Source organism: Hydrogenophaga taeniospiralis (assembly GCF_020510445.1).
In the GTDB taxonomy this organism is placed as follows: Bacteria; Pseudomonadota; Gammaproteobacteria; order Burkholderiales; family Burkholderiaceae_C; genus Hydrogenophaga.
Map to the genome: position 1 here is coordinate 3,573,955 of NZ_JAHBAG010000001.1, position 113,230 is coordinate 3,687,184.

107 protein-coding genes and 7 pseudogenes are annotated in these 113,230 nt (G+C 63.6%); 31 read left to right on the top strand and 83 right to left on the bottom strand.

All coding sequences use genetic code 11. From position 1 onward, the window contains the following. Positions 1–558 precede the first annotated feature (558 nt). Genes KIH07_RS17150 through KIH07_RS17225 form a run of 16 tightly spaced genes read left to right on the top strand, consistent with a single transcriptional unit; the run spans position 559 to position 15,800 of the window. Positions 559–717, top strand: coding sequence for a hypothetical protein (locus KIH07_RS17150; protein ID WP_226493126.1), 159 nt, complete (start codon positions 559–561; stop codon positions 715–717). Positions 718–727: 10 nt separating this feature from the next. Next, positions 728–1,204: a lytic transglycosylase domain-containing protein gene (locus KIH07_RS17155; RefSeq protein ID WP_226493127.1), complete on the top strand. Its 477-nt coding sequence runs from the start codon at positions 728–730 to the stop codon at positions 1,202–1,204. 26 nt (positions 1,205–1,230) lie between these two features. Then, a complete protein-coding gene (locus KIH07_RS17160) occupies positions 1,231–1,512 on the top strand; it encodes a TrbC/VirB2 family protein (RefSeq protein WP_226493128.1) in 282 nt (93 codons plus the stop codon). A gap of 19 nt (positions 1,513–1,531) precedes the next feature. Beyond that, positions 1,532–1,864, top strand: coding sequence for a type IV secretion system protein VirB3 (locus KIH07_RS17165; protein ID WP_226493129.1), 333 nt, complete (start codon positions 1,532–1,534; stop codon positions 1,862–1,864). Then, complete coding sequence (locus KIH07_RS17170; protein ID WP_226493130.1) at positions 1,848–4,358, top strand: VirB4 family type IV secretion/conjugal transfer ATPase; 2,511 nt, start codon at positions 1,848–1,850, stop codon at positions 4,356–4,358. The genes KIH07_RS17165 and KIH07_RS17170 overlap by 17 nt, the downstream gene beginning before the upstream one ends. After that, entirely contained in the window at positions 4,355–4,783 is a 429-nt protein-coding gene (locus tag KIH07_RS17175; RefSeq protein WP_226493131.1) for a hypothetical protein, read from the top strand. Before KIH07_RS17170 ends, KIH07_RS17175 begins: the two co-directional genes overlap by 4 nt. Before the next feature lie 11 nt (positions 4,784–4,794). After that, positions 4,795–5,850: a type IV secretion system protein gene (locus tag KIH07_RS17180; protein ID WP_226493132.1), complete on the top strand. Its 1,056-nt coding sequence runs from the start codon at positions 4,795–4,797 to the stop codon at positions 5,848–5,850. A gap of 25 nt (positions 5,851–5,875) precedes the next feature. After that, the gene (locus KIH07_RS17185) at positions 5,876–6,574 is read left to right on the top strand and encodes a type IV secretion system protein (protein WP_226493133.1); all 699 of its coding nucleotides are present in this window, start codon (positions 5,876–5,878) and stop codon (positions 6,572–6,574) included. 23 nt (positions 6,575–6,597) lie between these two features. Further along, the gene (locus KIH07_RS17190) at positions 6,598–7,368 is read left to right on the top strand and encodes a virB8 family protein (protein WP_226493134.1); all 771 of its coding nucleotides are present in this window, start codon (positions 6,598–6,600) and stop codon (positions 7,366–7,368) included. Further along, a complete protein-coding gene (locus tag KIH07_RS17195) occupies positions 7,365–8,297 on the top strand; it encodes a TrbG/VirB9 family P-type conjugative transfer protein (RefSeq protein WP_226493135.1) in 933 nt (310 codons plus the stop codon). The genes KIH07_RS17190 and KIH07_RS17195 overlap by 4 nt, the downstream gene beginning before the upstream one ends. Next, a complete protein-coding gene (gene virB10 / locus KIH07_RS17200) occupies positions 8,294–9,607 on the top strand; it encodes a type IV secretion system protein VirB10 (RefSeq protein ID WP_226493136.1) in 1,314 nt (437 codons plus the stop codon). The genes KIH07_RS17195 and virB10 overlap by 4 nt, the downstream gene beginning before the upstream one ends. Further along, positions 9,604–10,722, top strand: a complete 1,119-nt coding sequence (gene virB11 / locus KIH07_RS17205) for a P-type DNA transfer ATPase VirB11 (protein WP_226493137.1) — start codon at positions 9,604–9,606, stop codon at positions 10,720–10,722. The genes virB10 and virB11 overlap by 4 nt, the downstream gene beginning before the upstream one ends. After that, on the top strand, positions 10,719–12,758 hold the full coding sequence (locus KIH07_RS17210; RefSeq protein WP_226493138.1) for a type IV secretory system conjugative DNA transfer family protein: 2,040 nt from the start codon (positions 10,719–10,721) through the stop codon (positions 12,756–12,758). Before virB11 ends, KIH07_RS17210 begins: the two co-directional genes overlap by 4 nt. Next, positions 12,755–13,399: an OmpA family protein gene (locus KIH07_RS17215; protein ID WP_226493139.1), complete on the top strand. Its 645-nt coding sequence runs from the start codon at positions 12,755–12,757 to the stop codon at positions 13,397–13,399. The genes KIH07_RS17210 and KIH07_RS17215 overlap by 4 nt, the downstream gene beginning before the upstream one ends. A 38-nt stretch (positions 13,400–13,437) precedes the next feature. Beyond that, complete coding sequence (locus KIH07_RS17220; RefSeq protein ID WP_226493140.1) at positions 13,438–14,535, top strand: LPD7 domain-containing protein; 1,098 nt, start codon at positions 13,438–13,440, stop codon at positions 14,533–14,535. Between the two features lie 8 nt (positions 14,536–14,543). After that, positions 14,544–15,800, top strand: a complete 1,257-nt coding sequence (locus KIH07_RS17225; RefSeq protein ID WP_226493141.1) for a DUF1173 domain-containing protein — start codon at positions 14,544–14,546, stop codon at positions 15,798–15,800. Between the two features lie 87 nt (positions 15,801–15,887). On the opposite strand, the pseudogene KIH07_RS17230 reads toward KIH07_RS17225, so the two are convergent. Continuing rightward, positions 15,888–16,193: pseudogene (locus KIH07_RS17230) on the bottom strand (integrase core domain-containing protein); the annotation flags it as partial. Positions 16,194–16,273: 80 nt separating this feature from the next. Here KIH07_RS17230 and KIH07_RS17235 point away from each other — a divergent pair. Next, positions 16,274–17,554, top strand: a pseudogene (locus tag KIH07_RS17235) (IS110 family transposase). 108 nt (positions 17,555–17,662) lie between these two features. Here the strand turns inward: KIH07_RS17235 and KIH07_RS17240 are convergent. The 6 genes and pseudogenes from KIH07_RS17240 to KIH07_RS17265 all read right to left on the bottom strand — a co-directional run bounded on the left by KIH07_RS17240 (position 17,663) and on the right by KIH07_RS17265 (position 21,353). After that, positions 17,663–18,346, bottom strand: a complete 684-nt coding sequence (locus KIH07_RS17240) for a DDE-type integrase/transposase/recombinase (protein ID WP_226493142.1) — start codon at positions 18,344–18,346, stop codon at positions 17,663–17,665. After that, complete coding sequence (locus KIH07_RS17245) at positions 18,343–18,609, bottom strand: transposase (RefSeq protein ID WP_226493143.1); 267 nt, start codon at positions 18,607–18,609, stop codon at positions 18,343–18,345. Before KIH07_RS17245 ends, KIH07_RS17240 begins: the two co-directional genes overlap by 4 nt. Positions 18,610–18,752: 143 nt before the next feature. Next, positions 18,753–19,173: pseudogene (locus tag KIH07_RS17250) on the bottom strand (IS110 family transposase); the annotation flags it as partial. Positions 19,174–19,274: 101 nt separating this feature from the next. Further along, positions 19,275–19,856: pseudogene (gene istA, locus KIH07_RS17255) on the bottom strand (IS21 family transposase); the annotation flags it as partial. Between the two features lie 411 nt (positions 19,857–20,267). Then, positions 20,268–20,444 (bottom strand): hypothetical protein, encoded by a 177-nt coding sequence (locus KIH07_RS25500; RefSeq protein WP_226493144.1) that lies wholly within the window; start codon positions 20,442–20,444, stop codon positions 20,268–20,270. A gap of 48 nt (positions 20,445–20,492) precedes the next feature. After that, a complete protein-coding gene (locus KIH07_RS17265) occupies positions 20,493–21,353 on the bottom strand; it encodes a cupin domain-containing protein (RefSeq protein WP_226493145.1) in 861 nt (286 codons plus the stop codon). A gap of 101 nt (positions 21,354–21,454) precedes the next feature. On the opposite strand from KIH07_RS17265, the gene KIH07_RS17270 reads away from it, so the two are divergent. Both KIH07_RS17270 and KIH07_RS17275 read left to right on the top strand, forming a co-directional pair. Continuing rightward, positions 21,455–21,880, top strand: coding sequence for an organic hydroperoxide resistance protein (locus tag KIH07_RS17270; protein ID WP_226493146.1), 426 nt, complete (start codon positions 21,455–21,457; stop codon positions 21,878–21,880). 42 nt (positions 21,881–21,922) lie between these two features. Next, the gene (locus KIH07_RS17275; protein WP_226493147.1) at positions 21,923–22,936 is read left to right on the top strand and encodes an alpha/beta hydrolase; all 1,014 of its coding nucleotides are present in this window, start codon (positions 21,923–21,925) and stop codon (positions 22,934–22,936) included. A 357-nt stretch (positions 22,937–23,293) separates the two neighbouring features. Here the strand turns inward: KIH07_RS17275 and gspG are convergent, their stop codons facing one another. The 15 genes from gspG to KIH07_RS17350 all read right to left on the bottom strand — a co-directional run bounded on the left by gspG (position 23,294) and on the right by KIH07_RS17350 (position 36,288). Beyond that, positions 23,294–23,719, bottom strand: a complete 426-nt coding sequence (gspG, locus tag KIH07_RS17280) for a type II secretion system major pseudopilin GspG (protein WP_226493148.1) — start codon at positions 23,717–23,719, stop codon at positions 23,294–23,296. Positions 23,720–23,735: 16 nt separating this feature from the next. After that, entirely contained in the window at positions 23,736–24,497 is a 762-nt protein-coding gene (gspN, locus tag KIH07_RS17285; protein ID WP_226493149.1) for a type II secretion system protein N, read from the bottom strand. Continuing rightward, on the bottom strand, positions 24,494–24,985 hold the full coding sequence (gene gspM, locus KIH07_RS17290) for a type II secretion system protein GspM (protein ID WP_226493150.1): 492 nt from the start codon (positions 24,983–24,985) through the stop codon (positions 24,494–24,496). The genes gspN and gspM overlap by 4 nt, the downstream gene beginning before the upstream one ends. Then, the gene (locus KIH07_RS17295) at positions 24,982–26,181 is read right to left on the bottom strand and encodes a type II secretion system protein GspL (protein ID WP_226493151.1); all 1,200 of its coding nucleotides are present in this window, start codon (positions 26,179–26,181) and stop codon (positions 24,982–24,984) included. The genes gspM and KIH07_RS17295 overlap by 4 nt, the downstream gene beginning before the upstream one ends. Beyond that, positions 26,178–27,053, bottom strand: coding sequence for a type II secretion system minor pseudopilin GspK (gene gspK / locus KIH07_RS17300; RefSeq protein ID WP_226493152.1), 876 nt, complete (start codon positions 27,051–27,053; stop codon positions 26,178–26,180). Before gspK ends, KIH07_RS17295 begins: the two co-directional genes overlap by 4 nt. Next, on the bottom strand, positions 27,050–27,646 hold the full coding sequence (locus KIH07_RS17305) for a type II secretion system protein GspJ (protein ID WP_413465761.1): 597 nt from the start codon (positions 27,644–27,646) through the stop codon (positions 27,050–27,052). Before KIH07_RS17305 ends, gspK begins: the two co-directional genes overlap by 4 nt. Further along, the gene (locus KIH07_RS17310) at positions 27,643–28,077 is read right to left on the bottom strand and encodes a type II secretion system protein GspI (protein WP_226493154.1); all 435 of its coding nucleotides are present in this window, start codon (positions 28,075–28,077) and stop codon (positions 27,643–27,645) included. Before KIH07_RS17310 ends, KIH07_RS17305 begins: the two co-directional genes overlap by 4 nt. Then, positions 28,078–28,551 (bottom strand): prepilin-type N-terminal cleavage/methylation domain-containing protein, encoded by a 474-nt coding sequence (locus tag KIH07_RS17315; RefSeq protein ID WP_226493155.1) that lies wholly within the window; start codon positions 28,549–28,551, stop codon positions 28,078–28,080. A 110-nt stretch (positions 28,552–28,661) separates the two neighbouring features. Then, entirely contained in the window at positions 28,662–29,867 is a 1,206-nt protein-coding gene (gene gspF / locus KIH07_RS17320; protein WP_226493156.1) for a type II secretion system inner membrane protein GspF, read from the bottom strand. Next, positions 29,864–31,342, bottom strand: a complete 1,479-nt coding sequence (gene gspE / locus KIH07_RS17325) for a type II secretion system ATPase GspE (RefSeq protein ID WP_226493157.1) — start codon at positions 31,340–31,342, stop codon at positions 29,864–29,866. The genes gspF and gspE overlap by 4 nt, the downstream gene beginning before the upstream one ends. 3 nt (positions 31,343–31,345) lie before the next feature. Next, positions 31,346–33,532, bottom strand: coding sequence for a type II secretion system secretin GspD (gspD, locus tag KIH07_RS17330; RefSeq protein ID WP_226493158.1), 2,187 nt, complete (start codon positions 33,530–33,532; stop codon positions 31,346–31,348). After that, on the bottom strand, positions 33,529–34,119 hold the full coding sequence (locus KIH07_RS17335) for a type II secretion system protein N (protein WP_226493159.1): 591 nt from the start codon (positions 34,117–34,119) through the stop codon (positions 33,529–33,531). The genes gspD and KIH07_RS17335 overlap by 4 nt, the downstream gene beginning before the upstream one ends. Before the next feature lie 67 nt (positions 34,120–34,186). After that, a complete protein-coding gene (locus KIH07_RS17340) occupies positions 34,187–34,864 on the bottom strand; it encodes a hypothetical protein (RefSeq protein ID WP_226493160.1) in 678 nt (225 codons plus the stop codon). Between the two features lie 96 nt (positions 34,865–34,960). After that, the gene (locus KIH07_RS17345; protein ID WP_226493161.1) at positions 34,961–35,629 is read right to left on the bottom strand and encodes a hypothetical protein; all 669 of its coding nucleotides are present in this window, start codon (positions 35,627–35,629) and stop codon (positions 34,961–34,963) included. 47 nt (positions 35,630–35,676) lie between these two features. Further along, positions 35,677–36,288, bottom strand: a complete 612-nt coding sequence (locus tag KIH07_RS17350) for a hypothetical protein (RefSeq protein WP_226493162.1) — start codon at positions 36,286–36,288, stop codon at positions 35,677–35,679. A gap of 1,000 nt (positions 36,289–37,288) precedes the next feature. On the opposite strand from KIH07_RS17350, the pseudogene KIH07_RS17355 reads away from it, so the two are divergent. Continuing rightward, positions 37,289–37,858 (top strand): annotated as a pseudogene (locus KIH07_RS17355) (radical SAM protein); the annotation flags it as partial. Here the strand turns inward: KIH07_RS17355 and KIH07_RS25505 are convergent. Further along, positions 37,813–38,361: an alpha/beta hydrolase gene (locus KIH07_RS25505; RefSeq protein WP_319004852.1), complete on the bottom strand. Its 549-nt coding sequence runs from the start codon at positions 38,359–38,361 to the stop codon at positions 37,813–37,815. The pseudogene KIH07_RS17355 and the gene KIH07_RS25505 overlap by 46 nt on opposite strands. Here KIH07_RS25505 and KIH07_RS17365 point away from each other — a divergent pair. Together KIH07_RS17365 and KIH07_RS17370 are read left to right on the top strand one after the other, a co-directional pair. Beyond that, entirely contained in the window at positions 38,360–39,343 is a 984-nt protein-coding gene (locus tag KIH07_RS17365; protein ID WP_226493163.1) for an IS5 family transposase, read from the top strand. The genes KIH07_RS25505 and KIH07_RS17365 overlap by 2 nt on opposite strands. A gap of 488 nt (positions 39,344–39,831) precedes the next feature. Beyond that, entirely contained in the window at positions 39,832–40,239 is a 408-nt protein-coding gene (locus KIH07_RS17370) for a TipAS antibiotic-recognition domain-containing protein (RefSeq protein WP_226493164.1), read from the top strand. A 23-nt stretch (positions 40,240–40,262) separates the two neighbouring features. Here KIH07_RS17370 and KIH07_RS17375 read toward each other — a convergent pair whose 3' ends face one another. The 3 genes from KIH07_RS17375 to KIH07_RS17385 all read right to left on the bottom strand — a co-directional run bounded on the left by KIH07_RS17375 (position 40,263) and on the right by KIH07_RS17385 (position 42,185). Continuing rightward, positions 40,263–40,463, bottom strand: coding sequence for a hypothetical protein (locus KIH07_RS17375; RefSeq protein ID WP_226493165.1), 201 nt, complete (start codon positions 40,461–40,463; stop codon positions 40,263–40,265). A 158-nt stretch (positions 40,464–40,621) separates the two neighbouring features. After that, positions 40,622–41,593, bottom strand: a complete 972-nt coding sequence (locus KIH07_RS17380) for a relaxase/mobilization nuclease domain-containing protein (protein WP_226493166.1) — start codon at positions 41,591–41,593, stop codon at positions 40,622–40,624. Positions 41,594–41,609: 16 nt separating this feature from the next. After that, the gene (locus KIH07_RS17385) at positions 41,610–42,185 is read right to left on the bottom strand and encodes a hypothetical protein (RefSeq protein WP_226493167.1); all 576 of its coding nucleotides are present in this window, start codon (positions 42,183–42,185) and stop codon (positions 41,610–41,612) included. A 328-nt stretch (positions 42,186–42,513) separates the two neighbouring features. On the opposite strand from KIH07_RS17385, the gene KIH07_RS17390 reads away from it, so the two are divergent. Continuing rightward, on the top strand, positions 42,514–43,380 hold the full coding sequence (locus KIH07_RS17390) for a hypothetical protein (protein ID WP_226493168.1): 867 nt from the start codon (positions 42,514–42,516) through the stop codon (positions 43,378–43,380). Here the strand turns inward: KIH07_RS17390 and KIH07_RS17395 are convergent. The 5 genes and pseudogenes from KIH07_RS17395 to KIH07_RS17415 all read right to left on the bottom strand — a co-directional run bounded on the left by KIH07_RS17395 (position 43,340) and on the right by KIH07_RS17415 (position 47,929). Beyond that, positions 43,340–44,314: a ParB/RepB/Spo0J family partition protein gene (locus KIH07_RS17395; RefSeq protein ID WP_226493169.1), complete on the bottom strand. Its 975-nt coding sequence runs from the start codon at positions 44,312–44,314 to the stop codon at positions 43,340–43,342. The genes KIH07_RS17390 and KIH07_RS17395 overlap by 41 nt on opposite strands. Beyond that, on the bottom strand, positions 44,295–45,281 hold the full coding sequence (locus KIH07_RS17400; protein WP_226493170.1) for a ParA family protein: 987 nt from the start codon (positions 45,279–45,281) through the stop codon (positions 44,295–44,297). The genes KIH07_RS17395 and KIH07_RS17400 overlap by 20 nt, the downstream gene beginning before the upstream one ends. Before the next feature lie 81 nt (positions 45,282–45,362). Then, positions 45,363–46,223: a DUF932 domain-containing protein gene (locus tag KIH07_RS17405; RefSeq protein WP_226493171.1), complete on the bottom strand. Its 861-nt coding sequence runs from the start codon at positions 46,221–46,223 to the stop codon at positions 45,363–45,365. 82 nt (positions 46,224–46,305) lie between these two features. After that, positions 46,306–46,695, bottom strand: coding sequence for a single-stranded DNA-binding protein (locus KIH07_RS17410; protein WP_226493172.1), 390 nt, complete (start codon positions 46,693–46,695; stop codon positions 46,306–46,308). Between the two features lie 699 nt (positions 46,696–47,394). Then, a pseudogene (locus KIH07_RS17415) lies at positions 47,395–47,929 on the bottom strand (JAB domain-containing protein). A gap of 683 nt (positions 47,930–48,612) precedes the next feature. Between KIH07_RS17415 and KIH07_RS17420 the strand changes: the two are divergent. Then, positions 48,613–49,299 carry a Crp/Fnr family transcriptional regulator gene (locus KIH07_RS17420; protein ID WP_226493173.1) on the top strand — a complete coding sequence of 229 codons (687 nt, stop codon included), beginning with the start codon at positions 48,613–48,615 and terminating at the stop codon, positions 49,297–49,299. Positions 49,300–49,311: 12 nt separating this feature from the next. On the opposite strand, the gene KIH07_RS17425 is transcribed toward KIH07_RS17420, so the two are convergent. From KIH07_RS17425 to ilvB, 4 genes are all read right to left on the bottom strand, one after another. Continuing rightward, on the bottom strand, positions 49,312–50,979 hold the full coding sequence (locus KIH07_RS17425) for an acyl-CoA synthetase (RefSeq protein ID WP_226493174.1): 1,668 nt from the start codon (positions 50,977–50,979) through the stop codon (positions 49,312–49,314). A gap of 21 nt (positions 50,980–51,000) precedes the next feature. Next, the gene (locus tag KIH07_RS17430) at positions 51,001–51,723 is read right to left on the bottom strand and encodes a nitroreductase (protein WP_226493175.1); all 723 of its coding nucleotides are present in this window, start codon (positions 51,721–51,723) and stop codon (positions 51,001–51,003) included. 95 nt (positions 51,724–51,818) lie between these two features. Then, a complete protein-coding gene (locus KIH07_RS17435) occupies positions 51,819–55,310 on the bottom strand; it encodes an indolepyruvate ferredoxin oxidoreductase family protein (RefSeq protein ID WP_226493176.1) in 3,492 nt (1,163 codons plus the stop codon). Positions 55,311–55,436: 126 nt separating this feature from the next. Further along, positions 55,437–57,221 (bottom strand): biosynthetic-type acetolactate synthase large subunit, encoded by a 1,785-nt coding sequence (gene ilvB, locus KIH07_RS17440; protein ID WP_226493177.1) that lies wholly within the window; start codon positions 57,219–57,221, stop codon positions 55,437–55,439. 131 nt (positions 57,222–57,352) lie between these two features. Between ilvB and KIH07_RS17445 the strand changes: the two genes are divergently transcribed. After that, the gene (locus KIH07_RS17445) at positions 57,353–57,787 is read left to right on the top strand and encodes an Lrp/AsnC family transcriptional regulator (RefSeq protein WP_226493178.1); all 435 of its coding nucleotides are present in this window, start codon (positions 57,353–57,355) and stop codon (positions 57,785–57,787) included. Here the strand turns inward: KIH07_RS17445 and KIH07_RS17450 are convergent. From KIH07_RS17450 to dctP, 9 genes are all read right to left on the bottom strand, one after another. After that, on the bottom strand, positions 57,762–58,781 hold the full coding sequence (locus KIH07_RS17450; protein ID WP_226493179.1) for a ketopantoate reductase family protein: 1,020 nt from the start codon (positions 58,779–58,781) through the stop codon (positions 57,762–57,764). The genes KIH07_RS17445 and KIH07_RS17450 overlap by 26 nt on opposite strands. Before the next feature lie 4 nt (positions 58,782–58,785). Continuing rightward, positions 58,786–59,424 (bottom strand): RraA family protein, encoded by a 639-nt coding sequence (locus KIH07_RS17455; RefSeq protein ID WP_226493180.1) that lies wholly within the window; start codon positions 59,422–59,424, stop codon positions 58,786–58,788. Positions 59,425–59,510: 86 nt separating this feature from the next. Beyond that, entirely contained in the window at positions 59,511–60,389 is an 879-nt protein-coding gene (locus tag KIH07_RS17460; protein ID WP_226493181.1) for a TauD/TfdA dioxygenase family protein, read from the bottom strand. Between the two features lie 74 nt (positions 60,390–60,463). After that, positions 60,464–61,708, bottom strand: coding sequence for an alpha-hydroxy acid oxidase (locus KIH07_RS17465; protein ID WP_226493182.1), 1,245 nt, complete (start codon positions 61,706–61,708; stop codon positions 60,464–60,466). A gap of 149 nt (positions 61,709–61,857) precedes the next feature. Further along, positions 61,858–62,670 (bottom strand): IclR family transcriptional regulator, encoded by an 813-nt coding sequence (locus KIH07_RS17470; protein ID WP_226493183.1) that lies wholly within the window; start codon positions 62,668–62,670, stop codon positions 61,858–61,860. Between the two features lie 75 nt (positions 62,671–62,745). Then, a complete protein-coding gene (locus KIH07_RS17475) occupies positions 62,746–63,666 on the bottom strand; it encodes an SMP-30/gluconolactonase/LRE family protein (protein WP_226493184.1) in 921 nt (306 codons plus the stop codon). A gap of 22 nt (positions 63,667–63,688) precedes the next feature. Next, the gene (locus KIH07_RS17480; RefSeq protein ID WP_226493185.1) at positions 63,689–64,993 is read right to left on the bottom strand and encodes a TRAP transporter large permease; all 1,305 of its coding nucleotides are present in this window, start codon (positions 64,991–64,993) and stop codon (positions 63,689–63,691) included. After that, positions 64,993–65,559: a TRAP transporter small permease subunit gene (locus KIH07_RS17485; RefSeq protein ID WP_226493186.1), complete on the bottom strand. Its 567-nt coding sequence runs from the start codon at positions 65,557–65,559 to the stop codon at positions 64,993–64,995. Before KIH07_RS17485 ends, KIH07_RS17480 begins: the two co-directional genes overlap by 1 nt. Position 65,560: 1 nt before the next feature. Further along, positions 65,561–66,559, bottom strand: a complete 999-nt coding sequence (dctP, locus tag KIH07_RS17490) for a TRAP transporter substrate-binding protein DctP (protein WP_226493187.1) — start codon at positions 66,557–66,559, stop codon at positions 65,561–65,563. Positions 66,560–66,792: 233 nt separating this feature from the next. Between dctP and KIH07_RS17495 the strand changes: the two genes are divergently transcribed. Beyond that, the gene (locus tag KIH07_RS17495; protein WP_226493188.1) at positions 66,793–67,104 is read left to right on the top strand and encodes a hypothetical protein; all 312 of its coding nucleotides are present in this window, start codon (positions 66,793–66,795) and stop codon (positions 67,102–67,104) included. A gap of 42 nt (positions 67,105–67,146) precedes the next feature. On the opposite strand, the gene KIH07_RS17500 is transcribed toward KIH07_RS17495, so the two are convergent. The 13 genes from KIH07_RS17500 to KIH07_RS17560 are packed head-to-tail and all read right to left on the bottom strand — an operon-like array spanning position 67,147 to position 80,175. After that, positions 67,147–68,562 (bottom strand): FAD-binding oxidoreductase, encoded by a 1,416-nt coding sequence (locus tag KIH07_RS17500; protein WP_226493189.1) that lies wholly within the window; start codon positions 68,560–68,562, stop codon positions 67,147–67,149. A gap of 25 nt (positions 68,563–68,587) precedes the next feature. Next, entirely contained in the window at positions 68,588–69,859 is a 1,272-nt protein-coding gene (locus KIH07_RS17505; RefSeq protein ID WP_226493190.1) for a TRAP transporter large permease, read from the bottom strand. Positions 69,860–69,862: 3 nt separating this feature from the next. Then, positions 69,863–70,396 carry a TRAP transporter small permease gene (locus KIH07_RS17510; RefSeq protein ID WP_226493191.1) on the bottom strand — a complete coding sequence of 178 codons (534 nt, stop codon included), beginning with the start codon at positions 70,394–70,396 and terminating at the stop codon, positions 69,863–69,865. Further along, positions 70,397–71,377, bottom strand: a complete 981-nt coding sequence (locus KIH07_RS17515) for a TRAP transporter substrate-binding protein (protein ID WP_226493192.1) — start codon at positions 71,375–71,377, stop codon at positions 70,397–70,399. It abuts the gene before it with no gap. Positions 71,378–71,431: 54 nt separating this feature from the next. Next, positions 71,432–72,304 carry an amidohydrolase family protein gene (locus KIH07_RS17520; RefSeq protein WP_226493193.1) on the bottom strand — a complete coding sequence of 291 codons (873 nt, stop codon included), beginning with the start codon at positions 72,302–72,304 and terminating at the stop codon, positions 71,432–71,434. After that, entirely contained in the window at positions 72,301–73,353 is a 1,053-nt protein-coding gene (locus tag KIH07_RS17525) for a ketopantoate reductase family protein (RefSeq protein WP_226493194.1), read from the bottom strand. The genes KIH07_RS17520 and KIH07_RS17525 overlap by 4 nt, the downstream gene beginning before the upstream one ends. Before the next feature lie 31 nt (positions 73,354–73,384). Beyond that, positions 73,385–74,263 (bottom strand): TauD/TfdA dioxygenase family protein, encoded by an 879-nt coding sequence (locus KIH07_RS17530; protein ID WP_226493195.1) that lies wholly within the window; start codon positions 74,261–74,263, stop codon positions 73,385–73,387. Positions 74,264–74,308: 45 nt separating this feature from the next. Further along, positions 74,309–75,286 (bottom strand): Bug family tripartite tricarboxylate transporter substrate binding protein, encoded by a 978-nt coding sequence (locus KIH07_RS17535; protein WP_226493196.1) that lies wholly within the window; start codon positions 75,284–75,286, stop codon positions 74,309–74,311. A gap of 21 nt (positions 75,287–75,307) precedes the next feature. Beyond that, positions 75,308–76,222: an ArgK/MeaB family GTPase gene (locus tag KIH07_RS17540; protein ID WP_226493197.1), complete on the bottom strand. Its 915-nt coding sequence runs from the start codon at positions 76,220–76,222 to the stop codon at positions 75,308–75,310. Further along, positions 76,219–77,346 carry a CaiB/BaiF CoA transferase family protein gene (locus KIH07_RS17545; RefSeq protein WP_226493198.1) on the bottom strand — a complete coding sequence of 376 codons (1,128 nt, stop codon included), beginning with the start codon at positions 77,344–77,346 and terminating at the stop codon, positions 76,219–76,221. Before KIH07_RS17545 ends, KIH07_RS17540 begins: the two co-directional genes overlap by 4 nt. Continuing rightward, positions 77,343–77,759, bottom strand: a complete 417-nt coding sequence (locus KIH07_RS17550; protein WP_226493199.1) for a cobalamin B12-binding domain-containing protein — start codon at positions 77,757–77,759, stop codon at positions 77,343–77,345. Before KIH07_RS17550 ends, KIH07_RS17545 begins: the two co-directional genes overlap by 4 nt. Further along, a complete protein-coding gene (locus tag KIH07_RS17555) occupies positions 77,756–79,381 on the bottom strand; it encodes a methylmalonyl-CoA mutase (RefSeq protein ID WP_226493200.1) in 1,626 nt (541 codons plus the stop codon). The genes KIH07_RS17550 and KIH07_RS17555 overlap by 4 nt, the downstream gene beginning before the upstream one ends. Beyond that, positions 79,381–80,175, bottom strand: a complete 795-nt coding sequence (locus tag KIH07_RS17560) for an enoyl-CoA hydratase/isomerase family protein (RefSeq protein ID WP_226493201.1) — start codon at positions 80,173–80,175, stop codon at positions 79,381–79,383. The genes KIH07_RS17555 and KIH07_RS17560 overlap by 1 nt, the downstream gene beginning before the upstream one ends. A gap of 188 nt (positions 80,176–80,363) precedes the next feature. Here KIH07_RS17560 and KIH07_RS17565 point away from each other — a divergent pair, with 188 nt between their 5' ends. After that, positions 80,364–81,083 carry an IclR family transcriptional regulator gene (locus KIH07_RS17565; RefSeq protein ID WP_226493202.1) on the top strand — a complete coding sequence of 240 codons (720 nt, stop codon included), beginning with the start codon at positions 80,364–80,366 and terminating at the stop codon, positions 81,081–81,083. Further along, complete coding sequence (locus KIH07_RS17570) at positions 81,080–81,940, top strand: alpha/beta fold hydrolase (protein ID WP_226493203.1); 861 nt, start codon at positions 81,080–81,082, stop codon at positions 81,938–81,940. Before KIH07_RS17565 ends, KIH07_RS17570 begins: the two co-directional genes overlap by 4 nt. 409 nt (positions 81,941–82,349) lie before the next feature. Here KIH07_RS17570 and KIH07_RS17575 read toward each other — a convergent pair whose 3' ends face one another. From KIH07_RS17575 to KIH07_RS17595, 5 genes are all read right to left on the bottom strand, one after another. Next, positions 82,350–82,838 (bottom strand): YbaK/EbsC family protein, encoded by a 489-nt coding sequence (locus KIH07_RS17575; RefSeq protein WP_226493204.1) that lies wholly within the window; start codon positions 82,836–82,838, stop codon positions 82,350–82,352. Positions 82,839–83,258: 420 nt separating this feature from the next. Beyond that, positions 83,259–83,966 (bottom strand): RraA family protein, encoded by a 708-nt coding sequence (locus KIH07_RS17580; RefSeq protein WP_226493205.1) that lies wholly within the window; start codon positions 83,964–83,966, stop codon positions 83,259–83,261. Position 83,967: 1 nt separating this feature from the next. Beyond that, positions 83,968–84,819 carry an acetoacetate decarboxylase family protein gene (locus tag KIH07_RS17585; protein ID WP_226493206.1) on the bottom strand — a complete coding sequence of 284 codons (852 nt, stop codon included), beginning with the start codon at positions 84,817–84,819 and terminating at the stop codon, positions 83,968–83,970. 93 nt (positions 84,820–84,912) lie between these two features. Beyond that, complete coding sequence (locus KIH07_RS17590; protein WP_226493207.1) at positions 84,913–86,709, bottom strand: gamma-glutamyltransferase family protein; 1,797 nt, start codon at positions 86,707–86,709, stop codon at positions 84,913–84,915. A 16-nt stretch (positions 86,710–86,725) separates the two neighbouring features. Next, complete coding sequence (locus KIH07_RS17595) at positions 86,726–87,805, bottom strand: branched-chain amino acid aminotransferase (RefSeq protein WP_226494741.1); 1,080 nt, start codon at positions 87,803–87,805, stop codon at positions 86,726–86,728. A gap of 155 nt (positions 87,806–87,960) precedes the next feature. Between KIH07_RS17595 and KIH07_RS17600 the strand changes: the two genes are divergently transcribed. Both KIH07_RS17600 and KIH07_RS17605 read left to right on the top strand, forming a co-directional pair. Next, positions 87,961–88,452, top strand: coding sequence for an Lrp/AsnC family transcriptional regulator (locus tag KIH07_RS17600; protein ID WP_226493208.1), 492 nt, complete (start codon positions 87,961–87,963; stop codon positions 88,450–88,452). Positions 88,453–88,468: 16 nt separating this feature from the next. Next, on the top strand, positions 88,469–88,660 hold the full coding sequence (locus KIH07_RS17605) for a hypothetical protein (protein WP_226493209.1): 192 nt from the start codon (positions 88,469–88,471) through the stop codon (positions 88,658–88,660). A gap of 121 nt (positions 88,661–88,781) precedes the next feature. Here the strand turns inward: KIH07_RS17605 and KIH07_RS17610 are convergent, their stop codons facing one another. From KIH07_RS17610 to KIH07_RS17685, 17 genes are all read right to left on the bottom strand, one after another. After that, positions 88,782–89,966: a pyridoxal phosphate-dependent aminotransferase gene (locus tag KIH07_RS17610; RefSeq protein WP_226493210.1), complete on the bottom strand. Its 1,185-nt coding sequence runs from the start codon at positions 89,964–89,966 to the stop codon at positions 88,782–88,784. Between the two features lie 71 nt (positions 89,967–90,037). Continuing rightward, a complete protein-coding gene (locus KIH07_RS17615; protein ID WP_226493211.1) occupies positions 90,038–90,895 on the bottom strand; it encodes a 3-hydroxybutyryl-CoA dehydrogenase in 858 nt (285 codons plus the stop codon). Between the two features lie 240 nt (positions 90,896–91,135). Then, positions 91,136–91,258 (bottom strand): hypothetical protein, encoded by a 123-nt coding sequence (locus KIH07_RS25410; protein WP_264181856.1) that lies wholly within the window; start codon positions 91,256–91,258, stop codon positions 91,136–91,138. Between the two features lie 27 nt (positions 91,259–91,285). Continuing rightward, positions 91,286–92,386, bottom strand: coding sequence for an enoyl-CoA hydratase/isomerase family protein (locus tag KIH07_RS17620; protein ID WP_226493212.1), 1,101 nt, complete (start codon positions 92,384–92,386; stop codon positions 91,286–91,288). Beyond that, on the bottom strand, positions 92,383–93,165 hold the full coding sequence (locus tag KIH07_RS17625; protein WP_226494742.1) for an enoyl-CoA hydratase: 783 nt from the start codon (positions 93,163–93,165) through the stop codon (positions 92,383–92,385). The genes KIH07_RS17620 and KIH07_RS17625 overlap by 4 nt, the downstream gene beginning before the upstream one ends. Positions 93,166–93,207: 42 nt before the next feature. Next, positions 93,208–94,104: a 3-hydroxyisobutyrate dehydrogenase gene (gene mmsB, locus KIH07_RS17630; RefSeq protein ID WP_226493213.1), complete on the bottom strand. Its 897-nt coding sequence runs from the start codon at positions 94,102–94,104 to the stop codon at positions 93,208–93,210. Positions 94,105–94,154: 50 nt separating this feature from the next. After that, the gene (locus KIH07_RS17635) at positions 94,155–95,321 is read right to left on the bottom strand and encodes an acyl-CoA dehydrogenase family protein (RefSeq protein ID WP_226493214.1); all 1,167 of its coding nucleotides are present in this window, start codon (positions 95,319–95,321) and stop codon (positions 94,155–94,157) included. 76 nt (positions 95,322–95,397) lie between these two features. Beyond that, positions 95,398–96,903 (bottom strand): CoA-acylating methylmalonate-semialdehyde dehydrogenase, encoded by a 1,506-nt coding sequence (locus KIH07_RS17640; RefSeq protein WP_226493215.1) that lies wholly within the window; start codon positions 96,901–96,903, stop codon positions 95,398–95,400. A gap of 96 nt (positions 96,904–96,999) precedes the next feature. Next, positions 97,000–98,184 (bottom strand): acetyl-CoA C-acyltransferase family protein, encoded by a 1,185-nt coding sequence (locus KIH07_RS17645; RefSeq protein ID WP_226493216.1) that lies wholly within the window; start codon positions 98,182–98,184, stop codon positions 97,000–97,002. 251 nt (positions 98,185–98,435) lie between these two features. Beyond that, entirely contained in the window at positions 98,436–100,130 is a 1,695-nt protein-coding gene (locus tag KIH07_RS17650) for an AMP-binding protein (protein WP_226493217.1), read from the bottom strand. Between the two features lie 176 nt (positions 100,131–100,306). After that, positions 100,307–101,662 (bottom strand): MFS transporter, encoded by a 1,356-nt coding sequence (locus KIH07_RS17655; protein ID WP_226493218.1) that lies wholly within the window; start codon positions 101,660–101,662, stop codon positions 100,307–100,309. 164 nt (positions 101,663–101,826) lie between these two features. Continuing rightward, a complete protein-coding gene (locus tag KIH07_RS17660; RefSeq protein WP_226493219.1) occupies positions 101,827–102,603 on the bottom strand; it encodes an enoyl-CoA hydratase/isomerase family protein in 777 nt (258 codons plus the stop codon). Between the two features lie 45 nt (positions 102,604–102,648). Beyond that, positions 102,649–103,482, bottom strand: a complete 834-nt coding sequence (locus KIH07_RS17665) for an amidohydrolase family protein (protein WP_226493220.1) — start codon at positions 103,480–103,482, stop codon at positions 102,649–102,651. Positions 103,483–103,497: 15 nt separating this feature from the next. Further along, the gene (locus tag KIH07_RS17670; RefSeq protein WP_226493221.1) at positions 103,498–104,220 is read right to left on the bottom strand and encodes an NAD(P)H-dependent oxidoreductase; all 723 of its coding nucleotides are present in this window, start codon (positions 104,218–104,220) and stop codon (positions 103,498–103,500) included. Beyond that, complete coding sequence (locus KIH07_RS17675; RefSeq protein WP_226493222.1) at positions 104,217–104,945, bottom strand: enoyl-CoA hydratase-related protein; 729 nt, start codon at positions 104,943–104,945, stop codon at positions 104,217–104,219. Before KIH07_RS17675 ends, KIH07_RS17670 begins: the two co-directional genes overlap by 4 nt. Positions 104,946–104,947: 2 nt before the next feature. After that, the gene (locus KIH07_RS17680; RefSeq protein ID WP_226493223.1) at positions 104,948–108,490 is read right to left on the bottom strand and encodes an indolepyruvate ferredoxin oxidoreductase family protein; all 3,543 of its coding nucleotides are present in this window, start codon (positions 108,488–108,490) and stop codon (positions 104,948–104,950) included. Positions 108,491–108,719: 229 nt separating this feature from the next. Then, entirely contained in the window at positions 108,720–109,007 is a 288-nt protein-coding gene (locus KIH07_RS17685) for a hypothetical protein (protein WP_226493224.1), read from the bottom strand. Between the two features lie 114 nt (positions 109,008–109,121). Between KIH07_RS17685 and KIH07_RS17690 the strand changes: the two genes are divergently transcribed. Then, positions 109,122–110,114: a GlxA family transcriptional regulator gene (locus KIH07_RS17690; protein WP_226493225.1), complete on the top strand. Its 993-nt coding sequence runs from the start codon at positions 109,122–109,124 to the stop codon at positions 110,112–110,114. A 92-nt stretch (positions 110,115–110,206) separates the two neighbouring features. Here the strand turns inward: KIH07_RS17690 and KIH07_RS17695 are convergent. From KIH07_RS17695 to KIH07_RS17710, 4 genes and pseudogenes are all read right to left on the bottom strand, one after another. After that, positions 110,207–110,416: pseudogene (locus KIH07_RS17695) on the bottom strand (IS5/IS1182 family transposase); the annotation flags it as partial. 51 nt (positions 110,417–110,467) lie between these two features. After that, complete coding sequence (locus KIH07_RS17700) at positions 110,468–111,169, bottom strand: GntR family transcriptional regulator (protein WP_226493226.1); 702 nt, start codon at positions 111,167–111,169, stop codon at positions 110,468–110,470. Between the two features lie 203 nt (positions 111,170–111,372). Beyond that, positions 111,373–111,867 carry a transporter substrate-binding domain-containing protein gene (locus KIH07_RS17705; RefSeq protein WP_226493227.1) on the bottom strand — a complete coding sequence of 165 codons (495 nt, stop codon included), beginning with the start codon at positions 111,865–111,867 and terminating at the stop codon, positions 111,373–111,375. Between the two features lie 23 nt (positions 111,868–111,890). Then, positions 111,891–113,210: a C4-dicarboxylate transporter DctA gene (locus tag KIH07_RS17710; RefSeq protein WP_226493228.1), complete on the bottom strand. Its 1,320-nt coding sequence runs from the start codon at positions 113,208–113,210 to the stop codon at positions 111,891–111,893. Between the last annotated feature and the right edge of the window lie 20 nt (positions 113,211–113,230).

The following is a 113,230-nucleotide window of genomic DNA, read 5'->3' on the forward strand; positions in this document are numbered from 1 at the left end:
CAACCTCAGTTCAGTAGTAGTCCCTACATGCTGGAAAACAGCCTAAATCCAGCATCACACATACCCCATCCAAAACCTACATTGACCCCACAGCACCCGGTGTGTTGGTAGCGACAACCAACACCAAGTGGTGCCAGATAAGTGAGGTTCGTCATGGGCATTCTTTCGTCAAGGACCAGTCCGGCGCACGGAGCCACTGAGTCCAAGCAATCGCGGCACCAAATGGGGCACCTGCTCTCATACGGGTCCGCCACGGCGATCGCTCTGCTCACGACTGCACTGCAGGCGCCAGCCCCCCCAAACGCAGCGGACGGCTGTCTGGCCCTGCTTTGTTTCGCCGCTCCGAGCGGGAGGTCCACTCCGCAGTGCGTGCCGCCGATTCGGGAGGTGTTGCACGATCTGGCTCGGGGCAAGGCCTTCCCAAGCTGCGGAATTTCCGGGGCAGGCAGTTCAGTCACCCACAAATGGGCACGGGCACTGGGCAACTGCCCACCCCAATACACGCGAGTTCATGAGACAGAGAGAGGCAAGCTCTACAGGTGTGACTACAACGGCGTTGTGACGGTCACCATCGACGGCAAGCAGTTCACACGCTCCCGGTGGGACATGGGCGGCGACACAGTGACGGATTTCAGTCCGGCGGTCAAGTCCCAGCTCGGCACCTGGGATACGCGGTACGACGATGAACAGGAGGAATGGCTGCGTTCGCGCCCATGAGGTCAGCACCATGGACGCCTCAACCTTCCTTGCGCTTGTCATGGCTTGCGCGCCCCAGGTCCATCCGACCACAGCCCATGCGCTGATCTCGGTGGAAAGCGCCTTCAATCCTTGGGCCATCGGCGTCGTCGGTGGCGCTCTGCATCGGCAACCCAATAGCCGGGCAGAAGCGCTGGCAACCGCACAGCATCTGATCGCCAAGGGACGCAATTTCAGCGTCGGTCTGGGCCAGATCAACGTGGGCAACTTTGAGCGGCTGGGCCTCACCACTCAAAGCGCATTCGATCCCTGCCGGAACCTGTCGGCCATGCAGTCTGTACTGGCGGAGTGCTTCGACCGGGCTGTGTCGCCGCAAGCCAAGGCCACCCGCCAGGACGCCCTGCGCCACGCCCTGTCTTGCTACTACAGCGGCAACTTCTCCACCGGCTTTCGGCACGGCTATGTGCAAAAGGTCGTCTACGCAGCAAACGCCGTTCCCTTCCCCTGATTCACCCCGTCGTCCAAGGAGCCATCATGAACTGCCTTCATCGCCTGTCTCGCCCGTCTCGCGCCCTGTGGCTGTTGCTGCTCTCGCCCCAGTTGTGGGCGCAGGGTTTCGACAAGGTCAACACCACGGTCACCAACGTGCAGGCCATCCTGGTCACGATTTCCGTGGCGGTGGTGACCATCGCGATCATCTGGGCCGGCTTCAAGATGATCTTCCAGGGCGCGCGCCTGGCCGACGTGGCCAATGTGCTCATCGGCGGCACGCTGGTGGGCGGCGCGGCGGCCTTCGCCAGCTACATCGTCAGCTGAAGCCCACGAGAACGCAGCCATGCAAGCCGAAGCGATCTACAAGGGCGCGACGCGCCCGGCCATGAAGCTGGGCATCCCACTGGTGCCGCTGGTTGTGGTGTTCGGAAGCGGGATGCTGCTGATCATGTGGGGCGGCATCCTTGTGAGTGGCTGGATTGCGCTCGGCGTGCTGGTGTCCTTCGTGCCCGTGCTGTTCTGGATGCGCTGGGTGACCTCTCGCGACGATCAGCGCTTCCGGCAGATTTTCATTGCGGCAAAGCTGCGTTGGAATGACCGCAACCGGCGGTTCTGGCTCGCGCGCAGCTATTCACCCACCCTATACCGGGGAGCGTCCGATGTCTGGCATCTTTGATCGCCTCGGCAAGGCTTCGGGCCGCAAGCGCCACCGGCCTGCACCGGGGCAGCCTCAGCCTCGGCACTGGTCGCAAGCCCTGGTCGAGAACCCGCTCTCGCGCTTCGTGCCCTTGTCATCGCTATTGAGCGACCACGACGTGATCACACGCGGCGGTGACTTCCTGCGGGTGTGGCGGCTCGACGGCGTGGCCTTTGAGTGCGCCGACGATCACCTGATCAACGAACGGCACGAAGCCCTGTGCAGCCTGCTGCGCAACCTGTCGGGTGGCCAGTGGGCGATCTGGACCCATCGCCTGCACCGCAAGATTCAGGATGCTTTGAGCGACCCGGTTGGAGAAGGCTTTGCCAAAGACCTCTCGCAGGCCTATCAGGCGCACCTGAACCAGCGGGCCATGATGAGCAACGAGCTCTACCTGACGCTGGTCTACCGGCCCAACATCTCCCGGGTCAGCCGGGCGTTGCAGTCGCCTCATCGCTCCAAGGCAGCCATTGCGGAAAGCCACGCGGATGCCCTGCGCGTGATGGAGGAGCGGACCGCGTTCGTGCACCGTGTGCTGCGCGGCTTCGGCCCCCAACTGCTGGGCGTTCGGGAACAGCGTGGGCGCCGGTATTCGGAAGTGGCCGAGTTTCTGGGCTACCTGGTCAACGGCTACTGGAAGCAGGTACCTCAGGCCGCTGGGCCGCTGTATCGCACCCTGCCCTCAACCCGCCTGTCCTTTGGTGGCGACAAGCTGGAACTTCGCTATGGGGACCAGCGCCGCTGCGCCGCACTTGTGGACATTAAGGAATACGCCGACGCCGTCGAGCCCGGCATCCTGAACGCCTTGCTGTACGAACACAGCGAGTTCATCGAAACCCAGAGCTTCTCCATACTGCCGCGCCGGGAGGCCACCCGGGCGCTGGAGCTGCAGCGTGACCAGCTGATCGCCAGCGACGACGTGGTGGCCAGCCAGATCGCCAACATGGACGAGGCTTTGAACGAGCTGGGCGACGGCCAGTTCTGCATGGGCGAGTACCACTACAGCCTGGTCGTGTTCGGCAACCCGGGTGAGGACAGTCTGGCCGATGCCGGCCGGCGCGCGGCGCAGGCCATTGGCGCCGTGGGCGAATCGTCCAGCCTGCAGATGTCGCCGGTGGACCTGGTGGCCGATGCCGCCTGGTTCGCCCAGATGCCGGGCAACTGGCAATGGCGGCCGCGCGACGCCAAGCTGTCCTCTCGCGCCTTCGCGGCCCTGGCCAGCGGGCACAACTTCGCCAGAGGCAAACGCGACGGAAATCCTTGGGGCGAAGCGCTGGCCTTGCTGAGAACACCCTCCGGCCAGCCGTTCTACCTGAACTTCCACAGCAGCCCCGACGGTGAAGACTCTGCGGACAAGAAGCTGCCCGGCAACACGATCATCATTGGATCCACCGGGGTAGGCAAGACGACGCTGGAAATGTTCCTGCTGACGCTGACCCGCAAGTGGAGCCCGGCGCCCCGCCTGGTGCTGTTCGATCTGGACCGGGGTTGCGAGATTGCCATCCGGGCCATGAACGGCCGCTACTTCACGCTCGAAGCGGGCAAGCCCACACACCTGAACCCGCTGCAGCGCGACCCGACTCCGGCCCGCATCCAGTTCTGGGAACAGCTGGTGCGCACCTGCATCGCCACCCCTGCCCTGCCCTTGCTGCCGTCGGACGAGCGGGCCATTGCCAACGCGGTCAACACAGTGGCGATGATGCCCACCGCCCTGCGCCGCTTCTCCACCATCCGCCAGAACCTGCCGAAGTCCGGTGACAACAGCCTGTACGAACGACTGGGCCGCTGGTGCGAGGGCGGCGCGCTGGGCTGGGTGTTCGATCAGGCCAATGACCAGCTGTTGAACCTGGACAGCGCGTCGGTCATTGCCTTCGACACCACCGAGTTTCTGGATCTGCCCGAAGTCCGCACGCCGGTCATGCTGTACCTGCTGCAGGTGATGGAAGAGCTGGTCAACGGCGAGCGGCTGATTTACGTGATATCCGAGTTCTGGAAGGCACTGGACCACGAGATCTTCAGCGACTTTGCCAAACAGAAGCAAAAGACCATCCGCAAGCAGAACGGACTGGGCATCTTCGACACCCAGAGCCCATCGGACGTGCTGCGCCACCCCATCGGCCGCACGATGGTGGAACAGAGCGTCACCAAGATCTTCCTGGCCAACCCGGAAGCCGTGCGTGAGGAGTACGTGGAGGGCTTTGGGCTCAGCGAAGCGGAATTCGGCATCGTGCGCAGCCTGGGCGCACAGGGCGGCCGTCGCTTCCTGGTCAAGCAGGGACACAGCAGTGCCATCTGCGAGCTGGACCTGAGCGGTTTGCAGGACTACGTGACGGTGCTCTCGGCCACCACCGACAACGTGGTCCTGCTGGACACCGTTCGCGAACAACACGGTAACGATCCGTTGCTGTGGCTTCCAGTGCTGTTGCGTGAGGTTCAGGATCGCAAATCCCGCAATTCCAGGAGAGCGACATGAACCGGTTTCAACCCCTGCACATCCTGCTGGCCCTCGCCTTGGCCAGCGGCGGTGCCCATGCCCAGTTCGTCAAAGGCAATGAAGCGGTCAAGACCACGCCCAGTGGTGAACGACAGGTCGAAACCGCGCCACTTCCCAGCGCTGGCCCCATTCGCAAGACCAAGCCCTGCATGGCTGCATCCGGCTGCCACGCTGGCCCCTGGCACATGGTCGAGACCCGCGCCGGCCTGATGGAGTGCACCGAGGTCTATGCACGTGAAGGCACCTGCCGAGCCTCCAGTTACGGCAGCACCAAGCTCTCGCGCCTGTGGGTGGTGAAGGCCGGTAGCCAGTGGCTGCAATGCCAGCTGCCCGATCTGGGCAGCAAGTGCGTCAAGGTCTTTGCGCCGCCTCCGGCCAACCTCCCTTTCCCCGCCGTGCAGTAGGAGGCACCGCCATGTTCAACTGGGTCGGTTCGCAGTTCGATGCCATCCTGAGCACCTACGTGCTGGGCGTGGTGTCGTCACTGATGTCAGCCATCACGCCGATTGCCCTGACGGCGATGACGGTGTGGGTCGCCCTCTACGGCTGGGCCGTGCTGCGCAACGAGGTGCAGGAGACCGTGCCCACCTTCGTCTGGAAGGTGTTCAAGATCGGGCTCGTGCTGGCCTTCGCGCTGCAGTCCGGCTTTTACATCAGCAACGTGGCCGACACCGCCAACGCACTGGCCATGGGCGTGGCCAGCACCTTTCTGCCTTCTGGCGTGGACCCCAGCACCATCAGCTCACCCTACGCCCTGCTGGACAAGTTCAACGACGACGCCAGCGCCCAGGTGGCCGACATCATGAAAGAAGCCAGCGTGCTGCGGCTGGACCTGCTGCTGGCCGGCGGGATCTTCTCGATCGGAACCGTCTTCTTTCTCTGCATCGCCCTCTTCGTGGTCACGCTGGCCAAGCTGTTCCTGACCTTCGTGATCGCCATCGGCCCGCTGTTCATCCTGTGCCTGGCCTGGCGTCCGACCGCCCGCTTCTTCGACAGCTGGCTGTCCATGGTGCTCAATGCCGTGGTGCTCACCTGGTTTGCGTTCTTCGCACTAGGCCTAAGCGCCTACATGGGAGCGGCCATGTTCAAGGCCATCAACGACGGTGGTGGGTTCCTGGGCAGCACCTTCAATGTGCTGGGCGAGGCCACCCGCTACTGCGTGCTCATGATCCTCATGGCCATCCTCTGCTTCCAGGCGCCCAGTCTGGCCTCGGCCCTGACCGGAGGCGCCGCCATCCAGCAAGGCGTGCAGATGATCCAGAACGCCATGATGGTTTCGGGTCTGCGCTCGGCATCGTCCGCCCGCTCGGCAGCCGCAGGCACAGGAGCCGGTGGCGTCATTCGTTCAGGCGCGGGTGTGGCGGGTGCCGCCGCCGCGACCGGCCGCTACGCAGGAAACATGGCCCGCAGGGGCTACGGAGCCGCAAGGTCTGCGGCATACCGACTGGCCGCCTTGCGTGGCCGGTCTTGATCGCCTACCCACCCAGGAGCACACCATGAAGCAACTTCGTCTCAAGGTCGCCGCCGCCGTGTTGATCTCGCTCGGCGCCACCCACGCCCGCGCAACCGGCATTCCCGTGATCGACGTGGCCAACCTGTTCCAGGCGGTCCAGCAGGTGATCAACGACCTCACCCAGATCAACAACCAGATCCAGCAGATCCGACAGCTGCAGACCCAGATTGAGAGCATCAACGGCATCCGCAACTTGGGCGACATCTTCAACAACCCGCTGCTCAAGAACTACGTCCCTACTGAGGCCTACACCCTGCTCAACGCGGTCAACACCTCGGGCTACGACGGGCTCAACGCCACCGCCAAGGTGCTGCGGGACGTGGGCATGCTCTACAACTGTTTGGACCGCAGCGGCGACGCTCGCACCGATTGCCAGGCCACGCTGGCCCAGCCGTACCAGCAAAAGGGACTGCTGCAGGACGCGATGAAATCCGCCGCTCTACGGCTGGAACAGATTCAGTCGCTGATGACCCAGATCAACGCCACGCCGGACCAGAAGTCGGTGCTGGAGTTGCAGGCCCGCATCGGCGCGGAGAACGCCCTGCTGGCGCACGAAACTTCCCAGATCCAGATGCTGCAGGGCATGGCGGACAGCGAAGAACGTATCGCCCGCTCGCGCGAGCGTGAACGTCAGTACCAGATGCTCGGTCGCACCGGCAAGGTCTCGGACTACCTGCCCTAACTTCACCTCCACCGGAGTCCCCCATGAGTGCCATCCTGATGTCGGGTGAGGCCGCCGCATGGCCCAAACAGCCCAAGGAGCCGCGTGCGGTGCCGGAATCTCCGTCGCTGCTGGCCAACCGCGTCTGGGAAATCGACCGCGCCCTGATGCTGGAACGCTCGGAACGCCGCGCCTGGGCAGCCGCTGCGGCCGGCCTCGCCATCGGGCTGATTGGCATCGCCGCGGTGTTCGTGCAGGGGCCTCTGCGCCGTGTGGTCGAGATCCCCATCGTGGTGGACCGGGTGACGGGCGAAACCACCATCCAGCAGCGCCTGAGCGAAGAAACCATCCCCGCCATGGAAGCGCTTGACAAGCACAACCTGGCCATGTTCGTGCGTGCCCGCGAGAGCTACAGCTGGATGTTCCTGCAGCGGGACTTTGACCAGGTGGCGCGCATGGCGGTGCCTGCAGTTTTCGCTGAATACAACCGCCAGTACGAGGGCGACAACGCGCTGCAGAAGAAGGTGGGCGCCACCGAGGAATGGCGCATCAACGTCGTGGGCGTGCGCCTTCGCGCTTCGGGGCGCAGTGGCAACCAGAGCGATGCCACCGTTACCTACGACAAGGTGGTTCGCCTGACCGACCGCAACCTGCCCGAGGTCACCACCCGGCACGTGGCCAGCGTCGTCTACCAGTACCAGCCCAAGGTCTTGTCCAAGGAAGCCGACCGGCTGGAGAACCCGTTCGGGTTCGTGGTCACGGCCTACCGGTCAGACCCCGAGATCAACACCACGACCACAGGAGTGAAGCCATGACGCCGCTGATGACGCCCCTGCTTCAGACCCTTCCCCCGTTGGTGCTGGTGGTGGCCCAGTTGCACGCTCTGGCGGCACCGCCCAGCGACAAGGCCGACCCACGTTTGCGCGAAGTGGTCTACGACCCGGCTGCGGTGATCACCGTCCCCGTCAAGCGAGGCATGGTCACCCTGGTGGAGTTCGACAAGGACGAGGTCATCACCGAAGTGGCCGTGGGCCAGGGTGGCGACTGCAGCAAACCGGACACCGCCTGGTGCGTGACCGCACAACCCGGTGGCCGGAACCTGTATGTCAAAGCCAAGAGCGCCGCCGATGCACCCAACAACCTGGCCGTGGTCACCGACCGGCGCTCGCATACCCTGCGTTTCGTGATCCTGCCGGATGCGGATCGCCAGCCACCGGTCTACCGACTGAGCATCCGGTCCCCCAAGGCGCCCGCACCGGCGACCAGTCCGGCGCAGAAAGAACTGGAAGCACTGGCTGCCCTGCCTCCCATCCCACGGGGGCCAAGTGCCCAACAGATCGTGGCCGAGAGGCTGCAGGCCAAGCCCACGGTGCTCAACACCCAGTACGCGCTGGCCGAAGGTGCGGCGTCGGCCGACATCGTGCCCACCCTGGTCTATGACGACGGGCGCTTCACCTACCTGCGGTTTCCGGGCAACCGGGAAGTGCCGGCCGTGTTCCAAGTGCTCGGCGACGGCAGCGAAACCCTGGTCAACACCCGCATGGAAGACGACACCCTGGTGGTGGACCGCGTCAGCCGGCGCCTGATGTTGCGAGCGGGGTCGTCCGTGGTGCGCATCTGGAACGAGGCGTTTGACCTCGAAGGCGCGCCCGCTCAAGGCGCTACCACGGTCCCGGGCGTGCAACGGGTTCTGAAAGAAGGGGCGACCGCCCCCTCGTCACTGAAGTCAGGAGTGAAGCCATGACCGAGAAGAACGCCAACGCCGGGCCGCCGGAAGAAGCCTCGGACGGTCCGGAGAAGACTGACGGCAACACCATCAGCCCGCTGCCGGGTGAAGCCGGCATTCCCAACGTGGGCCGCGAACAGCCGATCACCGTGTCGAGGAAAAACGTGGTGGTGATCGGCGTCGTGTTCCTGGCGATTGCGGGCGCCGCAGGGGCTGTCATGAACCGGTATTTCGGCGGTTCGGGCGATGCCGACAAAGACAGCTCGCTCATGCGGGACCGGCCTTCTGCCGCTGGCGCGGGAACCAGGCCGCTGGACATGACCCGGCCTGCGACACCCCATGTACCGGCCATCGTCCCGGGGCCCAACGAAACGGTGGCACCCATCGGTCTTCGGCAGCCAACGCCCACCAACGGACCCAAGACACCATCCCCCGACGATGCACCGGTGCTGGTGGTTTCCTCCCGCGCGGGCAGTCTTCAGGGCGCATCTCCGGGCGGAAGCCAGCCACCGAACGATCCTGCCTCGGCAACGTCCAAACAGCTGCAGGACTACCAGCGACGTTTGCAGGGGATGCTGGATAACCTGACGCAGGGCAATGGGTTGGCCAATGGATCGAACCCTTCGGCGCCCGACAACGCACCGGACTTCCGGCAGAACCTGCAGGACGCAGCGGCGGGACTGTTCGGCGGACAGTTGCAGGGCTCGGATACGCCCAAGGTGAAAGCCTCCACGCTGGGCGACCGCAGCCTGACCCTGCCCAAAGGGACGGCCTTTACCTGCGCGCTCAAGACGCGGGTGATCAGCGCCACCTCGGGCCTGGTCGGCTGCCAGGTGCAGCGAGACGTCTACAGCGACAACGGCCGCGTTCTGCTGATCGAGCGCGGGTCGCACCTGGACGGTGAATACCGCATCGCGTCGGTCCGGCCCGGCACCGTCCGCATTCCGGTGCTGTGGACACGCATCCGCACACCCCACGGGGTCAAGGTCGATATCGAGTCTCCCGGCACAGGGCAACTGGGTGAATCGGGCATCGACGGTCACGTGGACAACCGCTGGGGCGACCGCATCGGTGCGGCCATGCTGCTCTCGCTGATCGACGACTCGGTCAAGCTGGTGATCCAGAACCAGATGCAGGACCGGGACGCCGACACCATCGTGCTGCCCTCCACCACCGAAAACACCAGCAAGCTGGCCGAAAAGGTGCTGGACAGCACCATCAACATTCCGCCGCTGATCTACCAGAACCAGGGCGGCATCGTCGGCATCTACGTGGCCCGCGACGTGGACTTCTCGTCGGTCTACGCCCTGCAGCCGGTGCAGCGATGAACAACCTGCCCTGCCCCGATGAGGCCACGCCGGACGGCTGGTGCGGCGACGCCACCTCGGTGGTCGAGTTCCTGCGCCCGCTGCGCGAACAGCTCGATGCGCCAGGCGTGCTGGAGGTGTGCGTGAACCGGCCCGGCGAACTGCAGGTGGAAACCGTGCAGGGTTGGCGGCAGGTGGAAGCTCCCAAACTGTCACAAGAGCGCTGCCTGTCGCTGGCCACCGCCGTGGCCACCTACTGCGATCAGCAGATCAACCAGGAACGGCCGCTGCTCTCAGCCACTTTGCCCAGCGGGGAACGCATCCAGTTCGTGATTCCGCCAGCCGTCACTCGCGGCACGGTGTCGATCACGGTGCGCAAACCCTCGGAAGTCATCAAGCGCCTGGACGACTTTGAACGCGACGGCCTGTTCCAGCGCATCGGCGAAAAAGCAGCCATGAGCTACGCGGACGATGGGCTTCTGCCTTTCCAGAGGGAGTTGCTCGCCCTCAAGGCTGCAGGCCGGTATGCCGAGTTTCTGCGGCTGGCAGTGCACAAGCACCAGACCATCGTGGTGAGCGGCAAGACCGGCTCCGGCAAGACCACCTTCATGAAGGGTCTGGTGGAAGAGGTGCCGCGCCACGAGCGCCTGATCACCATCCAGGACACGGCCGAACTCAACCTGCCCAACCACCCGAATGTGGTGCACCTGTACTACAGCAAGGACGCCCAGGGCACGGCGCGTGTCACGGCCAAGTCGCTGCTGGAAGCCTGCCTGCGCATGAAGCCGGACCGCATCTTCCTGGCCGAGCTGCGCGGAGAAGAGTGTTTCTCCTTCATCCGCCTGGCCGCTTCGGGCCACCCCGGCAGCATCACCAGCGTGCACGCGGGCAGTTGCGCCCTCGCGCTGGAACAGATGTCGCTGATGATCCGCGAGAGCGGTGCAGGTGGTGGCCTGCGCATGGACGAGATCAAGGGTCTGCTGGGTATCGTGGTCGATGTTTTCGTGCAATTCGACCGGGACGAACGGGGCCGCTTTATCTCCGAGATCGCCTATGAGCCGCGCCGGCTCCAACCGGGCGCCAGCGCTTGCGCCCAGAACCTGCAGCCAGGCCTGTTCGAGGGTGCGCCGTCATGACGCCGTCGCTGACCCTGCCCATGGCGTCCTGGTCCACCCCGCGCAAGGTCGCGGCCTACGTGTTCACGGCCGTGTTGCTGGCGCTGCTGATCCTGGTCACCCTTTACCTGTCGGGCGCGCTGTTCCTGCTGCTCATCAAGGCCGACCTGCGGATGGCCCGCTGGAACAGCTTCACCGACTACTGGCAGCTCTACGGCGACGACCCCATGCTGCGGCAGCGGCTGTTGCTCGCCCTCGGCATGGCCAGCTTCGGCACGCTGGTGGTCCTGCCGGGCATGCTGTGGGCAGCCAGCCGGCCCCGTCGTGCCTTGCATGGCAGCGCCCGGTTTGCCTCGCTCTCCGAAGTGAAGTCCGCCGGGCTGCTGCTCAACGAGGAAGGTATCAACCCACCCAGCATCCTGATCGGCCGATTCCGGGGCCACTTCCTGGCCTTGCCCGGGCAACTTTCGGTGATGCTGTCGGCCCCCACGCGCAGTGGCAAGGGCGTTGGGGTGGTGGTGCCCAACCTGCTGAACTGGCCTGACTCCGTGGTGGTGCTGGACATCAAGGGCGAGAACTTCGCGATCACCGCGGGCTACCGGGCAAAACACCAACAGGCCGTCTACGCCTTCTCTCCCTTTGACGAAGAAGCCCGCAGCCATCGCTGGAACCCGCTGACCGCTGTCCGCAACAGCCCCTTGCACCGGGTTGGCGACCTGCTGGGCATCGGGCAGGTGTTCTTCCCCAACGACGGCAGCGGCACCTCGTCAGAGGCCTTCTTCAACGACCAGGCCCGCAACCTGTTTCTGGGTCTGGGATTGCTGCTGCTGGAAACGCCCGGCCTGCCGCGCACCATCGGGGAAATGCTGCGCCAGTCCTCGGGACAGGGGCAGCCGCTGAAAACCCACCTCAGCAGGTTGATCCAGCAACGGCAAGACGCCAACGATCCGTTCTCGGACGAATGCGTGGATGCCTTGCAGCGCCTGCTGTGCAACTCCGAGAACACGCTGGCCAGCGTGGTCGCCACGTTCCACGCTCCGCTGATCATCTTTGCGGATGCGGTGGTCGATGCGGCCACCAGCGCCGACGACTTCGACCTGAGCCATTTGCGCCGGCAGCGCATGTCGATCTATGTGCGCATCCCGCCGCACCGCCTGGCCAACGCACGGCCACTGCTGAACCTGTTCTTCTCGCAACTGGTCAGCCTCAACACCCAACACCTGCCCGCGCAGAACAAGTCCCTCAAATACCAGTGCCTGCTGGTCAACGACGAGTTCACCGCCATGGGGCGCGTGGGCATCATCACCCACTCCGCCGCGTTCCTGGCCGGCTACAACCTGCGCCTGCTCACCGTGGTCCAGGCCATGTCACAGCTGGACGCCACCTACGGCGAAAAAGAGGCCCGCACCTTCGCCACCAACCACGGCCTGCAGATCCTCTTTGCGCCCCGTGAGCAGCGCGACGCGGACGAATACAGCGCCATGCTGGGGCACTTCACCGAACGGGTCACGACCCGCGGGATCAGCCGCTCCTTCAGCGGCCACGGCCACCGCACCGTCAGCCGCAACGAAAGCGAACAGCGCCGGGCGCTGCTGCTGCCGCAGGAGTTCAAGGAGCTCGGCCGCGACCGGCTGGTGGTCATCTGCGAGAACTGCAAGCCGATCTTGGGCGAAAAGATCCGCTACTTCCAGGACAAGGCCTTCAAGGCACGCCTGTTGCCCGCGCCAAAAGTAGAGCCGATGCGGATGGAGCTGCACCAAGCCAAAACCCAACAACGCTGGCGTATTGCCGAGGACGAACTCCCGCCAGACAAGAAGACCTTGCGCATCGAAGACATGGCCCACGACATCGAAATCCTCAAAGACAAGCTGGAAGGTTCAGCCGAAGAAGCGGCTCAAACCTGCATCGACTTCTTCTGTCAGTTCGATGGGCCAGAAGCAGATGGCGGAACCATCGAACCCGCCGACGAAGCTGACAGTGCCCCCGATCCCGCCACGCCAACCGTCGCCCCGGTGAAGGAACCCCTGCGTCTTGAAACCTTGGGAGAAAACCCATGAACACACCTCAGTTTCGCGTAGCCTTCGCGGCCTCCCTGATCGCTCTGTTGAGCGCCTGCAGTTCGCCACCCAAGCCGCCGACCGTGGACGAATCCCAGAAGCGGCCCGCCAACGCCCAACTGGCCGTGGAGCTTCAGGTCTGCAAGATCGATCTGCAAAACACACGCATCCAGGCCGTCGAGTCCGACCGCCTGGCCGAAACCACGGCCGCAACGCTGACCCACATGGCGGCGCGGCAACAGCTGCTGGCGACGATTCAAGAGAAGGTCATGGCCAACCGTGTGCACACGGTGCACTTCGCCTTCAACAGCACCCGCGTGTCGATTCCAAGCACCGAGGCCGCTGCCCTGGTAAACGAATCCAAGGCCGCACCGCTGGTGGTGTTGCGGGGCCGTACCGACGGCCTCAGCGACTCATCCGTTGAGAGCCGCATTGCCCAGGCCAGGGCCAACGCGGTGCGCGACTACCTGATCGCAGCCGGGGTGGACCCCACGCGCATCCGCGCCACCCACCAACCCAGCGGTGACTACGTGGCCGACAACCGCAACCCACAGGGTCGCCAGCTCAACCGCCGGGTCGAGATCGAGGTGTACCGCACCCTCCCCTTGTCCACACAGGCTTTGGCAACGCCTCAGCCCTAAACCGTAGCCATCTGAACCCACCACCGAAGGAGAACCCCATGGACGAGAAAGCCGCACCCTCCCGCCGCGCGGATCAGTCTGTATCGGATGCACCCACATCTGCGGGTGGCACGGTGGAACCCGCCGACCGTGCCCAGGTCGCCATCCGGACCTTCCAGACGCCCGAGCCAGAACCGGGCGAACGGTACGAACTGCGCGACCCGTTTACCGACCTCACCTACCGCAGCGAGCGCTACCAGGACATGACGGCCAAAGCCGATCAGCTCGGCGCCAACCGTTTCGTGGTGCTGGACGCAAGGGACCAGAAGTCGTTCGTTCACAAGGTGGAGGGGCAATGGCAGCGAGAAGAACCGCTCGAGCCCCAACGCCCGTCCCCCACCAATCCCCCAGAGAAAGCCGCACCTGAAGCTGCACCCTTTGAGGCATCTGCGCGGCTCGACATCCAGGCCGAACGCGAAGCGCTGGTGGCCCGACTACAGGCAGCACTGACCGACCGCTACATCATCAAACGCGCCCCGGTCACTATGGGCGACCTGAGCATCGGCCTGACCGAATACCGTTTCAAGGGAGACACCTCGCGCGTCGCCTTTACCGAATCCACCTTCCGCCTGGCCACCGACACCAACAGCCCATCGGTCGCGCGCTCCATGGTCGATGTGGCCGAAGCCCGCAACTGGCAGTCCCTGCGGGTGACCGGCAGTCAGGACTTCCGGCGCATGGTCTGGCTCGAAGCGGCCGCACGTGGTGTGAAAGCTCATGGCTACGAGCCCAATCTGGAAGACCAGGAACGCCTCAAGGTGGAGCGTGAATTGCGGCTGACCAACCGCATCGAACCAGCGCGTGAAGCCGGTGCAGCTCAAGGCAACAGCGCCGCCAACAAACCCACGGGCCGGGGCAGCGGCGGGCGCAAGACCGTGCTGGCCGCCATCGAGGCCATCCTCGTGGCCAACCGCGTCCCTGAGAAACGGCGCGAAGCCATCATGGTGGCAGCGGCAGAGAAGCTCTCCCAGCGCATCCGCGAAGGCCTGGTGCCCAAGGTCAGGCTCTACGACAAGAACGCGCCGTCACAGCGGCCTGTCGTCGCGCCACAGCCTGAACAGCAACGCGCCCGCGAACGGGCCGCACCTGCACGCTGAACAACGCCGTGGAAACCATCGTTGAATCCGTACCCGCCTACGAGATCGGCGGGCAACGCTGGGACCGGACGATGCCCGACTTCAATGAGGCCATCGCCAAAGCCCACGCCCACCACCTGCGCCCACGCTGCCTGTGCTGGACCGAAACGCCTGGCGTCGAGATGTATGTGGCGCGGCTGAGCGATGGCTATCTCATCAAGCGCATGCCCAACACCGGCTGCCTGCACGCCACCGACTGTTCTTCCTACGAGCCACCGGCCGACTTCTCAGGCCTCGGCCCACTGGTGGGTTCCGCCATCGTTGAAAACCCGGTCACTGGCGTCACGGCCCTCAAACTGGACTTCCCCATGACCAAGCTGCCCGGCCGCCACGTGCCACCGGCGGCGAGCGGTGCCAGCAGCAGCGTGGCCTCGCAGGGCCAGAAACTCGGATTGCGCGCCCTGCTCCACTACCTGTGGGACCAGGCCGAACTGACCCACTGGAAGTCGGGGTTCGATGGCCGGCGCCACTGGGCCACCGTGCGGCGACACCTGCTGCAGGCCGCAGAAAACAAAACCACCCACGGGCAGTCGCTGCTGGCAAGCCTCTACATCCCGGAAGTATTTGCGGTGGAACAGCGCGACGCCATCCAAGCCCGCCGACAACGGTTGTGGGCCCGCGCCGTTCCCAGACAGGGCGAGCCCCAGCACCTGCTGCTCATGGTGGCCGAGGTCAAGGAGATTGCCACCGCCCGCTACGGATGCAAAGCCATCATCAAACACCTTCCAGACCAGGCGTTCGCACTGGACGATGTGCTCTACCGGCGCTTGAGCAGAAGTTTTGAACGCGAACTCACCCTCTGGGGCATGGAGTCCGAACTGCACCTACTGATGGTCGCCACCATTCGGCTGGACCAAGCCGGCACACCATGCATCGTGGAAATGTCCCCCATGCTCACCACCGGCCAGTGGCTGCCCGTGGACGACGGCTGGGACCGGCAACTGGTCGGGGCGCTGGTTCGGCAGGGGCGCAGCTTCGTCAAGAGCCTGCGATACAACTCGCAGGGCGATCAGGCAGAAATCTGCGCCAGCTTGCTGGACTGCGGCACGCTGCCCTGCCCCTTGATCATCGACAGGAAACACAGCGTGGAAGTGGCAAAGGTGATCAACTTTTTCGGGCCGGCGCGAGACTGCGGTGCACCTGTCTGGCGATGGAATCCAACCCTCGGCGACATGCCAGCCCTTCCGCTTCCGTATCCGGCTGGTTCCACATCCGGTACCGGATAAATTCCAGATTGGAGTTGACCCGATTCCGTGGACACATCATTCTTTGTGTTCAAGGAGTCGTGACGTCTCCCCCATATCCGGTCATTTCTAAACTGGAGTCGGGCGGCTTTCCAGCTGTTGTGCTGACCTCTTTTTGACGAACTCGCTCGGGGTCAGGTGGCCGAGTGAGCCATGCGGGCGGTGATGGTTGTAGTCATGCTGCCATGCCTTCAATTTCTCCCGCGCATCCTGCATCGTAATGAACTCGTTGACGTTCAGGAACTCATCACGCAACCGACCGTTGAACGACTCGATCAACCCGTTGTCCGTGGGCTTCCCGGGTCGGGTGTAGTCGAGCTTCACACCGCGGCGCCAAGCCCATTCGTCGAGCGCCTTGGACGTGAATTCCGTGCCGTAGTAAATGCATAGTGGTTGTCAGCCACTGTCGGCAGCAAGCATCCTTGGGATCGCTGACTTCCGAAGGAGACCACCCAATGGCTGACACGAACCCTCCTATCGCCGCACTGCACTGGGTTGCAATAGACGTAGCCCGGTATTGGAACGCAGTCCTTGTTGAGACCGCGTCTGGTCAGCGACATCGCTTTCGCATGACCAACAGCGCTGCAGACATGCAGCGCCTGACGGACTTCTTGGTTGGCCTTGGCGGTCGCTGTCGGGTGGCGCTGGAGCCCACCGGTGATTACCACCGCCCGATTGCTCACCGATTGCTTCGCGCTGGCTTCGAGGTCGTCTCGATCTCATCGGTAGCCCAGTCCCGGTTCCGCGAAGCCATGTTCAACTCATGGGACAAGAACGACCCCAAAGATGCTGCAGTCATCCTGGAGATGCTCAAGCAGGGGCGCACACAGCGCTATGTCGACCCCATGCTGGCCGGACACCACGACATCTAGGAGCTATCCAAGACCTACTATCAGATCAGCCGCGCCAGAACCAAGGTCCAGCACGCCATCATCAACCACCACGTGCCGCTGTACTTCCCCGAGATGCACAAGTACTGGACCAGCACGCGCAACGAGTGGTGGGTGAAGTTCATGATTGAGTTCCCCACCCCGGCCCATGTGCGACAGCACAGCTGCCAAGAGTTCATCGAACTGGCCTCACCAGTGGTCGGTCGCCGTGTGCATCGCGTGGCCAAGCTCACCGAGATCTGGGAGTGCTGCGCAGACTCCGGAGCGCTGCCACACGATCCACAAAGCGTCGCCGTGCAGACCTTTCTGTTCACGCTGCGTCACTATCAGCACCTCAATGACATGCGCCGCCAACTCGAAGAACAGGCGCAAGACCTGCTGGCCAGCGATTCGGACTACATCAACCTGATGTCTCTGCCGGGTGTGGGGCCCATCAACGCCCTGACGATCCTTGCCGAGGCCGGCAACCTGCGCCGGTTTGGTCATCACCGGCAGTTTCTGAAGTACTGCGGTTTTGACCTGGCCAAGAGCCAGTCGGGTGTTCAGCGCGGCCGAGAACAGCTGTCCAAACGAGGCAACGCCCGTTTGCGTCTGGCGTTCTGGCTGGCCGCCGTCGTTGCGATTCGGGCTCGCGAGAACTCGTTTCGGGAGAAGTACGACCGATACGTCAGCAGCAACCCCAAGGACCCCGACCTCAAGCGCAAGGCGCTCACGGCCGTGGCAGCCAAGATGGCGCGCGTGGCGTACGGAATCATCAAGAAGAACCAGCCCTACCGGCGGTTCTTCGAGCAGAGTTTGCCCAGCGGATCGATCCCTCTCAACAGGGCCGTCGGGGCGCCGACGTAGGTCGGGGACCCCCTAGATAATGCTCGGACCTTCCGCTGGGCTGCCTACGCTGTTTTAGGTACGGTGAAGATCACGACGAAGGCGTCGTGAATCTTGTTTCCACTATGGTTAACCGAGGCGTCCCTGTGCGGCGGAACCGCGTCGCCGATTCTGCTCATCGCTCTTTGTCATCTGCCGATCTGCGAAGCAAGACCGGCGAGCGATGCTGTTGCCGCTTGTCGGGACACCTCTTGCATTTAGTACGTTGTCCACCGTGATTGCCTTGGGCCATCCTCGCTCCAGCGCTGCCTCGTCCAGGGCCTTCCCAACGCACCGCCCCGTGAGCCGGAAGTTGGCCTCTAGAGACACACTCTCACGACTCCACTGATCGATCACCGTGAGCACGCGGAATGACCGTCCATCAAGCATCTGATCGTGCACGAAGTCCATGCTCCAGTGCTGATTCGGCCCTGTGGCAGGCGTTGGCCGACCACGCTGCAGGCTGATGCGCTTGCGGCGTTTGACCTTCATGCGCAACTGCAATCCTTCCAGCTGGTACAGGCGATAGACGCGCTTCTTGCCAACGGACCAACCCTCCCGCTTGAGAATGACCAGCACGCGCAGGTAACCGAATCGTGGACGGTCCATCGCGATCTCACGGATGCGCAGGCGCAGCGCACTCTGATCGCGTGCCTCGCTCTTTGCATACCAGACCGATGGTCGCAGCAGCGCCAGCCGGCACGACCTGCGCACATTCACCTTGTAGCGCTCCTGCATCCAGGCCGCCAGCTCACGCCGCTTGACAGCCTTCAAAGCTTTTTTCGGACGACCTCCTGCAGGATCTGTTTGTCCAGCGTCAGGTCGGCCACGATGCGTTTCAGCCGAGCGTTCTCGTCTTCGAGCATCTTCAAGCGCTTGAGCTCGGTCACACCCAGGTCACCAAACTTCTTCTTCCACGTGTAGTACGTCGCTTCGGACACGCCGATCTGGCGGCACACATCGACCACCGGTGTGCCTGACTCAGCCAACCGCAGCGCGAAAGCGATCTGTTCCTCTGAAAATCTCGACCTCTTCATTGCTTCTCCTTGCGCCCCTTCGGGCTTGCCGGAAAGCAACCGTACCTCTAGTTTTGAAAAGTCCGGAATTTGGGGGAGACGTCACGGTTTGAGAATCAAACCAATACCTGTCCACGGACTCGGGTCAACTCCAACTCCACCGCAATGCGCTCGTCAAGCCTCGACAGGTGGCTGAGCAGATCGCCGATAACGGTATTGCACCAACCCGGCAACTCTTCGAGTACCGCGTGCGCGCCATGGCGCATGACTGCCGCCTTCTGTGGCAATACGATGCCCAACTCGCTGAGAAGGCCTCGGATCCGGTTGATCAGTGCCGTCCGCTCTTCGATGAAACCCTGACGCGCGCGGTGCACGAACAGTTCGGCCTGCTGATTCTCGCGCCCAGTGGTGAGCGCCCGAACATGTCTCCATGCCGATCACGCGAGGCGGCCAGGAAGCAACAAGTTCCAGCAGCTTGGCGCGGCGCACCTCTGGTCGCTTCAGTTCGACCAGGCCGCTCTTGCTGACGGCATGCACGGCGAAGACATTCTTTGCCAAATCAATTCCCACGGTGGCGATCGTCATGGTCATCTCCTTCGAGTTGATGGACAGAGAGACTTACATGCTGGCATCGACCGTGGTCTGCAGCGAGCCGGCCGGCGCTACGAACAGGGAAGTCCCTTGCATTCGTAGATGCCCTGGCGGGCCACGCCGCCGAGCGCCGCAAACGACCTCGTGTGCGGGTCGAACAGCATCTCGTGCCCCTGGCTGGGGTACGCCACCAGCCAGAACGCGCGCGAGGCGCACAGCTTCAGGTGCGCCACCTGCGCCTGGTGGTACACCCCGCCCACAACAATACCTTCCTCGCTCCAGTCAAACTGGAACGCCTCGCCCAGTTCAAAGCTCAGCGGCACAAACGCCTTCGTGGTGTCCTTGCCGCAATCCTGCCGCCACGCCCGGATGAAGTCCGTCACCGCGCTGTAGCCACCCCGGTAGCCCTGGGCCTGGATCTGCACAAACAGCGCCAGCGCCGTGCGCCACTGATCCCGTGCCCGGTGGGCATCCGTCTTGAGCGCCGCCACCAGCGTCGCCTCGAACGCCGAGAACTTGCCCACCTTCTTCGCCCGCTCATACCGCGGCTCGACCGCCGCAGGCGCCTTCAGCCACTTCTTGACGGTGTTCCTGGCCAAACCCGTCTTCCTCGAGATCTCGCTGATCGAAACCCCATCGCGCATCTTCATGCGCCTGACCTTGCCAATCATGTCCATGGTGATCACCTCGCTTGCTCCTGCCAAAAAATTCAGCAGTCGCGTGATACACCCCGGTCAGTTTTGAAGCGGCACTCCCACCTTCAGATGGTCAGTTTTCGGTCGGCGTCAACAGTCTGGCCCCTCGATCGGCCTCGAAGATCGCCAAGCCCTGGCCCGAGACATCGACACGGCCCATGCCGCAGGAGCGCGACTCGAGCCGCGTTTTTCAGCGGCGCCATCGGCGCGCATGCTACCCCTTACGTCCGAACCGGGTGAACCACACCGAACTAGAGGTCACCCCTGATCAAGCACTTGCTGGCACGTTGCTCGGGCACACCCAAAGGCTCCCAAACCCCCTGTGGTCGCTGAACAGATTCAGACCGACCTGCATTGACGTTTACCCCAGCCGGTTCACAGCTTGGCCACGTGTTATGTGCTGCGCTTGCCGTCGCTGATCTGGTCGCCAGGCTTCTTGTCGTTTTCGAATCGGTAGAGCGGGCGCTTCGTATGTTCCCAATACCTCTGGCCGTCGTCCCGGGTGATGAAGCTGTAGGCGCCGCTGGCTTTGGCAGGAATGGCATGCCAGTTGAGCGCAGCCTGCGGCACACACGCTGTTCCCGCTGTTTGATACGATGTTGCGCCGGTGCAGAGACATCACCCAGGATCCCTCTGCTGTCTCCATTCGCGTGGAGCCATGCCGCATTGCGCCTTGAATGCCCGCGACAACGCCGCTTCACCGCTGTAGCCCACCTCGTCTGCGATCAGCTTCAAAGATTTCCCCTGGCGCAAGGCCTGCTGCGCCAGCTTGACCCGCCAAGCCTGCAAGTAGGCGCCGGGGGTACAACCCACCGCCCTGCGGAAGGCGGCGGCGAACACACTGCGCGACATGCTTGATAGGCTGGCCAAGGACTCCAGCGACCAGTCCTGCTGCGGTTGTTCGTGCATCGACACCAGGGCCTTGCGCAGCTTGGGATGCGACAAACCGGCCAGCATGCCGCCGCTCATCTGGTTGGTTTCCATCAGATGGCGCAACACCTGGATCAACACCACCTCGAACAACCGATCGACCAGCGCGTGCCGGCCGCAGTTGTTGCCAAACGCCTCTTCGAAGAGCAGCAGCAGCGTCTGATCGGCGCCCGCGATGCTCTGTAGCGGCAGGCAGATGACATCGGGCAGCGCGCCCATGATGGGGTTGGCGGCACCGCCATCGAAGTGAAGCTCCGCGCACGCCAGGTCGGCGCCCCGCTGGGCGTCGGTGACGAAACGTCGGGCCACCGGGCGCGGATAGAGCAACAGGCTGGGAACGTCCACCTGAAGTGTGGGGCGCCCCGGATGGACGATCTCCATGCTTCCCACTTTGAGCAGATGCATCTGGCCGCTGTCGCCCGGCGATGAGAAATCCGTGATGCCGCACAGGGCGCCGGAGTGAAACATGTGCGCGCGAACCGGGAAATGGCTCAGCAAGGCATCTAGGCGGTCGGTACAGGTTTCTGACATATTGAGACTATGGGACAAGTAATCAATATTATCCTTAGCTTATCGTATTTTCAGCGGCGTACAGTTCGTTCTTGCCAAACGGCATTACCGAAACCCACCCGCCCCAAAGGAAATACACCATGTCGATCGAACAAGTTCTCTACCAAGCCCACGCCATCGCCACCGGCGGCCGAGACGGCCGTGCCATGGTCCCCGCCGGGGACCTCGAGTTCAAGCTGACCACCCCCAAGGAACTGGGTGGCGCAGGCGGGGCCGGCGCCAACCCGGAGCAGCTGTTTGCCGCCGGCTACAGCGCCTGCTTCCTGGGCGCCATGAAGTTCGTCGCCAGCCGCGAGAAGCTGGCCATGCCGGCTGACACGGTCATCGAAGGCTTCGTGGGCATCGGCGCCATCCCCAACGGCTTCGGCATCGAGGTCGAACTGAAGATCTCCCTGCCGGGCCTGGACCGCGCGGTCGCCGAACAACTCGTGCAAAAGGCCCACACCGTCTGCCCGTACTCCAACGCCACCCGCGGAAACATCGACGTGACCTTGACGATCGTCTGAGCCCGCTCCCCATTTTTACCCTGCCATCCCAAGGAAATCACCATGAACCGCAAAGTCAAATTCGCCGCTGCCACCGCCATCGCCCTGGCCGCCCAAATGAGCTTCGCCGCCGGCAGCCCCGGTGTCGAACGCAACACCCAGGCCTTCCTCGAAGCGCTGGCCAAGGGCGGCGGCCAACCGCTTGAAACGCTGTCGCCTGCCGATGCACGCCAGGTGCTCGTCGGCGCGCAAAAGGGCGCCAAGCTGCCCGCCGCCGACGTGAGCGAGAAGACCATCACCGTCGACGGCAAGCAGATCGTGCTCAACATCGTGCGGCCGGCCGGCGTCAAGGGCGTGCTGCCTGCATTCATCTTCGTGCACGGCGGCGGCTGGATCCTGGGCGACTTCCCGACCCACGAGCGCTTTGTCCGCGACCTGGTGGCCGATTCCGGCGCGGTGGGCGTGTTCGTGAACTACACGCCGTCGCCCGAGGCACGTTACCCGGTCGCCATCAACGAGATCTACGCCGCGACCAAGTGGGTGGCCGAGAACGGCGCACAGATCAATGTGGACGGCAAGCGGCTGGCCATCGCGGGCAACAGCGTGGGCGGCAACATGGCCACGGTGGTGGCGCTGATGGCCAAGGCCAAGGGCACACCGGCGCTGCGTTCGCAGGTGCTGTTCTGGCCCGTCACCCACGCCAACCTCGAGAACGCGTCGTACAACGAATTCGCCAACGACCACTTCCTGACCAAGGGTTTAATGAAGTGGTTCTGGGACGCCTACACCACCGACCCCAAGCAGCGCCAGGAGATCTACACCTCGCCGCTGCTGGCCACGCCGGAGCAGCTCAAAGGCCTGCCGCCCACCCTGGTGCAGACCGCGGAGAAGGATGTGCTGCGTGACGAGGGTGAAGCCTATGCACGCAAGCTGGATGCTGCCGGCGTGAACGTCGTCGCGACCCGCTACAACGGCATGATCCACGACTTCGGCCTGCTCAACGTGCTGTCCGATCTGCCGACCACGCGCGCCGCGCTGCACCAGGCCGGCGAAGAGCTGAAGCTGCGCCTGCGTTAAGGGCCTGTGCTGGCCCGATCAGCGACGGTCGGGCCAGCCTCTGCCCTTGGACGGTGACTGGAAGTTTGCCGGTTTCGATGACAACGACTCCAGTTTATGGGTCTTAAGATATTGGTCTGGAAACGCCTGCCATACAAGCGGGCCGCTTAAGTGCGGTGGATTGCCCCCACATGAGACCCTTTTCAGAGGGTCGGCAGGGGTTCATGTAAAAAACCGCAGAAACAGGCTTAAGTTATTGTCTTCATTGGATTTTTCTCATCCTGGGGCGAGGCATTTCCGTGCGCATTTTAAGAACGGCGACCCATTTCAGCCCGAAACTGACTCCATGCGGAATTGCATGGAACTTCACGAAGCCCGTCAATCCATCCAGCTGCCAATGTCCGCGTTGTAACCCTCACCCCCGGTTTCTCCGTCGGCCCCCAGGCTGAAGACGTCGATTTCACCGTGCAGGCCCGGGGCGCGGTACTGCAGTTCGTTGCCCCACGCGTCCTTGGGGATCTTGTCCATGTAGGGGCGCCAGTTGGTCGGAATCTTGCCGCTGCTGGGCTTCTGAGCCAATGCCACCAGGCCCTGGCTGGAGCTGGGGTAGGCCCCGGAGTCCAGCTTGTACAGATTCAGGGCCTGCACGATGTCGGCCACTTGCTGTTTGGCGGCAGCCACCCGCGCATCGTTGGGGCGGTCCATGATTTTAGGAATCACGAGTGCGCCAAGAATGCCCAGGATGGTGATGACGACCAGAATTTCGATCAGCGTGAAACCGCTGCTTTTGTGGATGCGTGGCATGTGAATCGGTCCTTGTTCAAAGATCCAGTTGAGAGATGTGCAGGGTGTAACGGTTGGGGGCCCCGGCGGGTTGCAGGTAGGCGCTGAGAAACCCCGGGAACTGGCTGGCCAGACCGGCGTTGTCGGTGAGCTCGCCGGTGAATTGAAACCCTTGCTGGCGGGAGTGGCTGCCCTGGCCGGCAATCACCAGGGGGCCGTCCTGGCTGGTGATCGAGAAACTCACGCCGGCATTTTCCGTGTGGCCCTTCAACACAAACGAGCCCAGCTCACCCTGGGGAATCAGACCGGTCGCCGCATGGAGCCATTCCACGTCCACCTCGGCGGTCTGGACGGAGCGCCAACTGCCCTGTGCCGACATCTGGTGAAAGTTCAAGAATCCCTGCCAGTCGCCCTTGCTCAGCAAGCCAGGCAACACGGGAGTGAGGTCCCGGGCTTCCAGGCCGAGCTCGCGCAGCTGGGTCCTCCATCCACCCAGGCCCACCTGCAGATGGCCGATGGCTTGCCCATGGGCCTGCATCTGGAACAGCAGGCCGCCCTCCTGGAAGCCGACCAGTTTCCAGCCCATGGGCGGCAGGGACACCGGACGCGGGTCCTTGTCCCGCTGGCCCGTCGTGATCACCCCGCGCCCGTTCCAGAGCGTGCCGTTGGCGTCGGCCAGGTCCCACGTGTGGTGGGAAGCCTGTTGCAGCGCCAGGCCGATGAGGCTGGCCGGTGCCTGCCACACGATGAACACCAGGGTCAACAGGCCCGTGATGGCGATCAGATGGAGACGCTTCACCGCTCGTCCTTTCCCAGTTCCAGCAAGGCCTGGATTTCGACCATGCCCGGCAAGTCGGTCCGAGTGGCTTTGGCCTTCTGCACGATCAGGCGCATGTCTTTCTGCGCGAAGGCCACCCATTCCACCCACTTGTCAAACGGAACCATGCCCTGCAGGGCCACCTGGTTCTCGGTGTCCAGGGTCTGAAGGATCTCGGGGGACAGGCCAAATTTGGCAATGGAATCGGTCACCGCCGTCACATTGACGCCTCTTACGTTGCCGCCCGCCGCAGGCCGTTGTCTGAGCTGCTGCCATTCGTCGGCCTGAACGCGCATGTTGCCCAGGACTTTCCATTCGGTCGCCAGTTGGGTCTGGGCCCGATCCTGGGCCGCCGCCAACGCGGACCAGGACCAGACCAGCGCCGCCACGGCCATGCCGGCCAGCCAGACCGCGAACAGGCGCTGATCTCGCTGGGACAAGCCCTTCCACCAGGATTGCAGTTGGTTCATGGTTGTTCCTTGGCCACCAGCGCCGTGGTGACGATGCCGTTGTTGACCGATTGGGTGATGGCGGTGTAGCCGCGCTGCAGCATGCCGGCCTCCAGGGCGCTGGCGTCCTGCTGGGTGCCGCTCCAGACCAGAATCAGGCGGCCCTGCTCATAGTCCAGGCTCTCCAGCCGGGCCTGGGCCAGCTGTTGCGCCAGCGCGGCCAGCACCGGCACGAATTCGTCCGGCCGCGACTCGCCCACGCGCGCACGCGCGGCCTGCCACATCTGGTGCAACTGGCGGGCGGGTTTGTCGGTCTGGTCGGCGCTGCCGCTCACCTCCTGCCAGAAGGCCAGTTGCTCGCCTCTAACCTGACGAATAGACCACCAGGTGTGGCCCAGACCCGCCAAGGCCGCCAGCATCTGGAAGGCCACGCAGACCGCGATCACGAGCAGCGCGGTCCTGAACGCAGGCTCGGACAGGAGCTTGCGCCGGGGCATCCAGTCGCCCACCAGCAGGTTGGGGCTGGGCTGCGACAAAGTGCTGCGCCAGTCCAGCGCCGCCGCGCGCTGGACGGGAATCCCCCACTCGCCTTCCAGCCCCTCGAACAGCGTGGGCTCCACGCCGTGCAGCACCACGCGCGCCGGTGGCTGGCCCGGGGCTTGCGCCCGGTGCAAGGCCAGCGCCACGGGAAGCGCGCCGTCGACGGGCATGTCCAGCTCCAGGGCCACCCTGCCATCGTGCAGCCACAGCTGGCCGTCTTCGTTCTGGAAAATCCGCCATTCGCCCGGGGCGGCAGGCAGCTTTTCGGCCAGCGACTCCACGCGCACCAGCGGTCGGCCCAGCTCGCGCATGCTGGCCAGCAGTTGCTCCAGCCGCTGGCGCTGCAAGGTGCAGCAGACCACCTCTTCGCCATGCTCTTTGCCCTGTTGGCGCAGCGGAATCACGACCACGCGGCCCAGGTCGTCCATCAGCCGGTCTTCCAGCGCCATGGCAACCGCCGTGGCGTCTTTCCAGCTCACCCCCGGGGGCAGTTTCACCGGGTGGTAGACCAGTTGCTCCGGGGACAGGATGGCGACGTGCTCGGTGGCCTGGGGCCACCGCCTGGGCACATCTCGTCCGGAGCTGACGAGGCGCTCCCCTTCGACCAGGCTCCAAGGACAGTCCAGGTGTTGATGCGGCCAGCCCGCATCGGTATAGAGATACAGAGTTCGACTCATGGGCGCTTCATCCAAACAACATCGGGCCAGGCCCCGGGTTTTCGCTTCAGCAGGGCGACCGCAGAAGCCCGCCCCTGCTCGAAGGTGGCGTGCACTTCCACCCTGAAGAAATCGCTGCGGACCGAAATGGAATCGGTCCGGAAGGCATCTCGGACCTCACCACTGAGCAAGGTGTAGAAGTCGGGCGTGTGGTTGAAGGGCGCTGCGGCGCGCCGGTCAAAAATCGCTTTGGCCTGCTCGAAACTGAGGCCGGGCACGATGGCGTAGATCAGCTCCAGCGGGGCGGTGTTCACGTTCAGTTTTGAATGGGCGTTGGGCAGCAGGGTGATGTACTTGCCCAGTTTTTCGATCACTTCCGGGGTGTAGCCGGGAACGCCTTCCAGGCTGGCGGGGCCCATGTAGCGCACGCGCTCCGACACCTTCCCGGACAGTTTCGATTTCAGGGCGCCCGCCAGCGCGGGCGGCAGCTCCAGTGCCCGCAACAGGCGTTCGTACTGCTCCCAGGCGTAGGGGTCGCCCGCCAGCAGCCAGGCCATGTTGAAGCGGGATTGTTCGTCAAACATCTGGCCGCTGATCTCGCCCCCGGCCACCGGGATGGGGGGCACCCGGGTGGACCAGGCCTCGCCCAGGTAGTCCTTGCGGATGCGCTGGTGCTGGCGTTCGTACAGGACCGAACGGGCCCAGTCCACGCCCCCCATCACCAGCCGGTGCGCCTGGCGCGCCTCGCGCAGCACCTTCACCTGCGTGACCCAGATATCGACACGCCAGAGAATGGCCGACGCCAGCACGGTGACCACCGCCACCAGCAGCAGCGCCATCAGCAAGGCAACGCCTTGCTGACGACGGGGAGAGGCCGGGGCGCGGATGCTCATGGCAAGGCATAGATCCGTGTGACGTCGCGCCCGTCTTCCAACGCCAGGACCATGCGCAAGGCATGGGGCCGGGCATAGGGCGTGCCTTCGAGCGGCCAGCGGTCGTGCCATTCGCCCTGGCCGTCCAGGAAAGACACGGTCATGGCCCGCACGCCGCCGAGCAGCGGCGTTTCCAGCCCCTGGGCCTCGGCCTGGCCCGTGCCCGGCGCGGCGTCCCGCGCACGGGACAGATCGGCCCCCAGCGTGCGCACCAGCGAGCCACCGCGCAAGGTGTACTGGACCGGCAGCACACTGCCCGCCGCACCCCAGACGGCCCAGTGGGCCGTGGCGCCCTGGCCCTGCCAGCGGGTCTGGGGAACCTCCATGGGCAGGCCATCGACGGTGGTGGTGACGTCCTCCCCCACGCGAGCCCAGGCCATGGCGATGCCGCGCCAGCGCGCCTGCTCGTCGTACACCACGTCGCGGGCCCGGATGACCTGCGCCAAGCCCTTGCTGGCCATGACGCCCAGCACGGCCAGCAAGGCCATGGCGACCATGACTTCCAGCAGCGTCATGCCTCGGGTCGTTCTTCGGGTGCCGGGCCGGGCCGTCAAAAGGGCTCTCCCGGCCGTGGACTGACCTGGTTGGTCAGGTAGCCCTGCACCACCACCTTCGCCGTCGGGTCGTCTTTCAGCGACACATGCACGTCCATCTTGCGCGCCAGCGGGCTGGGTGTTTCGCTCACCTCTTCGACGACGACAAAATCCTGCCCGCACTGGCGTTCGGCCTGCGCGGGCCGTATGCCCACCTCCAGCCAGCTGGCGCGCGCATGGTGCAGTTCGAGCCGGTTCTGCCCCACCCAGTCGGCACACATCTGGGTGCGCAGGCGCAAGGCGTTGGCCGCCGTCAGCCCCGTGGCCCGCACAGCCGCGATCAGGCCGATGCTGAGCACCAGCAAGGCCACCAGCACCTCCAGCAGACTGATGCCCTGGACGCCTCTGGGGCCGCCAGACGACCCGGTACGGTTCAAGCTTCGGTGTCGCATTCAGTGCCCTGGCTCCACCGTTTGCACCACCGCGCCCGAAGCCGTGGTGTCGAGCCGGACCAGCCGCTGCCCGTCGCGCAACCGGATGCGCAGCAGCGGTGGCGTGGCCCCGATGAACTCGATGCGCAGCGGCGGCTGCAACGCCTTGTTGTCCACCCAGGCCTGTTCGATGCGGACATCGTCGGCCAGTTGGCCCGCCCGCAGCGCGGCAGCATCGTTGGGGCGAAGCCAAGTGCCATCGGTCTGGCGCTTCTCGAAGTGGTAGCGGCGTCCGTCGGACACCATTCGCAGGTGCTGGCCGCCGATCACGCTGGCGAACATGGCCGCTTCCAGGGTGGCCACGAACTTCTCCGTGGAAACCTGCCGCTGCACCGCCGCCGCGCTGCGGGTATCGGGCATCGCCATGGCCAGCATCACCCCCAGGATGACCACCACCACCAGCAGCTCGATCAGCGTGAAACCGCGCTGGTTCATGGAAGGGGCAGACCCGTGCCATCGCGGAACCGGCTTGGCCGGGCCGCAGATGGCGTCCCCCTCCCGCGAAGCGAGAGAGGGGGAAGGCGCGAAGCGCCGCAGGGGGTGCTTCACATCAGCACCTGGTTGATGTTGAAGATGGGCTGCAGGATGGCCAGAACGATCATCAGGACCATGCCGCCCATCACCAGGATCATCAGCGGCTCCAGCAGCCGGATCAGGATGGCCACGTCGTGTTCCAGCGACAGCTGCTCCAGCCGGGCGGCCTGGGCCAGCATCTCGGCCAGTTGCCCGCTTTGCTCGCCGCTGGCGATCAGGTTGATCAGCAGCGGCGGAAAACCGTCCTTGTGTCGCAGCGCCCGGCTCAGGCCCTTGCCAGCGTTCACCTCCTGGAGCGCCGCGGCCACGATCTCCTTGAGCGGCAGGCGCTCCAGCAAGGCCTTGCCCGCCTCCAGGGCCAGCAGCAGCGGCACGCCGCTGCGCACCAGAATGGCCAGGGTGCTGGCAAACCGCGCGGTGTCGGCACTGCGCAGCAGCTTGCCCAGCACGGGGACCCGCAGCAGCCGCACGTCCACCGCGCGCCGGAAGCCGTAGGTCTTCATGGCGTTGCGCCACCACAGGCCGGCCAGCAGCGCCAGGCCCAGGGCGTAGCCCCCGAAGTCGCGCACGCCGCTGCTCACGCTCAGCAAAGCGCGGGTGAGCAGCGGCAGGGTTTGGCGCTGGTTTTCAAACACCGTCACCACCTGCGGGACCACATAGGCCAGCAGCACGCCCACCACGGTCAGGGCCACCACCAGCATGACCAGCGGGTAGATCATGGCCTCCAGCGTCTTGCTGCGGAGCGACTGGCTCTCGGCCAGGTAATCGGCTAGGCGCGACATCACCTCGCTGAGCTCGCCCGCCGTCTCGCCGGCCTTGATCAGGGCGATGTACAGCGGCGGAAAAGTGCGCGGGTGCATGGACAAGGCGCTGGCCAGGCTCTGGCCCGCGCGGACCTCGTTGCGCACCGCGTTGATGATCAAGCCATGCGCGGGCTTGTCCACCTGACCGGCCAGCGTGACCAGCGAAGCGTCCACGTTCAGCCCGGCCCGCAACAGCGATGCCCATTGCTGCGTCAGCAGAAACAAGGCGCGCGGCGGAATGCGGCCACGGCGTCCGCTGGCCGCGGACGCGTGGGCGCTGGCCTCGTCCACCGACACCGGCAGCAGCCCCTTTTCCCGCAGGCTGGTGCGCAGCTGGGCGGCGCTGTCGGCCTCCTGGGAACCCTCGACCCGGGCCCCGGACGCATCGATGGCCTGATAGCGGAAGGTTTTCATCGGTCCCCAGCCACGCGCATCAGCTCATCGACCGAAGTCACGCCCGCGCGCACCCAGCGCTGCCCGTCTTCCTGCAGCAGGCGCAATCCATTGTGCTCACGCGCGCTGTCGCGCAGCACGTGCTCGCCCGCGCCGTCATGGACCAGGCGGCGCAGCCGGTCGTCCATGCTCAACCATTCGTAAATGCCCAACCGCCCCGAATAGCCGGTGCCCCGGCACGCCGGGCAGCCGCGCGGCCGGAATGGGCGGCCCTGCTCTTCGCTGACGGCATCCGCGTACACCGGATCAGGCTCCTTGCAATGCGGGCACAACTGGCGCACCAGGCGCTGCGCCAGCACCCCGATCAGGCTGGACGCCAGCAGGAACGGCTCCACCCCCATGTCCACCAGTCGGGTGATGGCACTGACCGAGTCGTTGGTGTGCACCGTGGCCAGCACCAGGTGGCCCGTCAGGCTGGCCTGGATGGCGATCTGCGCGGTTTCCAGGTCGCGGATCTCGCCGATCATCACCACGTCCGGGTCTTGCCGCAGCAGGGCACGCAAGGCGCGCGCAAACGTCATGTCGATGCGCGAATGGATCTGCACCTGCCCGATGCCCGCCAGGTCGTATTCGACCGGGTCTTCCACCGTCATGATGTTGCGGTTGCGCGAGTTCATGCGCATCAACGCTCCGTAGAGCGTGGTGGTCTTGCCCGAACCGGTGGGGCCGGTCACCAGCACGATGCCGTGCGGCGCGTGGATGGCGGTGTCAAAGCTGGCCAGCGTGTCGGGCGCCATGCCCAGCACGGCCAGGTCCATGCGCTTGGGGTCCTTGTCCAGCAGGCGCATCACCACCCGCTCGCCGTGCGACGTGGGCACCGTGGACACCCGCACGTCCACCGTCTTGCCCGCCAGCCGGATGGCGATGCGGCCGTCTTGCGGCAACCGCTTTTCGGCAATGTCCAGCTGCGCCAGGATCTTGATGCGCGAGGACATGGCCGCGTGCAGCGCGCGGTGGGGCGCCAGCACCTCCACCAGCTCGCCGTCGCGGCGCATGCGCACCACGGTGCGCTGCTCCTCGGGCTCGATGTGGATGTCCGACGCGCCCTCGCGCACAGCCTGGGCGATCAGTGCGTTGATCAGGCGGATCACCGGCGCGTCGCCATCGCTGGCCAGCAGGTCTTCCACCGGTGGCAGGTCGTTGACCAGTTGGTCCAGGTTCACCTCCTGGCCCGCGGTGTCCACGATGGACGCGGCGCTGTCCGCGCCATCGGCGTACACCGAGGTCAACGCCTGGGAGAACTCGTCGTCGGGCACCACCCGCACCGGCACCTGCGGCCCCACCGCGCGGCGGACTTCGGCCAGGGCCGCCACGGGGGTGCCTTTGCACACCCACAGCACCGGATCGCCGCCCTCGGCGGGATGCAGCAGCACCCCATGGCGACGCGCGAACAGGTACGGAATGCGGCCAGCGGCCAACGCAGTCAGTGCCGCCATCGGCTACCTCGACTCGGTCATGGGCGCGGCGGGCTCCGCCGCGGGGGCGGCTTGCGCGGGCACCGTGCTGAGCGAGGTACTGGTTTTCAGGCCCATCGGGCTCAGCAAGGGGCCGGCTTCCTGTTTGACCGCCTCATTGGCCGCCTTCTGCAACCCCTGGATGTAGGCGTACCGGTCCATGGACAGGGCTGCATCCGCCTCGGCGGAGCGCAAGGTCTTGGGGCGGATGAACACCAGCAGGTTGGTCTTGGTGCGCGCCTTGCTGGTGTGGCGGAACAAGCCGCCGAGCAGCGGCACGTCGCCCAGACCGGGCACCTTGTTTTCCACGTCGCTCAGGCTGTCCTGCAACAGGCCGCCCAGCACGATCAGGCCGCCGTCCTGCACCTGCACCGCCGTTTCAATGGTGCGGGTGTTGATGGTCGGGCCCGAGGCGTTGCTCAGCGAGCTCGGCACCACGGAAGAGGCCTCCTGGATGATCTTCATGCGGACCATGCCCCCTTCGGACACCTGGGGCAGGATGCGCAGGGACAGCCCCACCTTGCGCCGATCGAAGGTCTGGAACGGCGTGACCGTGGCCGACGACGCGGTCGACGAATAGCTGCCGGTGACGATCGGGACGTCCTGCCCGATCATGATCTGCGCCTCCTGGTTGTCCAGCGTCATCAGGTTGGGTGTGGACAGGATGTTGCCGCTGTTGGAGGTCTCCAGAAACGTGGCCAGGGCCAGCAGGTTGGTGATGATGTCTCCATTGGGCAGGGTGATGGTCCCGTTGGCCACACCCAGGCTCAGGCCCGCCCCGGCCCCCGTCGGGGTCTTGGCCATGTTCAGGATGCCGGTATTGGCGGCGGGGAAACTGGTGCCGCCCACCAAGCGGGTGCCGTCAACCGCTTTGTCCAGGCCGCCCAGGGCCTGCCACTGGAAGCCGAACTGCGCCGCCGTGTCGCTGCTCACCTCCGCAATCAGGGCCTCCACATAGACCTGAGCGCGGCGCAGATCCATCTGCCGGATGACCTTGCGCAGCCGCTCGATCACGATGTTGGGCGCACTGATCAGGATGGCGTTGTTGGCCACGTCCGCCTGGACGTAGCTGCCCTGCACCAGCCCACCGGCGGTTTGCCAGCCACCGCCACCGCCGCTGCTGCTGGCGCCCGAGGCGCCCGCAGCGGAGGAGGTGTTGCCCCCCGTGTTGCCACCGGAGGTCAGGCCAGACTGTCGGTTCGCGCTCAGCGCCGAGCTGGCGTTGCTCTCCCCCGACAAGGAACCCGCCGCCTTGGCGGTGCTCTGGTCGGCGGACAGAACCGCCCGCAGCATCTGCGCCACCTCGCTGGCCACCGCGTTCTTCAGGTAGATCACCTCGATGTTGCCGCCGGCCTCCGGGCGGTCCACCTGCTTGATGAGCTGTTGCGCCCGCAGCAGCTTGCCCGGCGAACTGCTGCGGATCAGCAGGCTGTTGCTGTGCGGCTCGGCGTACACGGCAAACCCGTCACCCGCCACCGCGTTGCCCGCCGAAGCGCCGCCCGCCGCGGCTGCGCCTGAGCCAGCGCCTGGCTGTGCCGGGCCATCGGTCATCAGGTTCTGGATGATGGGGGCCAGCTCGGTAGCCGTGGCGTAGCTCAGGGGCACCATCGCCGGAAGGCCCATGCCCGGCACGTCGATGGCCCCCAGCACCACCTCCAGCCGTTTCAGGTTCTGCGCATAGTCGGTGACCACCAGCGTGTTGTTGGCCGTGGAGGCGACGACGGTGGCGGCGTTGTTCAGCAAAGGCTTGATCGCCGCCCCCACGGCCTGGGCCGCCTCGTACTTCAACTGGAACATCCGCGTCGTGATGGTGTCGCGCCCCGACAGGCCGTCCCCCGGACCCAGGCCCACGGACTGCTGACGCGCGTCGGCCTCCGGCAGGATGCGCACCACCTTGCCATCGTCCACCGCGGCAAACCCCTGCAGCCTCAGAGCGGCGACCAGGGTGGGGTACACCAGCGAGCGCGGCATGGGCGCCGCCGACACCACGTTCACATTGCCCTTGACCTTCGGGTCCAGGATGAACATCTTGCCGGTGAGCTCGGAGGCGAATTTCAACACCCCCGATATCTCTGCGTTGGCCAGATTGAGCGTGACCGCATCGTCGTTGGCCAGCGCGCTCAGACACCACAAACCCAGGCCTGCGCCACAAAGCAACTTGCGAAAATTCATCGGGAATCCTTGTTAAACGGGGCTGCCCCCTCTGGCGGCGGAGGGGAAAACCCGAAGGGGTTCCCGGGCGGCTCCTGCCCTCGCCCGTCTTGGGCCGCAGGCCTCAGAGTCAACTCGCCGCGCTGTGCGTTTTTGTCCAGCACGATACGTTCAGACAGCACATCCACCACGGTGTGGCCGGACGGCAGTTGGTCCCCGATCTGGGCAACCACCACCTCGGCACTGCCTTCCAGGGCGAGCAAGGCGCGGCTGCCACCGCCGGCGTTCACATACGTGCCCAGCAATCGCCAGCGGGGATCAATGCCGCCGGGAGGTGCGTTTTCGCCATCGTCGCTGGCGGGCTGCTGCGCAGCTTCCACGTCGAAAAAGTGGCGCGCCGTCACACGATGGCTCTGCTCCAACAGTGTGGACGATGCTTTGGCTGGCAGAACCGTGCCGCCAGGCGTTGCCAGCCACCAGACAGATTGGGCAAGGATCCAGGCCACGGCCATGCAGGCCAGGCCTTGCACCGCCCACGACAAGCCGTCATGGGGAGACCAACCCAGCCGACCATGCAACCGGAGGAGGCCATGAAAATTCCAGTGCATTCAAACTCTCCAACGGCCATTGAACAGGCACCGCGCGACCAGACCACACACGCCATCGCGCGGATGGCTATTTGCCAGCGGGTTCAAAAAAGAAATTCTCTATGGAGTTCGTCTGCTCTGCGGCATTGGGAATGAGACCCTGGGTCACTTGCGCTTCAACATCCGCCTTGCTGTAGATGGGGATGAGCATATAGCCCCCCCCTTTGTCCTCGGGAGCCTTTCGAATGATCGTTCCAGCCGCATCGGGTATCGCGCCTCCCGTGGTTTCAAACACGATGTCGGCCGCCAACGCCCGCGACTCAGGCGTGCCACCGTTGTCGACAAGAACCTGGCGATCCCTGTCCAAACTGCTCGCAATCTCTTGTTTCAATTCCTTTGGACCGAGGTTGCTTTGTGGATCGTAAACATCGTAATCAAGATTGGGCTCCCGCAATGGACCGCCGAGGGCCTTGAGCTCCTTCATGACTTCACCGCTGCCGCTGCTGCCTGCCGCCGCCTTGAATACAACCGCCACGGTGCGCGATTGGCGCAGAGCGTCCATCTGCGCATCCGTCAACAAATTATCTTCCACACCACTGGCTTTCGCAGCAGTCTTCGGTTGGCTGCCGGTGCCCACTTGTTCTTCCGTCTTGGCACTGCACGCGGCCAGCGCTGCACAAGCGGCAAGCACTGAAAAGAACGATTGGATTCTCATTTGATGATAGGAAGAAGGAAGAATGGAAAAAACAAAAAAATGGGCATGCACACAGCCCCAAGATCCGAAGTTTGCTCAGATCTTGGGGCGACCCATTCACAGAATATTAAGAATGCACATGCAATCTTCAATATTGCAAAAAACCGATCAGAGTCTGTTGCGATCAGGCGTTACGTGGAATATCTTGAAGGTGTATTCAGCCGCATTTGCAACCCACCGACCATCTCGTCTTTCGCCATCCCAGTTGTACGCCCAAGCCAAACCATTATTGCCACATTCATCCCAACGGACTTGCTGCTGGGGAACATGGAAGCCTGCGAAATACCCTTGCTTCCAGCGGCGGGCCACGGCAATCACAGGTTCCGCCCACATGCCGGGAGCAAAACGCGCATTTGCTGCCCACGATTGCGTGGTCGACTGAGACCAGGTTTCAGTTTGCAACCACCTCTTGCCCGCCTCTTGGGCACCAAAGGCGAGGTCAAAACCCACGCTGGTGCCAGTGCTGTGGGTATAACTCACCGTCTTGGAACCACTCCAGGTGAATGTGCACCAACTCGAGCCCGCAGAACAGAACTGCACCAAACCTTGCGATTTGCCACGCCATGTCCAGTCATGCCAGACGCTGGAGGCTTGGTTGAGACCATGTATGCGAGTGGTCCACCATTTGTGTGGCGTGCTTGAGTTTCCATACTTGCCGCCGAATGCGAGGTTCTGCTTACCTCCGCAAATCCACACATCGTGCGCAGCGGCAATGGTGGGTGCGATACTTGCCGCAAGGGCTGCCACTGCAATCACAGATTTAACAAATTTTGTCATGGTAGAGTTCGATTTTGATTGGTTTTATGAACAAGGATCAAGGCAGATCAGATGGATCTCGCGATCTGGAAAGTGATGTAGTGCCATTCGGCTACGTTGGCAGTCCAATATCCATGCTTTTTCCACTTCCAGTCGTAGACTGTGTTATTTCCCCCGCCACTGATCCACCCGGTACGGAACCAAGCACCATTGAAGCTACCGCGCTTCCAGCGGCGCACCGCCACCTTTACTGGATTGCAATAGAATCCCCCCTTGAAAGTAACACCGTTTGAGAAGCTATCGGTTGATGACTTCGTTTTTTGATGGGTTTTTGTGGTTGCGTGTTGATATTGGGCCGTGAATGCCATGATGTTCACACCCAACCCGATCGCCACAGAAGTTCCTTGCAAGTGGGAATACGAAGAAGTAACAGTTCTCCCCAAACTGTAGGTGCAGTCGATGGCATTGGATGAGCAATACATCGACATATTGTGATTCTTTCCGCGCCAATACCAGTCATCCCATGTATTGGATGCTTGAAGGTCGGAACCCAGCGCATAGGTTCCATCGCCTGGTATGACCGGGCCTACATCGGTTCGGTTCCATGCCGAGGCAACACCTGAGGTGGCCGATAAAACCACAGCCACGACCAATGCCAAATATTGGCGCATTTTTTTCATAAACACTCCTGATTCATCTTGGAGACACATTAATATCTTGACCGCTGGTTATGCGGCAAAGGGAGGGGGGAAATAGTCAAGGCTGGCTTCAGATCGGCAGTGGATTCGGTATCGAAAATGGTGTATTTCGCATCGGGCTCGCGCAATGGGCCATCATGATTTTTCAGTCCGGTCATCACGGCGCCGTTACCGCCACGGCCCCAAGCAGGACTGAAGGCCGTCGCGACGCTGCCCGGCCAGGTGGACACGGTCCGGGTCTCGGTCCGCGCCGCGTTGGGGGGGGCTTAGTCGTTGCGGTGGCGGAGCCTGCACCGTCGGTGTTGGCGCCGCAGCCTGCCAGCAGGGACAGGGCTGTGGACAGAATCAGGGGCCTCTGGGCTGACGGCACGGGCAGGATGGCGTTCATTAAAAATTAATTAGCAACAGGCATGCCAAAAAGTAAGAATTTGTTGCACCAGATTGGGGCGACATCACACCTCACCTTCACGACTTATTCATTACGTGCATCCCCCGCATGGGGTTTCCCGAGTGTTCTTTCTTCCTCTCAGGTTGTTTACGTTAGGTTCCAGCCCCTACCCTGTCCATCCGGGAATCCCGAGCCCCATCTCCAAGGCGCCTCCTAGGGTTTTCACCGCCAAGGGAAAAATGTCAAGATTCTGTAAGGTTGATCCTGCAGGCCTCCCGCTTGCGTACTTTGTTTGGCAATGCAACAAATTCCTGCCACTCGCAGCCGCTCTCACTTTCTGAATTTTTCTTGTGTATCAAGCATCTAGCCTTATCTCTTCCGGTGCATCCTTGCGGGTGGCGCTCATGAAGCGATCGTCTTCAGTTCAAGCGCTTTTCCTTCGTCGATGCACACGTTTGCATGGCTCAATCGCCTCATCACGTTAATTTATCTTTCATCACTTTTTCTGATGGACTTTTGGTACGCAGGTTCTGTCTGCCGCACGCATCACTCGGCCTATCGAAACGCCCCCCACCAGGGCACCCCACCGTGACCATGCCCGCCGATTTCCGCGTTTTGAGCCCCATCCCTCCGATGGCGCAACTCAACACGCCCTACCCCTCCGCCGCCTACCTCACCGACTTTCTGCGCTCGCGAGGCACCAATGCGGTGCAGGAAGACCTGGCGCAGGCCCTGGTCTTGAAGCTGTTCACGCCCGCCGGGCTGGAGGCCGTGCGTGGCCGCCGCGTGCTGGCCTTGCCCGAAGAGCAGCGCTCGGGCAGCGTGCACGCTTTCCTGGACCAGTTCGACGCCTACCGCAGCACCATCGGCCCGGCCATCGCCTACCTGCAAGGGCGTGACTCCACGCTGGCACACCGCATTGCCGCGCGCGGCCTGCTGCCCGAGGGCCCGCGTTTTGCTGCGCTCGACGCGTATGTGGACGGCAGCGGCGACCCGCTGGCCTGGGCCTTCGGCGCGCTGGGCGTGCAGGACAAGGCGCGGCACCTGTGCACGCTCTATCTGAACGATCTGGCCGACGTGCTGCGCGACGCGGTCGATGAGCGCTTCGAGTTCGTGCGTTACGCCGAGTCGCTGGCCAGCAGCCAGCCCACCTTCGACCCGCTGTACGGAATGTTCTTTCCCCAAAAGCTGGTTGCTTCCGCGATCCATCCAGCGGCATGGGTTCCGGTGCCCGCACCGAAGCCGTGTGTGAGGCCAGGGAACTTGCGGTATTCGACATGGGTGCCGATGGAACGCAGGGCTGCAACCCGGCGCTCCATCGTCGCCGGTGGAGCAATGCCGTCGTCTTCCCCGACCACGACAAAGGTTGCTGGCTCTGTGGATGTGTGGTCGCTGTGCCCGGTGTAGGCCATGACGACGGTGGAGGGCTTGGGGTGGTTTTCTCCGCCGAATCGTTGGAGCCCATGAGAACCGATACGGGCTGCTATCCTGGCGCCTGCGGAGCTGCCCCATAAAGAGTAGCCGCGGGTGTCGATGTCGAGTGTGGCTGCATGACTGAATATGAAACTCACCGCGGGGTGATCTCGGTTTTGGTGCAAAAAGTCCCGCTTTAGGGAAGGTCTGCACAACCTCGGCCGTTCTGGCCCGATGTGAGACAGTGAAGGCATGAAGCAAATGAGCCTGTGCGAGAGCGGATTCGAGCGCAAGACCAAGAGGACGCGCAAGCGCGAGTTCCTCGACGAGATGAACCTCGCGGTGCCGTGGGCCGAGCTGGTCGCGCTGATCACGCCGCACGCACCGGCCCCTGGCGCCAAGGGCGGACGCCCACCGTTTGCTGTCGAGACCATGCTGCGCATTCACTTCGTCCAGCAGTGGTTCAACCTCTCAGACCCGGCGATGGAAGAGGCGCTGTACGACATGGTGCTGTTTCGCGAGTTCGTGGGCCTGGATGCCGGCGAAGACAACCTGCCTGACGAGAGCACCATCCTGCGCTTTCGCCAACTGCTCGAAGCCCACAACCTGAGCTTGCAGATCCAGGCCACCGTCAACGCCACGCTGGCGGCCAAGGGATTGCTTTTGAAGAGCGGCACGGTGGTCGATGCCACGCTGATCGCTGCACCGAGCTCGACCAAGAACAGCAGCGGCGAGCGCGACCCCGAGATGCACCAGACCAAGAAGGGCAACCAGTGGCACTTCGGGATGAAGGCGCATATTGGCGTGGATGCCGATTCGGGCTTGGTGCACACGGTGGTGGGCACGGCGGCCAACGTCAACGATGTGACGCAGGCGCACGCGCTGGTGCACGGAGACGAAACCGATGTCTTCGCCGACTCGGGCTATCAAGGCGTGGGCAAGCGGCAAGAGACTCAAGAGATCAAGGTCAACTGGCATGTGGCGATGCGACCGGGCAAGCGCAAGGTGCTGGACAAGAGCACGCCGATGGGTGCGATCCTGGACCAACTGGAGCAGGCCAAGGCGCGCATCCGGGCCAAGGTTGAACACCCGTTCCGGGTGATCAAGCGCCAGTTCGGGCATGTGAAGGTGCGCTACCGGGGATTGGCCAAGAACACCGCGCAGTTGCACACGCTGTTTGCGCTGTCCAACATCTGGATGGCGCGGCGCATATTGCTGCAGGAGATGCAGGGATGAGTGAGTCTGCAGCAGGTCAGAGGGCGGCGAATCGGGGCGAAATCGGCCTTGAAATGAAAGCTGCGAGCCGCAAATCGCCGTCATGTGAAATCACGGACATCAGCTCACGCTGCGGCGGGTGTTATGCAGACCATCCCTAACCCGCTGGGGGTCAGTTCTAGATGGAAATCAACAGTGAGTCCGCCCATCAGCTACCGAGAGCTGGTCAAGCGCGCGGGCATCGAGTTCGTGCCGAAACTGCAGCCACAACATTGATGATTGGTCGAGGGGCCGTCGGCGCGGCATACCCGCCACGCTCAATCGCCCACGCCTGCATGCAACGAACACGCCTAGAATCCATCCCCCCATATATCAAAAATGAAGCGAGGCTAGGTTATGACTGTTGGCGAATGTTTTGGCACTCTGTTTTTCACATCCCTTTCAACCCATCGCCCGGCGTTCCAAGCACCATAGTGACTTCGCGCGGATGCCGGGTAGAGGATCATCCATTGACAACATACAAAGCAATTCAAAAGCATTCATCACTCACCGCCGAGTACTTGGCAATCTGCAAGCACGCTCGAGAGCAAGAGCAATCTCGCTCGCTGGCGACCTCGGACAACTGGGCGCATGTCGACAAGGCACAGGTGCACCAGGACTGGGACAGCCTGTACAAGGAACTTGCTCCGCTGGTAGCGGCTGCAGACCAGCCTGATGACGCCCAGGTGCAGTCCATGATGGCAAGGCACTACGCCATCGCGGCGAGGTTTTACGTGCCCAGCCGCGAGGCCTATGTCGGCCTGGGCGTGTTCTACCAGGAAGACCCCTCAATGCGGGAGTTTCACAACGCCTACCATCCGCAAATGGCTGAGTTCCTCAGGGATGCTATCTGCGTGTATGCGCTGGCGAAGTTGTGACATGTGAAGGTGCTGTGCCAAGCTTAGCTTCGTGCACACACTGAGAAATGGGAGCCCCGGCCGATCAATCCGGCTGGGGCTTTTTTGTCGGAGGAGTACTGCCCCTTCCACTTTACCGTTGAAAGGCAGTTTCGCAAGGGCAGATCAAGTCGCCAATTGCCGACGCCGCCGACCATTCGCAGCGCATAGGCGATCTGCTCTTCGCTGAATCGGGACTTCTTCATCGCTTCTCCTTGCCCCTCTCGGGGCCTTGGGAAGCAACCGTACCTCTAGTTTTGACCTGTCAGGGTTTTCCGGGGGAACGTCACTGCTGTCCCTCAACGTGTTGACCTGCACAGGTTCGCAGGGACGATCACCGACAACCCGCGATCCTTCAGCAGGTTCAGCGCCGCAGCATGAGATCGACCCTAGGCGCTGAAAACGGTACGTCCCTCGCCAGGCCTCGGTCACTCTTTGTCGGTGCCCAGGTAGCGGACTGATCGTGAAGGAATGCCGCAATCGAAGTGGCCAGTTGCACATCCTTGGCGTTGCCACTTCCGGCCAGCGCTTTCCCGATCTGAACCCACGACCCCAGGGCATCCGCCCGGTTGGCTCGTGCTTGTGCTCCCGTTTTGTTCACGGGCCGGACCTTCTTCAATCGTCCTTCCTCCCCGGCTTTCAGACGCCACAGTGCGTCCGGACTCCGGCTCTGCCCACGCGCCACCTGCCGAGTAGCTTCTGCCGCAACGCCATAGCCTCGCAGCTTCTCGGCAAATGTCTCGCGCCAACGGTGCAGGTCTGCCTTGCGTGGGTTGAGCCGCCGGCCACGGATGGATTCGGCCCGCACACTGATGTGCACATGCGGGTTGGCCTGGTGGTCGTGTAACACCATCACGTACTTGTGGTCGGTCAGCTCGGTCTGCGCAAACTCTCGGGCAGCTTTCTGCACGATCAGCGGGTCGGTGCCCCGGGGCATGGACAGCATGATGTTGAAGGCTTCACGCCGGTAGCCGACCTCGTCGATCAGGCTGCCGCCGTACCGCCATTCGTCCGCCAGTTCGTGCACCGCATCCTTGCCACGGATGGTCTCGCCTTGCTCGTTCTCGCTGTCGAGCCGACCGTTCTTGCTGATGTAGCGAAAGTGGGCCGCAATGGCCTGGATGCCCCGCCCTCCCCCGGTGACCTTGACCATGACCTGGGTTGCCCGCCGCACCACCGTGGCTTCGATCCGCTGGCGGATGGCGACGGCCCGATCTCGCAGGCCACCTCCATCCAGCCGGGGCTGTGGCTTGACCTTGACGATCCGGTTGCCGGGGTAGAACAGGCGGTCGCCCCATTGAACGAGCACGCCGTCGATGTTTGGTGTCTGATCCATGGCTTTCTCCTGGGTGTCAGCGGTAGGAACGGCGCCGGGCTTCGGCGGTGTGCCCATGCGGGTGCAGGTCGGCCAGCAAAGCGGCGGCCTGGCTGAGGTGGCGCCGAACATCACCATCCAGCCGGTTCAGCATGTCGCGGTACACCAGCGCCTGCGGCACATCGCCCAAGGTCAGAAACCGCGTGAGGGCGTGAACGTTGCGACTGAGGCTGGACAGATGGGCATTGGTCTCCGCCAGTTCGGCGAGCTGATCACTTCGCTTGAAACCGGATGTCAGGAAGGGAATCTCTGCGACGAGACCGGCCAGATAAGCGCCACGCGACAGCCCGGCCGACTGGGCACCGGCCACAAGTCGGTCGGCTTCGTCGGTTGTCAATCTGATTGACAACTTGACGGTGGAGACATCAGGAGCAAAGCGCAGTGGACCTCCAGACTTGGCCTGCAGCGAGGCACCACCCATACCCAGTTCGCGAGCCACCGCCCGCCGGACCAGCACCGAGACACTCACCCGCTCGATCTGAGCCCGCTCGACCAGCGCTGCCTTGAGACCGCGCATATCGACCGAGACGAAGTCAGGTTGATGGGTGTTCATGATCCGACCGAAGGGAGCACAACGTGAGCACAGCGGGACGTTTGTGAAATCGGCGGCGTACCGCCTTTCCTGCACTCACCCATGGAGCTATGTTCACCCAGTACCGACTGAGTCGAGGTGCTGGATTCGGTCGAAAATCCTGCCAAACGCATGCAGGGCCGGAGGCGGATCAAGTTGTCAATCAGATTGACAACTGAGCAGGCGAACGGCGCTCGCATGCAACTTGAATCACACGGGAGAAACCCAGTTGAGCAATGAATCACCACCTCGCGGACTGGAACGGACACCAGAGAGAGACGAGGTGTTGCGTCGCATCGGACGCAATGTCGTGAACTTCCAGATGGTCGAGGCCATGCTCAAGCACCTGAACGCCACCGCTTCAGTGCATGGGCCGGTGAGTCAACTAACTGAACGTGTGGAAGCGCAGAGGGAGGCGGTGCACCGCAAAACCATGGGAGAACTGGCCGGCAGGATGGTGACCCATATGTTGCAAGCACCGCCGGAACACCAGACACCCGATGAAGTCACAGAGCCTTGGGTCGGCTTCCGTTTCTCCGTGGAAGCCGATGCTCAGTTCGTTGACCAGCACGACCAGGAAATGCTGGCTCTGGTGGACGCGCGAAACGATCTGATCCACCACTTCCTGGCGCGCTGGAATTCGTCAGTGGATGGTGATGCAGAGGAAGCCCTGGCATATCTGGATGCACAACGGGATGAAACTTTTCGAATGCTGGACAGACTCAGGGGCTGGGTGACCGCGATGGACGAAAGCCGCAAGCAACTGGCGGCTTTCATGGCATCACCTGAAGGTGTAAGGCAGATGGAACTGGGCTTCCTGCAGAACAGTCGCCTTGTAGCGATGCTCGGCGAAATCGCGCTCAATGCTGCACGCTCGGATGGGTGGGCGTTGCTGTCAACGGCGAGGAACCTGATCAAGCGGAACGCTCCAACAGAAACGGAAAATCTGCAAAAGCGCTATGGCCACCAGAGCCTCAAAGGCATTCTGCTGGCCGCCGAATACTTCGATGTGATGGACGAAGCGCTGCCGAACGGGGGCTATCGCACGATCTACCGGATCAATGATCGGTACACGTTGCAGATGGGACAAAGCGATGCGTCCGAGCAAACGTCGGAGACAGAGGGCCGCCCAGTTGTCAATCAGATTGACAACCTGCGTCCTGTGACAGACCGATGAGGACCAGTCGACTCGTGTCCACCGCCTGTACTTGACCGCCCTTCAAAGGGACCACGTAGAGCTGTTTTGCCTTGGGTGGGGCCTGCAGCGTGTTCAGCACGACCTCGACGCCATCCAACTGGGCAAGCAACCTCAGTGGCGGCTGGCGAGTCCGCCGTGAGGCAGCTTCAGTTCTCTGGTCAGACCGGGCAATGCCCTGACCCTGCGTTGCTTCTGGTTCTTGCTCCCTGAGACCAGCTTCCATCGATTCGATCAGTGCCGATGTCTCTCGCCTCACGCTGCCCGCTCCCTCCGCCAGGTCGGACCGAAGTGCCTGGACCGATTCGCGGGAGATGACTGGGCGGTCCGAGACCCAGGCCGCCACGTACTGCGGATGCTCCTCGGCCAGCTTGCGCAGCGCATAGAGCTCGTTCAGCCCCCGGCAACGCCCCTCCCGGTACGCTGACATCAACCAGTCGGGCGGGTCGATCAGCGCAGTGGCCGTGGTGATGTACTGCCGACTCTTTCCGATGGTCCTCGCGATGTCGGCCTGCGTCTCGCCCCGGTTCATCGCCCGCTGCACGAACAGTGCGATCTCCAGCGGGGTCAGGCCCTTGCGCTGTTCGTTCTCGATGAACTGGTCCACGCTGTTGGCCGTGTGGTCCACAAAGGCCGGGATGTCCGCCACTTCCGCAAGCCGGGATGCCCGCAGGCGCCGGGCACCGAAGTTGAGCATCCACCGGCCAGGATCAGTGGGGTGTGGCCTCACAGACACCGGCTGGCGCACACCCCGCGCCTTGATGGTCTCGGCCAGTTCGGCCAGGGACTCGCCGTCGAACTCCTGGCGGGGTTGTTCCGGATCCTCATCGATCGCATCCAGCGGGATGCGCTTCGGAGTTCCCGACTCGGCGGTGGTCGGTGGCAGCAGGTTCAGGTTATCGAGCGACAGGGCCATGGCTCGCTCCATTTAGAGGGTGGGTCACGGTGGGCCTTGGGTTCGGGGAAAGCACCGTGTTGGCGATGAAGGTGAGGCCGGGTTCGATCTCGCGCCAGGCATCGCGCGCAGCGGTCTTCTTCATCTCCCACAGCACAAAGCCTTCGGCCTGCGCTTCGGCGATGGCCGAGCGGCGTGGCATGGAAGCGATCTCACCCGGCCTGGAGCCGATGGGTATCAGGATCGGGCTGTACTTCTGCAGCAGCTGCATGAAGTTCTCCCGCTGCAGCGGCGTGGCCTCCACCATCGTCGGGTACAGGCCGATCAGGTGCAGCTTGGGGTTGAGCACCGCCTGGATCCTGCGCACGCCGACCCGGGGGTTGTTGAGCAGCGCGGACACGCCGTCCATGGCCTCCTGGTTGAGCTGGATCGGCGAGAGCACGCAGTCGGCCGAAGCCAGCGCCGTGGTCATGCGGATGTCCGGGTTGGGGTTGGTGTCCACGATGCAGACATCAAACCGGCTGTCCATCGCCGCCAGGAAGTCCCGGAACTGGTTCGCAAAGGTGTTGTGCAGCGCGGGCTGGCGCTCCAGCCCGGACAGCTCCGGATCGGCCGCCACCAGCACGAAGTCGGCCGGCGGTATGACCGGGTTGCTCTGCACCAGAACCCCGCTGGCCGAGACCTCGGCCCGCGTGGCGCGCTGGCTCTTGCGAACCGGTTCAGAAAAGTTGCCCTGGTGGTCCAGGTCGACGGCCAGCACGCGCAGGCCGCGTTGGCGATAGAGGTGCGCTAGCAAGGTGGCGACGGCGGATTTTCCGACACCACCCTTCTGGTTGGCGAGCACAAGGGTCTTCATGGGGGAGTCCTCCGGCGCGACCGACAAGGGGATCACCGAGGTGGAGGACCGTTCCCGGGCGCCGCACTCGATGCGCCAGCGGCCGGGATCGCGCGAGCCGGCGCCAGCCGACGAGCGCGTTTCTGGTTTCACGCGCACGCACCGCTTGATGATGGAAGCGGTGCGGCGCAGCGGCGGCGCTGGATTCGGGCATGAATCCAGCGCATCAATCACTCAAGCCTTGAGCTTGCGCATCTCCTCGGCCAGCACCCACAGGGCACGGTTCAGGCTGATGCTGCGGTCGATGCTGGCCACCGGGCGGGTGTGCAGGCGCCGCCCCTTGGCGCCTCGACCGGGCTGGCCGCCCTTCATAGCGTTCTCCTGCACGCGCTGGAACGTGGTCCAGAGGCTGTTGCCGAAGTCCTCGGGGCGTCTTGCTTCGATCAGCTGGTCGGCGGTCACCGGGGCGGGTGGTTCGCCCCCCCCTCGTTCCCCGTAGCGCAGCGCCAGTGCGGCGGTGGCAAAGGCCCGCTGCTCCTCGAGCTGCAGCGTCAGCGCCTTCATGCTGTCGGTGGACGCGTCCACCACCTCAAAGTCCTCCAGCACCCGGAAAGCGCCTTCGATCACGTCGTCCTGGATGTTGCCCTTGTGCGGGATGCGGATGTCGTTGGAGACATCGCCCACCACCAGACCGTTGCAGCAAACGAACCTGAAAACGCCCGCAAGCATCTGGTAGCTGCTGGCGCCGTCGTGGCTGTTGATCAGGATGATTTCGTTGGCCTCAGGCCGGGTGTTCACCTGCCCCGCGTGGCGCATACGGATCATGTGCTTGGTGAACTCGGTCTTGCCCTCAATGCGGCTCTTGCTCTGGGCCACCATGAAGGGCTCGAAGCCTTCGTGGCGCAGACCGCGCAACACGTCGATGGTGGGGATGTAGGTGTAGCGCTCGGAACGGCTACCGTGTTTGCCTTCGGCAAAGATGGACGGCGCGGCCCGGCGCATCTGGTCTTCGGCCAGCGGGGTCTCGCTGCGGATGACGAAGGTGTTCTGACCAAAGCGGGCAGCCAGACGCGGGGAATGGGCGGTGGAGATCATGGTGGGCTCCTGGTTCGGGATGAATGAATGGAATAGAGACCGGGCGGCTGGCGCCCGGTGATGTGCTTCAGGCGCTGGCCGGCTATGGGTTCAGCGGTTCCTGCGCACTGCGGCTGCGGCGGGCTTCGCTCTCGGCCTTGCTGTCGAGGTAATCGATGTCTTCGACGGTGAACGCCATGCCGTAGACCTCTCGGCCGTCTCCGTCCTGGTACTGCGTGTTGTGCAGGCGTCCCACCACGTTGACGTGGGAGCCTTTGCCCAGGTACTCGGCGGCGTGTTCGGCCTGTTTGCCCCAGAGGGTCCACTGGATGGCGACCGCGCGTTCTTCGCGGTCTTCACCGCTGCCGCGGTACTGGTTGCTGATGGCGGTCAGCGTCGCCTTGGCGAGCCGGCCCTCTCGCCCGTTGACGAATTCGAGCTTGACGGCACCGGCCAGGTGCCCGTGACGCTGGATGACTTGAACGTTGGCCATGGTGAAACTCCTTGCGTGAGCGGTCAGCCGGACCCCGATCCGGGTTCCTCAAAACTGATCCTCTCGCTCGGACTCCCTCGCTCCCGCCCACGGGCGGGCGGGGGGTGGGCAAGGCCCCTTCCCTCGGGAAGGGGTGGGGGATGGGCAAACCTTGCTGCACGAAACAGTGAGCCAGTCACCTGGCCCACCGCTGAAAGATCCCCCCACAAGTCCCCCTCACCTGTGGATGGGGGCGCCGTGGGGGGATGACGGTGGGCCCATTGGCGCACGCGCTGCCCCGAGCCTCTTCGGGCGACCAGCGCAGCGCAAGCGACCGGGTGCACTGAGCAGCGGCGGCTCTGCGGACGGCGTGACACCAAGCGCAGCGACTGGCGCGGCGTTCGAGCCGGTGCGATCACTTCAGGGGCACACGGACCCCAAAGCGTCCAGCGGCCCGACTTCGGGCATGGCGGGTGATCGGGGGGACGATCTGCCGGGCGGGACGGGACCAGAGCGCAGCGACGGGAGCGGCCGGGACGGCAGTTCGTCCAGCGGGCTTCGTTGCCGCGCAGCGGCAAGGAAACAGAGCGCGCGATCCCCGGGCACGGGAAAGGGCCGCGACACCATGCCGCCGGCCGTGCCGGCCTGGACGAATACTCTTCGATGCCCGCGCGCAGCGCGCACTTCAATGAAGAACAAAAGGGGGCGAAGCCCCCAAGCTCAAACGAGGCCGATTTCTGCCATGGAGCAGACCACCTCACCCGCCACGATGAAGTGGTCCAGCACTCGCACATCGACCAGGGCAGCGGCCTGCTTGATCGTCTGGGTCAGGTGTTCGTCGGCCCGCGACGGTCTCGCTTCACCGCTGGGGTATTGTGCACCAGCACCAGCGCGCTGCTGTTGCGCAGGAGAGCATCGCGCACCACCTCTCGCGGGTAGACCGAGGTCTGACTCACCGTGCCCCGGAACATCTCGACGTAGTCCAGCACGCGGTTCTGCGAGTCCAGGTGCTCACCGCAAACACCTCGTGCGGCAGATGGCCCAGGCGCGAGCGCAAGAAATCCTTGACCACCGCGGGCGAGTCCATCAGGTCGCTGCCACGGACCTGGGCCGCCAGCAAGCGCTGCGCGGCCAGCAGCACCTCGTCAGCCTCGGCCGGCCGGTACTGACCGGTCACGTCGCGGATGAGCAAACCGCCCGAACCAGCGGGCACCGACAGGAGGGAATCGAGGGAAGAGAACAGATCGTGCTGCATGACCAACTCCGGTGATCGGGCGGGATTGCCCGAGACCGGAACCGGCACGCCGCAGCGCAGCGGTCACAGGTTCGAAGACGGCCGAGAGGCCGCCAGCGCCCACAGGGCGCGCAGACCTTGACGGCGAGAACGGTGTGCAAGGATGAAGGGATCAGCAAGCCAGCCCCACCACACATGCCCGAGCGAGGCAGGCAAGCGCAGCGCGCAGGCCGGGGCCCCACCAACGGCCGGAGGCGTCAGCGATCGGTGCCCGGCAGGGTCGAGACACCGGGACATGTGCGCGTTGCCCGTTAGCTTGATGCGCAGCACAAGAGCGCAGCCTAGCGAAACCGAGACGCCCGAAATTGACAAACCTGCCCCGGTAATAACGGGCATGTAACTGACGTCAACATGAAAGTTGACCCAACAATACCTGACGCAACGGCGTCACAGGAGCCCACATGGCGAAGTGCAATAGCCTTGGGCAGGCTTGGACACTGATGCGCTCCCAAGAGCATCTGACATCTGCTAACCAGAACAGAGTGATCGTGGAAACAAGGTTTCTCGAAAATCGATCGACGGCAAGCGAGGATGTTTAAACGAAAAAATGGAACGACAGGCCGCGCGGAAGTCTGCTAGAACGCCCTTGGTATTCGCAACAATCCCAATGAGAATCGTCACCCCAACCGCCTTTCTCACACGCCATGCCCGAAGATCCGTTGGAGCGCCTGCTTTCACATTCGTCCTGGATGACCTGCCTGACAGACTTGCAGGCCCATCGCGTGCGCCAAGCGATTTCGATCGTTTCTTTTGCAGCCGGCACCACCGTGTGCGCTCGGTCCACGCCCTCAGCACATTGGCTTGGTGTGATCGACGGCATGCTCAAGCTGGAAAACATCTCCGAGGGCGGGAAAAGCAGCAGTTTTGCAAGCGTTCCAGCGGGCGCCTGGTTCGGCGAAGGCGCGGTGCTCAAAGGCGAGTTGAGACCCTACGAGGTCGTGGCCTTGCGCGACAGCCAGGTCGCCTTCTTGCCGCGCGACAACTTTCTGCACCTGCTGGATGAATGCCATCCCTTTGCTCTGTGGCTGATCGCACACCTCAATGCGCGGCTGGGCCACTACGTTGCATTGGTTCAGAACTTCCGCCTGGGTGACACCACAGCGCAAGTGGCTTACAGCCTGTCCGGCCTCTTCAACCCGGCTCTGTTCCCCAACACGGATCGGTGCGTCACGATCTCCCAGGAAGAGTTGGGGCGCCTTGCCGGCGTGTCTCGTCAGGTGGTGAACCGGGCCTTGCAGGAGCTGCAGGAGCGGGGCGCCGTTCGCGTCAACTACGGTTCGATCGAGGTGCTTGACCTCCAGGCGCTGCAGGACGTGGCGCGCGAAGCGTGAGGCTGGACGCGCTCAGACGTCTGCCGCCAGCCCGGCCAGCCGCGAGATGGCGTCACGGCTGCCCGCGATGTCCCGCAGCCGGAACTTCTGAATCTTGCCTGTGGCCGTCTTGGGCAGGGCATCGAACACCACTCGGCGCGGGCACTTGAAGTGGGCCAGGTGGCTGCGGCAGAACGCGATCAATTCCACCTCGCTGACCGCATCCACCCCAGGTTTGAGTTCGACGAAGGCGCAGGGCACTTCACCCCAACGATCGTCCGGCTGGGCCACCACCGCAGCGAACAACACCGCAGGGTGTCGGTGCAAAACGTCTTCGACCTCCACCGATGAAATGTTTTCACCGCCGGAGATGATGATGTCCTTGGAACGATCGGTGATCTGGAGGTAGCCATCCGGATGTACGACTGCGATGTCGCCGGTGTGGAACCACCCCCCTTCAAAGGCCTTTTCGGTGGCACCGGGGTTCTTCAGATAGCCCTTCATCACGGTGTTGCCACGGATCATGATCTCGCCCGCCGTGGCACCGTCGTGCGGCACTTCCTGCAGGGTCTCGGGGTCGAGAACGCGCAACGCTTCCAGCGCTGCGGCTCGCACGCCCTGGCGAGCCTGCAAGCGGGCACGATCGGCCGCTGGCAAAGCGTCCCACTCTGGCTGGCGCACGCAGCTGACAGGCGTCCCAGATATTTCGGTGATGCCGTAGACGTGGTCCACGTCGAATCCCATAGCGGCGATGGCCTGCAGGATCGCGGCCGGCGGTGGTGACCCGGCCGTCAGGATGCGAACCCTGCGAGGCAGCGGCTTGCGCTCATCGGGCGTCGCGTTGGCGAGCATGGCCAGCACCGTGGGTGCCGCGCAGAAGTGGTCCACGCCGTGTTCGACGATGGCATCGAAGATGGTCTGCGCGCTGACCTTGCGCAGACACACGTGGGTGCCTGCTGCAGCAGTGATGGCCCAGGTGAAGCACCAGCCGTTGGCATGAAACATCGGCAATGTCCAGAGGTAGACCGGTGCTCGTGGGATAGCCCAGTCGGTAAGTTGCAGCATGCTCATCAGGTAGGTACCTCGATGGCTTGGGACCACCCCTTTCGGGTCCCCCGTGGTGCCCGAGGTGTAGTTCAGCGCGATGGGGTCCCATTCGTCCAGCGGCCAGACGCCTTCGAAGTCCGGGTCTCCCTCGGCAAGGAGCGACTCGTAGTCCAGTGCCCCAATGCCTGCTTCACCCTGCGCGGGCAGGTCATCGATCCTCACCACCAATGGCGCCTGCTCCAGCATCGCGATGGCGCGCTGCGCCACACCGGAGAACTCGCTGTCCACCAGCAGCATCCGCGATTCACCGTGGCGCAGGATGAAGGCAATGCCCTCCGCGTCCAACCGGCAGTTGATGGCGTTGAGCACCGCGCCAGACAAGGGGACGCCGAAATGTGCTTCCAGCATGGCGGGCGTGTTGGGTGCCAGAACGGAGACCGTGTCGCCACGTTGCACGCCGCGACGCACCAGCGCGCTGGCCAGGCGATACGCTCGCTCCCGCGTTTGCGTCCAGGTACGGCGCAACCCCGCATGCACCAGCGCGACCCGCTGCGGATGCACCTGCGCACTGCGCTCCAGAAAACCGAGAGGTGTCAATGGCACATGGTTCGCTTTGACGCGCTCAAGTCCATCCTGGTAGGGGCTTTGGTTCATGCGGTTGTCTTCATTGATTTATCAGATGTGGAAGGTCGTGAATGAATCCACGCTCTCTCTGTGTGTCACCAGCGAGTTCTCGATGCGGCTCGGATCGGCGTAGCCCAGGCTCATGCCACACACCACCATCTGGTCGTCAGGAATGGCGAGTTCGCTGGCAATGACCCGATGGAACCTGGTGAAAGCCACCTGAGGACATGTGTCCAGCGAGCGGGCCCGCGCGGCCACCATCACACTCTGAAGAAACATCCCGTAGTCGATCAGACTGCCCGCCTGCATCACCCGGTCAATCGTGAAGATCAGGCCAACGGGCGCGTCAAAGAACCGGTAGTTGCGGCCGTGCTGCGCGTGCATGCGGGCCTTGTCCGTCTTCTCGATGCCCAGCAAGCCGTACAGATCCCACCCCACCTTGCGGCGGCGGTCCAGGTAGGGCGAGACCCAGTCCAACGGGTAGTAGGTGTAGGGCTCTTCCAGCGAGGCGGCCTGCGATGGGTCGTCGTCCACAGCGGCGATCGCCGCGCTCAGCCGGTCTTTCGCGGCACCGGTGAGCACGTGCACCCTCCAAGGCTGGGTGTTCACGCCCGATGCGGCATGGCGAGCCACGTCCAAAATGGCATCAACGTCTTTCCTGTCCACCTCGGTAGGCAGAAAGGCGCGGATGCTGCGGCGTGACACGACAGCCCAATCGACCGCGCTGCGCAGTTGGGACGACGGGATGGCCGGGGCGGGATCGAGGCGGTTCATGGCGAGGGCATCGGGCAGGACATGCCGGCATGCTATCGACGTAAGTCCTTTGTGACTGTCGATTGAAAGACATTCACCCCAGCGAGGCCTGGAAGTCACCGAGTCGGTTCAACGCCCGAAAGCAATTGCTGCCACCGGGCTTCGGCCGCTGCAAACGCCTTCGCCTTCACATGCCCGTAACCACGGATCTGCTCTGGCACGCGAGCCAAAGCCAGAACCGTTTCCGGGTCCAGATCGTCCAGACGCTCCAGCAGCTTCTCGACAATGCTTCGGTACCGCAGGATGAGCGCGCGCTCACCGCGTCTTTCTGCGCTGCGTCCAAAGGGATCCAGGCGCGATCCGCGCAACCACTTGAAAAAGGCCAGTGCATGCAAGACGGGTCGCATCCAGGAACCAAAGGCCTGTTTGACCGGCAGACCGTGCGCATCGCGCCGGCCCAGGGGAGGTGCCATGTGAAACGTGATGCGTCCCTGCCCCTCGAACTGCTCGGCCAGGCGCTTTTCAAAGGCCCCATCGGTGAACAGGCGGGCCACTTCGTACTCGTCCTTGTAGGCCATCAGCTTGAACAGGTTGACCGCCACGGCGCGCGCCAGTTGATCACCCCCCACGGTGCTGGACTCAAGCTCGCGCACACGCTCCACGAAGCGGGTGTATTCAAGGGCGTAGCGCGGGTTCTGGTAAGCGGTCAGGAACTCGGCACGGTGCGCCACCAGCGCTTTCAGCGTGTCTGGCCGCTGCAGCACGATGGCCTGCTCGGGGGCGGCCATGCGCTGGACGACGGCGAGATCGACAGCGGCCCGGCGCCCCCACATGAACGCTTCCTGGTTTGCCTTCACCGCCACGCCGTTGATCTCGATGGCCCGGAGCAGCGACGCCGACGACAGCGGCACCAGCCCTTTCTGGAAAGCAAACCCCAGCATGAAGAGGTTGGTGGCGATCGCGTCACCCAGCAGCGCCGTGGCGAGCTGGGTGGCGCCGAGAAACACAGCCCCATCGCCCGTGCTGTCCTTGATCAGGGTTTTTAAAGCGTCCGCAGGGTACTGCCAGTCGCGTTGTTGGGCGAAGTGGCCCGTGGGTTGTTCGTGGGTGTTGATCACGGCAACGGTCCTGCCAGGTTGCATACGGCCGATTGCGTCTGGCGCTGCGGCGGTCAACATGTCGCAGCCCAGGATCAGGTCGGCCTCGCCAGTGGGGATGCGTTGAGCCAGCAGCAACGACGGCGCCATCGCCAGCCGCACGTGTGAGGTCACTGAGCCGTTTTTCTGGGACATGCCGGTCATGTCCAGCACCGACACGCCCTTGCCCTCCAGGTGGGCGGCCATGCCGATCAGCGCGCCCACGGTCATCACCCCTGTGCCACCGATGCCCGTGATCAGGATGTTGTGCAGGCCCTCAAGCCGCTTCTGCACTGGTTCAGCGGGCAAGGGCAGCCCGGCTGTGGCAACGCCCTGCTCCACCACCTTGGGCCTGCGCGGTTGAACGCCCTCCACCGTGACGAAACTCGGGCAAAAACCCTTGATGCAAGACAGGTCGGCATTGCAGGACGACTGATCGACCGTGCGCTTCAAGCCCAGCTGCGTGGACAGCGGCTGCAGCGACGTGCAGTTGGACGCCACCCCACAGTCCCCGCAGCCTTCGCACACCAGCTCGTTGATCACCACCCGGCTGGCGGCCTGGGGAAACTCGCCTTTCTTGCGCCGACGGCGTTTTTCGGCAGCGCAGACCTGGTCGTAGACCAGCACCGACACACCTTCAAACTCACGCAACTCCTGTTGTACCGCGTCCATGTCGTCGCGGTGGCTGACCGTGAACCGCAGCAGTGCGTGGTCGGCCGGAAACAGGGCGCGGTCCGCCCAGCGCGAGGGTTCCTCGGCCACCAGCGCGATGCGCCTCACCCCCTCTGCGGCCAGTTGCTGGACGATGCGCGGTACCGTCAGCGGCCCGTCCACCGGCTGGCCACCGGTCATGGCGACGGCGTCGTTGTAGAGGATCTTGTAGGTGATGTTCACGCCCGCAGCCACCGCAGCACGCACCGCCAGCGAGCCCGAGTGGAAGTAGGTGCCGTCGCCGAGGTTGGCAAACACGTGCGGCCGTCTGGAGAACCAGGCCTGGCCGAGCCAGGGCGCACCCTCGCCCCCCATCTGGGTGGTGGTCTTGTTGTGTTCGGGGAAGATGGCCGTGGCCATCACGTGGCAGCCGATGCCAGCCAGCGCGAGACTGCCCTCCGGCACGCGGGTGGAGGTGTTGTGTGGGCAGCCCGAGCAGTACCACGCGGGTCGGGTGGGTGTGGCCACGGCCTGTCGCAGGATGGCGTCTTTGGCGTCCAGCAGGGCCAGGCGGTCGCGGATCGCTTCGCTCTGGTGAAAGCGGCCGATACGCTGCGCAATCACCCGGGCAATCTGCGCCACCGAGAGGTCGGTCGTGGCGGGCAGCAGCCAGCGCCCGCGCGGATGCACCCACTCCCCCTGCTCGTCGAACTTGCCGATGACGCGCGGCCGCACATCGTCGCGCCAGTTGTACAGGTGCTCCTTGAGCTGGTACTCGACGATCTGGCGCTTTTCTTCCACGACCAGGATTTCCTCCAGCCCGTCGGCGAACTCGCGGATCGAATCGGGCTCCAGCGGCCAGGGCATGGCCACCTTGAACAGGCGCAGCCCGAGCTGGGCGCCGCGTGCTTCGTCAATGCCTAACTCCTCCAGCGCTTCGAGCATATCGCGGTAGGACTTGCCCGAGGCCACAATGCCCAGCCGCGCGTTCGGCGCGTCTCGCGTGACGTGGTTGAGCCGGTTGGCACGGGCGTAGGCGATGGCGGCGTAGATCTTGTAGTCCTGCATGAGCGCTTCCTGCTTGCGCGCCTGGACGCCCAGCGTGTCGGTGGACAACCGGGCGTGCAGTCCGCCGTCGGGCGCCACAAAATCTTCGGGAAACACACAGGGCCGCAAGTGATCGCCGACCTCGATGGAGCCGGACGACTCCACCGTGTCGGCCAGGGCCTTGAAACCCACCGGAAGACCTGAAAAACGCGACATCGCAAAGCCGTGCAACCCCAGCTCCAGGTAGTCCTCCACACCCTGCGGGTAGAGCATGGGAATCATGGAGGCGGCAAACAGGTGATCGCTCTGGTTGGGCAGTGTGGAGGAGTAAGCGCCGTGGTCGTCGCCCGCCACCAGCAGCACACCACCGTGGCGCGAGGTGCCCGCGTGGGCCATGTGCTTGAACACATCGCCGCAGCGGTCCACACCGGGCGCCTTTCCGTACCACATGGCAAACACGCCGTCACGCTCGCTCCCTCCTGTCAGGTCCAACTGCTGGGTGCCCCAGACGGCCGTGGCAGCCAGCTCTTCGTTGAGCCCTGGCAAGAACTTGACGCCGTGTTGCTTCAGGTGCTTTTCGGCCGACCAGAGCGCCTCGTCCAGGCCGCCCAGCGGTGACCCTCGATAGCCCGACACAAAGCCTGCGGTGTTCAGGCCTTGTGCGGCATCACGCTGCCGCTGCACGAGCATGAGGCGCACCAGGGCCTGCACACCGTTCAGATAGATGCGACCTGTGGTCGCGGTGTATTTGTCATCGAGTGACACGTTTTTCATGAAGCGGCTCCGGTAGGACGCGTGAAGGCTGGAGCGGTTGGGGGTGGTGATCGCTCAGCCCGGGGGCGCTGCGCGGCGGATGGCCGTGCTGCGCGAACAGGAACTTGGTGGACGAAGAAAGTGGTGTCAGCGGGTGGAGGCAGCCTCCTGCGGGTACCAGCGCTGGTCACTCAGCATCATTTCCTGGTGGCCCCGGCCGGCGGGGATCATGGGGTAGCAGTTTTCCTGCTGCACGACACGCACGTCGAGAAAAAACGGACCTGAAAAGGCCAGGCATTCGGCCAGCGCGTCCGCGAGCTCATTCGGCGCATCAACACGCCGCGCGCCCCAGCCGAAGGCCCTGGCCAGAGCCACAAAATCCGGCAGCGCAGCGTTCCAGCTGTGGCTGAGCCGGTTGCCGTGGATCAGCTGCTGCCACTGGCGCACCATGCCCATGTGGGTGTTGTTGCAGAGCACCACCTTGACCGGCGTGGCGTGCTGCACCGCCGTGGACAGCTCCTGGATGTTCATGAGAATGGAGGCGTCGCCGCTCACACACACCACGGTCTTGCCAGGGTACGCGATCTGCGCGCCGATGGCCGCCGGCAAGCCGTAGCCCATGGTGCCCGCGCCACCCGAGGTGAGCCAGCGCCGTGGCCGCTCGAAGCGCAGGTATTGCGCGGCCCACATCTGGTGCTGACCCACGTCGGTGGACACGATGGCATCGTGGCTCGTCAGTTGCCGCTGCAGTTCGTGCATCAGGTGCTGCGGCAGGATGGCGTCGCTGCGGGGCACAAAGCCAAGGCTGTCGAAGCCGCGCCATCCGGCGATGCGCTGCCACCACGCGTCCAGCCGCTGTGCCACAGGCGCTTTCGTGGGCAGCGCGGCCAGCAAGGCCCCGAGCACGGCGCCGCAGTCACCGTTCAGAGCTACATCGACCTTCACCACCTTGTTGATGTTGTTGGCATCGATGTCGATGTGGATCTTCTTGGCATGGGGCGCAAAGTCAGCGAGCTTGCTGGTCACGCGGTCGTCGAATCGGGCACCGACACAGATGATCAGGTCTGCGTGGTGCATGGCCTGGTTGGCCTCCAGTGTGCCGTGCATGCCGAGCATGCCCAGGAAGCGCGGGTCCGACGCGGGGAACGCACCCAGGCCCATCAGGGTCAGCGTGGTGGGCAGGTGCCATTGGCGGGCCAGCTGTGTGAACGCTTCGCAGGCCGCCGTCCCCGCGTTGATCAGCCCCCCACCGCCGTACAGCACCGGCTGGCGTGCGGCACCGATCAGCTCGACTGCGTGCCGGAGCGACGCCTCGGAAGGCTGCGGAAGTGCCGCTGCCGGTCCGTCTTCGCCCACCGTGTTCGCGACATCGACACGCTGGAGTTGCACGTCCTTGGGCACGTCCAGCAACACCGGTCCCGGCTTGCCAGACGCGGCGATGTACAGGGCCTTGCGGACCACGGCCACCGCCTCGCGCGCATCGCGCAGCTGGTGGTTCCACTTGGTCACCGGACGCGACATGCCGATGGCATCGCTCTCCTGGAAGGCCTGCGTCCCGATCACCCCCGTGGCCACCTGACCGCTGATGCACAACACCGGGATGGCGTCGCTGTGCGCATCCAGCAGGCCGGTGATGGTGTTGCTGACACCGGGCCCCGAGGTGACCAGCACCACCCCCACCCGGCCGGTGCAACGCGCATAGCCCTCGGCCGCGTGCACGGCGGCCTGCTCGTGCCGCACCAGCACATGGCGCAGGGCGGGCCGCTGGTACAGCGCGTCGTACAGCGGCAGCGCCGCACCGCCGGGGTAGCCGAAGACGGTGTCGATGCCACACGCCAGCAGGGTGTCGAGCAGCAGCTCGGCACCGTTGCGAGCCGGTTCGACCTCAGTCAGGGGGTCTTCGGAAAGGTGTTCAGTGGCGTGTGTTTTCATACGTATATTTTTCTGCGAAACTGCCAGAATGTTTTCCATTTATGGGGCGTGTGTCGGTGGCAAAGGCAAAAATCAATCTTCAAAATCCTGATTCAGACGAAGAATCACCGGTTAACTTTGATCGCTTCGACATGGCCATCCTGCGGGAACTGCTGGCCGACTCGCGCAAGACACTGCAGGACATCGGCGCTGCGGTGCACCTCTCGCCCACCACTTGCTGGAGCCGCATCAAGCGGCTCGAAGCCGAAGGCGTGATCAAGCGCTACACAGCCGACCTCAACCGCGCCAAGCTCGGCTGGCAAGACACGGTCATCGTGCAACTCACGCTGGACAGCCACACCGACGAAGCGCTCTACGCGTTCGGCAAGACGCTGGCCACCATCCCCGAGGTGATGGAGACCTACCTGATCTCGGGCGACTACGACTACTACATCCGCATCGCGGTGAAAAACACGCGGGACTACGAGCGGCTGTTGCGCGAAAAGCTCTACAAGATCCCCGGGATCCGCCACAGCAAGTCGAGCTTCGTGCTGCGCGTGCTCAAGGACGAGCGCATGCCGCTGTGAAGCCGGCCGAGCGGTCAAGCCCGCGCAGCAGCGGCAGCAGCAGGTCGAGCACCGGGCAGGCGGTGCCCGCCGCCCTCGCAAACGCCTGCACCTGACCCAGAATCGGTTCGATCTCCATGCCGCGCCTGAGCACGGTGTCTTGCAGCATGGATGGGCGGATGACCGGTGCGGCCCGGCCATCCACTGCTGCGCCCAGCCGGGGCGCCGACTTGGCCACCGCGATGCGGTCAGACAGATCGGCGCCGTGGGCCGCCGCCACCGCAGCCACTTCATCGATCACGGCTTCGTACATGCCCAACAGCGCAGGCTCGAACGCGAGCTGGTTCACGGGCAGCCGCGTCAGCGCGCACAGGGCATTCATGGGTGCGTTGCGCAACAGCTTGGCCCACACCTCGGTGCGGATGTCGGGCCCCGCCTCGGCGTTCAGCCCTGCCCCACACAGCAGGCCGGTGATGACGCGCAAGCGCTGCGACAGCCCACCGCCGGGTTCACCGAGCACCCAGCGGTTGTTGGCGGTGTGCTGCACCACGCCGGGTCGCAGCACCTCGTTGGCCGAATAAACCACACCGCCCAGCGCGCGCTGGGGTCTGACAGCGTTCCACAGCGCGCCGGTCGGGTCCAGCAAGGGCAAAGGCTCTCCGGGTACCGCTGGCCCCCGGTGGTGCCACCACCACGGGATGCCGTTGTTGAGAAACACGGCGGTGCCCGCAGGCCCAAGCAGCGCGGCCATGTCCTGCGCGGCAGCGGGCTGCGAATGCGCCTTCAAGGTGACGAACACCACGTCTTGTGGAGGCAGGGCCTGGGCGCGGTCGGTGACAAGCGCGGGCCGCACCACCAGGGTTTCCTCCGGCGTGACCAAGGTGATGCCGCCGGCGGCGATGGCCCGGAGCTGCTCGCCCCGTGCCACCACAGACACCTCGTGCTGCCTCGATGCCAGCAGACGGGCAGCGAGGTAACCGCCGACCGCGCCGGCGCCGAAAACGCAGAGCCTCATGGCCTCAGTCGTCGAAAGCCGCGTCGATCTCCTGCACCTGCATGCCTGCGTAAATCGCGGCAGCACCACTCAGCTCCCACACCGCAGCGCCCGCGCGAACCTTCTCTGCCGCCTCGTCCTCCTTGCGCATCTTGGCCAGGGCCGCGGTGACCACCTGGTCCGCGTCGTCGCGGGGGATGCAGATCACGGCATCGCCATCGGCCACGATGAGATCACCGGGCCTCACCTCGACACCCTCACAGACCACCGGCGCGTTGACGAAACCGTGCCCGCACTTGTCGGGGTGGATGGGCCAGATGTGGGTGGACCACACCGGGAAGCCGAGCGCGCGGACCTGGTCCACGTCGCGCACGCAGCCCTGCACCACCACACCGGCCAGGCCCTTTTGCAAAGCGTAGCGGGTGGCAAGATCGCCCCACTGCGCACCAGACAGCTCGGCCTGGCAAACCACCACCAGCACATCGCCGGGCTGGGCCAGGTACAGCGCGCGATGCATCATGAGGTTGTCACCGGGCCAGCAGAACGCAGTGACCGCCGGGCCGGCGATCTTGGGCTGCCCCTCCCGGATCGGACGCAGGCGCGCGCCGAGCAAGGCGCTCCGACCCCGCGTGCCCATGGACTCGTGGATGTCGGCGACGGTCACGTCACGCGCCTTTGCCACAACTTCAGCCGTAACCCGACGTACCTTGAGATACACCTGTGAAGTGCTCATGTTTGCGTTCTCCTGCTTCAAGCGTGGGGGACGCAGTAGTCCTGAGCTGCCAGACGGAAGGTGGTGCGCTTCATCAGACGCGGCTGGTCCAGCTTCATCGGGTCTCGCCGATGCATCGTGCAGCCGTTGTCCCACATCATCAGATCGCCGTTGTGCACCTTGTGCCGGTACGCCAGCGACGGGTGCCCCCCCGCCTCGAACAGGATCGGCAGCACTCGCGCGTTCTCTTCTTCCGACAGCCCCTCGATCCCGATCAGCGTGGTCGGGTCCGCGTACAGCGCCTTGCGCCCGGTGTGCGGGTGCCTCAGCACCAGCGGGTGCGTCGCGTCCGGCAGGCTCAGCATCGCGTTGGCCTTGGCCTTGTCCTGCAGCTCCAGCGTGTTGAGCAGCGCATAGCGCTTGGCGTAGCGGTAGGTGCCGTTGCGCCCTTCGATCAGTTGCTGGATGTCTTGAGGCAACCGTTGCCAGGCTCCGTATTCGTCGGCCCAGTAGATGTCGCCGCCGTCGCGCGGCACCTCGGTGCCGTACAGGATGGCGCCGGTGGCCGGTCGAACCTGGAAGGTCTGATCGGAGTGCCAGTCCACGTCCTCTCCACCCGCGAAGCCACCCACGAAGCGCCCGTCCGAGTACTTCAATGTGCTGAAGTAGATGATCTGCTCGTGGTACGGCGACTGGATGTCTTTGCGCCCGGAGGTCTCGCACTTGCCGAAGTGCTCGGTGAAGCGCACCAGCTCGGCCTCGTCCAGCGCCTGGCGCCGGAAGATCATCACCGGTGACTTCTGCCAGATCGCCTTGAGTTCGGCGATGGCCGCCGGATCGTCCACGATGTCCTGGATGGCCACGTGCACCTGCACGGCAAAGTCGGAATGCAGCGGGCTGGTCTGAATGGATTTCATCTTCGTTGTCTCCTGTGTCGTTGGGTCTTGATGTCCACCCGCGAGTCAGTCGGGCTTCATGTGGGCAGCCTGGATCACCTGGGCGTAGTTGCGCCGCTCTTCTCGCAACCAGGCAACTTGTAGAGGTTGGACGCTGAATCGTCGTTCAGGGTGTCAGCGCGCGATTGGACCTCGGGCCAGAGGTAACTCGCATCCAGATCATTGAAGTTTCGGCAACCGATCTGCGCCATCACCATGTCCACCTCGTTGCGCACGATCTGAAGCACGCGGGCCACGCCGGCCTGCGCGCCGGCGGCCACACCGTACAGCGTCGGCCGACCGAAGATCACGGAGTGCGCGCCCAGGCAACGCGCCATCACCACGTCCGAGCCTCGGCGCACGCCGCTGTCGAGGATGAGGGTCACCCGCTCCCCCACCGCGTGCCGGATCAGAGGCAGCACCTCCAGCGGCGAAGGTGCGGCGTCAAGCTGGCGCCCGCCGTGGTTGGACACCACCAGTCCGTTGACGCCCAGGCCAACCGCCTCGCGTGCGTCGTCTGGATGCATCAGGCCCTTGATCACCAGCGTCCCCTTCCACGCGTCGCGGATGCGGCGGATGTGTTCCCAGTTCACCATCGGCGCCGGTGTCAAGGTGCCGTACATGTCGGCCACCTGGCTCGCGCTGGCACCTTCGGTGGCATAAGGCATCCAGTTGCGCATCATCGGAATGCCCCCGGTGCGCAGGTAACGCAGCACCCAGGCCGGGTGGCCCATGGCATTGAGCACCACCGCCGGCGTCATGCGCAGGGGCCTTGAAAAACCGTTGCGTCGGTTGCGCTCCCGGTTGGAGTTCACCGGCACGTCCACCGAGATCACCAACACACCCACCTGCGACCGGATGGCCCGCTGCACCAGGTCTTCGTTGATCTGCTCGTTGCTCGTGCAGTACATCTGAAACCAGACGTGCTCGGGCGCCACCCGCATACCGTCTTCGAGCGAAGCGTTGGCGGCGCTGGACAACAGGAAGGGCACGTTGGCATCGCGCGCGGCGGCGGCCAGCATCAGATCGGCGTCGGGCCGCCACAGACCGGCCAGGCCCGTGGGCGAGATGCCCATGGGGCTGTTGTAGCGGCGACCGAACAGCTCGACCGACTGGTCGCGCTGGCTCACGTCGCGCAAATAGCGCGGCAACAGCCGGTATTGCCCGAAAGCCTCGCGGTTGCGCTGCAGGCAGCGCTCGTCGTCGGCGCCGCCATCTATGAAGTCGAAGGCGATGCGCGGCAACTTGCGCCGGGCCAGCAGGCGCATGTCTTCGAGGTTGACAGCAGATTGGATGTTCATGGCGCGGCGTTTTGTCTCTCTGCCGCCACCATAAGCGCGCACCTCGCTGGCGCGAAGTGCCCGCGCGTCGGTCGTTTCACATATTGAACTTGTGCTCGGCCCGGTGGCGCAGGTGCGGCCCGGACACTGCGCGCACGCGCGCCGCCGCTTCAGAGGTTGAAGGTCGCGGCCTCGGTCGATAGCTTGCCCGCAACGGCCTGCAATTCGTCGCGCAACAAGGCCAGGCGGTCTTCGCCATACAGCTCGGCCGTACCCATCAGGCACAGCGCGGCGAAGGCTTCACCGCGACCGTCGCGCACCGGCACCGAAAACGCGTGCAGGCCCGGCACCACGTCACCGAGATTGACACCAAATCCGTGACGGTCCGATCGCTCGCGCATTTTCTGCAGCGCTTCCAGCCGCCCGGCACCACGGCGCGCGACCTCCTGGGCGACGTTGTCCAGCAGCACCTCGCGCACCTCACGCTCGGGCAATGTCTGCAGGATCGCGACACCGCCCACCGACGTGAACAGGGGCCGGCGGGTGCCCGGGTGCACCATCAGGCCCGAAAGCGGCAAGCTGCCCGCACGCACGCTGCAGACGTATTCGTTCCCACTGCGCAGCAACAACAAGGAAATGCCCGCCATGCGCCGGGCAAACGCCTGCACCGCCACCTCGGCCTTGAGATGAAACTGGGTGCGCTCGGGCAGCGCCAGACCCAGTTCGTACATCAAGGGGCCCGGCAAGTAGTGCCGATCGCTGGCGCGCTGCTCGACCAGGCGCTCGTCCACCATGCAGGCCAGCATGCGGTGCACCGTGGCCTTGTCCTGGTGGCATGCGGCGGCAAGGTCGGAGAGGCGCCAACCGAACTCCGGCCGCGCGGCGATCATGCGCATGAGCTTGATGCCCCGTCCCAGGCTCTGTGTACCGGCGCGATCGGAGCCGGAGGCCGGTTGCTCCAGCGCAAGAAGTGCAAGGTTCATGGTGCTGGCATTGTCTTACCGGCGCCTACCGAGCGCCATACAGGTTTGCACCAAGGCCGCGCGGTGTTCGCTGCGTCAGCGCACCACGTGCGAGTGCATCGGCCGTCCGGCCACCGGCACGCGTGTGGTGAACACGCAGCCGCTACGCGACTCCAGCATGTACAGCGTGCGGCCGTCGCTGCCGCCATAGGCGCAATTGGTGGTGTAGATCCCCTCGGGCGAGTCGATGCGGTACAGCGGCTCGCCACGCGGGCTGAACAGCCACACCGCACCGAACCCGACGTGGCACACGGCCAGGCCTCCTTGTTCGTCCAGCGCGATGCCGTCCGGCCCACCACCGCCAGACATCTGGATGTACACACCGACCTTGGTGGCGGTGCCGTCGGCCATCAGCGGCACGCGCCAGATGGCGTTGTCGCGCGTGGCGGCCAGGTAGATCGCGGTCTCGTCCAGGTTCAACACCAGTCCGTTGGGACTGGGTATGCCCTGCAACACCACGTCGAGCTGCCCCGACGGGCGCAGGCGGAACAGTCGGCCGCTCGGGTCGTTCAGGCCGGTCTGTCCCTGGTCGGTGAAGTAGAGATCGCCGTTGGAGGCAAAGAACAGATCGTTGCAGCCCTTGAACCGTTCCAGCCGGGCTCGCTCAAGGTGGGGTTCGACACGGCCGGTGCGGGGGTCGAGCACCATGATGCCGTGGCGGTAGTCGGCAATGAATGCGCGACCGTCGGGGTGGAACTTCAGGCCATTGGGTTCGCCGTCGTACTCCGCCGCCAGTTCGACGCCGCCTTGTGGATCGATGCGGAAGATGCGCCCCCAGGGAATGTCCACGACCCACAGGTTGCCGTCCCGGTCGAACGAAGGGCCTTCCAGAAACACCGGCGCTGCAGCGCCGTGCAGCTGGGTGCGGGCCCATTCGCTTTCACGGGAGTGGAAGCGGAAGCGCTCGGGGATGCGGGTGAAAACCTCGGCCTTCAGTCTTTCGGGGGGAGCAAACATGGGATGCCTTCCGGGTGTGTCGTCAGCCGCCAGAAACCTGGCTGGGCAGCCAGAGCGCCAGCTCAGGCCAGGCCACCAGCATCAGCAACAAGAGGAACATCAGCAGGTGAAACGGTACCGTGCCCATCACCACGTCGGACAGGTTCCCGCATGAGATGCTCTGGATCACAAACAGGTTGATGCCAATCGGCGGTGTGATCTGGCCCATCTCGATGAACAGCACCACGATGATGCCGAACCAGACCGGATCAATTCCATAGTTGTGCAGCAGCGGGTAGAGCAGCGGAACGGTGATGACAATCATGCCCAGGCTCTCGACCAGCGCCCCCAGAACCGTGAACAGGATCAACAGCGCCACGAAGAACTCAAACTTGTTAAGTTTCATTCCGATGATGAAACTGGTGACCTCTTCACCCACGCCCGCATAGCTCATGGCGTAAGAAAAGATGAAAGCTGCATAGGTGATGAACAGGATGTTGCTCACCGCCAGGGTCGAGCGCTTCAGGCACGCCTTGAACTCGTGCCATGGCAGTTCGCCAAACAGCTTCGCAATCAGCAAGGCAAAGATGCAACCCGCCGCAGCGGCCTCGGTCGGGGTGGCAATGCCGGTGTAGATGGCACCCATGATGCCGACGATCAGCAACATGAAAGGCACAACATCGATCAGCGCACGCAGCACGACCTGCCGAGACAGCGCACCCTCCTCACGCGGGGCGATACCAGGGCGCAGCACAGCTGCCACGGCGATGTACGCCATGAACAACAAGGTCAGCACGATGCCCGGCACGATGCCTGCCATGAACAGCTTGGCGACCGAGGTTTCGGTGAAGGTGGCGTACACGATCATCGCGATCGATGGCGGGATCAGGATGCCCAGCGTGCCACCGGCCGCGAGAGAACCAGTCGACAGACGGGCGTCGTAGCCACGCGCATGTAACTGCGGCAACGCCACTTTGCCGATGGCCGCCGCCGTGGCGATGCTCGATCCGCTGACCGCTGCAAAAACGGCACACCCCGCCACATTGGTCTGCAACAGACCGCCCGGCACCTTGCGCACCAATTGCGACAGTCCGCCGTACACCCGCAGGCCCAGGCCACTGCCTTGCAGAATTTCTGCCATCAGCACAAACAGCGGAATCGAGGTCAGTGTGTAGGCGTCCATGCTGCCCCAGCTGGTCAGGCCCAGGCCCCGCAAGGCGCCGATGCCGCCCTGCAGGTAGAGATAAACCAGGCCTGGCAGCAAGATGGCGAACGGCACCGCCATGCCCACCCCCAGCAGGCCGATGAACAACACGAAGATGAAAACAATCTGGTATTCGCCAAACATCACACGCCCTTGTTGCCGGAGACCGCGCGCAGGCGCCTCCAGTCTGCTGCCACGGTGCGCAGCAGCGCCCAGGTGAGCACCAGCGCACCGACCGGCATCGCCAGGCGCGGCACCCACAGCGGCGTCATCAGGCTGGTGGCCGCCACGTCTTCCGATTTCCAGGTGATCCATTCGAAACGCGCGAACTCGCCGAACAGCACCAGGGCAACCACTAGGGCCGCCAGATCGAAACCCAGCCGGAGCCGGGCGCGCCCGGCCGGCGACAGCCGGTTCTCGACAAAGTGCACCCGGTGGTAGGCGTGCATCAACTGCCCCGATCCCAGCGAGAGAAAGGCGATGGCCACCAGGGCGTAGCCACCGACCTCGTTGCTGAACTGGATAGACCAGCCGAACGCGCTACGAACCAGCATCTCGGCACCCATCATCACCACCAGACCGACCACGATCCACTGGCTGATCCAGCGGCACACGGTGGCCGCAAGGCCTTCATCCGGGCTGAAGGCGTCTGCGTCGGCGCTGTCAAAGTCCAGGTTTTCGAAGGCCTCGACACGGGAGGGGGCCCCCATTTCAGCGGCCCACGGCGGTGCGCACCTTCTGCAAGGCCTCGGCGGCCGCCGGACGCTTCTCGCCCCACTCTTTCCAGTACGGTGCGATGCGGCGCTCGGCATCGGCCAGTTCGGCCTTGCTGGGTTCGGTGATGACCATGCCTCCCTCAGCCAACTTCTTGGTGAGATCCTGGTCCTCGGCGGCCATGGCCGCAGAGATCTTGGCCGTGTGTTCGGTCACCAGGGCTTGCACTTTGGTGCGTGTATCGGGCGAGAGTTTGTCCCAGGCATCCTTGTTCACCAGGATCAGCGAATCCACGAAGCTCACGTTGAGGCGGTAGCTGTACTTCAGCAGGTCGCGCCAGACGTAGCCGTAGCCCGAGCTGGCGGTCAACGCGCCATCAATGACGCCGCGGTCAATGCCCGCAGCCACCTCAGAGGTGCCCAGAGTCACGGGAATGCCCCCCAACACCTTGATGAACTCGGCCTGCTCGGGCGAGATCACGCGGATCTTCTGCCCGGCAATGTCGGCCAGCGAGGTGAGCTTCTTCTTCGACCACATCACGTTCTCAGGAAAGATGTAGCGTCCGAGCAGCACGATGTTGCGTTTGTTGAACTCCGCCCGCAGGTAGGTGGACTCGATGTCCCAGGCCTTTTCGAATTCACTGCGCGCCGGCAGAAACATGGGCAGCCGCACGATGCCACCCACGGGCACACTGCCGACAAAAAATGCGTCATCGCCCATCTGCACCACATTGTCGCCCACAGCCTGCGTGATGTTGGTCGCGGCGATGGGCAAGGTGCCCCCCAGGTTCAGGCGGACGGCGAGCTGGCCCTGCGTTTCCTTCTGGACCGCCTCCAGCATGGCATTGAGCCCCTTCACCGAGGTGACCGTGGCCACGGCGTTGTAGGTGTACGCGCGCCAGTTGTCGGCGGCGGCTACAGGTCCTGCTGCCATCAGTGCCGTCGCCAGCAAGCAGGCGGCGCTGACGCGCCGGGTGATTCGTGTGCTCAATGCCATGTCTGTCTCCTGGTTGGTAATTCCCCCCCCGGTGCAAGCCGAGGACAGGTGGCGCTACGTTAGCCCCACGTCACCCGCACAGGGATGCCCACGCCCATTTCAGTTTCACATATTGAACTTTTCAGAAGCTGTGCCTGCATAGTTTCAACCGTTGAAAACTTCGGTCTGCGCCAGCGCCTGGGCGGCACGCGCTGGGACAAACTGGCACCTGTTCCGAGAGCTTACCAACGACCATGAAACGAGACGCCGTCCGATCCCTCAAACGCGATCTGCGCAAGGGCTTGCACTCGGGTGCGAGCGATGCTGCTCGCACCCGCACCCAGGAGTCCGCACTAATGCTGCTGACCCGCAGCATCGCCTTCGGCCATGGCCGGCTGGCCTTGCTGCGGCTGGATCTGGCGGTGGCGGCGGGCGCGCTGGTGGCACACGAACAATGGGCGTATTGCTCGCGCGTCGCATTGGCCAGCCAGGACATCAAGCTTCAGGATCTGTACCGGTTGGCGGCCGTGAGGGCCTCGCAACAACGACACCTGCCCACGGCATGAGGGCGTTTCGCCAGACTTGCCGTCCTACCCCGACGGCGGTCGTCATTGGGGCGAGATCACCTTGCCCGGATTCATCAGGCCCAGCGGATCGAGCGCCTGCTTGACCGCCTGCATGAGCGCGAGTTCAAGCTCACTTTTGTAGCGGGCATTTTCGTCGCGGCGCAGTTGCCCCAGGCCGTGTTCTGCGCTGATCGAGCCTTGAAAGGCGACGACCTGGTCGTGGACCAGCCGGTTGATTTCGGGCTGCCGCTCGGCAAACGCCGCCGCATTACTGCCCGGCGGCGCGAGCACGTTGAAGTGCAGGTTGCCGTCCCCCAGGTGCCCGAACCAGGCGACCCGGGCGCCCGGCGCGGCGCGGGCCACCAAAACCTCGGCGTCGCCCACGAACGCGGCTACGTGAGACGCCGGCAGTGAAATGTCGTGTTTGATGTGCGGCCCATCCAGCCCCTGTGCCTCCGAGATGTGTTCACGCAGCGCCCACAACTGCCGGGACTGAGACAGCGACTCGGCCACCACCCCGTCCACCACCGTGCCCACGTCCATGGCAAGACCCAGCACCCGCTCCAGGGCATCCCGGGCACCGGCTTCGCCATGGTGATCCGACACCTCCAGCAGCACAGCAAGAGGATGATTCGTGGCGAACGGCCAGCGCAGAGCGGGAAAGTGCCTCGCCAGCAAGGGCACGCAGGCGTTCGATATGACCTCGAACGCCGTGAGTGCCGGGCCCAGCTCCAGGCGCGCCTGGGTCAGCAGCGTCACCGCGTCGGTCAGCGACGGCAGCGCCATCATCGCGGTCAGCGTGGCCCTGGGCGGCGCGAACAGCTTGAGTGCCGCCGCCGTGATCACGCCCAGCGAGCCTTCCGAACCAATGTAGAGCTGCTTCAGGTCGTAGCCAGTGTTGTCCTTGCGCAAGGCGCGCAAGCCATTCCAGACCTGTCCATCCGGCGTCACCACTTCGAGGCCCAGGGTCAGCTCGCGCATGTTGCCGTAGCGCAGCACCGCCGTTCCACCCGCGTTGGTGGCCAGGTTGCCACCCACCGTGCAGCTGCCCTGCGCGGCCAGCGACAGCGGAAACAGGCGCCCTGCCCCGCGCGCGGCATCCTGCAGCGCCTGCAGCGTCACCCCGGCCTCCACCACCACGGTGTCGTTGGCTGCGTCGATGTGGCGGATGCGGTTCAGGCGGCACAGGTTCAGCACGAGCTGCTGCCCGTAGGCGTCGGGCGTGGCACCACCCGACAGACCGGTGTTGCCACCCTGCGGCACCACGGCGACACCCCGGTCATGGGCCAGCGCCATCACGGCCGCCACCTCGGCGGTGCTACCGGGCCGCACCACCGCCCTGGCCCGTCCAAGGTACTTGCGGCGCCAGTCCGTGTTGTAGGCCGCCATATCGTCGGGCAGCGTCAGCACATGGGCGTCGCCCACCAGCGCGCGCAGCGCCGCTACCAGATCCGTCATACTGTGTGTCCAGGCGAAGAGAGTGTCACTTGACCAGTGCCAGAGCGAAGGTCGGCACATAGGTGACGACCGCCAGCACCACCAGCATCATCAGCACAAAGGGCGTGATGGCCCGCGCAACAGGCCAGAGCTTGACCCCGCTGATGGCCATGCCCACAAAAAGGCAATACCCTATGGGTGGCGCCGCCATGCCGATGGCCACGTTGGTGACCATCATGGCGCCGAAGTGGATCGGATCAACACCGAACTGGTTGGCGATGCTGATCAGCATCGGCCCCAGGATGACCATGATCGCGATCTCGTCCATCACGGCGGCAAGAAGGAAGAAGCCGATGTTCAGCGCCAACAGCATCATCCATTTCTCATGGACATGCTGCGCCAGCCAGCTGGCCAGCTGGTTGGCCAGCTGCTCCTGCGCGACCAGAAAGCCAAAGCCGCTGGAGACCACGATGATGGCCATCACGATGGCACTGATGGCCATGGCACGAGACACCACCTGTGGCAGCTGGCTCCAACTCAACCGGCGCTCGATCACAACACCGACAAACAGCGCGTAAAGGCAGGCGACGACCGCAGCTTCCGTCGGCGTGAAGGCCCCGCCGTAGATCCCCCCCAGCACCACCACCGGCGCGAGCAACGCCCACATACCCTCGCGCAAGGCCGCCACCGCCTCCGGCCAGGTCGCCCGTGGCTCCCTGGGTTGCGGACTGCGCAGCGCATGGGCCACGACAATGACCGCCATGCCCAGCGCCATCAGCAGGCCGGGCAGCACACCCGAGAGAAACAGCTTCGCGATCGACTGTTCCGCGATCACCCCCCAGATCACGAATGCGATGGAAGGCGGGATCAGCGGCGCCAGCACACCCGCGCTCACCACGAGCGCGGTGGCGTAGGCCCGGCTGTACCCGCGCTCGGTCATGGCCGGGATCATCACGGCACCGATGGCCGCCGTGGTGGCCGGCGCCGAACCGCTGACGGCCGCAAAGATGAGCGCGGCCACGATCACCACCAGACCCAGGCCCCCGGGCAGGTGGCGCACGAAGACCTCGGCCACCCGCACCAGGCGTTGCGACAAACCGCCCGCGCTCATGAGCTCACCCGCCAGCATGAAGAAGGGAATGGCCAACAGCGTGAAGCTCTGCGTGCCCGCCACGATGGTCTGGGGCAGCAGCATGGGCTCGATGCCCACGGTGAGCAGGACCGCGATCACGCTGAGGGCGATCGCAAACGCGAAGGGCACCCCGAGCAGCACCAGGCCGGTGAAGCCCGCTGTGAGAATCCAGGCGGTGATGGACATGGTTCAGTTGGTGGGAGTTGTTGAAGCGTCCGGCCTGGCGCCAGGCCCCAGCAGGGCATGTTCGAGGGCAAACACCGCGACGAGCACGCCGCACACCGGTGCAGCGGCGTAGAGACCGGTCAGGGGGTAACCGATGGCGGCCGAGGTGAACCCCGTTGAATCCGCCACGTAGCGCACCCCCGACCAGGCGGTGAACACCCCGGTGAACGCGATGGCCAGCGAGACCAGCCGTTCCATGCCCGTTCGCAGCGGTTCGGGCAGGCGGTCCACCAGCAGGTCCATGCGAACATGGATGGCGTCGCGCACGCCGGCCGCAATCGCCAGCAGCGTGCCCCAGGTGAAGCAGGCCAGCGCCAGCTCTTCGGTCCAGCTGGCGGCATGCCCGAACACGTAGCGCATCACCACCTGCAGCGACAGCGACACGAGCATGACCCCTGTGAGACCCAGCACGGCCCAGCGAACCAGGCGCAACAGATGATCACAGGTGCCGTGCACAAAGGGCGCCAGTGCAGTGCCCTGCTTCATGAACAGCGCCATTCACTTCACCTGTTCAAGGGCCATGGTCATCAGGTCGGCGCCGATGCCTGGCTTGAATTTTTCGTACATCGGTGCCACCGCCTTGCGGAAGGCAGCCGGGTCGGAAACCGTGTTGACCTTCATGCCCTTGCTCTGCAACACATCAACCATCTGGAGACCATGCTCAAAGTTGGCCTTGCGCTGCTCGGCCACGGCCACCCTGGCGGCATCGGTCACGGCCTTGCGCTGCTCAGCCGACAGCTTGCCCAGGGTGCGGTTGCCAATCAGCAGTTCCAGGGCCGTGTAGGTGTGGTTGGTCTGTGAGAGGTACTTGGTCACCTCGTAGACCTTCAGCGAGTCGATGAAGGCCAGCGGCAGCTCAAGACCATCCACCATGCCCTGCTGTACGGCGGTGTAGGTCTCGCCCCAGGCCATGGGCACGGCCGAGCCACCGAGCGAGGTGAACATGTCGATGAACACCGGGTTCTGCATGACGCGGTACTTGACCCCGATCACGTCGGCCGGCGTCTGAACGGGCTTCTTGTTGTTGATCATGTGGCGAAAGCCGGCTTCCATGTAGCCGAGCACGGTGATGCCCTTGGCCTCCAGGCGCTTGGACAGCTCTTTGCCCACGTTGCCGTCCAGCACGGTGCGGGCCTGGACCTCACTGGCGTACAGGAAAGGCAGATCGTTGAGCTGGAACCCGGGTTCCATCTGCGCCACCACCGCGTTGGTGATGATGGCGGCGTCCACGGTGCCGAAGCGCATGCCCTCCATCATGGGCTTCTCGTCCCCGAGTTGCCGGTTGGGAAACAGCTGCACCTCGATCGTGCCTTTGCTCGATGCTTCAAGCGCCGTCTTGAAGGCGCGCGCACCGATGGCCGACGGGTCCTGCGGTCCATCCGCCGTGGCCCAGCCCAGCTTGATGACGGTTTTGGCCGGTTGAGCAAGGGCCGTGGGCACAGCCAGAACCATGGCCAAAGTGGCCAGACAAACGGACATGAAAGTTTTGCGGAAGGTCACCATTGTCTCCTTGTGTTGAAGGGAAAAAGCTCATCACCCTTGTGAGGGTTCTTGCCAGTACAGGTGCGTGGGGTTGTGCACCAGCACCGTTTCGCGCACACGGTCGTCCGGCAGCCAGTCGGGCACCAGCGACACCAGTTGCTCATCGTCCGGCACCGCATGCGGGCTGGAAGGGTGGGGCCAGTCCGTTCCCCACAGCAGGCGCTGTGGGTTGGTCCTGACGTACCGTTCGGCGAGACGCCGCACGTCGGCATCGGCATGGCATTGCGGCGACACACGGTAGGGGGCCGACAGTTTGACCCATGCCGTCCCCTCGGCAAGCTGTGCGAGCAGGTTGGCAAAGCCCGCGCTCTGGCCAATGGCTGCTGCCGCGTGGTGCCCCATGTGGTCCACAACCACAGTCACGCCCATGGCCTGCACCTGCGCGACCAGGTCGGGCTGCTGCACCACATCGACCAGCAGCTGGACATGCCAGCCGAACGGCCTGACCTTGGCCACGATCCCCTCCACCGTCTGCATGTCTGGTGGGGCGGAGAACATGGTGGTGATGCGGGTGCCACGCGCGCCCAGGCGGTGCCAGCGCTCGATGTCGGCCTCGGGCGTGGTGGGCGCCACGACCGCAATACCCCGCATGTGCCCCCCGTGTTGCCGCAGGATGTCTTCGAAGCTCTGGTGATCGGCGCCGAACACGGTCGGGTGGATCAGAACGCTGCGCTCAATGCCGAAGCGCTCACACAAGGCCAGGTAGCTCGACAAGGTCGCGTCGGGCGGCGTGTAATGCCGCTGCGGCGCATAGGGGTAGCGCGCAGCATCGAAAACATGAAAATGGCAGTCGCACGCACCCGCAGGCAGTCGAAACGCCGCTGGGCGCGCTGTCGGCGCGGAAGCCAGGTGCGCGGCGCTCATGCCACGATCGCCTTCAACAGGTCCGGGCTGGGCGTCAGTTCGCCGCGCTCGATTCTCTGAATGGTTTCGTTCACACGCTGGTGCAGCGTGACGTCGATGCCGACCTCGCCACCACGTCGCGCCACCAGGCCATTGATGTCATTGGTCTCGGTGCGGCGACCCTTGCCGATGTCCTGCCCCATCGAGGGGCGTTGCGCATCGCTGCGCGAGTTGGCCACGGCCATAATCATCTCGGTGATGGCGTCGAACGCGGCCGGGTCGTCGTCAGAGCGCGCCAGCAGGTCGAGATCCAGCCCGCCCACGGGCTCCAGCGCCAGACCGAGCGCCCGCCCGACGCGGATGCAGGAGCTGCCCAGCCGGATGCTGAGGTTCCTCGCCACGTCGTTGTTGTCGCGTTGTTTGCCGGTGAGACCGGTCAGTGCGCACACACCGTTGCGCATGGCGTTGATGGTGAGCTTGGACCAGCGCTCGCCCCAGAGGTTGTGGGTCACCTTGCAGCTGTCGCCGTGCGCGAGCAAGCCACCGATCAGCTCGGCCCTCGGCGTCACCCGTCCATGCACTTCGCCGATGCGCATGCCCGGCTTCTTCTCGTCGCCCAGCGGCGAATTGCGCACGATGTGGCCCGGCGCCACCAGTTCAGCTGCCAGCGCGCTGACGGAGCAGCCCAGGGTGCGGCCCCAACCCGCCACGCTGGCGATGGCGTCTTCGTTGATGCCGTTCTGCAGCGAGACCAAGCAGCCGTTGGGCGCCAGGTAGGGCAGAACGAGCTGAGTCGCCCACAGTGTGTCGTACGACTTCACTGCGATAAAGGCCACGTCGATGGGCCGCTCTCGCACCAACTGGTGTATGTCGCCGATGTGCAGCGCCCGCACCGGTATATCCACCGAGCCCGCGCCGTTCATGCCGCTCACTGAAATTCCCTGGCGGCGCAGGGTCTCCACATGCTCAGGCCATGCGTCCACCAGGACCGTGTCCACGCCCGCCCTGGAGAGATGCGCCCCCACATAGCCGCCCACCGCGCCGGCTCCCACAATGCATACCCGTGTCATGTCTTGGCTCCTGTGTGGTTTCTGCCCGGGCTCAAGCGTGAGGAGTGCAGTAATCGGCGGCTGCCAGGCGGAAGGTGGTGCGCTTCATCAGACGCGGCTGGTCCAGCTTCATCGGGTCTCGCCGATGCATCGTGCAGCCGTTGTCCCACATCATCAGATCGCCGTTGTGCACCTTGTGCCGGTACGCCAGCGACGGGTGCCCCCCCGCCTCGAACAGGATCGGCAGCACTCGCGCGTTCTCTTCTTCCGACAGCCCCTCGATCCCGATCAGCGTGGTCGGGTCCGCGTACAGCGCCTTGCGCCCGGTGTGCGGGTGCCTCAGCACCAGCGGGTGCGTCGCGTCCGGCAGGCTCAGCATCGCGTTGGCCTTGGCCTTGTCCTGCAGCTCCAGCGTGTTGAGCAGCGCATAGCGCTTGGCGTAGCGGTAGGTGCCGTTGCGCCCTTCGATCAGTTGCTGGATGTCTTGAGGCAACCGTTGCCAGGCTCCGTATTCGTCGGCCCAGTAGATGTCGCCGCCGTCGCGCGGCACCTCGGTGCCGTACAGGATGGCGCCGGTGGCCGGTCGAACCTGGAAGGTCTGATCGGAGTGCCAGTCCACGTCTTCTCCACCCGCGAAGCCACCCACGAAGCGCCCGTCCGAGTACTTCAATGTGCTGAAGTAGATGATCTGCTCGTGGTACGGCGACTGGATGTCTTTGCGCCCGGAGGTCTCGCACTTGCCGAAGTGCTCGGTGAAGCGCACCAGCTCGGCCTCGTCCAGCGCCTGGCGCCGGAAGATCATCACCGGTGACTTCTGCCAGATCGCCTTGAGTTCGGCGATGGCCGCCGGATCGTCCACGATGTCCTGGATGGCCACGTGCACCTGCACGGCAAAGTCGGAATGCAGCGGGCTGGTCTGAATGGATTTCATCTTCGTTGTCTCCTGTGTCGTTGGGTCTTGATGTCCACCCGCGAGTCAGTCGGGCTTCATGTGGGCAGCCTGGATCACCTGGGCGTAGTTGCGCCGCTCTTCTCGCAGCCAGGCGGTGAGTTCGGTGGGGTTGAGCGCAGGGGCGCGCTCAAAGCCCAGGTCCCCCAGGGCTTTCTGGGTCTCGGGCAGCTCCAGAATCTTGCGCATCTCTGTGGCCAGCTTGAGCTGGATCTCGGCGGGCACGCCCTTGGGCACCATGAGCGCGTTCCACGCGGCGATGGTGAAGTTGGGCAGGCCTTGTTCGCTGGCAGTCTTCACCCCGGGCATGGAGGCCATGGACGTGGTGGTGGTCACTGCAAGCACCTTGACCTTGCCCAACTGGGTGCGGGTGGCCGCCACGGTGTCGATGAGCACCGGCACGTGCCCGCCCAGTGTGGCGGTCATGGCGTCGGCCGAGCCTTTGAAGCGGATGCCAAAGAGCGGCACGTCGCGCTGCTTGAGCATCTCCAGCACCAGTTGCCCGGTGACGCTGGGGATGGCCGCGTCCACCGTGCCGGGCTTGCTCCTGGTCAGTGCGATGAGTTCGGTGAGGGAGTTGACGGGCGCACCGGCGCCGGCCGAGATGGCGAAGGGGATCAGGGCGGTGAGCGCGATGGCGTCGAAGTCTTTGTCGGCGTCAAACCCGGGGTTGGGGAACAGCGCGGGGTTCATGGCGTGGGTGCCGGAGGCGCCCATGACCAGTGTGTAGCCGTCGGGGGTGGCGCGCGCGGCGGCTGCGGTGCCGATGTTGCCGGAGGCGCCGGGACGGTTGTCCACGACGAAGCCCTGGCCGAGCGCTCGTGAGAGCTTCTCGGCGAAGTAGCGTGTGGCAATGTCCGTGCTTTGTCCCGCCGGGTACGCCACGATGATCTTCACCGCCCGGTTCGGCCAGTCAGCGTGGCTTTGCACCTGCGCAAAGCCCAGGGTGGGGCACAGCGCAACCACCGCAAGGCCACGTGTCCAAGTTTTCCATTGGTTCATCATGTTGTTGTCTCCTGGTTCAAATTAAAGCGACCGAAAACTGGCGAAAGCCGCCAGCACCGCGTCCATCTGCTGCGCCATCGGGGCACGCAGCAACTGGGCATCCAGTTCGTTGACCGCTTCGCTCAGGCGGCGCTCGATGAGTCGGCGCAAGCGGTAGCGGCTGCGGCTGTCCAGCAGCGACGTGCGACGGTGCGCCTGGCCAAGCCACTGCTGATGCCGGTCGATGGTGTCGGACAGCGCCGCTACCGAATCGGGCTGGCGGGCCGAAGCCAGCAGCACCGGCGGGCGCCAGCGGTCTGCGGCGATCCGTGACACCGCGGCGATGCGCTGGATGTCGGCCGCCATGCGCTGGGCACCAGACAGGTCGGATTTGTTGACCACAAAGATGTCGGCCATCTCCATGATCCCGGCCTTCATCGCCTGCACCACGTCGCCGCTGTCGGGCAGCAGCACCAGCACCAGGGTGTCCACCTGCACGCGCGCCGCGTACTCGGCCTGGCCCACGCCCACGGTTTCGAGCAGCACCTCGTCGAAGCCGTGTTGATCCATCAGGTCCAGCATCTCGGGCAGGTTGTCCGACAGGCCGTCGGACGTGGATCGCGAACCGATGGACCGGATGTAGAGATCGCCGCTGCCTTGCAGCTCGTCCATGCGGATGCGGTCACCGAGGATCGCGCCGCCCGAGCGGGGACTGCTGGGGTCAATGGCCAGCACGCCGATGCGGCGCTCGCTGTCCAGATGCGTTGCCCGGTGCATCGCCAGGAGGCCCGCCAGCGTGCTCTTGCCGGCACCGGGCGCACCGGTCAGCCCGATGCGACGCGCAAGCTGGGCCGGCGCCTGCGACGGGCTGCGGTGCAGCAGGTCGGTGGCGCAGGCATTGGCCAGCGTGGTCAGTGCCCGGCCGAGTGTGTGGCGGTCCAGCGGTGGGCGTGTCACGCGCGGACTCCACCCAACACGTCGGCGTGGTGCTGGTCCAGCAACGGCGGCAGACCGTAGCTGGGCACATGGCCGTTGAATTTCAGCGGGCTGGCCACGGCACGCAGAGGATGGCTGCCATCACCGAGCGCCACCACCATCTGGCGCGAGCGCGCCAGATCGCTGTCCAGCGCCTGCGCCAGCGTGCCGATTTCCGACGCCACCACGCCGAGCGGCACCAGGCGGCGCACCCACTCGGCGGCCGGTGCCTGCATCAGGACCTCGCCAATGGCCGTCAGCACGTGGCTGCGGTTCTCGCGCCGGCTGGCCATGGTGGCGAACACCGGGTCGGTGATCCAGCCGGTCTGGCCGACCTCGTTGCAGAAAGTCCGCCAGAACTTGTCGTGCGTGATGAACAGCGTGAGCCAGCCGTCGGCGGTGGGGAATATCTGGGCCGGCACCATGTAGGGGTGCGACGAATTCGCCAGGCGCTCCACCACCTCGCCCGTGTTGAGCGCAGCGCCGGCCAGGTAGTTCAGCTGCGACAGCATCACGTCGTACATGGCCACATCGACCTGCCCACCCTCGCCCTCCACCAGCTTGGCCAGCAGCCCCATGGCCGCCACGATGCCGGCGGAATTGTCCACCGCCGAATAGCCCGCCTTGGTGGGTGGCGACGTGGGCTCGCCGGTGAGCGACATCACGCCGGTGATCGCCTGGATCACGTAGTCGTAGGCAGGGCTCTCGGCATAGGGGCCTTCCAGGCCGTAGCCGGTGAGCGCAACGCAAACAAGGGACGGGTTGCAGGTGCGCAGCGCGTCGTAGGTCAGCCCCAGTTTCTTGATGGCCGAGGGCCGCAGGTTGGTCACCAGCGCATGGGCACTTGCGGCAATGCTTTCCAGCTCGGCGCGGCCGTCCGGTGAGGCCAGGTCCAGCACCACGCTTTTCTTGTTGCGGTTGAGGCTGGTGAAGTAAGCGTTGTGGGGGCCGATGAAATGCGGGCTCACCTTGCGCGCGATGTCGCCCTCGGGGGGTTCGATTTTGATCACCTCGGCACCCATGTCGGCCAGCAGCAGGCCGCAATAGGGGCCGGCCAGCATGTGGCCGACCTCGATGATGCGCACACCGGCGAGCGGGCCGCTCATGAGAAGCTCGCCGCCAGTTTCGCCACCACGGTGTCCAGTGGCATATCGGCGGTGAAAACGGCCGCCACGCCCAGTTCGTGCAGGAAGGCCTGGTCTTCGGCCGGGATGGTGCCGCCGACAAACACCTTCACGTCATGGGCCTTGGCGTCGCGCAAGGCGGCGATCACGTCACCCACCAACTCCTTGTGGCTGCCCGACAGGATGCTCAGGCCCACGGCGTCGACGCCCTCGTCCACCGCCACCTGGGCAATCTGAGCGGGGCTGCGGCGCAGACCGGTGTAGATCACCTCGGCGCCGGCGTCGCGCAGCGTGAGCGCCACGATCTTGGCGCCGATGTCGTGGCCGTCGAGGCCGGGCTTGCCAATCAGGATGCGGCGTCCCGCGAGCGGACGCGCTTCTTTGATTTGTGTCATAGGTTCACCGGCTCCTTGAATTCGCCCCATTCCTTTTTCAGACAGGCCACCATCTCGCCCACGGTGGCGTAGGCGTGGCAACAGTCCACCAGGTAGGGCATGACGTTTTCGCTGTCATTGGCCGCAGCCTGGGACAGGCGGGCCAGCGCGGCATCGACGGCGCTTTGGCTGCGGGTGTCGAGCACACGCTGAAACTTGTCGAGCGCGCGCTGTGCGATGGTGGAATCGAGCTTGAAGACCTCGCCCACCTTGATTTCTTCGTCGGTCTTGCGAAAGTGGTTCTGCCCGACGATGACGTGGTGCCCGCTGTCGGTGTCGAGCTTGCGCTCCAGCCCGCGCTCGGCCAGACGCATCTGGATCCAGCCGTCTTCGATGGCCTTCTCGACACCTCCGTAGGTATCAATTTCACCCATCACCTTGAGGATCATCTCTTCCATGCGGTCGGTGTGCTGCTCCAGAAAGTAGCTGCCGCCCAGCGGGTCCACGGTGCGGGCGATGCCGCTCTCGAAGGCGATCATCTGCTGGGTGCGAACCGCCAGTTCGGCCGAAAACTCGGTCGGAATCTGGAAGGCTTCGTCAAACGCGCAGGTAAAGATCGACTGGGCGCCGCCGAACACCGCCGCCATGGTTTCCACCGCCACCCGCACTACGTTGTTGTAGGGCTGAGGCGCGACCAGCGATGAGCCGCCGCACACCACACCGAAGCGCAGGTGCTGGGCCTTGGGGTCCTTCACGCCATAGCGCTCCTTCATGAAGCGGGCCCACAGCCGCCGCCCGGCCCGGAACTTCGCGATCTCCTCGAAGAAGTCCATGTGCACATAGAAGAAAAATGACAGGCGTTTGGCAAACTTCTCCACGTCACCGCCGCGCGCCTGAAGCTCGTCCACATAGGCCAACCCGTTGGCCAGCGTGTAGGCCATCTCCTCGGCGGCGGTGGCACCAGCGTCGCGCACGTGCGCCCCGGCGATGCTGATGGGGTTGAAGCGCGGCGTGACCTCGTTCGAGTAAAGGATGGAGTCGGCGATCAGCCGCATGGAGGGCCGCACCGGAAAGATCCAGGTGCCCCGCGCCACGTACTCCTTGAGGATGTCGTTCTGGATCGTGCCGGTGAGTTTGCTGCGCGGCACACCCTGCTTGTCGGCCACCGCCAGGTACATGGCGTAGATGATGGCGGCGGTGCCGTTGATGGTGAACGAGGTCGAGATCTTCGACAGGTCGAGGTCCTTGAACAGGATCTCGGCTTCGCTCAGGTTGGACAGCGAAACTCCGACCTTGCCGATCTCAGGGCGGGCCATGGGGTGGGTCGGGTCGTAGCCGCACTGGGTGGGCAAATCGAGCGCGACCGACAGGCCGGTCTGACCCTGGTCCAGCAAAAACTTGTAGCGCTCATTGGATTCTTCGGCGGTGCCAAAGCCCGAGTACTGGCGGATCGTCCACAGGCGGCCCTGGTAGCCATCGGGGAAGATGCCCCGGGTGAACGGGTACTCGCCGGGGTTGCCGATGCGCTCGGCTTGCACGGCGCTGGCGTCCACGCTGGGCGGCACCGGAATGCCGCTGCGGTTGACCGGGCTGAGCACCGGCTCGGCCAGGGGAACAGCGGGTTTCTGGTCTCTCATGTTCATCACGCGCCTTTGGAAAGAAGCTTTTCGGAAGCCGACCAGTGGTCGTCGTGCAACCAGGTCTGGGTCAGGTGCTGCTGTTCGACACGGCGGTGCTGCTGCCAGCCCTGGCCCTGCCTGGCAGCGATGGCTTGCGCCTTGATGCCGCGCAGCACCTGCGCCGGGCAGGCGTCGAGGGGTTTCGTGAATGCCGCGATGTCGGAGCCGCTGGGTCCGTCGGCGATGACCGCATCGGCAAGGCCCCAGGCCAGCGCCTGCTCGGCGCCCACCAGTTCGCAGCGGCTCATCATTCGCATGGCGCGCGCCGGGCCGACCAGCCCGAACAGGTCGGGGCCGCCGCCCCAAGCCGAGGTGATGGCCAGCTTGGCCTGGATGTAGCCGATGCGCGCATGGCTGGCCTGCAGGCGCATGTCGCAGGCCAGCGCAAGTTCCGCGCCGCCGCCGATGGCGTCACCGTTCAGGTAGGCCAGCACCGGCACCGGGCAATGGCGGATGGCATCCAGGGCGGCGCAGGCGTCGTCCATCATGGCCACCACGGCGGGTTCGTCGCGCACGTTGGCCAAGTCCCGCAGATCGCCACCGGCGGCGAAGTAGCGGTCGCCGGCGCCGGTCACGACGATGTAGCGGACGTCGGCACGCAGACCGGCCTCCCGGACGGCGGTGGCCAGGTCGGCCAGCACCGGGCGGGCCAGTGCGTTGTGTTTGTGGGCGCGGTTCACGGTCACCCAGACCGCGCCATAAGGATGCTCGATGACGCGCACCTGAGTGTCGGTTGTTTCTGTGGTTTGGGTTGGCATGGGGCGCATGTTAGGTTTGCAACTGTTCTTGTGGAAGAATATAAATTCGACATTTCGAACAAACTTCCACCTCAAAGGAGAAAACCTTGGATTTCGAACAACTTGTTCAGCCAGCTGAACATACCAAGGCTGATGGATCTGCTGTACCTGGCCCTTCCGGTGGCGTGGCGGTCACTGCTGTGGGTCGGGTGCTGAACATCTTTGAGGCCTTCCAGAAGGTGCAGAAACCCATGTCACTGACCGATCTGGCCGACATCACCGGCATTCCCAAGAGCAGCTGCCATGCGATCGTTGCCACGCTCACGGCGCGCGGCTACCTGTACTCGCTCAGCCGCCCCCGAGCGCTCTACCCCACCCGGCGCTTCTTCGACATCGCCAGCGAAATCCACCACCACGACCCGTTTGTCGAGCACGTGATGCCCTTGCTGGAGCGGCTGCGCGACACCTCGCGGGAGACCGTGATCCTGGGCAAACGCCAGGGCGACGCGGTGATCTACCTGCAGGTGGTCGAGAGCCCGCATTCGATCCGCTACTCGTCCAAACCAGGCGAGTTCAAACCACTGCATTCCAGCTCCATTGGCAAGGCTTTGCTGGGCAGCCTCAAGGAATCCGAGCTGCGAACACAGATGGCCGAGCGCCCACTGCCCGCCGTGACGGCCGCGACCATCACCGACAACGACCTGCTCATCAACGACATCCTGGAGAGCCGGCGGCGCGGCTACTTCGTCACCCGGGGCGAAAACGTGCCCGACGTGTGGGCCGTGTCGGCCTTCCTCAACGTGCATTCCGAGACACTGGCCGTGGCGATCGCCGGGCCAAGGCACCGCATGGAAAACAACGTGGTGGAATGCGCGCAACTGTTGCTGGCGACCTGCAGCTTCATTTCCCGGCAATGGGCCCGGGCATGAGTGCCGCTCCGGAATGGGCAACAGGCGCTCTGCCCGCCGCTGCGCAGGAACTGCTGGCACGGTCGCGCACCACAACGACACCTTGCGGCGACGGTGTCATGGTGTGGCGCTGCTGGGGCGAGGGCCAACCGGTGGTGCTGCTGCACGGCGGCAGCGGCAGCTGGACGCACTGGGTCCGAAACATCCCGGCGCTGCTGTTGGCCGGCCGCCAGGTCTGGGCGCCCGACCTGCCCGGGTTCGGAGACTCAGCGTCCCCTCACGGTGGGTTCGATGCAGACGCGGTGTTGCCCCCGCTGGCGCTCGGGCTGGGCGAGGTGCTAGGGCCAGGACCCCACGAGATCGTGGCGTTTTCCTTCGGGTCACTCGTGGCCACGCTACTCGCAGCAGAACAACCCGGTCTTGTTTCCCGCCTGCTGCTCGTGGGATTGCCGGTGCTACCGCTGGTCCACGGGCGTGGCATTCCACTGCCCTCGATGCGCACAACCTTCTCTCCCGAAGTACGCGCCGCAGCACACCGCGCCAACCTCGCGGCGATCATGATCCATGAACCAGCGCAGATCAACGACGACACCATCGCCCTTCAAATGACCAATGCCGCGCGCGACCGCATGCGCTCCCGCAGGCTCGTGACCACCGACGCATGCGCCACCGCCGTGCGCGCACTTCAGTGTGATTTCGAGTGCATCTGGGGCGAGCAGGATGTGCTGTGCCGAGATCGATGGGCCGAGGTCCGTGCGGCTTGCAACGACAACACCTTGTGCGCGCGCCAGACATTGATCCCGGACTGCGGGCACTGGGTGCAGTATGAGAATGCCGATGCCTTCAACCACTTGCTGACCACCTGGGCCGGTCGCTGAATCACGCGCCAGTCAAGAGCCACACTGGACGATCCCAGGCAGAATTCGCCAGCAGTTGTCATTGAAGCCATTGAACCCGTCAAAGCTACGGGCCAAGGTGGGCGAGTGCTCATGACCATTTCTGCCTCGACTGCGCGTTTTCAAGTCGATGGAGATGTGACGGCCTCTTTGTTTCCAGCCTGTCCGCGGAGCCTGAACTTCCGAATCTTTCCGCTCGCGGTCTTCAGCTCCTCGGCGAAAACTACCCTGCACGGACATTTGTAGTGAACCAGGTGCTCGCGGCAGAAGGACACCATCTCAACCTCGAATGGTACGACTCCATCCCACCTCGCGGCGCCGCCCGACATAGGGAATCACCCATTCTTTCGAGTAGTACTGATACGGCTGACCTGTTGACCTGAAGAACGCCTCAACCGGCCAGCGATTCAGCAGCATTCTCATGCTGCATGACGTCCACCCAACGTGCGTTGACCAGTTGGGCCATCCGCTCAGGCACTACCCTGACACCTGCATTGCTTGCGCCGGCGGCGGGAAGCACTTCGCTGAAGCGCCGCAGCGAGACATCGCAATACACATCCAGTTGACTTGCAAGCCCGAAGGGCCCGACGCCTCCTATGGGGTGGCCCGTTACCTTTTCCACCTCGCTCGCCGCCAGGAAGCGGGCCTTTGCCCCAAACTGATCTTTGTACTTTCTGTTATCGAGTCGAGCATCGCCTCGGGCGACGAGCAAGATCACTTGCTCGCCTACGCACAGAGACAACGTCTTGGCAATCTGTCCTGGAGCGACACCGAACGCCGTGGCCGCCATCGCGACGGTAGCGCCACTTGTTTCCACTTCAATGATTGAAAGATCCGGGGCGTGCTCGGCAATAAACTGTTTGACGGAGTCGAGGCTCATGATGAAAGTTGAAAATGAAGACCATGAATGGTCGTTGGACAGACACTTTGGCGAGTGCGGCACCCACGCTCCATGTGGGGCACTTTGCGCTCTCAGTGTTGCGCCTCGCAGCCCCGGCGTACATTGGCTGAAACGCCATATTGTTGGCCGTTTCCGACATTCGATGTACCACGCCGCTGATTTCGGGCAAACAGAAGAGGACACCGGTTTGATTGCTGGGATAGATATGCCTGGGAACTGCTATTGAGCAGACGGGTACCCAGGCCCTACCAAGCGTGCTGTTCGTCGTTTTGGAACGAACCGTCCTTAACTGACGCGACGTAGGCTACAAAGGCGACATCGACGGCCGACGCATCGCTTATGAGGTTTTCGCCACGAACTTCGCCTCCGGCTGTTCCTCGACGCTTCAGCGAGACAGGCTCACTCCTCGATCGCACCACCAATCGAGCGCAGATGTTGCCGGAACGTCACGCCCGCGTCTGCCTTTCGAGCAGCCAGAAACTCATCGAAGCGGGCCTGCTGTCTGAAGGTAGTACCAAGATGCATACGCGCTGCTTGACTGCGCTCAGTGTCCCGAATCGTGGTTGCCAGTTCGGCCACCTCTTGGGCGTGGCTCAGGGGGACAAAGATCACGCCATCATCATCACCAAGCACGAAGTCGTCGGTGGTGATTGCATGCTCACCGCAGCTGGCAGATGAGAGTGCGGCCGCCTCCTGTGGTTCCAGACGCTGTGGCCCAGCGGGCAAAGTACCCAGACTGAAGATCGGCAGCCGAATGGTTCGCAGTTCAGCCGAGTCGCGATGCAAACCCCAGATGACAATGCCGCGCAAGCCCGCACGCGCCGTTTCCAGCGTCACCAGGTCGCCAACACAGGCTTCATCCAAGCGCCCCTCGTTGTCGACCACCAACACGTCTCCAGGCGCAGATCGATCGATGGCTTCGAGAAAGACGTCGACACTGCCATAGTGCCGCGAAGGGCGTGCACGGCCAACAACATGCGTACCGCTCCAGAGTGGTCGCATTCCCGCCGGAGCACAGCGAACCGCGATTCCCAGGCGCATGCAGGCATCCGCGACGTGGGGCGTTGTGAGGTCCAGGTAGGTGCGTTGAAGCTTTACGGTGTCCATGTCATTTCTCCTCGGATGAATCAAGTTCTGTGGGGCTGCGAAGGTCCCGCAGCAGATGATTGTTTCGGTTTGTCATGGCGATCGAATATCGCCATCCGCGACCGACCCGGGTGGGACGCAAGGCAGCCAGCGGCTCCGTCGGAGAGTCAAAGACCGTTAGTTCCGCCTCCCCTGTCCAGACGGGGCTTGCCTGCACGTTCTCGGCTTGCAGGCGGACCAGTTCGTACACCGCTGGCTGATCGTGCTGCCCCTCGAACAGCGAGGGAAAGTGTCGAAGGGCCACGATAGGCCGGCTTCCGAATGTGACCGCCGAGTTGTCTGCAAGGCCGGAGAGCTTCACGTGACCTTCCGCGAGACGCCGGTCTTTGAGTGCCACCGTCCCTGCAAAGATCGCACCGGGCTCCAACTTGGGAGACGCGATCGAAGGTACGCCCATCGATCGCGTGATCCACACCGAGCCGATCTTCTTCGGGTAGCCTAGGGCCCAGCCACGAGCCAGCGAGGTATCTTGATCGACCACGATATAGGGGCAGTACTGCATCAACTTCCCCTCGTACTGAACGCTCGCCAGCACGATGCACTCGCGGTACTGCGCCCGGATGGGATCAAGCAGCTCACCGCCCGTGTCCGTGCAGGCTTGCCAGTCGACGAAAGAGACCGTCATCAGGCCGCGTTCGTCAGGGTGGAGACTCAGACCAGGCGGCAGCAGCGCCTCAATGGCCGAGGGCTCCGCCCAGCACTCGACCGTGACGAAGTCGGCCGCGTAATGCCACGGTGGATTAGGGGCGATGCTGGCTCTTCCGTCATGGGAAAAAGGCCCCATGAAGCCCTGAGCGGCGGCGAAATGTGTCATATAGAACTCCTGTTTTAAAAAATGAGCGAACATCCCGGCGCTTGCGTAGCGTCCGGGTATGGGCTGAATTGGTTGAATGCTGGGTGCATGCCGTCAGTCCCCCATGACCACGCCCTCGCGGCGCGGATCGGCGCCACCGAAATAACCGCCCGGCACACGTTGGATGGCCTGCAGACCACTGGTCATGTTCATCTCCCGGACCTCGTGGCCCCGAACCTTGAGTGACTCGACGGTGGCTGCCGGGAAGCGTTTTTCTTCGAGCAGCGTGGGACCGTTGGCCGAGCCGAAGTTGGGCAGGTTGATGGCTTGCTGCGCGTTCAGGCCCCAGTGCAGAGTGCCCCACAAGGTCTTTGCCGTGTAGTGAATGATCAACGCGCCGCCGGGGCTGCCGCCGCTCATGACCAATTGGCCGGTGGTTTTGTCGAATACCAGTGTGGGTGACATAGACGAGCGCGGGCGCTTGCCCGGTTGCACGCGGTTGGCGATAGCGTTGCCCTGCGTGTCACGCGGTGCGAAGCTGAAGTCGGTCAATTCGTTGTTGAGCAGGAAGCCCTTGACCATCTGCCGCGCACCGAAGACGTCCTCGATGGTGGTGGTCATGGCCACAGCACGTCCTTGGACATCGACGATGCTGATGTGGCTCGTTCCGTACTCTGGCTGATCGGGCATGGGGGCGAAGCTGGTCTGCGTGCCTCCCGGGTGGCCGGGCTGGGCAACCTTCATAGACTGGTTGCCAATGAGCCGCGCGCGATCTGCCAGGTAGTCTGGCGACAGCAGACTCATCCACGAACCAGCGGGCGGGGCCACGAAATCGGGATCGGCCACGTACAGTGCGCGGTCGGCGAATGCCAGCCTGGCGGCTTCGGTGTAGAAGTGAAGCCAATCGGCGGTGGGCAGGCCGTCTTGCCCCAAGGGAAGCGCGGCACCCGCTGTGTTCTGCAGGACGCCCAGCATCTGGCCGATGGCGATGGCGCCCGAACTGGGCGGTGGGAATCCGCACAGCCGGTACACCTTCTGCGGTGGCACGGCGTGGTCGTGGCACAGCGGTTCGCGCTTGCGCGACTGGTAGCCGGACAGGTCGGCCAGGGTCATCCGGCCGGGGTTGGACGGATGGGAGCGTACCTTGTCCACGATAGCCTGGGCCACAGGGCCTTCGAGCAGCGCCTTGGAACCCCCTGCCGCGATGTCCCGAAGCACCTGGGCCAACTCTGGGTTTTTCAGGACATGTCCCACGGGCCAGGGCTGGCCGCTGGCGTCGTAGAAGTAGGCGGCTGCAACTGGATCTTTCTTGAGGTGCTGTTCAGCCGCCAGCAGCGTGTTCAGTCGGGCGCTGACCTTGAAGCCTTGTTCGGCCAAGGTGATGGCGGGCTGGAAAAGGCTGGCCCAGGGCAGCTTGCCGTGCTGCTGGTGGGCCAGTTCCAGCATGCGCACGGTGCCTGGCACACCCACCGAGCGCCCGCCCACGACGCCTTCAATGAAGGCCATGGGCTTTCCGTCGGATTTGAGGAATAGGTTTTCGTCGGCAGCAGCAGGGGCGGTCTCGCGGCCGTCGTAGGCCTCGACCGACTTGCCATCGAAATGCATGAGAAACGCGCCGCCGCCGATTCCGCTGGACTGTGGTTCCACCAGCGTGAGCACCATTTGCACGGCGATGGCCGCGTCCACGGCGCTGCCACCGGCCTTGAGGACCTGGAAACCAGCGTCGGTGGCCAGTGGGTTGGCCGCCGCGACGGCAAACTTAGCTGTTTGCCAGCCTGGTTTCTCGGTGTAGCCGGACGAGCCTTCAGGCTGCGTGGGCACGGTGTAGTTGAGCGCGGGCGCTGTGGTGCCGCAGCCAGCCAGCATGACGGCTGCGAGCAAAGCGCTCAGTTTTACCTGGGAAATTCGCATGATGCTCCGTTCTTGTTTATGCCAGCCGGTCCAGCCAGCTATGCGTGTCAGGGGCACGCCCCAATTGAATGTCCGTCAGTGCGGATTTCAGTCGCTCGGTGATGGGGCCTGGGCCACCGTCACCGATGATGAAGCGATGTTTGCGTCCCTTGACTTCTCCAATTGGCGCAACCACTGCTGCCGTGCCGCAAGCGAAAGACTCCAGCAGTCGGCCGCTCTTGGCATCGTCTTGCCACTGGTCAATGGCGTAAGGCTCTTCACGAGCAACCAGTCCCATGTCGCGGGCCAATGTGATCAGCGATTCGCGGGTGATGCCTGCCAGGATCGTGCCGCTCAAAGGAGGCGTCTGGATCGATCCATCAGCGAACACGAAGAAGACATTCATCCCGCCGAGTTCTTCGATCCAGCGGCGCTCCACAGCGTCAAGGAAAATCACCTGGTCACATTGCTCGCGGATTGCTTCGGCCTGCGCCGCTAGACTGGCCGCATAGTTGCCGCCGCATTTGGCGTCACCCGTTCCACCGAGCGCGGCGCGCGTGAAGTTGTCCGACACCCAAAGCGTCACTGCGGCAGCTCCACGTCTGAAATATGGCCCAACCGGCGATGCCACGACGCAGTAGAGATAGTCGGCCGACGCTCTGACCCCGAGAACGGATTCGGTTGCGATCATGAACGGCCGCAGGTACAGCGCGAAGCCTTGAGTAGAAGGAATCCAAGCGTTGTCCACACGCACCAGTGCACGCACCGATTCAATGAACATCTCCTCGGGCAACGGCGGCATGGCGAGACGGGCGGCTGAACGGCGAAAACGGCGCGCATTCGCCTCGGGACGGAACAGCCCCGTTCCACCTCCATCCAGGCGATAGGCTTTCATGCCTTCGTAGATCTCTTGCGCGTAATGAAACACCAGCGCTGCCGGGTCGAGGCTCAATGCCTGGCGAGGGCCGATCTTTGCGTCATACCAGCCTTGATTCTTAGAGTATCTGATGGTGGCCATGTGATCGGTGAAAACCTGGCCAAAACCTGGTGCTTGAAGCAGCGCCTCCCTCTGATCCTCACCCACCGGACATAGATGGCTCTCCACAGGAAAGTGCAGCGATGAACTTGACGTCACTCCTCAACTCCTTGATTCAGGGCGCACCACAATGGCAAGCACAAAAGCAATATTAGTCCAATCTTCATAGAATTTTGTTGCGTTTATGCCTTTTATATATAATATTCCGGTACAATGTGCTTCAATAATTTATTTTTATGAAAGTTAATGCCATGCAAAATGATGCCATCAAAAATCTAGACGCAATTGACCGTCGAATACTTCAGGCTCTTCAAGAAGACGGGCGGATCCAGAACGTGGACCTAGCGGAGAAGGTGGGGCTGTCGCCGTCTCCGTGCTTACGTCGCGTCAAGATCCTTGAGGAATGCGGCGCCATCGAGCGGTACGTCGCACTGTTGAACCCGTCAAAACTCGGCATCGGATTGACTGTCTTTGTCCGCATCTGGCTAACAAGCCAGGATGCGCGAACCATCGATGGATTTACGACTGAGGTTCAGCGGTTCCCCGAGATCGTTGAATGCCATCTCATGGCGGGCGACTGTGACTTCTTGCTTCGCGTTGTTGCGGCTGACCTCGATGCCTACAGACGCTTCCAGGGTGAGCACCTGACGCGCATAAAAGGAGTTCAAAGTGTCAAGACAGAGATCCCCATGCAAAAGATCAAGCTGACGTCTCAACTCCCACTCTGAACAGAATTTCGCCGCCATGAACAGCGCGCCGATTGCCGAGCCGGCCGCCCCCGCTTCAGCAGTGCTTCAGCAATCCCGCTCAGAAAAAGGACACTGCCCGCATCTCAAGCCTTTCCCGCAAGGGCGCAAGCTTGTGGTGATGCAGGTACGAGAACCGCGACACGAGGTCAAAGAACCACAGAGCCTGTTCCATGTCGAGCCCCATTGAAAGCAGTTGAGAAACCTATGTCATCGCCGATTTTTGGGGTGAATCGTGCGCGGGCGTGGATCGACTGGACTGCCGCTGGATGGATTGTGACGCGTACCAAGCTGCCCGCCGCTGTTCAGCGTCACGGACGCAGAACAGCAAACCTTGCCGCAGCCTCCTGCAACTGCTCCATCGAGTTTGCCGTCGAGAATCGAACGAACCTCGCCGACTCGGCCGTGCCGAAATCTCGTCCGGGTGAGATCGCGACGTGGGCTCTCTTCATGGCCTCGAACGCGAAATCCCAGCTGTTCGAAACGTTCCAGGCATCGAACCACGACGAGCAATCCGCCCATGCGTAGAACGCGCCATCAGGCACCACCGGAACCTTGAACCCTATCTTCTCCAGCGCCGGGATGAACCAGTCGCGGCGCGCCTTGAACTGCGCGCGGCGGCGCTCGTACTCAGCGATGCTGTCGGGCTCGAAGCAAGCCAGCGCGGCATGCTGGGCGACGGTACTGGGGCAGAGGAAAAAGTTCTGCGCGAGACGCTCGATCACCGGGATGAGAGGTTCAGGAGCCACCACCCAGCCCAGGCGCCACCCGGTCATGCAGAAGTATTTCGAAAAGCTGTTGATGCTGATCAGATTCTCGTCAAGGGCCAGGCCGGTTTGGCCGAAAGCGTCGTCATGACTCAGCCCGAGGTAGATTTCGTCGAGCAACGTGACGCCTCCTTTGGCCTGGACGCAGGCATGGATGCGGCGCAGCTCGTCCGGATGAATGGATGTCCCCGTGGGGTTGGACGGCGAAGCGAGAAGCACTCCACGCGTCTTGTCACCCCAGTGCGCTTCTACCTTCTCCGCACTCAGTTGGTATCGCTCGGCTGCCGTGGTGGGCACCATGACAGGCTGGCCTTCGGCGGCGATCACGAAATGCCGATTGCACGGATAGCTCGGGTCGGGCATCAGGACTTCATCGCCGGCCTCGATCAAGGCTTGGCAAACGAGTTGCAGCGCGGCCGAAGCGCCCGCGGTCACCGCGATCCGGCGTGCTGGGACTTTCACGCCGAAGCGCTGCCTGTACCAGTCGCTGATGCGCTCGCGCAAAGACTCTAGCCCGATAGCCGGTGTGTACTGCGTCGTGCCATTCCGCACAGCGCGCACGGCAGCCTCCTGAACCAGAGGCGGCGCAGTGAAGTCCGGCTCGCCAATCGTCAGGTAGACCATGGGCTTGTCGCCATGAGCGACCTCACGCGCCAACTGCGAGGCTGCCTTGGCCACCTCCATCACGTAAAAAGGCTCGATGCGCTCAGCGCGCTTGGAAATTCTCATGATTCGACCCCGATCAAAAAGCTCTGGAAGAGGATTGAGGCTCTGTGCTGCGCCTCCAACCCTCGAATTTTTCAACGCCCGCCGTAGGAGTAGAAGCCCTGGCCAGTCTTGCGTCCCAGGCGGCCGGCATCCACCATTTCCTTGAGCAGGGGCGCCGGCCGGTACTTCGGATCGCCGAATCCTTCATGGAACACCTGCATCACAGCCAGCATCGTGTCCAGGCCGATCAGGTCACTCAACGCCAAAGGCCCGATCGGATGATTGCAGCCGAGCTTCATGCCGACGTCGATCTCCTCGGCACTGGCGAGCCCTTCCTGCAAGACGTAGATGGCCTCGTTGATCATCGGGCAGAGAATGCGGTTCACCACGAACCCGGGGCTGTTCCTGACCGTGATCGCGGTCTTGCCGATCGCCTGGGCAATGGCCAAGGCCTGGTCGTGTGCCAGATCCGAGGTTTGCAAGCCGCGAATCAATTCCAGCAGTTCCATCATAGGAACTGGGTTGAAAAAGTGCATACCGATGCAACGATCCGGCCGATTCAGGACGGCAGCCAACTGCGTGATGGAGATAGACGAGGTGTTGGTCGCAATCACCGCATCGTCACTGACCACTGCTTCGATGTCGCGCAGGATGCGCAGCTTGATGTCGAGCCTCTCTGTGGCCGCCTCTATTACCAGGCTGGCACCGCGCAGATCCGGGTAGGAGACCGTCGGACGGATCCTGGCAAGCACAAGATCCTTGTCCTCGGCACGCAGCTTTTCCTTCTTCACCAACCGCTCCAGACTGGCAGTGATTGCTGAAATACCTCGCCCGAGCGCCTCTTGGGAGACGTCGAGCATCGTGACATCGAGTCCGGCAAGTGCGCACACCTGCGCAATGCCGTTTCCCATGGTTCCGGCGCCGATCACGCCAACGTGCTGTCTGTTCATGATGAATTCGGAGGAGTAAGAATCATCAGTATCCGGTGGCTTTCTCTTGAAAGCCATTGGCAAATATGACACATTCAATGCCGTATTCGCCACGCACACCATGACTTCAGGAATTCGCAACTCGGTGATGGATCTCGATCCGTTTCAACTTCAACACCATAGATTGCGCGGGCGCTTGCAGCCGTATGTAGGCCTGTCTGCCGCATGCCATGTGCACCGGCGTAGCACATCCCATGCGCCCTACAGCAATTGCGTGGGACGTGGATCATCGGCCCGCGGATTGGGATCCGATGCCACGGTGGCGTTTACCATCCAGTTTTTCGTCCAATTGCCGAACAGGCGTTGCCAGTGTTCGGTGAGCATGCTGTTTGTCTTTAGGGAGCGGACACGTCACGCCAGATCGGCCAGCGGGTGCGGTGAGGAGATGAAGGACTGCATGTAGATCGGCGTAACCTCGGCGAGCGTGGCGGGCTTCCAACGCGGGTTGCGATCCTTGTCGATTATCAAGGCGCGTATGCCCTCGGCGAAGTCGCCGAAACGCGCGCAGGCCACAGACACGTGGTACTCCAGACGCAAGACGTCGGCCAGCGACAGGTGCAACACACGCTGCCACAGCGCAAACGACAGTGCCGCCGAGGTCGGTGAGCCGCGCATGAAGGTTTCGGCACCCTTGGCCAGCCAGGGGTCCTCGTGTTCCGCCAGCCGCTGCAGTCGCCCGGCGATGTCGGCCAGACTGTCATGGCCAATGGTCTGGTCGATCAAGTCGTAATGCTGGCGCAGCTTCGACTGCGCCTCGCCCTCGCACAATGCATGCTCGCGCAGCAAGTGGCTGAGCCGGGCAGCATTCTGCTCGCCCTCATCGAGCCAGTGGCCGGCGGCAATGGCAGCCAGCACCGCGCCGTGCTGCTCGTGCGGCAGCACGAAATCTGCCAGGCCCACGAACCGCGCATCGGTACCGTTGAACGAGGCCCCGGTGAGCGCCAGGAACAGGCCAATCTTGCCAGGCGCGCGCCGCAGGAACCAGCTGCCGCCAACGTCCGGGTACAGCCCGATGGAAATCTCTGGCATGGCCAGCCGCGTGCTCGGCGTGACCACGCGGTGCGAGGCGCCAGCCAGCAGCCCGATGCCGCCGCCCATCACGATGCCGTTCCCCCAGCACAGGATCGGCTTTGGGTAGGTGTGGATCTGGTAGTCGAGCCGGTACTCGCGCTCGAAGAAGGAAGCGGCTTGGCTCGGCACCTCATCCGTCGGCGTACTGCGCATTGAGGCGTAGAGCTGCTGCAGGTCGCCGCCTGCGCAGAAAGCACGATCGCCCTCGGCGTCTAACACTACCAAGGCGATACGCGGATCGTTCGCCCACTGCGTCAGCTGCGGCGCCAACCGATCGATCATGTCGAGCGACAGCGCGTTCAAGGTGCCTGGCGAACTCAGCGTGGCACGGCCAAAACGCCGCCCGCACCCAGTGGGGATTTCCTCGAAGCGGACGCTCATGCATTGCTCCATTGCGGTGCGCGCTTGGCAAGGAAGGCACTGACACCTTCTCGCTGGTCTTGAGTGTCGAAGAGATCCACGAATGCCTCGCGCTCCGCCACCAGGGTGGCAGTCGGCGACTGCGTGCGTGCACCATGGATCAGTTGCTTGCAAGCCGCGACACTGGTTGGGCTTTGTCGTTCCACTGACTTGGCCAACGCCAGTGCGCGCTCAAGCACTTGGCCACGCGGAACCACCTCCTGCACCAATCCAATGCGCAGCGCAGTGTCGGCATTGACACGCTCACCACACAAGATCAGGCGCTTGGCCCAAGCCTCGCCAATCTGCCAAGAAAGCCACTGCGATCCGCCTGCGCAGGGCAGCAGGCCGACTGCCGCCTCGGGGAGTGCCATCTGAGCATGCTCCTCGGCAATGCGCAGGTCGCAGGCCAGCGCACATTCCAGTCCGCCCCCCATCGCGAAACCATTGATGGCAGCCACGCTCAGCCCCCGAAAACCCGCAAGCGCCTCAAAGGCCTCGCCGAAGCGGCGTGCCATCGCACGCGCTATCGCCTTGTCCCCGTCGGCGAAAACCTTGAGGTCTGCACCAGCCGAAAAGAACTTCTCTCCCGCGCCGGTGAGCACGAGGCTGTAGATCTCGCGGTCGGCATTCAAGTCAGCCACGAGCCGGGTCAGTGCTGCGAGGCTTTCCAGCGTCCAGGTATGGGCGGGAGGGTTATCGAGAGTGACCAGTGCGATGTGATCGCGCTTTTCGAGCTTGAGTCCAGGGTAGTCAGCCATTTCCATGTCCTTTCCTTACGATTTCTGTTGCAGCGCCGTGCGTCAGCGTTGCGTTTGCAGCATCTTGATCACGCTGGAGAAGTCTTCCCCTCCATGCCCCGCGATGCTGTGCGCCGCATAGATCGCGCGCGCCAAGCCGCCCAGCGGGGTGCTGGCCTTGGTGGCCATGGCGTTTTCCTGCGCCAGGCCCAGGTCCTTGAGCATGAGGTCGGTGCCGAAGCCCCCTGCGTAGCCCTTGCTGGCCGGGGCGTTCTCGTGCACACCGGGGAAGGGGTTGTATTTTTCGAGCGCCCAGTTACCGCCCGAGCTGCGGCGCATGATTTCGCTCAGCACCTTGGGATCCAGCCCATTGGCCACGCCCAGGGCGATGGCCTCGCTGGTGCCCACCATCAGGATGCCCAGCAGCATGTTGTTGCAGATCTTGGCGGTCTGGCCCGCGCCCACGCTGCCGGCGTGGAAGATGTTGGCGCCCATCTTTTCGAGCAGGGGGCGGGCGCGCTCCAGGTGGGCGTCGCTGCCGCCCACCATGAAGGTGAGGGTGCCTGCGATGGCGCCGCCGGTGCCACCCGAGACGGGCGCGTCGATGAAGGCGATACCCGCCGCCTCGGCGGCCTTGGCCACCTTCTGGCTGGTGGCTGCGGCAATGGTGGAACTGTCGATCACCAGCGCACCCTTGGCGATGGAAGCCAGCAGGCCCGGGCCATTGCCGTTGCCCAGGAACAGGCCTTCCACGTGCTGGCTGGCAGGCAGCATGGTCACGATGGCTTCCGCGCCCTGCACGGCGTCCTGCGCGCTGGCGGCCACGGCCACGCCCTCGGCCTGCAGCTTGGCGCAGGCGTCCTTGTTCAGGTCGAACGCGATGACGGTGTGGCCCGCCTTGTGCAGGTTCGCGGCCATGGGGCCACCCATGTTGCCTAGGCCGATGAAGGCGACTTTCATGTGTATCTCCTGGGAATGCTGGAATGGGGTCAATGCGGGGAATTCAAGATCTAGCGAATCACGTCCGGCGCGTCGCCTTCGAGCATGCGCCTGCCGATGATCACTCGCATGATCTCGTTCGTGCCTTCAAGGATCTGGTGCACGCGCGCGTCGCGCATCAGGCGCTCCAGCGGGTATTCGCGGATGTAGCCGTAGCCGCCGTGCAGCTGCAGCGCCTCGTTCACAACGGTGAAGCCCGCGTCTGTGGCGAAGCGCTTGGCCATGGCGCAGTAGGTGCTGGCGTTGGGGTCGCCCGCGTCGAGCTTGCTCGCGGCCAGGCGCACCATCTGCCGCGCGGCGACGAGTTCTGTCGCCATGTCGGCTAGCTTGAACTGCAGTGCCTGGAAGCTCGCGATGGGCTTGCCGAACTGCTTGCGGTCCTGCATGTACTGCTGCGCCTGCGCGAGCCCGCCCTGGGCCGCGCCCACCGAGCAGGTGGCGATGTTGATGCGCCCGCCGTCCAGGCCCTTCATGGCGATCTTGAAGCCATCGCCCTCGCGGCCCAGCAGGTGGTCGGCCGGGATGCGCACGTTGTCGAAGCTGATGGTGCGCGTGGGCTGGCTGTTCCAGCCCATCTTCTCTTCCTTCTTGCCATAGCTGATGCCCTCCGCATCGGCCGGCACTGCAAAGGCGCTGATTCCGCTCGCGCCTGAGTTGGCATCACCCGTGCGGGCCATGAGCACCAGCACGTCGGTGCTGCCCGCGCCGCTGATGAAGGCCTTGGCGCCATTGATCACGTATTCGTTGCCGGACAGTTCGGCCCGGGTTTTGAGCGAGGCGGCGTCAGAGCCTGCGCCGGGCTCGGTCAGGCAATAGCTGGCGAGCTTTTGTCCACTTGTAAGGGCTTCGCCCCACTCGGCACGCACCCCGTCAGCACCCCAAGTGCCCAGCATCCAGGTGGCCATGTTGTGGATGGTGATGAAGGCCGTGGTGCTGGGGTCAACTGCAGCCATTTCCTCGAAGACCATCGTGGCGTCGAGCCTGGGCAGTTGAAGGCCACCGATGCTCTCGGGCGCATATAGGCCACAGAAACCCAGTCCGCCGGCTTTGGCGATCGCCTCGCGGGGAAAGTGGTGCTTGCTATCCCACTCTGCTGCATAAGGTTCCAACTCGGCTTGAGCAAATGCGCGCGCCGTGTCGGCGAAGGCGCTTTGCTCTTCGGTCAATTCAAAGTCCATGTACGACGGTCTCCTCGCGTTTGCCTCTTCTCAGATAGCTGCCAGCCCTCACTGACAAGGTGCTGGCGGCCACGCATTACTTCAGGCTGATGGTGGTGTTGACGCCGTGGCTCGTGGTGCTGTCGTCGAACCATCGCTCGGTCACCGTCTTGGTCTGCGTGTAGAACATCACGACTTGCTTGCCGTACGGGCCCAGGTCGCCGAGCTTCGACGCGCGCGAACCGGTGAACGAGAACATCGGGACCGGCACGGGGATCGGCACGTTGATGCCGACCTGGCCCACGTCGATCTCTTCCTGGAACTTGCGCGCTGCTGCACCCGACTGGGTGAAGATGGCGGTGCCGTTGCCGTTGGGGTTGCTGTTGATGAATTCGATGGCTTCGTCGATGTCAGCGGCGGGCACCAGAGCCAGTACCGGGCCAAAGATTTCCTGGTCGTAGATGGCCATGCCGGGCTTCACGTTCGAGAAAATCGTCGGGCCCACGAAGTTGCCCTTTTCATAGCCGGGCACCACAGGCTTGCGGCCGTCCAGCTCCAGCGTGGCGCCATCCGCAATGCCGCGTTCGATCAGGCCTTCCACACGCGAGAGCGCCGCGCAGGACACCAGCGGGCCCACGTCCGTGCCCTTTTCGGTACCGCCGTTCACCTTGAGCGTCTTGGCCTTGGCCACCAGCTCGGGAATCCACTTTTGCGCTTCGCCCACCAGCACCACCACGGGCAGGGCCATGCAGCGCTGGCCGGCCGCGCCAAATGCGGCACCGGCAATGGCGTTGAGCGACTGTTCCTTGTTCGCGTCGGGCAGGATGATGGCGTGGTTCTTGGCACCCATCATGCATTGCGCACGCTTGCCGGCCAGGGTGGCACGGTTGTACACATGGGTGCCCACCTTGGTGGAACCCACGAAGGACACGGCCTTGATGTCCTTGTGGTCGCAGATCGCGTTGACGGCCATTTCACCGCCGTGGATCACGTTGAGCACGCCGGGCGGGACGCCCGCTTCGAGCGCCAGCTCCACCAGGCGCATGGTCACCATGGGGTCTTGCTCGGAGGGCTTGAGCACGAAGGTGTTGCCCGTGGCAATCGCCATGGGGAACATCCACAGCGGGATCATGGCCGGGAAGTTGAAGGGGGTGATGCCTGCGCACACACCCAGCGGCTGCAGCAGGGTGTAGGTATCCACGCCACCGGCCACGTTGTTGGCCAGCTCGCCCAGTTGCAGGTTGCCGATGCTCGCGGCGTGCTCAACCACTTCGAGGCCACGGAACACGTCACCTTCGGCATCGGGCAGGGTCTTGCCTTGTTCTGCCGTGAGGATGGCGGCCAGCTCGGCCATGTTTTCACGGATGAGCTGCTGGTACTTGAGGAAGATGCGGGCGCGCGTGCCGATGGGCGTCTTCTTCCAGGTCTTGAACGCTTCCTTGGCCGAGGCCACGGCGGCATTGATCTCTTCGGCCGTGGCAAACGGCACACGGGCCAGAACCTGCTGCGTGGCGGGGTTCACCACGTCGCGCCATTCGGTGGTCTTGGATTCGACGAACTGGCCGCCGATCAGCAGCTTGACGGTGGGGATTGGATTAGGCACGAGGGTTCCTTTACATGATTCGACATCGAACTCGATGCCTGGATTTCAGAGAGTTCCCGCTGCGGCACGACGCCGCATGCGAGAAGTGACACACGGTCAAACACGTTCGAAGATGGCGGAGATGCCCTGCCCTCCACCGATGCACAGCGTCACCAGCGCATAGCGCCCACCAGTGCGGTGCAATTCAGCGATCGCCTTCGTCGTGATGATTGCTCCCGTCGCGCCGACGGGGTGCCCCAGCGAGATGCCGGAGCCGTTCGGATTCACCTTGTCCGGATCAAAGCCAAGCTCCTGAATCACTGCGCAAGCCTGTGCCGCGAACGCCTCGTTCGACTCGATCACATCCAGGTCCTGGACTTTCAGGCCCGTGCGCGCCAGCACTTTTCGCGTAGCCGGGATGGGGCCGATACCCATATAGGCAGGCTCCACACCCGCGTGCGCATAGCCCACCAAGCGGGCCAGCGGCTTGAGGCCCAGCGCTTTCACACGTCCGCCCTCCGCCAGCACCACGGCACCCGCGCCATCGTTGATACCCGACGCATTGCCAGCAGTGACCAGACCATTCTTCTTGAAGGCGGGTTTCATTGCGGAAAGGGATTCGAGCGTCGTGTCACCCCGCACGTGCTCGTCGGTATCGAACAGCACCAAGCCCTTGCGGGTCTTCACCTCCACCGGAACGATCTGTTCCTTAAAGCGGCCAGTCGCGATGGCCGCGGCCGCGCGTTGCTGGCTGAGAACCGCCAGTTCATCCTGCTGCTTGCGCGAGATCTTGAAGCGCTCCGCCACATTCTCCGCAGTAATGCCCATGTGGATCTTGTCCCAGGGGTCATGCAGGATGCCGAGCATGTAGTCAACGAGCGTCGCATCACCCATGCGGGCCCCATAGCGCGCCGAAGTGTCGATGTATGGTCCGCGGCTCATCGACTCCGAGCCCCCTCCGATGGCAATCTCGCAGTCGCCCTGCGCGATGGCCTGCGCAGCTGAGACAATGGCCTGGAGCCCAGAGCCGCACAGGCGATTGACGTTGAATGCCGGGGTCTCTATCGGTATGCCCGCATCGATGGCGGCGATGCGACTGAGGTACGCATCCTTCGGATCGGTGGGAATCACATTCCCGATGACGACATGCCCGATGGCGTCGGGCGCAACACCGCTACGTTCCAAGGCAGCCTTGACTACAGTGGTTGCCAACTGGGTGTTTGGCACATCCTTCAGCGCACCGCCAAAGGTGCCGATGGCTGTACGAGCGGTGGCGACAACAAAGATTTCGCGAGCATTCATAAAAGGCCTGTGAGAAGCTGAAGAAATGGTCGGATTACGCCGATGCATGAAGACGGAATGGCACCCGATGGCAAGTACTTTAGAAACTTCAGCCTCTGCCGGACAGTGGCTAAATTGACTGTTTCTATGCGTATTCCGTCAATCCGAAATCGCAAGGATGCGCGCCAGCATCCGCTTCTGGAGTCCAGAAAGAGCAAGAGCGCCTTGCACCCCTTCCAGGCGCTCAGGTCGAGAGATATCTCAGTCGCGACTCACGCAGACGCCGCGTCATTGAGACGTAGTTCTTCCTTCATCATCTCCCGCATCACGAACTTCTGGATCTTTCCCGTGACCGTCATCGGAAAGCTCTCAACGAATCGGATGTATCGAGGGATCTTGTAGTGGGCAATCTGCCCTTTGCAAAACGCCCGCAACTCATCTTCACTGAGCGTGGCACCGTCGCGAAGGACAACCCATGCGCACAGTTCCTCGCCGTATTTCTGGTCCGGCACTCCAATCACCTGCACGTCCTGGATGGCGGAATGGCGATAGAGAAACTCTTCGACCTCCCGCGGGTAGACGTTCTCGCCGCCTCGAATCACCAGATCCTTGATGCGGCCCGCGATGTTGACGTAGCCGTCCTCATCAATCGTGGCGAGATCCCCGGAGTGCATCCAACCTTCTGCATCGATGGCCTCGGCGGTCTTCGCGGCGTCCTTCCAATATCCGCGCATCACGGAATAACCGCGAGTGCAAAGCTCGCCCACGGCCCCCACAGGAAGAATCCCCCCGGACTCCGGAGATATGACTTTCAACTCCAGGTGAGGCAGCACTTTCCCGATGGTGGAAACACGTTTCTCCAAGGGGGTGTCCGTGGTGCTTTGGCAGCTTGCCGGACTGGTTTCGGTCATGCCGTAAGCGATCGTCACCTCGCCCATGTGCATCTCGCTCACGACACGCTTCATCACTTCAATGGGACAGGGCGAGCCGGCCATCACCCCCGTGCGTAGCGTCGAGAGGTCAAACTCCTTGAAGCGCGGGTGGTCGAGTTCGGCAATGAACATGGTTGGCACACCATGAAGCGCCGTGCACCGCTCGTCTTGCACCGCCCGCAGCACCGACACGGGCTCGAACGCATCGTTCGGGTACACGATGGTTGCGCCGTGTGTCAGAGCGGCAAGGTTTCCGACCACCATTCCGAAGCAGTGGTACAGCGGCACCGGAATGCACAGACGGTCATCCGGGGACAGCCGCATGGCTTCGCCAATGAAGAACCCGTTGTTCAGTACGTTGCGATGGGTCAGGGTCGCACCCTTGGGAGAACCCGTGGTGCCACTCGTGAACTGAATGTTGATGGCATCGGTGTTCCGCAGTCGCGCGCCGTAGGAGCGGACAGCTTGATCGGCCGGATCGCCCATCGCGAGCAGATCCGAGAAGAGCATGAAACCAGGAACCGTATCGCTTCCGATCTGGATGACCGTTTTCAGTGACGGCAGTTTGGCGGACTCAAGGCGTCCAGGCACTGCACCGCTCAGCTCCGGTGCGATGCTTCGGATCATCTCCAGATAGTCGGTCGTCTTGAAGCTCGGCATCACGATCAACGCCTTGCATTCGACCTTGTTCAGCGCGTACTCCAGCTCCGCCACCCGATACGCCGGATTGATGTTGACGAGGACGACCCCGGCTTTGGCCGTCGCGAACTGGGTGACGAGCCATTCGACATTGTTGTGCGACCAGATCCCGATCCTGTCGCCGGGCTCGAGCCCCATCCGAAGCAAAGCGCTCGCTATCCGATCGACTTTGCTCTGCAACTCGAGATAGGTGTACCGGATGCCTTGGTGACACGAGACCACCGCTTCCTTGTCGGGGAACCTTCCGACCATCTCGTCGAAGAAGGCGCCGATTGTGTGCTCGATCAGTGGCCTGTCCGTCGCTCCACGCGAATAGCTCGTTTCTAACTTGGTCATCGATTCAGTCTCCAATACAAGCCCCACGCGCCTGAAAGCCGTGCATAGCGCCAACGTCACCCGTCTCAATGAATGGATGCCTTCGTGTGACAGTGCCTGGCCGCCTTTCTCAAGAGCACGGCAATGTTCTGGTAAACCACGTTTCACCCGCTCGATATCAGTAGTTCACCAACGGCTCATGAAGCACGTGCGGGGGCGGCGATGCACTCCTTCGCCACATCCGCGCCTCGGGCAGACGCGGCGCGGCGATGGTCGATCAAAGCCACCGCGACGACGCCGACGACTCCCGCCAATGCGATCGCGATGAAGTTCTGCTCCAGCGGCAGTTGCATGGACATGAGCATGCCGATACCGATCGGCGCCGCAATCCCCCCGGCCCGCCCCACGCCCGAAGAAAAACCCACCCCAGTGGAGCGGACGGCAGCCGGATAGAACTGAGCGGCATAGGCATAGACCAGAATCCCAGTGCCCAGCGTAGAGGCGCCGACGACAGCGACAACCACAGCCAGCGGCTGCACGCCATAGCCCAGCAGCGTCAACGAAACCACGGATGCGGCGAAGAAAGTGCACAGGACCCACTTGATGTTCAGCTTGTCGCCAAGCCAGCCACCAAGCACAGCTCCAACAATGGCACCGCCGTTGTAGATCAACAGGAAGTTCAGCGCGGAGCCGACGCTGTGGCCTACCATGGCCATCAGCTTGACGAGCCAGGTGCTCAGTGCGTACATCATGAACAACGCCGTGAAGAATGCCGCCGAGAACATGACCGTACTGCAGCCGCGCCCCTCCTGGAACAACTTGCCTACAGGCACGCCATCAGCCTTGCCATCCACCGGCATCTGAAAACGTGCATCGGCAGGAAGGAAATGGCCCGGCGCGATGCGGGCGACGATCTGCCGAAGCCTTGCATCGTCATTGCGCTTCATCAAGAAGGACATCGACTCAGGCATGTATCTCAGAATGAACGGGATCAGCACGACCGGCGCACCCGCGGCGAAGAACACCGACTGCCACCCATAGATCTCCAGGAACTGCTTGCCAATCAGCGTGGCAAGCACACTCCCCACCGCATGGCCGCACAGCATCGCTGTCGCCAGCACTCCTCGCAGCTTCTCGGGTGCGTACTCGGTCATATGCGCCGTCGTACAAGGCAATGCGCCACCAATGCCGAGCCCCGCAATGAAGCGCAGTGCGCTGAAAGTGACGGGGTCGCTTGCCAGGGCGGCTGCCGCAGTGAAGGCGCTGAAAAGAAGTACCGAGATGGAAAGCGCCCAGCGACGGCCAATCTTGTCGGCGAGCATGCCCAGGCCCATTGCGCCAAACATCATGCCGAACAGTGCCGAACTCGTCATGAACCCGGCCGTTGTCGGGTCGACGTTCATGTCCTTCATGATGACCGGGAGCGCGATTCCTGCAACGGCCAGGTCGTAGCCGTCGGCGACGATGATCACGCCACACAAGAAGAGAACAACAAAGTGGAAACCGTTGAATCTGGCTTCGTCTACAAGCTTTTGAATGTCTATGTGATGCATACGGTCCACTCCATCGCAAGTTGAAACGCTGTCAATGGTCTTGACACAGAGATCTGTTCTGAAAACCATGGCAAAGTGACCTCCTCCCTCAGTGAAGGGGCGGAGGTAAAACGGTCTGCCAGATGAGATGCGCGTTGAAGGTACGACGCGCATTGCGCGTCGCTCTATTTGCGCTTGTGCATGATCTCGAGCCGACGGCGATCCTGGGCCTGTCGGTTGCCAGGGTCGCTCATACCGTTCGGCAGCAAGGCGTCGAGAGCAACAGTGCGCTCATCGATCTGCTTGTTCGTCGCATCCTGCAGCGCCTTCTTGGACATCGCATAGGCGACGTTGCAGTCGGGAGTGATGCAGCGCGCATAGCGAATGGCCGTGGACAACAGCTGGTCCGGCTCCACCACCTCATGGAAGAACCCCAGGCGCTCGGCCTCTTCCTGACCGTACAACTCGCCCCGCAAGGTGGTCAGCGCACCCACCTTGTCGCCCAAGGCGTACTTGATGATCTCCACGTAGGCGGCCGGCATGGGGATGCCGATGGGGACTTCGTTGAGTCCGAACTTCGCGGTCTTGCGGGCCGCAACGCGGAAATCACAATCCAGGGCAGTGATCAGGCCGCCCGCGATGGCATGGCCGTTGATGGCCGCCACCGTGGGCCGGGGGTACCGGAAGATGCGCAGATTGGTTTCGCGGTAGGCCTTGTACCAGTCGCGGATCTTGTCGAGGCTGCCGCTCCCGAAGATCTCGAAGCTGTACTGGAAATCGATACCCGCCGAGAACGCATCGCCCTGGCCCGTCAGGACGACTGGCAGCTCGCTGAACTCGCGTTCGAGGCGATCGAATGCTGCGTGCAGGTCGGCGAAGAACTGGTCGTTCTGGACGTTGACCTTGTTGGTGTTCATGCGCACGACGGCGCATTCATCAATGATTTCGATATCCCATGCCATGTGGCGTCTCCTTTAGTTAAAAAATCGAAACAGCGACCGGTGGATTCACTCTTCCAGTTTGAACGCGTGACGTGCGTTACCCGCGAGGAACCGGGGGAGCACATCGTCTCCGAGCTCCAGCGCCTGGATGTGCTTCAAGCATTCTGCGGGGGTCAGCATCGGAAAGTTGGTGCCGAACATCACCTTGTTCTTTCCCGGTCCGCGCATGTAGGCCACCAGCTCCGGTGGAAACCGGGAAGTCTTGTAGGCAGAGGTGTCGACGTAGACATTCGGGTGTTTCATCATGAGCGAGATCATCTCGCTCACCCAGGGGATGCCGATGTGCCCGCCGACGATGCGCAGTTCTGGAAACTCGTGCGCGACGTTGTCCAGGTAGGGGATTGGCCGCCCAGGCTCCGAAGGCCGCATCGGGCCGGCATGGCCCACCTGCAGGCAGAACGTGATGTCGAGCTCGACGCATTCGGCATAGAGGGGGTAGTACCTGCGGTCGTCGGGAGGGAGCCCCCACAGCCAGGGCAGGACCCGCAGGCCCTTGAAGCCGAACTCCTTCACGCATCGGCGCAGTTCCCTCACCGCGTCCATTGGCCTGTTGATATCGACGGACGCAACGCCGACCACATATCCGCCGTGCGCCTTGACCGCGGCAGCCACTTCGTCGTTCGTGATCATCGGCCCCGCGGGCCCCCACCACGCGCTCGCGATCGTCCGCGAGACACCTTGCTCGCGGAATGTCTTGAGCGCCTCGTCGTGCGAGATGTCCGGGTTGTCCTGCGCCAACGTCCGCCAAGCCGTCGGCCATCGACGCAAAGAATCGAACATAGGGTCCAGCAAGTACGCCTTGTTCGGAAGCTGCATCCATGCATCGATGATTTCGGTCATCTCACTGCTCTTGAGTCAGGTTGATGAAGTTTGCGCCACCTTGGGCCGGAACTGGTCGTCGAAATCATCCAGGCTGGGCATGGGCAGTACCGGCCGGCTGTCGATGTTCTCCACGGCGTGGAAAAGCTTCATGAGCATGCCGGTACGCTCCGTGTTGTCCACGTAGGGGACGTGGTACGCAAAGAACGGCTCATGGACGGAATAGCCTACATACCCCAACGTGCCTTGCAGGAGGTGCTTGAGCATGTCCTTCAGGTCACCATGGATCGAGTCGGGGCCAAACATGTAGTCCCGCCCACCCAGAGACGCTACGACCATCGCGCGTTTGCCGCGCATGCCGCCTTGGTCGTACACCCGCGTTCCACCGTAAAAGACACCGGACAGGAACACCCGGTCGATCCAACCCTTGAGTTGAGCCGGTACCGAGTACCAGAAGATGGGGAATACCAGCACGAGCAGATCAGCATTGCGCACGGCCTCGACCTCGGCGGCAATCTGCGGGTCGATGGTCTGGTTTTGCCAGGCATGACGCTGCTCTAGTGGGTAGACCAGGTAGTCCTCGCGTGACCTGGCACCAAAATCATCTGCACTGGCCACAGCATTGAAGTTGATAGCCTGCAGATCGGTCACGCTCGTCTGCCAGCCATCTTTCTCCAAGGCCTCCTTGGTCATGTCGCGCATGGCTGCGACGAACGAATTCGGTTCGGGGTGCGCGTAAACGATATGTGCGCGTTTCATTGCGTGCTCTCCATTGCCTTTCGACGGCGGCCGACGGCCGCGTTGATTTCGATCACCTCTTCGTCTATGCGTTGGTGATACTCGCTGCTGGGATGCAGCCAGTCCTTGATGCGCCGAAGAATCGTGGGATCCTTCGAAGCGAGAAGCTTTGCACGCTCCCAGCCTCGTGCATGAATCTCCGCCGCGGGCGAGACCTCTGCGACAAGTCCCCACTCGCATGCCTCGGCGCCCGTGAACTTCTCGCCGCCGAGGAGCAGGCGCTTGGCCCGCGGCAGGCCAACGGCCCGCTGCAACAGCAGCGTGCTGGCTGCCTCCGGGCAAATACCCAGGTCGATGAAGGGAAGCCGCAAGACCGCGTCGGCACTCGTCACCACCCAGTCGGCATGCAGCAACCAAGTCACGCCGATCCCGGTGGCCGAGCCATGCACCGCGATCACGACGGGTTTCCTCACGTCGGCGATGGCGTGCAGGAAGGTTGGCACGGCATCCTGCGGCTGCTGAGGCCATTCGTCGAAGGCCTTCAAGTCATGCCCGGCGCAGAACACGTCGCCCGCCCCCGTCACCAGAATGCAGCGCACGTCGTCTCTTTCGTCGGCAGCTCTCAGGGCCTCGGCGATGGCCACGAACATGGGCATGGTGAGCGCGTTGCGCTTTTCAGGCCGGGCTATGCAGAGATGCCATACCCCGTCCTGCACACTGCACTGGATGGATTCAATGCTCTCCATACTCACGACGAGGCTCCTTGCAAACGGTGTCCATGGGTCATCGGCGGAATGTCCTTGCCGGTAATCTCGCCCAGCAAGGCACGCTGGCGTTCACGCGCCTCCTCGATGGCTTTCAATTTCACGTGCCCGAACCCACGGATCTGCTCAGGAATGCGTGCCAGCTCCAGACACTTCTTCGGCTGGGCTGCGATGAAAGGCAGCGTGGACTGGATACCCTGCTTGTATTCGTCGATGAGCGCGCGCTCCGTCCTGCGCTCGTGCGTGTACCCGAACGGATCGAACAGCGTGCCCCGCAGGAACTTCAGCTTCGCAAGGACCGTGAACGCCGACGCCATCCAGCCGCCGTACAGCCGCTTGCGCGGCAAGCCGTCCGAGCCGCGCCGGGCGAAGAGTGGCGGCGCCAGGGAGAACCCAACTTTGTATTCGCCATCGAACTGGCTTTCGATCAGCTTGCGCAGCTCCGCGGACGAATGCAGGCGCGCCACCTCGTACTCGTCCTTGTAAGCCATCAGCTTGAAGAGATTCCTGGCGACGGACTGTTCGTAGCCGTCGGGCATCGCAGCACCGGACGAACGTACCTTCCGCAGAAAGCCTTCGTACTGCTGGGCATAGCTGCTGCCCTGGTAGGCCACCAGCCGGTCGCGGCGGTCTTGCACCAGTTGCGGCACGTCTTCCTTGCCGGCCCTGGGGATCCATTGCACGACCGCAGCGGGCTTCGCCACCAGCCGCTCTGGCGACGCCACGTACTGCCGGCCGATCTTGAACGCGCGCAAGTTGGCATCCACCGCCTGCCCGTTCAGCTCGATCGCGCGGCGCAGCGCATCGTGCGACAGCGGCACCTGCCCCGCCTGCCAGGCCGCACCCAGCAAGATCATGTTGGCGTAGACGCTATCTCCGCAGTAGCGCACCGCGATGTCATGGGCCGGGATCTTGGCCAGTCTTTTCTCTGCGCACGCCTGCTCGATGGTGGCCCACAGCGCCTCGTTCGGCATGCTGAAGTCGCGGTTGCGCTGGAAGTCGGAGGTAGGCGATACATTGGTATTCACCATGGCGCGGCAGTCGGACTTCAGCCGGCTGATGGAGTCCGGATGCGCGCTCACCACCAGATCTCCCCCGATGAGCGCATCGGCAGCGGCGTCCGGTATGCGTGGCGCATGGACGTCGTCGGCCGTTGCCGCGATGCGCACATGGCTCCACACCGCGCCGCCCTTCTGGGCCAGGCCGGCCATGTCCATCACGGAGCAATGCAGGCCCTGCAGGTGCGCCGCCATGCCCAGGATGTTGCCGATCGTCAGCACGCCCGTGCCGCCGATGCCGTTAACCAGCACAGCGTAGCTGGTGACCAGCGCGGGCAACTGGGGATGGGCCGGCTCGGGCCAGGCTGCCGGATCGCCTTCGGAGCCGGCACCGGAGTCGACCGGCTTCTTGCGCAAGGCCCCGCCCTCCACGGCCACGAAGCTCGGGCAAAAGCCGTCGGCACAGGAGTAGTCCTTGTTGCAGGAGGACTGGTTGATCTGGCGCTTGCGACCCAGCGGCGTCTCCAGCGGCTCGATGGAGACGCAGTTGCTCTTGACGGTGCAGTCGCCGCAGCCTTCGCACACTTCCGGATTGATGACGTAGCGGACCGGAGGATCCGGGTACTTGTTGCGCTTGCGCCGGCGGCGCTTCTCGGCGGCACAGGTCTGGTCGTAGACCAAAGCGGTCACGAAAGGCAATTCGCGCAGTTCGCGCTGGACGGCGTCCAGATCGCGCCGGTGATGGAAGGTCGTGCCAGGCGCAAACGCGGATTCGTGCCCCTTGTATTTCTCGACGTCGTCACTGACGACCACGACGCGTGCCACGCCTTCGGCATGCAGCAGTTGCGTCAGCATCGGTGCCGTGAGCGGTCCGTCGTGCGGCTGCCCACCTGTAAGCGCCGTAGCGTCGTTGAACAGGACCTTGAACGTCATCGGCGTCTTGGCCGCCACGGCCTGACGGATGGAGAGCGAGCCCGAATGGAAGAACGTGCCGTCGCCCATGTTGGCGAACATGTGCGGCCGCTTGGAGAAGCGGCTTTGCCCCACCCACGGAGCACCCTCGCCGCCCATGTGCGTATAGCTTTCGGTACGGCGATCCATCCAGTTGGCCATGTAGTGACAGCCGATCCCGGCCGTGGCGCGCGAACCCTCCGGTACCTTGGTAGAGCTGTTGTGCGGGCAGCCAGAACAGAAGTACGGCGTGCGCATGAGGGGCGCCAGGAGCTTTCCCTTTTCTGGCGTGTAGGGGAGCGCCTGGCATGCGTCCATGCCTGCGGCATGCAGCCGCGCCTGCAACGCCGCCGCGATGTCCACGGGCCCGAGTTCGGCATCTCCGCGCAAGAGGCGCTGCCCATGCGGAATCTCGAATTCCGCGCATTGGAGGCCGCCACTGGACTTGCCCACGACCTGGGGCGCTTTCTCTCCGCTTGCGGCAAGCGGGTAAAGGATGTCCTTGACCTGCTGCTCGATCAGCGCCCTCTTCTCTTCGACCACGAAGATCTCGTCGAGGCCCTGTGCGAACTCGCGGATGATCTGCGGCTCCAGGGGCCAGACCATGCCGAGCTTCAAAAGGGCAATACCCCTCGCGGCCAGATCCTGCTCGCCGATGCCGAGCAGCCTGAGTGCTTCGCGCACGTCGTTGTAGGGCTTGCCGCCCGCAATGATGCCGATGCGGGAACCTGCGCCCTTGGCCACGATGCGGTTCAACGCGTTCGCACGACAGTAGGACAGCGCCAGGGGCAGCTTGGTGCGCACGATCCGCGGCTCCTGCGTCGCCCACACGTCGGGCCAACGGATGTGGACGTCTTCCGTCGCCTTGAAATCCTCGGGCGGCCGGCATTCGACCCGGAACGGATCAACGTCCGCGATCGATGTAGTCTCGACGATATCCCCCACGCACTTGAGCCCCACCCACAGGCCCGCCGCGCGGCTCATTGCCCAGCCATGAATCCCGTAGTCGAGGTATTCCTGCACGTTGCTCGGGTACAGAATGGGGATGAACGACGCAACCAGCAACTGTTCGCTCTGATGCGCGAACGAGGATGACTTGGCCGTGTGGTCGTCGGCGGCCAGCACGAGCGCACCGCCATGCGGTGAAGTTCCAGCCGCATTGGCATGCTTGAGGGCGTCCGCGCTTCTGTCGACGCCGGGCCCCTTGCCGTACCACATAGCAAACACGCCATCGACCGTAGCCTCCTCCGGGTGCTGCATCAATTGCTGGGTTCCCCAGCAGGCGGTCGCAGCCAGGTCTTCGTTGAGACCCGGGATGAACTCAATCTGCTTTTCCTTGAGCAGTTTCTGGATCCCCCAAAGCACTTGGTCCAGACCCGACAGCGGCGACCCGCGGTAGCCACTGACGAACCCGGCGGTGTTCAACCCTGCCGCGCGGTCGCGAGCGCTCTGGTTGAGCAGCAGCCGGACCAGCGCCTGCGAACCACTGATGTAGGCGGGGCCGCGGTCCAGCTGATAGCGGTCCTCAAGCTTCGCAGGACGCAGCAATGCTCCGGGCGGAGGCGTTACCTCAGACATGCCGCACCCCCGCATGTTGGACGCAGGCGGCAAAAACATCACTGAAATATGTCTCGCGCGAGGCAGCTGCACGCGGTGAAAGACTCATGGGGAACTCCTTGTATTTGTTGCTCGGTCGGGATGCCACCCCTCTATTAACCGACACGCAGCCCTATTCGTACATTGGCGAAATTGACTTTGTTTGTGCCAAATCCGCCATCGCACACCAAGGTACAGACGGTGGAGGCACTCAGAACGAAAGTCCAAAAACGAAATATGCGATGCTGGCCACGGCTACCATCGCGATGGCGGGAACGGCCACCAACGCATACCCACGATAAAAATCCAGCGCTTGGCTGGCGGGGAAGACAGCGAATCCGTGGCAGCTTCCCTGTACGGCGATTCGGTCGCAGCAGTCACAAGCGGGATAGGGTTCTCCGTCGACGACCTGGCGAGAGTTCGCCTTCATCTGGGGCTGCAAGGCTTGATCGCAGCTGGGGACGTCGCTGCACAATGACTCAAGGGGTATGTCGCTCATCTCCGTGCTCCTTTTCGTAGTCGCTGGTCTAGAGGCCAGCAGGGCTCATTAGGCGGATTTCCACGCCTTGGTGTAAATTGTCGAAACTGACATGTTTTATGCCGTTTACGACCAATGCCACGTGCCGCCATCCTCACCTTCGACGGCTGCTACGCCTCCAGCGTGGCAGGATTTGCCGACATCCTTCAGATCGCGAATTCGCATCTAAGGCTCGAACAAGCGCCGGCGTCGGCTCTATTCGAGTGGCGTTTCGTGTCGCCGTCGGGCGAAGCGGCGATTGCCAGCAATGGCCTGCCTCTGCAAACCCACAAGTTGGGGCCGCGAGAACGGTATGACTTGGTGTTTGTTCCCAGCTTTCACTATGGTGGGCACCGACAGTTCGACCAGTTCCTCGACCGGCAGACCGATGCCTGTGTCTGGCTGACGGCGCAATGGCGCGCAGGATCGTGGGTCGCCGCAAACTGCACGGGTACCTTTATCCTGGCCCAGACAGGCTTGCTCGATGAGCGCGTTGCAACGACGACGTGGTGGCTTGAACGGCAGTTCAGGGAGAAGTTTCCACGTGTCGACCTGCAACTGCGTCCTGTGATCACCGAGATTGACCGCCTGATGTGCGCGGGCGCGTCAGCGTCGTATCTGATTCAGACCATTCGTGTCATTGAGCGCTTCTCGGGGCCGGTCATTGCGTCGCAGTGCGCGAAGGCCATGCTGATTGACGTGAGTCAAACCAGCCAGATTCCCTATCTTCCATTGCTCGCCCAAAAGAACCACTCCGACGCGCTGGTGCATCGAGCCCAGCGCTGGCTCCAGGGCAACATGACCAAGGATCTGAGGATCACCGAGCTCGCCGATACGCTCGCGGTCAGTGACAGAACCCTCATCCGGCGCTTCCGCAGCGTGCTGGATCAAACGCCGCTGGCCTATCTCCAAGATCTTCGACTAGAAGCTGCGCGCGCGCTGCTCGAGACCAGTTCGCATAGCGTCGAAGAAGTGGCGAGCCAGGTCGGATACAGCGACACCAGTTCCTTTTCCAGACTCTTCCGTCAACGCATCGGAATGAGTCCGAGAGCCTACCGCGGCCGCTTCCAGATGGACTCCTCGCTCTAAGGAAGATCTGCACACCTGTCGGCTGAGCACGCAAGCTGAATACACGTGTGCAGACGGTTGATCGTCAAAAAATCTTGAAAGAGGCGTCGGGTCCATACATCGATAAAGCAACTATGCAGCATGGTCTCGACTGCAAACTGCGGGCGTCCACCCCTGCCGCCGGGCGCCGGGACACGCATTGCGATCAGCTAAACCGGCTCGGCCCAAGGCACCACCAGGTTCATCTCGTCCAGGAACTCGCGCTTGCGCGTTCTCTTGGAATTGCGCTCGAATCCGCTCTCGCTCAGGCTCATTTGCTTCATGCCTTCACTATCTCATATCGCGCGATCAGCGCTGGCTTGTGCAGACCTTACCTAGAGGACTTTGCGCAGAGGCGGCCGCGTCAACCGAGAAAGCGCCGCGCGCAGCCGTTCGTTGGAGGGTGTGGCGTCGGGCGCTGACGAGCCCAGTGCGGCTTCGACGCTGCCGATGTGCTCAAGCATGCGCTGGCGAGCCAGTTCTAACTGGCCTTTCTCGAGTGCGGCCACGATGCCCGCATGTTCGGCGCAGGACTGTCCAGCATCATGTTTTGATTGGTACAACGACGCGGCCAAGGTGGTGCGCGCGGTCAGGTCGCGCAGGACATCGCACAGAAGTCGGTGGCCCAGGCATTCGGCCAAGCAGACATGGAAATCGGCCAGCAGGAAGGCCCGGGTTGCGGCATCGGCCTCTTCGATGGCCTGTTCTTCCTGGGCGATATGCTGGCGCAACCGGCGCAGCACAGACTGCAGCGGCCGTCCGGCCTCGCGCAGGATGCCGGTCTCGATGATGCGCCGGGCCGAAAAGGCATCGCGCGCCTCCTCGATGGAAGGCTCCACGACATACCAACCTTTGCGGGTACGCACCTCCACGAAGCCCCGTGCCTGCAACTGCATCAGCGCTTCGCGGACCAGAGTGCGGCTGACGCCGAACAGTTCAGCCAATTCCTGCTCGCCCAAGCGCTCTCCGGGAGCGAGTTTTTGCGCGAGGATGGACTCGACGACCTGTTGGGCGATCTGGACTTGGTTGGAGCTCATGTACGGTGACGAGTGTAGCCACCTGCCCACTCAGGACCCGGCACGTTTAAAGAAGTTCGAAGGCAGCGTCGTCTTGAACCAGACCATGGCGCTGATAGTCGGCGCCTGTGACTCACCAGCCTACTGCTGGAACTTGTTGACCCGGGCGAGCAACCTGTCCTCGTCTTTGCATACGCCGATGTGGCAGGGGCTTTCGCTGAGCATCATTCCTCGAGACTCCCCTTGATAGCGCCGACGCGCCGCGCCTTGAAGTGGGAGGGCTCCGGGACACCGCCGGCCGGGAGACCGAATACGCCGTTGTCAAGGGGCGCGTCGGCGATGGTGAAATCGATCACCTCATCCCGTTCGGCCGTTTTGCCCAGACTGGCAATGATGAGGTCTACCCTGCCATCACGCAGGTAGGGCAGATGGTCCGCGCTCTGCACCGGAACCAGTTCAAGCTTGACCTTCATGCCGATGGCGGGCATGTGCGCAATGGCGATGTCGTATCCCTCGGTTTTGCCGTTCTTGATGAAAGCACAAGGAGGAAACTCCTTGGGCTCCACCACTCGCAGCAGGCGCTGGGTCATGATCTGATCCAGCGCGTCGCCCGCTCTAGAGGGCACAGGCTGCGCCAACAGGGTCTTTGTAAACAGCAAGCCGAGGCCCACCACCGTGCCTGAGATGAGCCGGCGGTGGCAAGGACTTGGGATGGTCATGATGGACTTTCGGCCGGGACACGTCAGGCCTTGGCAGGCACGGGGCTCACGTCGATATCCATGTCGTCGTCAATCGGGGGCACAAAGCGGTCATCGAGCACCGCATGGGCCCGCTCGCGGTCAATGTCGCCTTCCCAGGCTGCAACTGCCACCGTTGCAACACAGTTGCCCATCAGGTTGCCCACGGCGCGGGCGATGCCCATGAACCAATCCACCGACAGCACCAGCACCAGACCGATGGCCGGGATCGCGGGAATCGCCTGCAGCGTAGCGGCCAGAACCACGATGGCCGAACCCGGCACGCCATGCGCGCCTTTGGAGGTGACCAGCGAGATGGCCAGGATGGTCAGCAGGTCGGTCATCGAAATGGGTGTGTTGGTAGCCTGGGCAATGAAGACGGCCGCCAGCGTGATGTAGATCGAAAACGCATCGAGGTTGAAGGAGTAGCCGGTGGGAATGACCAAGCCGACAGTGGAGTCGCGAATACCCATGCGCTTGAGCTTGGCCATGACTTGCGGCAGCACGCTGTCCGACGAGGTGGTTGCGAACACCACCATGAGTTCTTCACGCAGGTACTTCAACAGTTTGAAGAGACTGAAACCGGAAAACCGCATGATGCTGCCCAGCACCACGGAGACAAAGATGATCACCGCGGCATAGAACAGCACGACCAGCATGCCCAGTTGCTTGAGTGACCCGATACCGTACTTGCCGACGGTGAAGGCTATGGCGCCCAACACGCCCAGCGGTGCCAGCTTAATGATGATGCCCATGGTCTTGAAGAGCACGTGCGCCAGCTCGTCAATCAGACCGACCACCTTCTGGCCCTTGTTGCCCAGCATGGCCAGCGCGCAGCCGAACAGCACCGAGAACAGCAGCACTTGCAGCACGTCGCCATTGACGAAAGCACTGACCGCAGTGTTGGGGATCAGCTTCATCAAAAACTCCACCGTGCCGCCGCCGGTGAGCTTGCCGGCGTTTTCGGCGTAGGCGCTCATGGCCTTGGCGTCCAGCAGTTTGGGATCCACATTCATGCCAACACCGGGCTGGAACACGAAAGCCAGTACCAGTCCAATCACCAGCGCGATAGTGGTGACCACCTCAAAGTAGATCAGCGCCTTGACCCCGACGCGGCCAACCCGCTTGAGATCGCCGGCGCCTGCGATGCCGTGAACGACCACGCAAAAGACGATCAGGGGAATCAGCATCTTGATCAGCTTGATGAAGCCGTCGCCCAAGGGCTTGAGCTTGACGGCAGACTCCGGCCACAGGAAGCCGACGATCACGCCGATGACAAGGGCCAGTACAACCTGGCCGAACAGGGAGCGGAAAAACTTGGGCATGGAAGTCTCCGGTAGTAGCA

Coding starts and splice junctions, on each gene's coding strand:
- KIH07_RS17210 (WP_226493138.1), top strand. CDS start 10,719: ATGACGCCGTCGCTGACCCTGCCCATGGCGTCCTGGTCCACCCCGCGC.
- KIH07_RS17365 (WP_226493163.1), top strand. CDS start 38,360: ATGAAGCAAATGAGCCTGTGCGAGAGCGGATTCGAGCGCAAGACCAAG.
- KIH07_RS25505 (WP_319004852.1), bottom strand. CDS start 38,361: ATGCCTTCACTGTCTCACATCGGGCCAGAACGGCCGAGGTTGTGCAGA.
- KIH07_RS17460 (WP_226493181.1), bottom strand. CDS start 60,389: ATGAAATCCATTCAGACCAGCCCGCTGCATTCCGACTTTGCCGTGCAG.
- KIH07_RS17625 (WP_226494742.1), bottom strand. CDS start 93,165: ATGGCTGACTACCCTGGACTCAAGCTCGAAAAGCGCGATCACATCGCA.
- KIH07_RS17180 (WP_226493132.1), top strand. CDS start 4,795: ATGTTCAACTGGGTCGGTTCGCAGTTCGATGCCATCCTGAGCACCTAC.
- KIH07_RS17680 (WP_226493223.1), bottom strand. CDS start 108,490: ATGTCTGAGGTAACGCCTCCGCCCGGAGCATTGCTGCGTCCTGCGAAG.
- gspK (WP_226493152.1), bottom strand. CDS start 27,053: ATGAGCATCCGCGCCCCGGCCTCTCCCCGTCGTCAGCAAGGCGTTGCC.
- KIH07_RS17515 (WP_226493192.1), bottom strand. CDS start 71,377: ATGTCCGTTTGTCTGGCCACTTTGGCCATGGTTCTGGCTGTGCCCACG.
- KIH07_RS17480 (WP_226493185.1), bottom strand. CDS start 64,993: ATGTTTGGCGAATACCAGATTGTTTTCATCTTCGTGTTGTTCATCGGC.
- KIH07_RS17700 (WP_226493226.1), bottom strand. CDS start 111,169: ATGAGCTCCAACCAAGTCCAGATCGCCCAACAGGTCGTCGAGTCCATC.
- KIH07_RS17655 (WP_226493218.1), bottom strand. CDS start 101,662: ATGCATCACATAGACATTCAAAAGCTTGTAGACGAAGCCAGATTCAAC.
- ilvB (WP_226493177.1), bottom strand. CDS start 57,221: ATGAAAACACACGCCACTGAACACCTTTCCGAAGACCCCCTGACTGAG.
- KIH07_RS17570 (WP_226493203.1), top strand. CDS start 81,080: ATGAGTGCCGCTCCGGAATGGGCAACAGGCGCTCTGCCCGCCGCTGCG.
- KIH07_RS17645 (WP_226493216.1), bottom strand. CDS start 98,184: ATGAATGCTCGCGAAATCTTTGTTGTCGCCACCGCTCGTACAGCCATC.
- KIH07_RS17560 (WP_226493201.1), bottom strand. CDS start 80,175: ATGCCAACCCAAACCACAGAAACAACCGACACTCAGGTGCGCGTCATC.
- KIH07_RS17465 (WP_226493182.1), bottom strand. CDS start 61,708: ATGAACATCCAATCTGCTGTCAACCTCGAAGACATGCGCCTGCTGGCC.
- KIH07_RS17410 (WP_226493172.1), bottom strand. CDS start 46,695: ATGGCCAACGTTCAAGTCATCCAGCGTCACGGGCACCTGGCCGGTGCC.
- KIH07_RS17450 (WP_226493179.1), bottom strand. CDS start 58,781: ATGAGGCTCTGCGTTTTCGGCGCCGGCGCGGTCGGCGGTTACCTCGCT.
- KIH07_RS17635 (WP_226493214.1), bottom strand. CDS start 95,321: ATGGACTTTGAATTGACCGAAGAGCAAAGCGCCTTCGCCGACACGGCG.
- KIH07_RS17475 (WP_226493184.1), bottom strand. CDS start 63,666: ATGTTTGCTCCCCCCGAAAGACTGAAGGCCGAGGTTTTCACCCGCATC.
- KIH07_RS17155 (WP_226493127.1), top strand. CDS start 728: ATGGACGCCTCAACCTTCCTTGCGCTTGTCATGGCTTGCGCGCCCCAG.
- KIH07_RS17510 (WP_226493191.1), bottom strand. CDS start 70,396: ATGGCGCTGTTCATGAAGCAGGGCACTGCACTGGCGCCCTTTGTGCAC.
- KIH07_RS17445 (WP_226493178.1), top strand. CDS start 57,353: ATGGCCATCCTGCGGGAACTGCTGGCCGACTCGCGCAAGACACTGCAG.
- KIH07_RS17670 (WP_226493221.1), bottom strand. CDS start 104,220: ATGAAACGCGCACATATCGTTTACGCGCACCCCGAACCGAATTCGTTC.
- KIH07_RS17550 (WP_226493199.1), bottom strand. CDS start 77,759: ATGACACAAATCAAAGAAGCGCGTCCGCTCGCGGGACGCCGCATCCTG.
- KIH07_RS17525 (WP_226493194.1), bottom strand. CDS start 73,353: ATGACACGGGTATGCATTGTGGGAGCCGGCGCGGTGGGCGGCTATGTG.
- KIH07_RS17295 (WP_226493151.1), bottom strand. CDS start 26,181: ATGAGTCGAACTCTGTATCTCTATACCGATGCGGGCTGGCCGCATCAA.
- KIH07_RS17535 (WP_226493196.1), bottom strand. CDS start 75,286: ATGATGAACCAATGGAAAACTTGGACACGTGGCCTTGCGGTGGTTGCG.
- KIH07_RS17430 (WP_226493175.1), bottom strand. CDS start 51,723: ATGAACCGCCTCGATCCCGCCCCGGCCATCCCGTCGTCCCAACTGCGC.
- KIH07_RS17530 (WP_226493195.1), bottom strand. CDS start 74,263: ATGAAATCCATTCAGACCAGCCCGCTGCATTCCGACTTTGCCGTGCAG.
- KIH07_RS17505 (WP_226493190.1), bottom strand. CDS start 69,859: ATGTCCATCACCGCCTGGATTCTCACAGCGGGCTTCACCGGCCTGGTG.
- virB11 (WP_226493137.1), top strand. CDS start 9,604: ATGAACAACCTGCCCTGCCCCGATGAGGCCACGCCGGACGGCTGGTGC.
- KIH07_RS17275 (WP_226493147.1), top strand. CDS start 21,923: ATGAACCGCAAAGTCAAATTCGCCGCTGCCACCGCCATCGCCCTGGCC.
- KIH07_RS17705 (WP_226493227.1), bottom strand. CDS start 111,867: ATGACCATCCCAAGTCCTTGCCACCGCCGGCTCATCTCAGGCACGGTG.
- KIH07_RS17690 (WP_226493225.1), top strand. CDS start 109,122: ATGCCACGTGCCGCCATCCTCACCTTCGACGGCTGCTACGCCTCCAGC.
- KIH07_RS17220 (WP_226493140.1), top strand. CDS start 13,438: ATGGACGAGAAAGCCGCACCCTCCCGCCGCGCGGATCAGTCTGTATCG.
- KIH07_RS17675 (WP_226493222.1), bottom strand. CDS start 104,945: ATGGAGAGCATTGAATCCATCCAGTGCAGTGTGCAGGACGGGGTATGG.
- KIH07_RS17350 (WP_226493162.1), bottom strand. CDS start 36,288: ATGAAAAAAATGCGCCAATATTTGGCATTGGTCGTGGCTGTGGTTTTA.
- KIH07_RS17405 (WP_226493171.1), bottom strand. CDS start 46,223: ATGATCTCCACCGCCCATTCCCCGCGTCTGGCTGCCCGCTTTGGTCAG.
- mmsB (WP_226493213.1), bottom strand. CDS start 94,104: ATGAAAGTCGCCTTCATCGGCCTAGGCAACATGGGTGGCCCCATGGCC.
- KIH07_RS17620 (WP_226493212.1), bottom strand. CDS start 92,386: ATGAGCGTCCGCTTCGAGGAAATCCCCACTGGGTGCGGGCGGCGTTTT.
- KIH07_RS17335 (WP_226493159.1), bottom strand. CDS start 34,119: ATGCACTGGAATTTTCATGGCCTCCTCCGGTTGCATGGTCGGCTGGGT.
- KIH07_RS17435 (WP_226493176.1), bottom strand. CDS start 55,310: ATGAAAAACGTGTCACTCGATGACAAATACACCGCGACCACAGGTCGC.
- KIH07_RS17500 (WP_226493189.1), bottom strand. CDS start 68,562: ATGACGGATCTGGTAGCGGCGCTGCGCGCGCTGGTGGGCGACGCCCAT.
- KIH07_RS25410 (WP_264181856.1), bottom strand. CDS start 91,258: ATGCTCACCGAACACTGGCAACGCCTGTTCGGCAATTGGACGAAAAAC.
- KIH07_RS17495 (WP_226493188.1), top strand. CDS start 66,793: ATGAAACGAGACGCCGTCCGATCCCTCAAACGCGATCTGCGCAAGGGC.
- KIH07_RS17580 (WP_226493205.1), bottom strand. CDS start 83,966: ATGGACACCGTAAAGCTTCAACGCACCTACCTGGACCTCACAACGCCC.
- KIH07_RS17385 (WP_226493167.1), bottom strand. CDS start 42,185: ATGAACACCCATCAACCTGACTTCGTCTCGGTCGATATGCGCGGTCTC.
- KIH07_RS17215 (WP_226493139.1), top strand. CDS start 12,755: ATGAACACACCTCAGTTTCGCGTAGCCTTCGCGGCCTCCCTGATCGCT.
- KIH07_RS17175 (WP_226493131.1), top strand. CDS start 4,355: ATGAACCGGTTTCAACCCCTGCACATCCTGCTGGCCCTCGCCTTGGCC.
- KIH07_RS17470 (WP_226493183.1), bottom strand. CDS start 62,670: ATGAACCTTGCACTTCTTGCGCTGGAGCAACCGGCCTCCGGCTCCGAT.
- KIH07_RS17545 (WP_226493198.1), bottom strand. CDS start 77,346: ATGAGCGGCCCGCTCGCCGGTGTGCGCATCATCGAGGTCGGCCACATG.
- KIH07_RS17270 (WP_226493146.1), top strand. CDS start 21,455: ATGTCGATCGAACAAGTTCTCTACCAAGCCCACGCCATCGCCACCGGC.
- KIH07_RS17660 (WP_226493219.1), bottom strand. CDS start 102,603: ATGGCATGGGATATCGAAATCATTGATGAATGCGCCGTCGTGCGCATG.
- KIH07_RS17310 (WP_226493154.1), bottom strand. CDS start 28,077: ATGCGACACCGAAGCTTGAACCGTACCGGGTCGTCTGGCGGCCCCAGA.
- KIH07_RS17615 (WP_226493211.1), bottom strand. CDS start 90,895: ATGAACAGACAGCACGTTGGCGTGATCGGCGCCGGAACCATGGGAAAC.
- KIH07_RS17345 (WP_226493161.1), bottom strand. CDS start 35,629: ATGACAAAATTTGTTAAATCTGTGATTGCAGTGGCAGCCCTTGCGGCA.
- KIH07_RS17610 (WP_226493210.1), bottom strand. CDS start 89,966: ATGAGAATTTCCAAGCGCGCTGAGCGCATCGAGCCTTTTTACGTGATG.
- KIH07_RS17170 (WP_226493130.1), top strand. CDS start 1,848: ATGTCTGGCATCTTTGATCGCCTCGGCAAGGCTTCGGGCCGCAAGCGC.
- gspE (WP_226493157.1), bottom strand. CDS start 31,342: ATGGCGGCACTGACTGCGTTGGCCGCTGGCCGCATTCCGTACCTGTTC.
- virB10 (WP_226493136.1), top strand. CDS start 8,294: ATGACCGAGAAGAACGCCAACGCCGGGCCGCCGGAAGAAGCCTCGGAC.
- KIH07_RS17605 (WP_226493209.1), top strand. CDS start 88,469: ATGAACAGCGCGCCGATTGCCGAGCCGGCCGCCCCCGCTTCAGCAGTG.
- KIH07_RS17245 (WP_226493143.1), bottom strand. CDS start 18,609: ATGAAGAGGTCGAGATTTTCAGAGGAACAGATCGCTTTCGCGCTGCGG.
- gspD (WP_226493158.1), bottom strand. CDS start 33,532: ATGAATTTTCGCAAGTTGCTTTGTGGCGCAGGCCTGGGTTTGTGGTGT.
- KIH07_RS17160 (WP_226493128.1), top strand. CDS start 1,231: ATGAACTGCCTTCATCGCCTGTCTCGCCCGTCTCGCGCCCTGTGGCTG.
- gspM (WP_226493150.1), bottom strand. CDS start 24,985: ATGAACCAACTGCAATCCTGGTGGAAGGGCTTGTCCCAGCGAGATCAG.
- KIH07_RS17485 (WP_226493186.1), bottom strand. CDS start 65,559: ATGGGGGCCCCCTCCCGTGTCGAGGCCTTCGAAAACCTGGACTTTGAC.
- KIH07_RS17420 (WP_226493173.1), top strand. CDS start 48,613: ATGCCCGAAGATCCGTTGGAGCGCCTGCTTTCACATTCGTCCTGGATG.
- KIH07_RS17375 (WP_226493165.1), bottom strand. CDS start 40,463: ATGAAGAAGTCCCGATTCAGCGAAGAGCAGATCGCCTATGCGCTGCGA.
- KIH07_RS17575 (WP_226493204.1), bottom strand. CDS start 82,838: ATGAGCCTCGACTCCGTCAAACAGTTTATTGCCGAGCACGCCCCGGAT.
- KIH07_RS17710 (WP_226493228.1), bottom strand. CDS start 113,210: ATGCCCAAGTTTTTCCGCTCCCTGTTCGGCCAGGTTGTACTGGCCCTT.
- KIH07_RS17585 (WP_226493206.1), bottom strand. CDS start 84,819: ATGACACATTTCGCCGCCGCTCAGGGCTTCATGGGGCCTTTTTCCCAT.
- KIH07_RS17190 (WP_226493134.1), top strand. CDS start 6,598: ATGAGTGCCATCCTGATGTCGGGTGAGGCCGCCGCATGGCCCAAACAG.
- KIH07_RS17185 (WP_226493133.1), top strand. CDS start 5,876: ATGAAGCAACTTCGTCTCAAGGTCGCCGCCGCCGTGTTGATCTCGCTC.
- KIH07_RS17665 (WP_226493220.1), bottom strand. CDS start 103,482: ATGACCGAAATCATCGATGCATGGATGCAGCTTCCGAACAAGGCGTAC.
- KIH07_RS17685 (WP_226493224.1), bottom strand. CDS start 109,007: ATGAGCGACATACCCCTTGAGTCATTGTGCAGCGACGTCCCCAGCTGC.
- gspF (WP_226493156.1), bottom strand. CDS start 29,867: ATGAAAACCTTCCGCTATCAGGCCATCGATGCGTCCGGGGCCCGGGTC.
- KIH07_RS17395 (WP_226493169.1), bottom strand. CDS start 44,314: ATGGCCCTGTCGCTCGATAACCTGAACCTGCTGCCACCGACCACCGCC.
- KIH07_RS17650 (WP_226493217.1), bottom strand. CDS start 100,130: ATGACCAAGTTAGAAACGAGCTATTCGCGTGGAGCGACGGACAGGCCA.
- KIH07_RS17520 (WP_226493193.1), bottom strand. CDS start 72,304: ATGAGCGCCGCGCACCTGGCTTCCGCGCCGACAGCGCGCCCAGCGGCG.
- KIH07_RS17555 (WP_226493200.1), bottom strand. CDS start 79,381: ATGAACATGAGAGACCAGAAACCCGCTGTTCCCCTGGCCGAGCCGGTG.
- KIH07_RS17425 (WP_226493174.1), bottom strand. CDS start 50,979: ATGAACCAAAGCCCCTACCAGGATGGACTTGAGCGCGTCAAAGCGAAC.
- gspG (WP_226493148.1), bottom strand. CDS start 23,719: ATGCCACGCATCCACAAAAGCAGCGGTTTCACGCTGATCGAAATTCTG.
- dctP (WP_226493187.1), bottom strand. CDS start 66,559: ATGGCATTGAGCACACGAATCACCCGGCGCGTCAGCGCCGCCTGCTTG.
- KIH07_RS17600 (WP_226493208.1), top strand. CDS start 87,961: ATGAAAGTTAATGCCATGCAAAATGATGCCATCAAAAATCTAGACGCA.
- KIH07_RS17195 (WP_226493135.1), top strand. CDS start 7,365: ATGACGCCGCTGATGACGCCCCTGCTTCAGACCCTTCCCCCGTTGGTG.
- KIH07_RS17590 (WP_226493207.1), bottom strand. CDS start 86,709: ATGCGAATTTCCCAGGTAAAACTGAGCGCTTTGCTCGCAGCCGTCATG.
- KIH07_RS17380 (WP_226493166.1), bottom strand. CDS start 41,593: ATGGATCAGACACCAAACATCGACGGCGTGCTCGTTCAATGGGGCGAC.
- KIH07_RS17165 (WP_226493129.1), top strand. CDS start 1,532: ATGCAAGCCGAAGCGATCTACAAGGGCGCGACGCGCCCGGCCATGAAG.
- KIH07_RS17315 (WP_226493155.1), bottom strand. CDS start 28,551: ATGAACCAGCGCGGTTTCACGCTGATCGAGCTGCTGGTGGTGGTGGTC.